Origin of the sequence: Rathayibacter sp. VKM Ac-2805 (assembly GCF_009834265.1) — a bacterium.
GTDB lineage: Bacteria > Actinomycetota > Actinomycetes > Actinomycetales > Microbacteriaceae > Rathayibacter.
In genome coordinates, this window is the sequence record NZ_CP047185.1 from 1,925,777 (window position 1) to 2,035,645 (window position 109,869).

Sequence of the window (109,869 nt, forward strand, 5' to 3'; positions counted from 1 at the left end):
CCATAGCCTCGCCACTGGCTAAGCGCATCGCGTTCAGCCGAGAACGAAACAGCGAAGCACGGAGCAAGCACCGGCTCGCGCAGAATCTCGCCGACCTCCTCGACCGCGCCGTCAGCCTCTTCTGGCCATTTCGACCAGAGTTGCTCAAGAATCTCGACAGCCACATCGAACACATGCCTGAACTCCCGCTCATCGTTCATATACCGCACGTGTGATCCCCAGAGAACACGTCGATCCAATATTCCGTGGAGCCCTGCGGCAGTCGTGTAGTGCCAGAGCGTCGACGGGAGGTCGTCCTCGCCGAAGACATGCGGAACAGTGGGGTTGCTCATGCCGCGATCCTGTCAGATCCTCCGCACCGCGTTCGCCCATACCCACGCGTCGAGCTTCGTACCGTCCGACATGCTCCACTCGACGTGCACAGCTCGGTCGTTCCACTCGACGGCGAAGGCGTCAGTGATGACCGGCCGCTCCTGGAAGCGCACCCAGGCACGCACCGGCACGGCCGGCCCTCGCTTGACCGGGTGGTCCGCTTCGTCGAGCTCCTCCGGCGTGACTGACATCGGTACGGTACGTACTGCTGCCTCGCTCACGCGCTGCTGTGTCAGGCGGTCGTAATGGTCCTCGTAGCGTCGGTTCGATCCCATGGCGTCCGAAGGTAGTCGAACGTATGTTCGCACACCACCCGCGGCGGCGTGTCCTCTACGGTGGTGCCATGGAGCGTAGATATCAGGTGTTCATCAGCTCAACCTTCACGGATCTAATCGAGGAACGAAAAGCGATTATTGAAGCTCTACTCCAGATGGACTGCCTCCCGGCGGGAATGGAACTGTTTCCGGCTGGGAATGAGGACCAGTGGACGCTGATCCAAGGTGTCATAGACGCCTCGGATTATTACCTTGTCGTTGTGGGTGGCCGATACGGTAGCACTACCGAAGAAGGAATCAGTTACACGGAGAAGGAATACAACTACGCAATTGAAAAGGGCATCCCGGTTATGGGATTTGTCCCCGCGGAACCTGGGAAAATTCCTAAAGACAAACTCGACATGGACCCGAAAGCGCAGAAACGCCTCGCGGCTTTCCAGGCGAAGGTTCAGAACAAGATTACGAAACGCTGGAATAACGCGAGTGACCTCCAAGCCCAGGTGATAGTAGGCTTGGCACATCTTCAAAAGAAGTTTCCAAGGCCGGGCTGGGTCCGCGGCGATATGGCCATGACTGAGGAAACTCGGACTCAAATAGCAGAATTGCAGGCCGCTCTGTCCAAAGCGGAAAAAGATGTACTGGTGCGAGATAAAACAACCTCAAGCGAGATCGACATCACCTTTGCCCACGGCAAGGACAAAGTAGGACTGTCATTTGGCGCGACGCTTACGGACTCAGATCACAAGATGTACTCAACTTCGGGAAGCTATGAGGTGACATGGGATTACATTGTGCGACGGCTGGGCGTAGCCATGCTCGCCGAAGCTCCCGAAAAGATTCTTCGGGATCGCTTGAATTCGGGCCTTTCCTCTTTGCTGAAGCGCCGTAACTATAGCGAGTATCGTCGAGTCACCGCTTTGATCACCGACGACTCGTGGGGTACTGTGATTATCCAACTGAGGGCACTTGGGATCATTACAACCGGCACAAAGAGAAGGACAGTGTCAGACAGAACTGTCTACTGGGCATTGACGCCCGCTGGCGATGATTACCTCGTCGGACTAAGGGCTCACAAGCGAGTCGCGGATGTCGATACGGCAGTCGAGGAGATCGAGGAAGAAGGCGATTCATAGGCGTCTTGACGCGTCTCGAAGGTCCTCCCAAAGCAAACAGGCCCCCTGTCGAGCGCGTAACAGGCTCGGGGAGTTAGTACTGAAGCATTCCCTGAGTGGGGTGCAGTCGGTCGGTTCTTCAGGGATAGCTTGAATAGCAACTCCCCCTTCAAGGGTACATAAGACGGCAAGCACTTTAGATGATTCTAGTTTGACTTGTCTGCTAGTTCCGCCGGGAACTCTGTACCGATCTCTTCGAGCCGCTTTCCGCCATACATTTTGGCAAGTTCAGCGTGCGTGAAAATCAGGCTGTAGGCGCGGCTTCCACCAAACCTCGATGCGAGACGTTTCGCCTCTACCATGAGTGCGTCTGCTTTGACACGAAACGCCTTGACCTGTTCTACTTCAGTCATTTCTCGTTGGGCTGCTTCTGGGTCCATTATCGTGACTCCGATCCGCTCGCCGTCTGAAATACTCTTGAGTTCTTGAACCGAATTGTCAAGGTGCGCGGGTTGTTTCTCTTTGAGCCCATCAGTACAAAGCAGGCTTTACGATAGCCGAAAACGTTGAGCTGTTTTACCGTGCCATTTTACGTCTGCACGGAAGCCAACAGTCAGGGACTCCCGAGACTACAAAAGAACCGCCCTTAGTAGGACGGTTAGCTCTCAGTTCACGTTCTATTATGAAGGAACGTAATTAGATTGCAACCCCCTACAGGCCGAACTCAGGACGAAGCAATCTTGAACTGAGAGCTTCGTGCTTTTTACTATGATGCACATCGTTACTTAAGTCAATGATTTCTCCGGCAAAGAAGATCCTTCGGTACCAGGAAGCCCGCTAGCCGAATATCAGCGGCGCGAACTCATGGGTCGTAGAGACCATGAACATCTTTGACTCTTCCGCCCCGTACTGCTTGATCCAGTACCTCAGCTTGGCCGCCCGCTCGTCGTCTGGTGCTATGAACAGTACGAACGGCACGAACGTCTCCGCGGCCTCCAGGGCGGCTAAGTAGCCCGCGAGCTTGTCGTTGATCTGCGTCTGGCGCTCCGTGCCCATGTCAATCTCGACCCAAAACGCCAGGTTGCGGCGCTTCGCGATGTCGGCGATGTCTATGAACAGATCTGGTCGGACGATGACGTTGCCGACCTTCCGATGGCTGTCGGGTTCCGTCTCGAAGTTGTCGATCCGGAGCCGGCCCTTCTGCTCGTACTCCAGGAGGGCCGTGTAGGCGTCCGCGATCGCCATGGAGTGCAGCTTGACCGCTCTGAAGGGCCAGTAGGCACCCTCTCGCCCACACAACGCCCACCCTTGCCGCCCGAGCTGGTAGACGTACTGCCCGCTTCCCGCCCCCGTACCGCCGATCATCCTCCGCTCCAGGCGGGCCAGGAACTTCGTCTCCACGAGCCGGTTGAGTGCTCGATACATCGGGGTGTCAGACGCTCCAGTGAAGTGCATCGTTCGGATGTGTCCTGCCGCGAGCTGCCCGAAGCGCGCAACTGACAGGACTATTTGGCGGTCGCGGTCGAGGAGAATCATGGAAGTGACTATGAGACACACCAGTACGCGTGTCAACGAGGCGCGGATCCCTGCCAGCACGCCGATCCTCCGTGGGCCGAAGCGCACGTCTCCCCCACAGCCACTTTCACACCACGGTAAGCGACGTAAAAGCGACTCCACGGGCCTGTGGATAAGCCCATACCATTCCGTGCGACAAAAGTATTGACTATTCGCAGCATAAGCGCATAATGAGTTGCAGGGAGAAGGCGGGACACTAAGTCGGTCCGACAGTCGATCATCCGAGCTCATCAATAGCAAAGCAAGGGGGACATCATTAGGAAGCGATCACATGGAAGAAGGCACCTGGAAAATCGACCGCGCTAGCTACGGCAGCGGGGCAACGAAAGTCAAAGCAACAGATCAGTGGGATCCACTCATGCGAGCGGCACTCAAGGAGCTGGGCCGGCGAGAGACAGAACGAACCGGACAAAAGATTTCGGTCGTCACACTACTCGCGAACCTCAGCGTCCGGAACGGCTCGTTCGCGATTGAGAAGAGAAAGGAGCTGCGACAGATACTAATACAATTGAAGAAGGAGAACACTCATGGCAGAAGGGACCGAACCAGCAACACGTGATATCGCCAAGATGAACCTGTACCAGAAGATCGCTCGGATCACTGGCGACATCGGAGTCATCAAGAAGGGCGGACGCAACTCGGAGCAGAACTACGCGTTCATTGAGTACGCGGCCGTGGCAGGAGAGCTACGAACGCTCTTCGCAAAGTACGGCGTGGTCATCGTGCCACGCATGCAGCGCCCTGACCGTCAGCACCGCGCAGACATCACCAGCAAGAACGGCAAGGCGGGCTACTACGTCCTCATCGAGTTCCACTTCACTATTGTCAACGCGGACGCGCCGGACGACCGTTTCACGGTCTCTTGGTCCGGCGAAGCAGCTGACTTCGGGGACAAGGCGACGAACAAGGCGGCAACGTCCGCGCTCAAGTACTACCTGATGCGCCAGTTCAACATCAGCGAGAAGGGCGAAGACGCCGACGCTGACAGCCCCGAGATCAGCACGGTCGCTCCAGTGGTGACGCGTACTGCCTCTCCGAACAAGCCAGCCAGCGAGAAGCAAATTGCCCTGCTGACCTCCTTGGCGCACCGCAAGGGGAAGGATGCCGAGTGGTTGCTCTCAACGCTCGAGAAGGTTCGAAGCAGTGCGGACGCCTCGACGGTGATCGACAAGCTCGGTGAGCTAGAGGACGCGCAGTAATGCAGGTCTTCGAGTACTTCAGCGACCGTGAGCAGGAGATGCGTGCTGAGGGAGAGATCCTGGAGCATGAGGCACAGACGGTGGGCACCTGCCGTGCATGCCTCAACCACAGCACCAGGCTCGACACTGACGGCCTCTGCGCCGCGTGCGAGGACCAGCCAGCACGAGCAAAGTTGCTCGCCCTGCTGGCACCAACACAACTAATGGGCACAGCCCAAGGAACCACAAAGTGAGTAAAAGGCTAACCAAGATCAAGTTTCACTCGATCGCACGAGACATCAAGGACGGGCGCAGGAGCGTCGCTGAGATGGCAGAGTTCCATCACGTGTCAGGCCAGACGATCCGCGCAGTAAAGCGCACAAGGACGTGGCCGGCGTTCGTCCTGGCGAAGCAGCAGCGCATGTCCTACATCGCCAACGCGAAAGACCAGAAGTTCCACGACGCGCAGAAGGCTGGTCTCAACCCGGTTAGGCGTGCGGCCGCTCCAAAGCTGACGCCTAACGAACAGCGCCTTCAAGACGAGCTAGACCAGCTCGGTTGTTTCATCACCCGCGAGGAGTTCGATCTGAGGATCAATGAGGTGTACGCGCGCCTCGACTGGCACATCGCCAATCTCGTCAGCGAGAAGAAGAGGCGCACCTGGCCATGGGGCCGCCGCTGATGGCAGGGACCGTCGAGGGCGGGAGGAAGGCCACTGCGAAGAACCTCGCCAACGATCCGAACTTCTACAAGAAGATTGGTCGCATCGGAGGTCGCAACGGCACTGCCGGTGGCTTCGCTGCGAATCGCGAGCTGGCGAGCGGGGGAGGGAAGATCGGCGGAGCAAAGTCTCGACGCCGGAGGATCCCCGCTGCCTAGACGTCGCTCGCCACAGAGCAGTGCCGGCACACGAACACCAGGACGTCGAGGGACCGGTCAGCGTTCAGCGCGCGGATGAAGCCAGGCTCCAGCCGGCGCCGCTCACACGCAGAGCAGTAGTGCCGATCGAGTCCTTGCGTCTCCATGTAGGCGACCACGCGGTCACGGAGGGAGTCCGGCCGTTGGATCGCCTGACGCGTCGGTCGTCGTCCCAGACGGGTCGCGACGAGACGCTGCACCTGACGCTCTGAGATCGAGAGACCCAGCTCCTCCTTGATGAAGCGAGCTGACATGCCCTTCTGGGCGTAGTAGAGGATCTCCTCGATGTCGTAGCGGTCGTGCATAGATAGAACTATTTAAACACATAAGGAGGTCGTATGACCCAGAACACCAAGAGCACTAACGATCAAGCAAACGCCGAGTTCGAAGCAATTGTCCGTCCGGTCATCGAGTTCATGAACACAATGCACCCCCACCACACGCTCATTGTCGACTCGACGCGTGCGGAGCTACTCGAAGGCGAACGGGTCTTCAGGACGGACGACTACCTGCAGGATTGATCTTGTCGGAATACTGTCGAGTCGTGAAATGTATCTTCTGCGACGTTGCCACCAGGGGTGGGAGAAGCACCGCTAGCCAGAACACAGAACGGCACCTTGTCAATTAGCTTAAAAGTTGGACAGCAACCCACGTTCGTGGCCTTGTATGCATCGCACACCACGATCAGACCGGGCTGTCAAAGATGACGGCGCTGACCCCTTTTCCACAGGTCGTGACCCGAACCGAGCGCGCGGGGCTAACTAATTGTTGGTGTCGGACACCCGCCCGTTCGTTCCGGGTCACGACTTCGAACGACTCCACGACACATACTCCTCAAGGCTTGCTTCCTCTCGACCCCATGACTGAAGGAAGGAGACAAGCACCGGTGCCACGAAACTGCTACCGGGTTGGTTGAGGAGTATGGTGATGTCTTCAGTGAATTGAGAGGCAAAGGGAGATGCCGCGCGCCCGTTATGCAACTCGAACAACGATGCAGTAGTCATTGTTCTGAGAAGGAGTATTTCTTTATCGCTTCTCGATGCTGCGGAGTTCAGCCCCGCCGCTGTCGCCTCCGCGATGAGGTCGTATGCACGAATGATGAGCGCTCGTCGTTCCTCAGTGGCGACGTCGGCAACCCGAGCGCGTTCGACCGCGACCGCTTCCTCGGTGCGCTTGCTGAAATCCCGCCGCTGAATCCACAACGCCACGAGCACAGACAGGACGATGCTCACGAACGAAGCGATGAGTTCGAGCCAGCTCGTGCGATTGAGTACGTCCTGCCACCAGTCCACGGTCACACCCTAGGGCTGACCACACACATCAACGAACACCGAAGGAGGTGACATGAACGAACCAACACCAACCGGAGCCACTCGATGAGTGCGCTCCTCCACCGAGTCCTGCACGCCGTCGGCCGCTGCCCACGCCAGCGCCTCGGCTACCGATGCAACGGCGGCTCCCGCTGCGGGTGGGACGCATGAGCGAGCGTCAGCCACCGCTAGAAGTGCCCAGCAACGCCGAGTTGCTCTCCTCGATCCTTACGGTCGAGGGGTCGTTCGGTGAGAGCTACAACCGCTTCCACCGCTACAGCCCTCGCAACATTGGCTTCCTAGCCATGCAGGGCTGCCCACCCTCACCCGTGGCCACATTCAAACGTTGGCAGGAGCTCGGCTACCACGTGAAGAAGGGCGAGCGGGCTTACTCGATCCTTCGACCGATCACCGTGAAGCTGAAGGGCGACGAAGCTCCGGAGCCAGCAGCAGACGCGCAGCATGACCAGCCGAAGATGATGCGCCGCTTCAAGGTGGTGCGTGCGCTGTTCCACTATGCCCAGGTGGCGGGCGAAGGCGAGCTACCTCCGTACGTTCCACCAACGTGGGACGAAGCAGGAGCCCTGGAGGCGCTGGACGTGGCCGTAGAACCGTTCCAGCTCTTCAACGGCAACGTCATGGGGTACGCCTACGACCGGACCATCGCCGTCTCCCCTGTTGCTCCGTACCCGTTCAAGACCAAGATGCACGAACTCGGCCACGTGGTAGCCGGTCACACCGAGGACGGCGCGGATGACGAGGACGAGCGCGAGGCGATGCACCAAGGCATCAACGAGTTCCAAGCGGAGTCCACCGCCTACCTGGCGCTGCACCAGCTCGGTGCGGAGGCTCAGATGAACGCGAGCGAGAGCCGCGCCTACGTGCAGCACTGGCTGCGAGGTGGCGAGCCGAGTGAAGTGGAAGTCCGTCAGGTCTTCAGCGCGACAGATCAGATTATCCGGGCCGGACAAATAAGTATTGACCACACTGAGTAGAAGTGCGAATATCAAAGTGTGTTTCTACGCACTACTTAGGCGGTGAGCGTCAATACCGTGGCAGACGTTTAGTGCTCGCAACGATAATAGAACAGCCGTCTCGCACCTTTCACATCAGGATCAACGACAGACATGCGCCCGGGAAGCGTGAAGGAAGAACGCTAGGCCAACGTTTAGGCCGATGAGAGCGGTGGCCGAGAGGTACCGCATGGGGATGTTCCTCTCCAATAACTCTCCCAACTGCGACGTTCGAATCGTCGCCCCACGGTGCAGTCGTTGATCCATCCGGCTCGTTCACCGTCGCCGCCCGTGTTGAGGGGCGGGGACCGGACGCTCCGGATGGACGTGCGATTTAAGTTCCCCTTATCGTACGTTCCAGTCTTGGTCGACGGGTACCTACCGATCCGTCGACCTCCTAGTCCCGCGCATACCTCGCAGGTGCGCGGAACTAGGAGGACACAATCATCGAACGAACCACTCCCCCACACTCCAGAGACGCTGCCCTGTTCGGGCTGGAGACGCTCTACGCCTTGCAGCCGGCCGAGACCCGCGCCGAACACGTCACCCTCATCCAGGAGCATCACGCTGAACTCGTAGAGCGCGTGGGCTGGGTGAACCTGCTGCGTGAGGACCGGAGCATCGGTCTAGACGAGGCCGAGGCCAGTCCAGCGTTTTGGGCCTGGGCGGAGGAGAACGAAGACACGACCGACCAGGTGCTCGACGAGCTCGCGCGGTCGCTCGGCCTAGAGGCCGCTGCTGCTCTCGCTCAGCTGTCCCTGGCCCGCCTGACGGATCGCACGTTGATCCTGCGGAGTCGCAGGCTCGGTGGTGGGGGGCTCCATGCGTAGGGCGACGCTTCCCAACTCGGAGTCGGTGGTCCAGCAACGCGTCTGCCTGTACCTGAAGACGCACTACCCAGAGGCCATCTTTCGCTCTGACTTCGCGTCGGGTCTCAAGCTGTCGATCGGACAGGCGACGCTCCACAAGAGTCTCCAGTCCGGCCGCGCTTGGCCGGACCTCGTGATCTACGAACCCAGGCGCAGCTACCAGGGTCTGTGCATCGAGCTGAAACGCGACGGCGTGGTCATCTTCAAGAACGACGGCACGCTTCGCGCTGACGAGCATCTGCAAGAGCAGGCGGCGATGCTCGACGCACTGCAGCGGCGTGGCTACGCAGCACGGTTCGCCGTCGGCTATGACGCCGCGGTGGGCCTGATCGAGGAGTACTTCGGCTGAGTTCCGAGATCCGGGTACTACCACCCGGATCTCGGAACTGATCGCTGGTGCGACTGCGTGACCGAACGGTCGCGCTGAACATCCACGATCAGGGAGGCGTCATGACGACAGCACTCGTTCTACCGGCAACCGAAGAACCGTACCTCTGTGACCTCACCAGCGCAGAGCAGATCCACTCACTCGTCAACGGCTGGTTCGAGATCCTCGACCTCGTCCAGCCCGGAGCGACGCTCTGGATCAACGACGAAGCCGCGCTGACCAACAAGCCCTTCAACCAGCACGCGATGTGGCTGCTCCTGGCCCACTCGCCAAGCGTCACCACGAGCCCGTTCCTCCGCGGGTCGATCGTCCTCACTGGACCGATGCGCACCAACGAGGACGGGCTGAGCGACGTGGACGACTACTTCGTCGACCTCGTCATCCGCGGCTCCCGGTTCACCGCCGAGGTGTGGCTGAAGGACGCGACCGACTGGAAGGACATGAACATGCCGTTCGAGACCTGGAAGTCGGCGTACCAGGCCGTGCTGAGCCTGAAGGAGCGCTGGTCTGACGTCGAGCGCACCCGAGTTCGTCCGCTCCCCTGAACGTGAAGAGCCCCGCAGCCAGCGGGGCTTCTTCTTTGCGACACGCCCGGGATCTTGACATCCGAAGACAAAAAAGAACGTCTTCCGAAGAAACGCTCTGCACACCACAGAGCACTATAGGGCGCCATAGGGCTTGTTAGCCGTGAGCGGCGAAGCGAGTCGGATCGGTCTCGGCCCCTTGTTCGGCTGAGGCGATCGTTAGTGTGGTTGCTAGTAGGGGTAAGAACGAGACGGACGCGGAAGTACGGCTCGACATCGGTGAAGGAAGGAAAGCATGTACAAGGACGAGTTGAAGAAGGAACGAGACGGCGACGCCTGGCGACGAGCAGGGGTTGTCGCAACTATCGGGAACGCGGTCGTTAATCTGATCCGCATCTTCGTCAGGGATTGAAAGGGCCCCCACCTTCCGCGAGCAGTCGGGACGCTCAAGCGGAAGGTGGGGGCGTAGGTGGGCCGTTCAGGAACCGGGCTTGTAGCCCTTGCGGCGACCCTTGAGGCCGTCGGCGCGCTCCAGCACGGCGCTGAGGTTCGGCGCGAGCTTGTTGAACTCGGCCAGGGTGACGACCATCTCGGTCGTCCGCCCGTTGCGGATCTCCAGCGACACCAGGTTGGCGGCGGGCTTGAGGTCCTTGACCTCGATCGGGAGAGCGTCGAACTGCTTCGGCTCGTCGAGATCGGGGTGGCTGCGGACGATGATCGTGACGATCTCGTCCTCGGTTGCTTCCGCACCAGTGAGGTCACTGACGCGAATTTGGCGGAATCCCATCGGGATCACACTCCTTCTAGTTGGTGACCTGCACTGGATGTGTCGGCCTGGCACTAGTAAGAAGCATGACGGCGAGATCGTAAACCGTAGAAATTACAACAGACTTAAATACCCCCGTTTGAGATACTAGAAGTACATGCAAGACCAGTTTGACCTCAGCACCTATATCGACGATTCCACCCGCGCGAGCGGAGTTCCGTTGAAGGTCGAGGATCAAGCAGTGATCACCTCTGCCGCGACCATGGTGGCGTCGCGGCGCACCGAAATCGTCTCTTTAGCTGCCTGACGGCGCGGAACGTCCGAGCGGCACCCACCCCACGACGACCCTTTTCGGGCGTCTCCGACCCACTCAGGGCGTGGTGTGCTTTGCTACTTCTTACGTCGTCGAGGAACAGCACTCCCCGGGTGGCGCGGGCGACCGCGCCGGGCCGGATGCGGCCGCTGCCCCCGCCGACGATCGCTGCGGACGAGGCGGAGTGGTGCGGACTCTCGAACGGCGGTCTGCGCACCAGCGCGCCACCGGTCGGCGCTCCGACCAGCGAGCGCATGCAGGTGGCCTCCAGCGCTGCGTCGTCATCGAGGTCGGGGAGGATGCCTGGAAGGCGCGAGGCGAGCATCGTCTTCCCGGCGCCGGGAGGCCCGAGCAGGAACACGTGGTGCCCGCCCGCCGCCGCGACGACCATCGCCTCGGCCGCCTCCTCGTTCCCCACCACGTCGGAGAGGTCGAGGCGGGCCTCCGGCTCGGACACCGTCGCAGACGGCGGCGCGGCCTCGGGGAGCACCGGCACTTCCCACTCGGCTCCGTGCCAGACGGCGGCCGCCGCCAGCGAGGAGACCGCGATCACCTCGACGCCGTCGACCAGCTCCGCCTCGAGGCGGTCCTCGACGGGGACCATCACGCGGCGCCTGCCCTCGCGGGCGGCCGCGAGCACCGCGGGCAGCACGCCGGGGACGGAGCGCAGCCGGCCGTCCAGCCCGAGCTCCCCGATGTGGACGACCGCGGCGACCGACTCCGCATCGACCTCACGGAGCGACGCGAGCGCGGCCAGCCCGATGGCGAGATCGAAGGCGGAGCCGTGCTTGGGCATCGCGGCCGGCGAGAGGTTCACGGTGATCTTGTATTCGGCGATGGTGCTGCCGGAGTTGATCGCCGCCGAGCGCACCCGCTCCTTCGCCTGGGCGAGCGCGGCGTCGGGCAGGCCGATGATCACCATGCCCGGGGTGCCGTCGGCCGAGTGGGCCTCCACCCCGACCACGGCTCCCGCGAAGCCGACGAGACCGACCGCGGAGGTCCTCCCCAGGCCCATCAGGCCACCGCCCGCAGGTGCCGGATCTGCGACGGGACTCCCCGGGGAGCGACGATGCCGACCGCGTCGATCCGCAGATGCCGGGAGCGCTCGTGGTGCTCGTCGGCCCAGGCGTAGGCGAGTCGGCGCAGGCGCTGCGCCTTGGCCCGCGTGATGGCCTCGACCGGCAGTCCGAAGCGCGTCGACGAGCGCGTCTTCACCTCCACCACGACCAGTGCCGACCCGTCGCGGGCCACGATGTCGAGCTCGCCCTCGCGGACCCGCCAGTTGCGGTCGAGGATCTCGAATCCGTTGTCTCTCAGGTGCGCCGCCGCGATCTCCTCGCCGCGCCGCCCCAGTTCGTCCTTGTCCATGCGTCCTCCTGCCGGAAGCGTGCAGGAGCAGAGAGGAGCGTCGGACGGCCGGGAGGGGATCCGGGGAGAAGAGGGCCGAGGAGGCGGGTGGGGAGGGACGTCGGGCCGGGGTCTTCGGACGCCGCCGGGGGCGGCTATGCGACCAGCAGGAGGAATCCGCGTTGCCTGAAGACGAGACCTGCGGAGCCGCGGATCCGAGAGAGCTCCGGAGCGGGGTGGGGCTCCTGGCACCGGGTCTCGATGCGCCGTCGGAGGCGGCTACGCGACCAGCAGGGGGTCCGGAGCCTGCCGCGACAGAGGGCTACTCGTCGAGCGCGAGCTCCTTCGGGAGCTCGAACTCCTTGCGGGAGAGCTCCTCGACGTTGACGTCCTTGAAGGTCAGCACGCGCACCGACTTCACGAAGCGGTCGGAGCGGTAGACGTCCCAGACCCACACGTCGCGCATGGTGAGCTCGAAGTAGAAGTCGTGCTCGGTGTCGCGGCGGACCAGGTCGACCTCGTTCGCCAGGTAGAACCGGCGCTCGGTCTCGACGACGTACGAGAACTGCGAGACGACGTCGCGGTACTCCCGGTACAGTGCCAGCTCGACCTCGCGGTCGTAGTCCTCGAATTCGTCCTCATCCATCGTTGGACAATCCTACGCCGAGCCGACGGGCCCGAGCGCCGGGAGCGGCTCCTCGACGCTCTCCCGCGACTTCGACAGCCAGGTCACCCGGTGGAGCGGGGACGGGCCGACCCGCTCGATCCCCGCCCAGTGCGCGGCGCTGCCGTAGCCCTTGTTGCTGTCCCAGGCGTAGTCGGCGAAGTCGTCGTGGTGGCGCACCATCTGACCGTCCCGGCCCACCTTCGCGAGCACGGAGGCGGCGGAGACGGCGGCGCAGTCGCGGTCGGCCTTCACACGGGTGACGATGGTCAGCTCGGCCGCCCACTCGCCCAGCGCGGGCGTCAGCCAGTCGTGGGCGCCGTCGAGGAGGACGACGGCGGTGGCGAGGTCGACGCCCTGGTCGGCGAGGCGCTCGATGCCCCTCGAAGCCGCGCGGCCGAGGCCGGCGATGATCCCCGTCTCATCGATCTCGTCCGCCGAGGACTCGCCGATCGCCCAGGCCGAGACCCACTTCGCCACTCCCGGCAGCAGCGCCTCGCGGCGGGCGGGAGCGAGCATCTTGGAGTCGCGGAGCCCCTCGGGGAAGCGCCCGCAGCGGCTGCCGATCGACACGACACCGACCGAGACCGGGCCGGCGATCGCGCCGCGGCCGACCTCGTCGCAGCCGATGACCGTCTCGTAGCCCTGCCGGAAGAGGCGCCGCTCCTGCGTCAGCGTCGGCTCGGCGACGACCACCTAGCCCTGCCCGCTCTGCGCGTCGTCCGAGCCCTCCTCGGAGGCCTCGGTGTCGACTCCGCGGAACACCGACGGGTAGTCGTCGAGCCACGCCCACTGCTGCACGGGCCAGGTGACGAGGATCGCGCGCCCCACGACGTTGTCGATCGGCACGAAGCCGCCGCCCGGCTTGTCGGTGTTGTAGCGGGAGTCGGCGGAGTTGTAGCGGTTGTCGCCCATCACCCAGAGCGAGCCCTCGGGCACGACGACGTCGAAGGGGGTGGCCGAGACCGCCTGCACCCCGTCCGGCAGCTTCACGTAGGGCTCGTCGATCGGGTTGCCGTTGATCTCGACCTGGCCGAGCGGTGTGCAGCAGGTCACGTGGTCGCCCGGCAGGCCGATGACGCGCTTGATGAGGTGGTCGTTGCTGTCGGGAGCGGTGAGGCCGACGAGCGCGAGGGCGGAGTCGACCGCGGCCTGGAACGGCGGCACGGAGGGCTCGGAGCTCGGCGAGAGCCATCCGCCGGGATCGCGGAAGACGACGACGTCGCCCCGCGAGATCGGCACGACTCCGGGCACGAGCTCGTTCACGAGGATGCGATCGTTCTCGACGAGCGTCTGCTCCATGGAGGAGGAGGGGATGTAGAACGAGCGGATCAGGAAGGTCTTCACGAGGAAGGAGACGAGCACCGCGACCACGAAGATGATCAGCACGTCGCGGAGGAAGAGCAGGACACCCCGGCGCCTGCGCGGGCGCTTCTCGGACGGATCCGCCGAGTGGCGGGCGTGGTCCTCGCCTCCGGGGAGGCGGACCGGGGCCGTGCTGTCTGTCATCGCTCGCCGTCGCCCCTACTGTGCATCACCGGGTGGACTCCCCGGACGGATCGCCCCCGAGAAAGGGAGGAACCCCGGTCCATCATAGGTGGACCGGGGTTCCCGAGAAGTCGTGCGGAAGCCGCTCAGGCGTCGCGCTTCTCCTTGATCTTGGCCTTCTTGCCGCGCAGGTTGCGCAGGTAGTAGAGCTTCGCGCGACGGACGTCACCGCGGGTGACGACCTCGATGTGGTCGATGACCGGCGAGTGCACGGGGAACGTGCGCTCGACGCCGACCTGGAAGCTCACCTTGCGGACGGTGAAGGTCTCGCGGACGCCCTCGTTGGAGCGGCCGATGACGACGCCCTGGAAGACCTGGATGCGCGAGCGGGAGCCCTCGACGATGTTGACGTGGACCTTGACGGTGTCGCCGGCGCGGAAGTCCGGGACATCGCTGCGGAGGGACGCCGCATCGACGGAATCGAGGATGTGCATGCTGTATCGCTCTCCGTGCCCGCCACAGGTCGAACACCGTTTCGTTGATGGAAGTCGGTCGTGCCCACGTCGTCGCGGCTCCCCTGTGGCAGAGCCTGCGCGAGGCACAAGCGCTCATTCTGCCATGCCGCATAGATCCGAGTCAAAGCAGGCTCGTCTGGAGAGCAGGGTCACCCGGAGGGCAGAGCCGCGCAGAGGGCGGGTCCGTCGAGAGGGCCGAGCTGTGGAGCAGGGCGGGGCCTCGCAGGGGACAGCGCCTCTCGGGACGCCCGACCCCTCAGAGGACGATGGTCTGCCCGTCCTGCGGGCGCTCCGGGTCGAAGCCCTCGCCGGAGACGGGGCGGTGAGCGCTCTCGGCCTGCACGGACGCCGCCTCCGAGAAGGCGAGGAGAGTGGCCCTCGCGTCGCCGAGGAATCGCCACGCCGAGTGCCAGAAGGCCGCCACTCCGAGGACCACCGAGAGCAGGCCCAGCGCCCAGGCGCCGGGCGGGAAGAAGCCGAAGGCGATCAGGGAGAGGTGCCAGGCGCCGACCACGGCCACGTCGCCCCACGCGGGAGTGCGCGTGGGCCGGACGGTCACCCGGAATGCGACGATCGCGGCCACAGCCGCCAGCGCGACCGCCAGAATGGGGAGGGCGATCACCAGGCCGAGCACGGTCCAGCCGCTCGATCCTCCGAAGACCCCGTAGCCGAGGAGGATCCACAAGGGCAGCACGATCGCCGCCGGGAACTGCCAGGAACCGAATGCCCGTCGCGTGCGCATGCACCGACCGTACCCACCACCGCTGAGCGACGGCTCAGCGGACCCCGAGAGGATCAGGATGATCGAGCTACGCACCCCCGCCGAGATCGAGGAGATGCGCCCCGCCGGCCGCTTCGTCGGCGAAGTACTGAAGGCCACCTCCGCCGCCGCCGCGGTCGGCGTGAACCTGCTGGAGCTCGACCGGCTCGCCCACGACATGATCCGCACGGCCGGCGCCGAGTCCTGCTACATCGACTACCACCCTTCCTTCGGCGCGAGCCCCTTCGGCAAGGTCATCTGCACCTCCGTCAACGACGCGGTGCTGCACGGCCTGCCCTTCGACTACCGGCTGAAGGACGGCGACCTGCTCACCCTCGACTTCGCCGCCTCCGTGAACGGCTGGGTCGCCGACTCGGCCATCAGCGTCGTGGTCGGGACGCCGCGCGAGGAGGACCTCGCCCTCATCGACACCACCACCCGCGCGCTCGAGGCCGGCATCGCCGCCGCCCAGCCCGGGAAGAAGATCGGCGACATCTCCGCGGCCATCGCGGCCGTCGCGCACGCCGAGGGCCTGTCCATCAACACCGACTTCGGCGGCCACGGCGTCGGCCGCACGATGCACGGCGATCCGCACATCCCCAACGACGGACGCGCCGGCCGCGGCTACCCGCTCCGCCCGGGCCTCGTCGTCGCGATCGAGCCGTGGTTCCTGCAGACGACCGACGAGATCTACACGGACAAGGACGGCTGGACCCTCCGCAGCCGTGACGGCTCTCGCGGCGCCCACATGGAGCACACGATCGCCATCACCGAGACGGGGAACATCGTCCTCTCCGAGCGGGACTGACCGAATGATGGACAGTACCGCTATCCGATAGCGATACTGTCCACGTGAGAATCTCGGAGCTCAGCCGCAGCAGCGGCGTCAGCCTGCCTACGATCAAGTACTACATCCGGGAGGGGCTGCTGCCGCCGGGCGACGCCGCCGGCCCTCAGCGGGCGGAGTACGGGGACGCCCATGTCGCCCGCCTGACGCTGCTCCGGGCGCTCATCGAGAGCGGCGGCGTCGGCATCGCCGGCGCGAAGCGGATCACGGCGGCGCTCGACGCGGGCGTCGGTCCGACAGCGGCGTTCGAGGTGGCGCAGGACGTGGTCTCCGTGAGCGCCGACTCGACAGCGTCCGCCACCGAGGCGTCGACGCGGCGGATCGCCGAGGCCGCGGGCTCCGACCACTGCGGCCACCCTGCCGTCGCGACGGCGGCACGGGCGCTCGACGCGCTCGAGCTCTCCACCGGACCGATGAGTGCCGGCTGGCTCGAGGCCTACGCACACGCCGCCGCCCTCGTCGCCTCCGCCGACCTCGACGAACTGCAGGCCCGCGACAGCGTGAGCGAGCAGGCCGCCGTCGCCGCCGTCGGCACCGCGCTCGGAGACGTGGTGCTGCAGTCGCTCCGGCGCGTCGCCCAGGCGCGCGAGACGCAGAGCCGCTTCGGCTCGACGGAGGTGCCCCGATGAGTGCGGCGACCGAGACGCCCGCGCGCACGGCCTCCGCCGCTCCGCACCGGCCGCTCCTGGTGCTCGCTGCCGCGATGGCGGTCGGCGCCCTCCTCTGCGCGATCGCGCTGGTCCTCGATCCCCGCGAGCTCGGCGGACAGCCGCTCTGGGGCAAGCCGCTGAAGTTCTGCCTCTCGATCGCGCTGTACGCCGTGACGCTCGCCTGGCTGATCGGGCTCGTGCCCCGCCGGCGCCGCCTCGCCCGAGCGCTGGGCACGGTCGCGGCAGTCGGCCTGGCGGTCGAGATGGTCGTGATCGGAGGCGCCGCCCTGGTCGGCGAGCGCAGCCACTTCGACGTCTCCACTCCCCTGCACGCCGCGCTCTGGGCCTCGATGGCTGTCTCCATCGTGGTGGTCTGGCTGGCGACGCTGGTCCTCGCCGCCCTCCTGGCGCGGGTGCCGCTCGGCGACCCTGCGCTGACGCTCGCCGTCCGTGCCGGACTCGTGATCGGGCTCGTCGGGATGGCCCTCGCGTTCCTGATGACGGGGCCCTCGCCCGGCCAGATCAGCGACTACCAGGGCGTCGTCGGCGCGCACGCCGTCGGAGTCGCGGACGGCGGACCCGGCCTCCCGCTCCTGGGCTGGAGCACCATCGGGGGCGATCTGCGCATCCCGCACTTCGTCGGGATGCACGCTCTGCAGGGGCTCCCGCTGCTCGCGCTGCTGCTCGGACGGCTGGCACCGCGGATCCCCGTGCTGCGCCCCGGATCCACCCGGCTGCGGCTCGTCGCACTGGCCTCGGCGGGCTGGGCGGCCGCGGTCGCCCTCACCTGCTGGCAGGCGCTGCGCGGACAGGCGCTGACCGCACCGGACGCGCTGACCCTCGCCGTCGCTACTGTGGCGGTGGTCGCCCTCGCAGGAGGGACGATCCTCACCCTCGCACGAACGGAGGCCCGCGCATGAGCCGGCTGCACCGCGGCTGGACGCCGCTCGGGATCGTCTACCTCGTCCTCGCCCTCGCCGGGCTGATCGGGACCTGGACCTGGAACGTGCGGGCGATGCAGGAGGGCGCGGACGTGCTCGCCGGCCTCGCCGCAGGCGGGCCGTGGGTGTCGTCGTTCTCGACCGACCTGCTGGTCGTCGCGATCGCGGCCGTCGCCTTCATGGTGGTGGAGGGCCGCCGGATCGGGATGCGCCGCGTGTGGATCCTGGTGCTGCTCGCGCCGCTGGTCGCCCTCGCGTTCGCGTTCCCCCTCTTCCTCGCCCTCCGCGACCGGCACCTGGCCCTCGCGGCCCGGTGACCGTGCGGCGCGGGGCTAGGGAAGCAGTTCGGGGCGGACGCGGCGCGTGCGCTCGACGCTCTGCTCGTGGCGCCAGGCGGCGATCGCCCCGTGGTTGCCGCTGAGGAGCACCGGAGGGACGTCGAGGCCCCGCCAGGAGGCCGGCTTGGTGTAGCTCGGGTACTCGAGCAGCCCGTCGGAGTGGCTCTCCTCGACCAGGCTCGCCGGGTTGCCGACGACGCCCGGGACCAGGCGTCCGACGGCCTCGATCATCGCCATCACGGCGACCTCTCCTCCGTTGAGGACGTAGTCGCCGAGGCTGATCAGCCGGACCCGCGCGCGCTCGGCGGTGTGGTCCACGACGCGCTGGTCGATGCCCTCGTAGCGGCCGCAGCCGAAGACGAGGGTGGACTCCTCCGCGAGCTCGCGGGCGGTCGCCTGGGTGAACAGCTCGCCCGCGGGCGACGGGAAGATCACGACGGGGTCGTCCGCGCCGTCGAGGATCGTGTCGAGCGCCTCGCCCCACGGCTCCGGTCGCATCACCATGCCGGCGCCGCCGCCGTAGGGCGTGTCGTCGACGGTGCGGTGACGGTCGTGGGTGAAGTCGCGCAGGTCGTGCACGCCGAGCTCGATCAGCCCGCTCTGCCGCGCACGGCCGAGCAGGCTGATGTCGAGCACGCCGAAGAACTCCGGGAAGATCGTGACGATGTCGATCCTCACGACCGGGGCTCCTCCTCGGAGGCGGGGTCGGAGGCGGCCGGGGGCTCGTCGTCGGCGGGCTCCTCGAGAGCGGAGTCCGCGTCAGCGGAGTCCGCGTCAGCGGAGGCGTCCGTCTCGTCGGCGTCCGCAGGCGAGCTCAGCGCCGGGTCCGCGAGGTCGACGCCGCTGAGGTCGACCGCGGCGGGCTCCTCCTCAGGAGCCTCCTCGAAGAGGCCGATCGGAGGCGTGACCGTGACGATCCCGGCCGCGGCGTCGACGGAGGGGACGATCGCGTTCACGAACGGCACCATCACCTCGCCGGAGGGGGTACCGACGATGAGCAGGTCCTGCGCGGGGAAGTGGTCGACGCGGCGGACGGTGCCGACCTCGACGCCGTCGCGGACGACCTTCATGCCGACCAGCTGGTAGTCGTACCAGGAGTCGTCCTCGCCCGGCTGGGTCTGCACCTCCTCGTCGATCCAGAGGATCGCCTTCAGGAGGGTCTCAGCGGCGTTGCGGTCGTCGACGCCTCGGAAGAACGCGACGGGGTGGCTGTTGTACCAGCGCAGCTCGACGAGCTCGAGCTTCTTGCCGTGCCACTCGGAGGTGCGCGGGACCTGCAGCGTGAACGTGGATCCGGGGGTGAAGCGCTTGTCGGGCTCGTCCGTGTACAGCTCGAGCTTGATGGCGCCCTTGAGCCCGTGGGCCTTGGTGAGTCGGGCGACGCGGAGCTGCGTCGTGCCCGGTCCGGTGACCGACACCTCTACTTGTCGGTGTCGACGACGTCGACGCGCACGCGGCGCCCGTCGGCGAGCGCGGCGACGAGAGTGCGGACGGCCTTGGCGGTGCGACCGGAGCGTCCGATCACGCGGCCGAGGTCCTCGGGGTGCACGCGCACCTCGAGGACCTCTCCGCGCGGGGAGCTCGTGGCCACGACACTGACCTCATCGGGGTTCTCGACGATCCCCTTGACGAGGTGTTCGACGGCGGGAGCGAGCACTGACTACGCCTCGGTGGAGGTCTCGTCGGCGGTGTCCTCGACCGGGGCGGCCTTGGCCGGAGCCTCGGACTTCGGCTTGAGGACGGGCTTCTTCTTCGCGTCGACGACGAACGGAGCCTTGGGCTCCTTCACCTGGACGGTGCTGACGGCGTCGGCGTCGCCCTTGAAGCGGCCCCAGTCGCCGGTCAGCTTGAGGATCGCGGCGACCTGCTCGGTCGGCTGCGCGCCGACTCCGAGCCAGTACTGCGCGCGCTCCGAGTCGACCTGGATGAACGAGGGCTGCTCGGTCGGGTGGTACTTGCCGATCTCCTCGATCACGCGGCCGTCGCGCTTGGTGCGCGAGTCGGCGACGACGATGCGGTAGTAGGGCGCCCGGATCTTGCCGAGGCGCTTCAGACGAATCTTGACAGCCACAATTCTCCTGTGTGGTCGTTGACCGGTGTCCGGTCGATGATGGATGAACTGAGCCGTGAGCGTGGGGGCACACCCGGCGGAAGCTCGAGGGGGTTTCGTCGGCGGTGAGTAGAGGGTCGACCGCCTCGGACCCGACGGATCATTCTGCCAGAAAAACCGCCCCGGTGCGGGCCCGGCACGCCGCCGACCAGCGGCACCCTCGCGGGAGCGGGCCGCGCGGGACCCGGAAGGCCTCCGCCGGGGCTCGGCGTCCGCCCCGGCCGCAGGTGGCAGGATGGCGAGGCGCGTCCCGATCGGCGGACGCCCGGATCCGATGAGGACCACGCCATGGAGATCAGCTTCGCCGCATCAGACCGCTCCACGCTCGGGATCGAGTGGGAGGTCGCGATCGTCGACCGGCAGACGGGCGATCTCGCCAACGTCGCCGATGTGGTGCTGGAGGCGCTCCGCAGCGACGACGGCGCCCCGCACCCGCACATCACCGGCGAGCTCCTGCGCAACACGGTCGAGCTGGTCTCCGGCGTGCACACCTCCGTCCGCGACGCGGTCGCCGACCTGCAGGACCAGCTGCGGCAGGTGCGCGAGATCACCGACCCCATGGGACTCGACCTCGTGTGCTCGGGCACGCACCCGTTCGCGCAGTGGTTCGACCAGGCCATCACGGACAAGGAGCGGTACCACCGCCTCATCGACCGGACCCAGTGGTGGGGCCGGAACATGATGATCTGGGGCATCCACGTGCACGTCGGCGTCGAGCACCGCGACAAGGTGCTGCCGATCCTCAACTCCCTGCTCGACTACTACCCGCACCTGCAGGCGCTCTCGGCGTCGAGCCCGTTCTGGGGCGGAGTCGACACGGGCTACGCCTCGAACCGCGCGCTGATGTTCCAGCAGCTGCCGACGGCGGGCCTGCCTCCGCAGTTCGGCGCCTGGGCGAACTACGAGGAGTACGTCGACGACATGATGCGCACCGGCGTCATCGACGATCACACGGAGGTCCGCTGGGACATCCGCCCCTCGCCGCAGTGGGGCACTCTCGAGATGCGCGCGTGCGACGGCCTCTCCTCCGCGGAGGAGATCGGAGCGGTCGCGGCGCTGATCCAGTGCCTCGTCGAGCACCTCTCGTCGCGGCTGGACGCGGGCGAGGACCTTCCGACGATGCAGCCCTGGTACGTGCGCGAGAACAAGTGGCGCGCGGCCCGCTACGGGCTCGACGCCGAGATCATCCTCGACGCCGCTGGAGCGGAGCGGCTGGTCACCGACGACATCCGCGACCTGCTCGTCACCCTCGCACCGGTCGCCGAGCGTCTCGACTGCGTGAAGGAGCTCGGCGACGTCGAGCTGATCCTGGTCGCGGGAGCGAGCTACCAGCGCCAGCTGCGGACGGCCGCGGCGAACGACGGCGACCTGAAGGCAGTGGTCCGGGCGCTCGCGGGCGAGTTGCGCGACGGGCTCCAGGATCCCCGCTCATGACGCGTCCCGTCCTCCTCGCCGCAGCCGCGATCGGCGCCCTGGCCCTCGGCCTCGCCGGCTGCTCGTCCTCGACCACGACCGGCCCGGCGAGCGCGTCGCCCGCCGGCACCGCCACTCCCCTCCCCACCGTCACCGCGGATCCGCTGCCGCTGTCGATCGGCGGCTCGCTGCCCGCCGGCTCCCGGGTGACCGTCGTCGGCGACAGCATCGTGCGCGGTCTGAACGTCGACCCGGACCAGGCCTGGCCCGCACTCGTCGGCGACGACCTCGGCTGGGCGGTCACCAACCTGGGCTGCGACGGCGGCGGCTTCATCGAGCCGGGCGACTGCGGCGTCGCGATCGGCGACCGCGCGGAGGAGATCGCCGACACGGAGCCCGACGCGATCGTCCTGATCGCCAGCAGCAACGACCTGGGCTGGGATCCCGAGGACGTGGACGCGGCGATCGGCCCGGCCGTCGACGCGATCGCCTCCGCGTCGCCGTCGGCCCGGCTCATCGCGCTCGACTCGGTCTGGGGCCCGGACCCGCGCCCCACCGACCTCGACGAGTACGACGCGGCGCTGGTCGAGGCCGTCACCGCCGCCGGCGGCGGCGCGCTCGAGTACCCGGACCCGCTGCGCGATGACGGCCTGCTCGGCGAGGACGGCGTGCATCCGACCGTCGAGGGCCAGCGGGCTCTGGCCGACGCGTTCGAGGTCGCAGCGGAGAAGTCCGGGCTCGCCCGCGCCGTGCCGACCGACCAGAAGGCGACGGACGCTCCGGCGACCTGACGCCGACGCGGGACGCCGCCCGACGACGGCGTCCCGACCGGTCAGCGCGCGGTGCTGTTCTTCCCGTCGCGCCAGCCGAGCAGGTCGCGCACGGGCGCCAGGTCGATGTCCGGGCCCGTGATGCCGAGCGTGAACAGGCGGGCGCCGAGGTCGTACTGCTGGTCGAGCACGTCGAAGGAGGCGTCGCCGACCCCGCCGCGCACGCTCGCGCCGGTCGAGATCTCGATCGCCGCCGGGTCGCGGTCGACGCGGCCGCACCACTCCGACAGCACGCCGAGCTTGCGCTCGAGCGTCGGGACGTCCGAGAAGCTGTGCCAGATGTCGGCGTGCTCGGCGACGATCCGCAGCGTCTTCTTCTCGCCTCCGCCGCCGATCATCACCGGGATGTCGCGGGTGGGCGCCGGGTTGAGCATCGACCAGCGGCTGCGGATGCGCGGCATCGCCTCGGAGAGCTCGTCGAGTCGCGAGCCGGGGGTGCCGAACTCGTAGCCGTACTCCTCGTAGTCGCGCTCGAACCAGCCCGAGCCGATGCCGAAGATCAGACGGCCCTCGGCGCCCTTGGCGCTGATGTGGTCGACCGTGCGCGCCATGTCGGCGAGGAGGTCGGGGTTGCGGTAGCTGTTGCAGGTGACCAGCGGGCCGAACTCGATGCGGCTGGTCTGCTCGGCCCAGGCCGCGAGCATGCTCCAGCCCTCGAAGTGCAGGCCGTTCGGCTCCCCGGAGAGCGGGAAGAAGTGGTCCCAGTTGAAGGCGATGTCGACGCCGAGGTCCTCGAGCTCGGCGAGCGTGTCGCGGATGACCTCGTAGGGGACGTGCTGCGGTGCGATCTGGACGCCGATGCGGACGGGGCGCGCGTGTGCGGTTGTCATGCCCTCACGCTAGCGAGCGGGGCGCACCCTGGGGCTCCCCGGCGTCACTTCGAGCAGCCCCGCTACTCCCCCGCCGGATCCGGCGAGGCGGTCGGCGCCTCGTCGCTCGTGGAGCGGGCGAGCTTGACGACCGTGGCGCCGTCGTCGTCGAACAGGCGGAGCCGCCCGCCGTCGAGCGAGGCCATCGCCGCCCCCGAGAAGATCCTCGGCAGGGCGACGCCGTCGCAGGCGATCAGCGTGCTCGGCCCGGCCGAGACGGTGAGCGCGCCCTCCTGGTCGATCGACCACTCCCCCTGCGCGCCGTTGCAGCCGTCGGAGCCGGTCCAGGTCCCGTTCTCGGCGATCAGGAGGAACGGCACGTCGGGCGCGTCGTAGGCCACGCCGGTCACCCAGCGCCCGACGAGGTCCTCCGGAGAGGGCGCTGTCATCGCGTCGACCCCGGAGCCCTCGGCGCAGCCGGTGAGCCCGAGCAGGGCCGCGAGGACGAGGACCCCGCCCGCGCGTCCGGCCGCGACCCGCCTCATCGGCCGAGGAGCTTCTGCAGCTGCTCGAGCTCCTCCGGCGTGGGCTGGGCGCCCTTGCCGGCACCGCCGCCCAGGCCGAAGCCGGAGCCGCCCGCGTCGCCCGGGCGGGGCGCCGAGGTGATCGCGGCGTTCTCGGCCGCGCGCTTGGCGGGGTTGCCGGACTTGCTGCTCTTCTTCTTCTGCGGCTTCGGACGGCCCTGGTACCCGGCTCCGGGAACGGGGCCCATGCCGGGGACCGAGGGCATGCCGCCCTTGGCGACCGTCTTCATCATCTTGGCGGCCTGCTCGAAGCGCTGGACGAGCTGGTTGACGTCCGTGACCGTCATGCCGGATCCGCGGGCGATGCGCAGGCGCCGCGAGCCGTTGAGCAGCTTCGGGTTGACCCGCTCCGCCTTCGTCATCGACTGGATGATCGCCTCGGTGCGCACGATCTCGCGCTCGTCGAACTGGTCGAGCTGCTCGCGCATGCCCTTCGCACCGGGCAGCATGCCGATCATCTTCTTGATCGAGCCCATGTTGCGCAGCTGCTGCATCTGGCCGAGGAAGTCGTCGAGGGTGAACGTGTCCCCCATGATCTTCTCGGCGATCTTGCGGGCCTCGTCCTCGTCGAACGCGGACTGCGCCTGCTCGATGAGGGTCAGCACGTCGCCGAGGTCGAGGATGCGGCTCGCCATGCGGTCGGGGTGGAACTGCTCGAAGTCGTCGAGCGACTCGCCCGTGGAGGCGAAGAGGATCGGGCGGCCGGTGAGCGAGGCGACCGAGAGCGCCGCGCCTCCGCGGGCGTCGCCGTCGAGCTTGGACAGGACGACGCCGGTGAAGTCGACGCCCTCCTGGAAGGCCTTCGCGGTCGCGACCGCGTCCTGGCCGATCATCGCGTCGATCACGAACAGCACCTCGTCCGGGTTCGTGACGCGGCGGATGTCGGCGGCCTGCTTCATCATGTCGGCGTCGACGCCCAGGCGTCCGGCCGTGTCGATGATGACCGTGTCGTACTGCTTGTCGGTCGCGAAGCGGATCGCGTTCTGGGCGACCTTGACCGGGTTGCCGACGCCGTTGCCCGGCTCGGGCGCGTAGACCGCGACTCCGGCCTGCTCGCCGACGACCTGCAGCTGCTGCACCGCGTTGGGGCGCTGGAGGTCGGCCGCGACGAGGAGCGGCGTGTGGCCGTCCTTGCCGAGGTACTTGCCGAGCTTGCCGGCGAGGGTCGTCTTGCCCGCGCCCTGGAGGCCGGCGAGCATGATGACGGTCGGCGGGCGCTTGGCGAACTCGAGGCGGCGGGACTGCCCGCCGAGGATCGCGACGAGCTCCTCGTTGACGATCTGGACGACCTGCTGGGCCGGGTTGAGCGCCTTGTTGACCTCGTCGCCGAGGGCGCGCTCGCGCACCTTGCCGGTGAACTCCTTCACGACCTCCAGCGCGACGTCGGCGTCGAGCAGGGCGCGCCGGATCTCGCGGACGGTGCCGTCGACGTCCGACGCGGAGAGCTTGCCCTTCGTGCGGAGGTTCTTGAAGGTCTCGACGAGTCGATCGGAGAGGGTGCCGAAAGTAGCCATGATGCCCGGAATTCTACCGGAGGCCCGGAGCGTCGGCGGGCGGGGCCGCCGATCGGCCCGTGATCGGCGCGATCGCGGCCGGGCGGATTAACTGGTCTCGGTCCAAGAACGAGGTTAGGGTGGCCCGGTGATCGAGACACTGGTGGCGGGCGACTCCGCGGACCCCCTGGACTACCGCGACGGCTGGGAGCTCCAGCGCCGCCTGCATGCCGAGGTGGTGGCGGGCGCGAGGCCGGACACCCTCGTGCTCTGCGAGCACTCCTCCGTCTACACCGCCGGCAAGCGCACCGAGGCGCACGAGCGCCCGGACGACGGCTCGCCCGTGGTCGACGTCGACCGAGGGGGCAGGATCACCTGGCACGGCCCGGCCCAGCTCGTCGGCTACCCGATCGTGCGTCTCGGCGAGCCGGTCGACGTCGTCGCCTACGTCCGCTCGCTGGAGGGCGTGCTGATCGCCGCGCTCGACGACCTGGGCGTGCAGGGTCGGCGCGTCGACGGGCGCTCGGGAGTGTGGATCCCGAGGGACGGCGGCGCCGACAAGATCGGCGCGATCGGCATCCGCGTCGCCTCGGGCGTGACGATGCACGGATTCGCCCTCAACGTCGCGAACAGCCTCGAGCCCTACGCCCGCATCGTCGCCTGCGGCATCGCAGACGCCGGAGTGACCACGCTCGAGCGCGAGCGCGGCGAGGCTCCGCCCATGGAGGCGGTGCGGGCGCGGGTGGCGGCGCGCTTCTCGGAGGCGGCCCCCGCCTTCTCCGCCCGCATCGAGGAGGTCGCCGCGTGAGCGCCGAGGCCGGCGGCCGCAAGCTGCTGCGGCTGGAGATCCGCAACGCCGAGACGCCGATCGAGCGCAAGCCCGAGTGGATCCGCACGAAGGCCTCGATGGGCCCGGAGTACAGGCAGCTGCAGTCGCTGGTGAAGAGCGAGGAGCTGCACACCGTCTGCCAGGAGGCGGGCTGCCCCAACATCTTCGAGTGCTGGGAGGACCGGGAGGCGACCTTCCTCATCGGGGGCGCCCAGTGCACCCGCCGCTGCGACTTCTGCCAGATCGACACCGGGAAGCCCGCGGACTACGACGCGGACGAGCCCCGGCGCGTCGGCGAGTCCGTGGCGCGGATGAACCTCCGCTACGCGACCGTCACCGGAGTCGCCCGCGACGACCTGCCGGACGAGGGCTCCTGGCTCTACGCCGAGACCATCCGCCAGATCCACGCCCAGGCTCCGGGCACGGGGGTCGAGATCCTGGTCCCGGACTTCACCGGCCGCGCCGAGCACCTGCAGCGGGTGTTCGACGCGGAGCCGGAGGTGTTCGCCCACAACGTCGAGACGGTGCCGCGGATCTTCAAGCGCATCCGGCCGGCCTTCCGCTACGAGCGCTCGCTCGACGTGCTCACCCAGGGCCGGGAGGCGGGGCTGATCACGAAGTCGAACCTCATCCTCGGCATGGGCGAGGAGCGGGAGGAGATCTCGCAGGCGCTGCAGGACCTCTACGACGCCGGCACCGACATCGTGACCATCACGCAGTACCTCCGCCCGACGCCGCGGCACCTGCCGGTCGACCGCTGGGTGCACCCGGAGGAGTTCGTGGCGATCAAGGAGGAGGCCGAGGACATCGGCTTCCTCGGTGTCCTCGCCGGGCCCCTGGTCCGCTCCTCCTACCGGGCCGGCCGCCTCTGGGCGCGCTCGATGGAGTCGAAGGGGCTGCCGGTTCCGGAGCACCTGCGCCACCTCGCCGACGCGGCGCTGGGCTTCTCGCAGGCCGTGTGAACCGTCACCGGGACGGCGCCGGTGCGTCGTCCCGGGCGGGGCCGCTCAGCTGACGAGCTGCTGGGCGAAGACGTGGGGGGTGAAGCCGGTGAGGTCGCCGATGCCCTCGCCCTGGCCGACGAGCTTGATCGGGATGCCGGTCTTCTCCTGCACGGCGAGGACGAAGCCGCCCTTCGCCGAGCCGTCGAGCTTCGTGATGACCAGGCCGGTGACGCCGGCGTGCTCGATGAACGCCTCGGCCTGGCTCAGCCCGTTCTGACCGGTCGTCGCGTCGAGCACGAGCAGGATCTCGGAGATCGGCGCCTGCTTCTCGATGACGCGCTTGATCTTCGTGAGCTCGTCCATCAGCCCGCCCTTGGTGTGCAGGCGGCCGGCCGTGTCGATGATGACCATCTCGACGCCGGTGTCCTTCGCGAACTGCACGGTCTGGAAGGCGACGGACGCCGGATCCTGGCGCTCCTGCTGCGGGCGGACGATCTGGGCGTCGGCGCGCTGCGCCCAGGTGGCGAGCTGGTCGACCGCCGCGGCACGGAAGGTGTCGGCCGCGCCGACCACGACGCTCCGGCCGTAGTTGCGGAGGAACTTGGCGAACTTGCCGATGGTCGTGGTCTTGCCGACGCCGTTCACGCCGACCACGAGGATCACGGCGGGGCGCTCGCTGAGCTTGAGGGTCGTGTCGTACTTCGACAGGCGCTCCTCGAGGGACTCGCGGAGCATCCGCTGCAGGTCGCGCGGGTCGGTGGTGGAGTAGCGGGCCACCTTGGCGCGGAGGTCGTCGACGATCTCCTCGGTGATGTCGGGACCGAAGTCGGCGGTGATCAGCGCCGTCTCGAGGTCGTCCCAGGTCTGGTCGTCGATCGTGCGCTTCTCGAACAGGCCGCGCAGTGCGCGGCCGAGCGACCAGGAGGTGCGTTCTGCCATGGGTCCAGGCTACCGGCGGGCGCGCCTCCGAGCGGTCGGGGAGGCGGGTTCAGGCCGGGGGCGCGGCGACCCGCTGGCCGACGACGGCCGAGACTCCGTCCTGCCGCATCGAGACCCCGTAAAGGGCGTCCGCGATCTCCATGGTCCGCTTCTGGTGGGTGATGACGATCAGCTGGCTGGAGGTGCGCAGGTCCTCGAAGATGCTGAGCAGCCGGCCGAGGTTGGCGTCGTCGAGCGCGGCCTCCACCTCGTCCATGATGTAGAAGGGGCTCGGCCGCGACTTGAAGATGGCGACCATGAACGCCACGGCCGCGAGCGAGCGCTCCCCTCCGGAGAGGAGCGAGAGCCGCTCGATCTTCTTGCCGGCCGGCCGCACCGCGACCTCGATGCCGGTGGTGAGCAGGTTCTCCGGGTCGGTCAGGCGGATGCTGCCGGTGCCGCCGGGGAAGAGGATCGGGAACACGTCCGCGAACGCCGCCTGCGTGTCGTCGAAGGCGGAGGCGAACACCGTCTGCATCGTCTCGTCGAGCTCCTCGATGATGGTGAGGAGGTCGCGGCGGGTCCCGGTGAGGTCGGCCAGCTGCTCGGTCAGGAACGCGTGCCGCTGCTCCAGGGCGGCGAACTCCTCCAGCGCGAGCGGATTGACGCGGCCCAGCTGCCCGAGCTGCTTCTCGGCCTTCTCGAGGCGGCGGCGCTGCTCCTCGCGGACGTACGGCCGCGGCTCCTGCTCCTCGTCCGTCTCGTCGGGGACGCCGACTCCGGGACCGTACTCCTCCACCAGCACGTCCTCGGCGAGCCCGAGCTCGGACGCGGCGCGCTCGAGCAGACCGCTGAGCTGCAGCCTCTTCTCGTAGATCTGCAGCTCGAGGCCGTGGACGCTCTCGGTCACGGACTGGAGCCGGTCGCGCAGGCTCCCCTCCTCGCGGCGGAGCCCCTGCAGCTCGGCGTTCTGCTGCGCGCGCGCCGCCTCGGCCGCGACGAGCTCGGCCCGGGCGTGCTGGACGGAGCGGTCGACGGAGGAGAGGACGGCGGGGAGCGCGGCGGTCACCTCGGCCGCCGCGTCGCGCTGGCGGCGGCGGATCACGGCGCGGCGCGCGGCCTCGTCGGCGGCGGCGCGGTCGGCGGCCAGCTGGCGGGCCAGCGCCTCCCCGCGGGACTGCTCCGCGCGCACCCGCTCCTTGGCGGTCTCGACGCCGAGCCGCGCCTCGATCTCTCGCTCGCGCGCGGTCTCGACGTCGCGCTGCAGACCGTCGCGGGCACTCGCGTCGAGCACCGGCCGGGGCCGGGCGCGCGCGGCGTCGAGCGCCGACTTCGCCTCCTGAGCCGCGCGCTCGGCGTCGCCGACCCGGTCCGAGGCGACGGCCAGCGCCCTCGAGCCGCGGCCGTGCTCGGCGGTGGCCGCCTCGAGCTGGGCGCGCACGCCGCCGAGCCGCTCGGTGTGGGCAGCGCGGGCGGCGTCGTGCTCGCGGAGGGCCGAGAGAGCGCTCGCGGCCTGCTCCCTCGCTCCGCGGAGTGCGCCGGTCTGCTCGGCCAGCTCGAAGCGGAGCCGGTCGATCCCGCCCTCGACCTCGTCCAGCCGGGCGGCGGCCGAGTCGCGCTCGGAGACGAGCTCGATCCGGCTGCGCTGCCCGCCGGAACCGGCGCTCTGCACGGCGTCGGAGAGGATCGCTCCGTCCCGGGCGGCCAGGACGGTGCCGGGATCGGTCCGCTCCCGCAGGCGCCGCGCCGCGGCGAGGTCCTCGACCACGAGCACGCGCTCCAGGAGCGAGAGGACGCCGGCCGGCGCCGTGACGAGGTCGCCCGCGCGGACCGCTCCCTCGGGAACGGTGAGGGCGACGTGCGGGCGCGCGGCGTCGGCGACCAGCAGCTCGACGCGTCCGAGGTCGCGTTCCAGCGCGGCGTCCACTGCAGCGTCGGCCCGGGCGGTCGATTCGACCAGCACGGCGTCGGCGATCGCGCCGAGTGCGGCGGCGATCGCGGCCTCGGACCCCGGCCGCACCTGGATCCCTTCGGCGACCCGCCCGCGCACCCCCTCGACCCGGGCTGCGATCAGCTCGGCCGAGCCGTCCGAGACGTCGAGGGCCAGAGACAGAGCACCCGTGCGGGCGGCCAGCGCCTCGCGCTCGCGCTCCAGGGCGTGCAGCTCCTCGCGCAGCCGCTCGATCCCGCCCTCGGCGGCCGAGACCGCGGACTGGGCGAACTCGTAGCCCTCGTCGAGGCCGCCGTCGGGGCCGCGGCCCGCGTCGTCCAGCTCGGCCTCCAGTGCGTCGAGCGCCCGCCGCGCCGCCTCCTTCCGCCGGTCGGCCGCGTCCAGCGTGTTCTGCGCACGCAGGACCTCGCCCCGGACGGATGCGAGACGGGACGCGGCGGTGTCGGCCTGCCCCGAGAGAGTGGAGAGCTCGAGGTCGTGGCGCGAGACGAGGGCCGCCTGCGCGGCGATCTCCTCGTCGACGGTGTCGAGGGCGGAGCGGGCCGCGACGGTCGTGCGCTGCGCCTGGACCCAGGCCGTCTCCGCGTCGAGGACGGCCTGCCGCAGGCGCTCCAGCTCGATCTGTGCCTCCTCCACCTGCGCGGGCGTGACCCGCGGCTGGATCTGCGGCTGCTCGGACTCGAGCTCGAGCATCGCGAGCCGCTGCCCGGCGAGGGCCGACAGGTTCCGCAGCCGCTCCTGCACCGACTCCAGCTCGAACGAGGTGCGCCGCGCATCGTCGACCGCGTCGCCGACCGCCTCCGCCTCGATCCGCGCTCGCCGCAGCGTCGCCTGCTCGAGCCGCTGCTGCAGGACCACCCGCTCGCTGTGCCGCTCGCTCTCGGTGCGGGCGAAGCCGTCCAGAGCGGTCCGGAGGGCGACCACGTCGTCGGCGAGCAGGCGCGCCCGGGCGTCGCGCACCACGGCGGCGATCGTCTGGGCCTGCCGCGCGACCTCCGCCTGGCGCCCGAGGGGCTTGAGCTGGCGCCGGATCTCGCCCGCGAGGTCGGAGAGTCGGGTGAGGTTGGCCTGCATCGCCTCGAGCTTGCGGAGCGTCTTCTCCTTGCGGCGGCGGTGCTTGAGGATCCCGGCGGCCTCCTCGATGAACCCGCGCCGCTCCTCGGGGGTCGCGTGCAGCACCGCGTCGAGCTGCCCCTGCCCGACGATGACGTGCATCTCGCGCCCGAGACCGGAGTCGCTCAGCAGCTCCTGCACGTCGAGCAGCCGACAGCCGCGTCCGTTGATCGCGTACTCGCTGCCGCCGTTGCGGAAGAGGGTCCGGGTGATGGTCACCTCGGTGTACTCGATCGGCAGGGCGCCGTCCGAGTTGTCGATGGTGAGAGCCACCTCGGCGCGGCCGAGAGGACCGCGGGTGGAAGTGCCCGCGAAGATGACGTCCTCCATCTTGCCGCCGCGGAGGGTCTTCGCTCCCTGCTCCCCCATCACCCAGGCGAGCGCGTCGACGACGTTGCTCTTGCCCGAGCCGTTGGGGCCGACGACGCAGGTGACCCCCGGCTCGAAGGCGAACGTGGTCGGCTGAGCGAAGGACTTGAAACCCTTGAGGGTCAGGCTCTTCAGGTACACCCGGCCGCCTCGCTCCCGTCCACAACGCCTCCACGGTAGCCGACGGCCGCGCCGGGACCGGGAGGCGGAGCCCGATCGCGCGGACCTGCTGCGACGCTGGGCGGACGGAACGGGCCGGACGGGCGCTCCCGGCGCTCGGGAGTGCACACTGGGGTGGTGAACCGCTCCTCCGACCCGACGCCGCGCATCCGCGAGCTCGTGATCCCCGAGCGAGCGGGGGGCACCGGCTGGAGCGACTTCCTCGCCCTCACCGCCATCGGCGACGCGGTCGAGGCGGAGGGGACCGGCACCGCCGATCTGGGCTTCCCCGCCGAGACGAGCCTCGGGGAGTGGCAGCAGCGCGAGCACTCCCCCCGCCGCGCCTTCCTCGCCGAGTCCGGCGGCCGACCCGTCGGCAGCGGCGAGCTGCACTGGAGCACCGCCCCGGACGACGACGCGGCCTGGGTGTCGATCTCGGTCCTCCCTGCCGAGCGCGGCCGAGGAGTCGGCACGGCGCTGATGGAGCGACTGAGCGGCGAGGCGGTCGCTCTCGGCCGCCGTGTCCTGCAGACCTGGACGGCCCACCGGGCCGACGCCTCGGGCCCGCGGATCGACGCGCTCTCGGGAGCCGGATCCGTCCCCTCCGCCGACCCCGGGTCGCGACGGCTGGCCGCCCGCGGCTGGTCGCTCGAGCAGGTGGAGCGGGTGAGCGTCGCCCGGCTCCCCCTCGACGGCGAGGTCACGGCGTCGCGACGGGCCGCGGCGTCGGAGCACGCCTCCGGCTACGACCTGCTGCACTGGCGAGGCGCGGCGCCGGAGGAGTGGATCGAGGACCTCCTGCTCCTGCGCTCGCGGATGTCGGTCCAGGCCCCGTCTGCCGGCCTCTCCGTGCCGGAGGAGACGTGGACCCGCGCGAGGCTCGCCGCCCACGAGACCGGCGCCGCGGCCGGAGGGCGTATCGAGCTGACCTCCGCGGCACTGCACCGCGCGAGCGGGCGCCTGGCCGGATACTGCACCGTCGACGTGATCCCGGGCCGCGCCGCCCTCTGGGGCGACACCCTCGTCCTGCCCGAGCACCGCGGACACCGGCTGGGGATGCTGCTCAAGCTCGACGCCCTCGAGCAGCTCGCCCTGACCGCGCCGGAGTGCGGCGCCGTCTACACCTGGAACGCCGAGGAGAACCGCCCCATGCTCGCCGTGAACGAGGCCGTCGGCTTCGTCCCCGTCGCCCACGAGGGCCAGTGGAGGAAGGAGCTCGCATGACTCCGCTCGTCGAACCCGGACCACCGCTGACCGCCGCCGAGTGGGAGCGGTTCGCGCGGCAGATCCGCCTGGGGCCGATCGGGGAGCTGGGGCAGCGGCGCCTCCGGAACGCACGCGTGCTCGTCCTCGGAGCGGGCGGCATCGGCTCGCCGGTGATCACGGCGCTCGCCGCGGCCGGAGTCGGCCGGCTCGGCATCGTGGACGGCGACGTCGTCGAGCTCTCGAACCTGGCGCGGCAGACGGCGCACGACGACTCCTCGGTTGGCCGGTCGAAGGCGGAGTCCGCTGCGGCGACCGCGCGGCGGCTGTCCCCGGGCATCGACGCCCGCGCGTTCCCCGTCTCGCTGACCTCGGCCAACGTCGACGCCCTCGTCGCCGGCTGGGACGTGGTGGTCGACGGATTCGACACCTTCGGCGCGCGCTACCTCGCCTCGGATGCGACGACGCGCGCCGGGATCCCGCACGTGTGGGGGTCGGCGCTCGGCTTCGACGGCCAGCTGTCGACCTTCTGGGCCGCGGCTCCGGGCGGCGGCGTGACGCTGCGTGCTCTGCACCCTGAGGCCGAGGACGCGGGCGACAGCTGCGCGAGTGTCGGCGTGCTGGGCGCGCTCTGCGCGATGATCGGCTCGGCGATGGCGGCGGAGGTCGTGAAGCTCGTGACCGGTGCGGGAGAGCCGCTCTTCGGGCGCGTGCTGGTGCACGACGCTCTCGACGCCTCCTGGGCCGAGCTCCCCCTCGAACGGCGGGTTCCCTCGGTGCCGGAGCGGCGGGCCTCGGCCGGCTCGATCACGGCGGCCGAGCTGCGGGAGCGGCTGGCCGGACCGACGCCCCCGACCGTGGTGGACCTCCGCGAGGACGACGAGGACCGCTCCGTGGCGGTGCCGGGAGCGGTGCGGATGCCGATGTCGCGCTTCGATCCCGCAGCGCTGCCGTCGGGTCCGCTCGTGCTGCACTGCGCCTCCGGCGTTCGGTCGCGGCTGGCAGCGGAGCGGGCGGCAGCGGCGGGCGTGGCGTCCGACTCGCTCGACGGTGGCGCGGCCGCGTGGGCGCGGTGACCGCCCTCTGAAGCGCATCGGCCCCCGGGTCGTCGACGGGGGCGCGGGCTCCGTCGCCGTCGACCGGGATCGGCGAGGTTTCGGGCTCGTCCCGACGAGGAATCGTGCTCGATCGCGGGATCGCGTCGAGCGCCGTCGGATGCTGAGAGGTGGCGCCGTGGTCACGGCCGCTGTCCCGAGGAGAGCATCGATGTCGTCCCACACCCTCCGCTCTGCGCGGCGCGCGGCCCTCCTCGATCCGTTCGACCCCGTCCCGCGGCGAGCGGTGCGGTGATGCCGCAGTCCTGGAGCGCAGCGGAGAGACGGCTCCGACGCCTCGGCTGGATCCCTCAGCGGCCTCTCCCCCACGGTGCCGTCGTCGATGCGATCACCTCGCCCCGGCTCAGCCTCAGCCGTGCGTGGCTGCAGAGCGGGGAGTTCGAGGTCCTCCCCCACCCCGGGCGGCTCCGCGTGCTGTTCAGTGCCGACGGGATCGGTCGCGTGAGGATCGGGGACGTCGACCACCGGCTCCCGCCCGGCAGCGCCCTGATGACCCGCGCCTCGACCGTCCAGTACGCGGCGGCGGTGAGCCCCTGGGCCCGCTTCGAGTGGCAGCTGCGTCCGTCCGTGCTCCGGGGGAGCTCGTTCTCGTCGATCATGGACACGGTGCTGGATCTTCCCGAGCCCTACTGGCGGGCTCTCATCGGCGCCGCGAACACGGTCCTCAACGTCGACGTGAAGTCGTCCGACGCGGCCTTCGAGCACTTCGAGATCGCGAGCGAGCACCTCATCGCCTCGGCGTTCTCGGCGCTGCTGCCCGCTCTCGACCGCGAGGACCGCTCGGCAGCGGGGGTCCTCGCCGCGGGCAGTCGACTGATCGAGCGCCACTACCGCGACCGCTCCTTCACGGTGGAGACGCTGGCGGAGACCCTCGGAGTGTCGGTCAGCCACCTGCACCGCGCGTTCTCCTCCGCCGGCACCACACCGCGCCAGCAGATCGAGCGGTGGCGGGCCTTCGAGGCGCAGCGCCTCCTCGACGAGCTCGGCTCCCGATCGGGGGCGGACCTGGACCGCGTCGCGCAGTCGGCCGGGTTCAGCTCGCGCATCCACATGCAGCGGACCTTCCGCCGGATCGACGACGTGGGATGACGCCGACGGCGACGGAATCTCCAGGAACGGGCATCGAACGTCGTCACACCCCGTTCCTCGTCGAGCAGAGGTCCGCTCTTGGGCAGGATCAGCGCGTCGGACACCCCTGACACCTCCGACAGAGACGGACACCCCATGACACACATCGACTCAGTGGACCCGAGCGCGGAGCACTCCGGCACCCCGGACTCCTGGACCGTTCCGACCTCGGGGCGGCCTGCCCGCCGGACGATCGTGCAGGGCGCGGCGTGGACCATCCCGGTGGTCGCCGCCTCCGTGGCCACGCCCGCCTTCGCCGCATCGGCCGTCCTCGAGCTCGCCTTCGACGCCCCCGCCTACACCTTCACCGCGTGCACGACGCGCAGCGTGTCGGTCCTGGCGACGACCGGCGGCACCCCGGCGGCGGGAGCCGCGGTCACGATCACGCTGCCCGCCGACCTGACCAGCGGCGGCGCGCAGACCGTCTCGGCGACGACCGGCTCGGACGGACGGGTCAGCATCCCGGTCACGGCCGGCAACGTGGCCCAGACCGGCCTCGCCCTCACCGCCGTCTCCGGCGCCACGACCGCGGGCGCGTCGGCGAGCACCACGGCGACCGAGGGGAGTGCCATCCGGTACGTCTTCAACAACGAGGCGACGTCCACGACGTCCAACGGCAGCGTCCCCTCGGGCGCGGCGACCGTCGGACCCCGGCTGTACCTGACGGCGTCCGGCGATCTCTACCACAGCTCGACGAAGGTGGCGAGCGGCGTCACCAGCGCCGAGGGCTTCCGAGACCAGCAGAACCGCGACGTCGCCGATTTCGTCGCCGACGGAGTGTTCTACCGATTCGTCTCGGGCGATCCGGCGCCGAAGGCCCTCGGCACGGGCGTCCCGGCCGGCTCGACGGTGCACGCCCCGGCGTACTACGTCACTCCGTCCGGCGAGCTGCGGGTCTCCGACGGAACACTCGTCACCACGGGAGTGACGAGTGCCGACTCCTTCCGCGATGCGGGCAACCAGAACGTGATCGACGTCCTGACCGGAACCGAGATCGTCCGCTACGTCGGCACGACGAAGAACCAGGTCATCACCACGGGTGTTCAAGCAGGATCGACCGTCCTGGCGCCCGGGTACCACCTGACCCCGGACGGGCGCCTCTTCAACGGCTCCCTCCTGATCACCACCGGGGTGACCAGTGCCGACGTGTTCCGCGATCAGCAGGGCCGCAACATCGCCGACGTGATCCAGAACGGCGCGCTCGTCCGGTACGGCGTGTTCGCGGACGTGACCGTGCCGCAGACGCGGATCGCGTCCGGCGTGCCCTCCGACGCGACCGCCTACGCGCCGGACTGCTACGTGACGAAGGACGGCCGCGCGTTCAGCGGCACGAAGCTGATCGCCACGGGAGTGGCGTCGGCGTTCAGCTTCCGCGATGTGCAGGGCCGCACGGTCTTCGACACGATGACCAACGCGATCTGCCCGTGATCCGGTCGGTCGGCCGCTGAGCCGAGCCCAGGCCGCGGGGCCGGCGACGCGCAGGTGGGACGCGACGGATCGTCGCGGTCCCCCGCTCTCGACATGCGCTCGCCGTCGGCGGCCATGCCGTCCACAGCTGCGCCGGGGCGCCTGGATCACTCCGGGAGTCCCGGCGCAGCCGCGACCGACCACGGCGATCTCGGCCCGCCTCCAGAGGACTGCGACGACCGTAGGAGCGCCGGTCGTCGCGGGTCAGCCGCCGGCGAACGGGGGCAGGACGTCGACCGTGGAGTCCGGGCGGAGCGGGGTCGCCCGGTCCGCCGTCGACACGCCGTCGACGAGGTAGGTGCACCGCGCGAGCACATCGGCGGCCCTGGGAGCGGAGGCGACGAGGCGCTCCTCGAGCGCGCCCAGGTCGGGCACCTCGTCGAGCTCGTCGGAGGCGCGGCCGAGGGCGGCCTTCGCCGCGGCGAAGTAGCGGACCCGCACGATCATCCGCCGATCGCGCTCATCGTGCGCTCGGGCTGGACGAAGCCCGCGACGTTCATCTCGTGTCCTGCGGGCTTGGTCCACATCGCGCCGCGCCAGAGCTGGGCGACCTCGTGGTCGTCCGCCCCCGCGCGCATCGGGCCGAGGAGATCGGTCTCCTCGTTCGAGAAGAGGCAGCTGCGGACACCACCCTCGGCCGTGAGCCGGGTGCGGCGGCAGTCGCCGCAGAAGTTCTCGGTGACGGACGCGATGATCCCCACCTGACCGAGCACCTCGGTTCCCCCGGCCTCGCGCACGTCGAAGAGCTCTGCCGGCGCTCCGTCGCGCGGCGCCGCGTGGGGGCTGAGGGTGAAGCGCTCCGACAGCAGGGTGCGGATATCCGCCGCCGTGATCATCGTCTCCCGGTCCCAGCCGTGGTCGGCGTCGAGCGCCATCTGCTCGATGAAGCGGAGCTGGTGGCCTCCCGCGAGGGCCCAGGCGAGCAGCTCCGGGGCCTCGTGGTCGTTGATCCCGGGCAGGAGCACCGCGTTGATCTTGGTCTGGTCCAGGCCGGCGGGACCGAGCGCGTCGATGCCCGCGAGCACGCGGTCGAGGAACGGGCGACGGGTGACCTTCGCGAAGGTCTCGGCGCAGATCGAGTCGAGCGAGACGTTGACGCGGTTCAGGCCGGCGTCGGCGAGTGCCGCCGCCCGACCCGACAGGCCGATCGCGTTCGTGGTGAGCGAGATCTCGGGGCGCGGGTCGAGGGAGGCGACGTCGCGGATGATGTCGACGAGGTCCTTGCGCAGGAGCGGCTCGCCGCCGGTGAAGCGGATCTGGCGGACGCCGAACTGCTCCACGGCGATGCGCGCGAGGCGGAGGATCTCCTCACGGCTGAGCAGGGACGCGGGCGGCTGGAACGGCAGGCCCTCCGCCGGCATGCAGTAGGTGCAGCGCAGATTGCACTTGTCCGTCAGCGAGATCCGCAGATCGTCCGCGACGCGCCCGTAGGTGTCCAGGAGGAGCGGGGTGGCGGGGCGGTCGGCCGGGAGGACCGCGCTGCGCTGTCGGGGCCGGAAGCCCGGGATCCCCAGTGCTGTGCTCATCCGCTCACACTACGCCGCGGAACCGGGCGCGACCCGGCAAGATGGACTCGGTCCCGCCGCCGGTCGGGCTCCGCCGCTCGCGAGAGGACACGATGACCTCGATCGACCTGCACGCCGCCCGGGTGCGGGCGCTGCTCGCGCCGCTGGCCACGCGGGGCGCCCGCGAGACGCTGAGCCTGGAGCCGGCCGCCGTCGCCGCCGATCCGGGCGCGTACGACCGGCGGGTCCTCGCCCGCTCCGTCGACTCCCCGCTCGACCTGCCGCGCTTCGACAACTCGCAGATGGACGGCTTCGCGGTGCGGGCGGCCGACCTCGACGCGGCGGCGCCGGAGCATCCCGTCGCCCTGCCCGTCTCGGCGCCGATCCCCGCGGGCGACCGGGCGCCGCGGCACGAGCCCGGCACGGCGACACCGATCATGACCGGCTCGCCGCTGCCGGTGGGGGCCGACGCCGTCGTCCCGGTCGAGCGCGTCGATCCTCCGCGCTTCCCCGCAGAGGGCAGCGTCGCCTTCGCGCACCCGGTGGTGCCGGCGACCTTCGTCCGAGCCCGGGGCAGCGACGCCCGCCGCGGCGAGCTCGCCCTCCCGGCCGGCACGGTCCTCCGCGCGGCCCACTACGGACTCCTCGCCTCCCTCGGGTTGACCGAGGCGGAGGTGCTGCCGCGACTCCGGGTGCTCGTCGTCCCCACCGGCAACGAGATCCGTCCCGCAGGCGCCGTCCTCGAGGAGGCGCAGATCCACGACGCGAACGGCGCCCTGCTGGCCGAGGCCGTCCGCGAAGCGGGCGCGCTGCCCGTCGTCGCCGCCTGCACGAGCGATCGGGCCGAGGACCTCCTGGCGCTGCTCGAGGAGCACGCGGGCGCGGCCGACCTGGTGATCACCGTCGGCGGTGTCAGCGCGGGCGCCTACGAGGTCGTCCGCGACGCGCTCGGCCCGGCGGGCTCGGAGTTCGGCCACGTCGAGATGCAGCCGGGCGGCCCGCAGGGCCTCGGTCTCGTGCGCGTGGCCGAGGGGCTGCACCTGCCGGTCGTCTCGCTTCCCGGGAACCCGGTGAGCGCCCTGGTCTCGTTCGAGGTGTTCCTCCGGCCCGTGCTGCGCTCGCTCGCGGGACGGACGCCCGCCGAGCGGCCGCGGCTCCGTGCGCGCCTCGGCACGGCGCTCGACTCGCCCGCGCACCTGCACCAGATCCGCCGCGGAGTCCTCGACGACGAGGGCTTCGTGCACCCGGTGGGCGGGCCCGGCTCGCACCTGCTGGCGTCCTACGCCCGCTCCACCGTGCTCATCCACGTCCCCGTCGGGACGGACCACGCAGCGACCGGCGACACGGTCGAGATCTGGAGGATCGATGACTGAGAGCGATCGGCTCACCCATGTGCGCGGCGACGGAGCCGTGCACATGGTCGATGTGAGCGCGAAGGAGGTCACGGCGCGCACCGCCGTCGCCGAGGGCTACGTCGAGACCTCACCCGAGGTGGTGCGGCTCCTCGAGCAGGGCGAGCTGCCCAAGGGCGAAGCGCTCGGCGTCGCGCGGATCGCCGGGATCCTCGGCGCGAAGGCGACCTCGACCCTCATCCCGCTCTGCCACCCGCTGGCGCTGGACGGCGTCGACGTGGACCTAGAGCCGCAGGACGGCCGCGTCCGGATCGAGGCGCGCGTGCGCACGACCGGGCGCACCGGCGTCGAGATGGAGGCGCTGACCGCGGTCAGCGTGGCCGCTCTCACGGTCTACGACATGATCAAGGCGGTCGATCGCGGTGCCGCGATCACCGGTATCCGTGTGCTCGCGAAGGCGGGCGGGAGGAGCGGCTCGTGGACGAGCGGAGGAACCCCGTGACGCGGCGGGCGGTGGCGGTCGTCGCCTCCACCCGTGCCGCCTCCGGCGTGTACGAGGACCGGACGGGCCCGGCGCTCGAGGCCTGGTTCACCACCCGCGGCTGGGAGTCCCGGGTGGTCGTCGTGGCCGACGGCGACGCGGTGGGCGAGGCGATCGCCGACGCGATCGGCAGCGGAGTCGACGTGGTCGTGACCACCGGCGGGACGGGCGTCGCCCCGAGCGACGTCACCCCGGAGCAGACCGCCCCCCTCCTGGAGAGGCCCCTGCCCGGCCTCGCCGAGGCGGTGCGCGCCAAGGGCGCCGCCCATGTCCCGACCGCCGTGCTCAGCCGCGGGCTCGCCGGCGTCAGCGGCCGCACCGTCGTGGTGAACCTCCCCGGCTCCCCCGGCGGCGTCCGCGACGGGATCGACGTGCTCGACCCGGTGATCGGGCACCTCCTCGATCAGCTCGGAGGCGGCGACCATGCCCGCTGAGCCGGTCGCCCTCGCGCGGCTCGCGGCCGAGGCCATCACCGTCGACGAGTGCGAGCAGGCGGTCGACTCCCCGACGCACGGCGCCGTCGTGACCTTCGCGGGCGTCGTCCGCGACCACGACGAGGGCCGCGGCGTGCTCCGACTGTCCTACGAGGCGCACCCGGACGCCCCCGCCGCACTCCTCGCCTCCGCCCGCCGCATCGCCGAGCGCTGGCCCGACGTCCGCATCGCCGCCGTGCACCGGATCGGCGACCTCGTGGTCGGCGACCTCGCCCTCGCCTGCGCCGTGGCCTCGGCCCACCGCGCGGCGGCCTTCGAAGCCTGCGCGGCACTGGTCGACGACATCAAGGCGTCGGTGCCGATCTGGAAGGAGCAGTCCTTCGTCGACGGCAGCTCGGAGTGGGTCGCGAGCTTGGGCTGAATCCCGAGCCCGTCCCTGCCGGGCTCGGCGCAGTCGGCTTTTCGGGGTGGATGCGATTCGCAGAGCGGGGAGCGATCGCCTAGATCGATCCGCTGGCACGCGGATCGATCGTGCGGCTCGGGGGTGGTTCATACCGAGCCCGTCCCTGCCGGGCTCGGCGCGGTCGCGGTGCTCGTCCCCGAGCCCGTCCCTGCCGGGCTCGGCGCAGTCGGCTTTCCAGGGCGGCTGCGATTAGCAGAGCGGGGGACGACCGCCTAGATCGATCCGCTCACACGCGGATCGATCGTTCGGCTCGACCTTCCTGATCCCCGAGCCCGTCCCCGCCGGGCTCGGCGCAGTCGGCTTTCCGGCGTGGATGCGATTCGCAGAGCGGGGAGCGACCGCCTAGATCGATCCGCTCACCCGCGGATCGATCGTTCGGCTCGGGGGGAGAGCGAGGGGGTGGCGGGTCGACATCGGGAGGTCGCCCACTGATCCGCAGGGTCGGGGCCCGGGGTGGGACGCAGCGGATGGCGGATCCGCCGGAGGGACGGGCAGCGGAGCCGCGGCAGGACGGGGTGGGGAAACACGGGCGTCACACGGGTGGGGTTCACTGGGGGGAGACGCCCGACGGGCGCGGGACGGAGGCGCGGAATGGACCTGAACACGATCCAGCGCGTCCGGGTGGTGCGCGAGCGCTCCGAGCTGGCGGGCCGCGGGCCGCGCTCAGCGGTCATCGGAGGCGGCTCCTGGGTGTTCTCCCTCCCCCACGACCACCTCGACGAGCTCCTCGACCTGCAGGGATTCGCGTGGGAGCCGATCGTGCGCACGGACGCCGGGCTCTCGATCGCGGCGACCTGCACGCTCAGCGAGCTCGCCGCGATGCCCGACGCGGGCGACACCGCCCATCCGCTCTTCTTCCAGTGCTGCACGGCACTGCTGGGCTCCTTCAAGATCTGGAACGTCGCCACTGTCGGCGGCAACATCGCCAACGCCCTGCCCGCAGGACCGATGATCAGCCTCGCCGCCGCGCTCGACGCCACCGCCCTCGTCTGGCGGGCCGACGGCTCGGACGTCGCCGTGCCGGTCGCCGAGCTCGTGACCGGCAACATGACCACCTCGCTGGCCCGGGACGACGTCATCCGCTCGATCGAGTTCCCGCTCTCCTCCCTCCGGGCGCGCACCGCGTTCCGCAAGACGGCGCTCTCCCCTCTCGGACGCTCCGGCGCCGTCGTCATCGGCCGCCTCGACACCGACGGCGCGTTCGTGCTCACGATCACCGCGGCGACCGTCCGGCCGGAGCGGCTCCGCTTCGCCGCCGTTCCCTCCTCGGCCGAGCTCGCCGCGGCCGTCGACGGCGTCGCGACCTGGTTCACCGACCCGCACGGAGCCGCCGACTGGCGCCACGCCGTCGTCCGCGTGCTCGCCGAGGAGATCCGCACCGAGCTGACCGGAGGCGCCCGATGAGGTTCACCGTCAACGGGGAGCCGGTCGACGCCTCCCCCCGCCCCGGCCAGGTGCTGCGCACCCTCCTCCGCGACCACGAGCACTTCGAGGTGAAGAAGGGGTGCGACGCAGGCGACTGCGGCGCCTGCTCCGTCCTCGTGGACGGGACGCCGTTCCACTCCTGCCTCTACCCCGCCCACCGCGTCGAGGGGCGCGAGGTGACGACAGCGGCCGGCCTCGGCACGCCCGAGGAGCCGAGCGCGGTGCAGGAGGCGTTCGTCGAGGCCGGCGCGTTCCAGTGCGGCTTCTGCACGGCCGGCATGGTGGTCACGGCCACGGCGCTCGACGGAGTCCGCGCCGAGGACGTGCCGCGGCTGATGAAGGGCAACCTCTGCCGGTGCACGGGCTACCGCCCCATCCGCGAGGCCGTGACGGGCGCCTGCGCGTCCGGGCACGGCGCGCACGCGGCCGAGCCGTCCGGAGCGGATCGCACGGAGGCCCCGGTCCGCGGACGGCACGCGGCCCCGCCGTCGGGTCTCACGCCCGTCCGCCGCACCGGTCGCCCGTCGGCCGAGGAGTCCCGGGTCGGCCGCTCGCTCGGCGCGCCCGCCGGTCGGCGGATCGTCCAGGGCCGCGAGCCGTTCACCCTCGACGTCGCCGTGGCCGGCCTGCTGCACCTGAAGGTCGTCCAGAGCCCGCACGCCCACGCGCGCATCCGCTCGATCGACACGACCGCCGCCCGCGCGATGCGGGGCGTCGTCGCGGTCCTCACCGCCGAGGACGTCCCGGACGTCCTCTACTCCACCGCCCGCCACGAGTCCCGGCTCGACGACCCGGACGACACCCGCATGCTCGACACCGTCGTCCGGTTCCGCGGGCAGCGCGTGGCCGTGGTGGTCGCGGAGTCGGTGGCCGAGGCGGAGGCGGCCTGCCGCGCCGTCGAAGTCGACTACGAGGTGCTGCCCGCCGTCTTCGACCCGGAGGAGGCGCGCTCCCCCGGCGCGCCGCTCCTGCACGCCGACAAGGATCCGATCGCCTCGCGCATCGCCCGGCCGGAGGCGAACGTCGTCGCGGAGCTCCACGGAGAGCACGGGGACGTGGCCGCCGGACTCGCAGAGGCCGACGTGGTCGTCGAGGGCCGGTACTCGACCTCCCGGGTCGCGCACACGGCTCTCGAGACCCACGGCACCATCGGCTGGCTCGAGGGCGGAGAGCTGGTGCTGCGGACCTCGACGCAGGTGCCCTTCCTCGTGCGCGACGAGATCGCGCGCCTGTTCGACCGCGATCCGTCGACCGTCCGCGTCTTCACGGCACGGGTGGGCGGCGGCTTCGGCGGCAAGCAGGAGATCCTGACGGAGGACGTCGTCGCCCTCGCCGTGCTCGCCACCGGCCGGCCCGTGCAGTTCGAGTTCACCCGGAGCGACGAGTTCACGATGGCCCCCTGCCGACACCCGATGCGGGTCGGCGTCACGCTCGGCGCCCGGCGCGACGGGCGGCTGACGGCCCTCGCCGTGGACGTGCTCTCGGACACCGGCGCCTACGGCAACCACGGACCCGGCGTGATGTTCCACGGCACCTCGGAGTCGGTCGCCGTCTACAGCGCGCCCAGCAAGCGCGTCGACGCGCAGGCCGTCTACACGAACAACCTCCCCTCGGGCGCATTCCGCGGCTACGGCCTCGGGCAGGTGATCTTCGGCATCGAGTCGGCGATGGACGATCTGGCCTCGGAGCTCGGGATCGACCCGTTCGAGCTGCGGCGGATCAACGCGGTGCGCCCGGGCGAGCCGCTGGTGGTCACGCACGTCGAGGGCGACGACATCGGCTTCGCCTCCTACGGGCTCGACCAGTGCCTCGACCTCACGGAGGCCGCGCTGGCCGGCGGCGGCGGCTCCCCCGTCCCCGACGGACCGGGGTGGCGGACCGGGCGGGGCACCGCGCTGGCGATGATCGCCACCATCCCACCGCGGGGCCACTTCTCGGAGGCGACCGTCACCGTCGACGCCGAGGGAGTGCTGACCATCGGCGTCGGCACGGCCGAGTTCGGCAACGGGACGACCACCGTGCACACGCAGCTGGTCGCGAGCGCCTTCCGCGCCTCCGCCGACCGGGTGCGGATCCGCCAGTCCGACACGGACGCGGCGCGCTACGACACGGGGGCGTTCGGCAGCGCGGGGACGGTGGTCGCGGGCAAGGCCGTGTACTCGGCCGCGACGCGCCTCCTCGCCGAGCTGCAGGCGCTCGCCAAGCGGCTGACCGGGCACGACGAGACCTTCGAGCCCGACGACGAGGGCCTGCTCGCTCCGGACGGCACCCGGGTCGCTTTCGCCGATCTGGTCCGCGCGGCCGGCGGACCGGTCACCGCGACCGGGAGCGAGGACGGCGCTCAGCGCTCGCTCGCGTTCAACGTCCAGGGCTTCCGCGTCGCGGTGCACGAGCCGACGGGCGAGGTGCGGATCCTGCAGTCGGTCCAGGCGGCCGACGCCGGCTTCGTGATCAACCCGGCGCAGTGCCGCGGGCAGGTCGAGGGCGGAGTGGCGCAGGCGATCGGCTCGGCGCTGTACGAGGAGGTGATCCTCGACGGCGAGGGCACCGTGACCACGGCGATCCTCCGGAACTACCACATCCCGCAGATGGCGGACGTGCCCGTGACCGAGGTCCTCTTCGCGGACACCGCCGACGACCTCGGGCCGTTCGGTGCGAAGTCGATGAGCGAGGCGCCCTACAACCCGGTCGCCCCCGCACTCGCCAACGCCGTCCGCGACGCGATCGGCGTGCGGCCGACCGAGCTGCCGCTCTCCCGCGACCGGATCTGGCGGCTCCTGCACCCGGGCGCGGCCCCGGTCGCGACCGTCGAGGCGGAGGCGCCTCCCGGCTGAGCGGCGGCGGGCTGAGCGCCGACCGGCTGCACGCCGATCGGCTGCCGCCGCTCAGACGCGCGACGCCAGCTCCGTGCTCGCCCGGGCGACCTCGCGGGCGATCGCGTCCTCGTCCGCGTTCATCAGCCGTCCCTCCCGCACCGTCGGGCGCCCCTGCACCAGGAGCAGGCTCAGCGGCGGCTGCGCTCCGAGAGCGAGGGCAGCGACCGGGTCCGCGATGCCCGCGTGCTCGATCCCGTCGATCCGCCAGAGCGCGAGGTCGGCGAGCTTGCCGACCTCGATCGAGCCGATCTCGTCCTGCCGGCCGAGCACTCGGGCCCCGCCGATCGTGGCGACCGAGAGGGCCTGCCGGGCGCTCATCCGGTCGGCGCCGGCGCGCAGGCGGTTCATCAGCACCGCGGCGCGGATCTCGGAGCCGAGCTGCCCGGACTCGTTGGACGCCGCGCCGTCCACGCCGAGGCCGACCGGGGCTCCCGCAGCCAGCAGCTGCGGGATCGGCGCGATGCCCGCCGCGAGGCGGCCGTTCGAGGACGGGCAGTGCGCGACTCCGGTGCCCGTGGCCGCGAACTTCGCGATCGCGTCGGAGTCGAGGTGCACGCAGTGCGCCATCCAGACGTCGTCGCCGAGCCAGCCGAGCGACTCCAGGTGGTCGGTGGGCGAGAGGCCGAACGCCTCGCGCGTGTAGGCGTCCTCCTCGACGGTCTCGGAGCCGTGGGTGTGCAGCCGGACCCCGAGCTGCCGGGCGAGGACAGCCGACTCGCGCAGCAGGTCGGTGGTCACCGAGAACGGCGAGCACGGCGCGATCGCGACCCGCACCATCGCGTCGGCGGAGGCGTCGTGGTAGCGCTGGACCGCCTCTCCGCTCGCCTGCAGCGCGGCCGCCGTGGTCTCGACGGCGAAGTCCGGCGGGAGGCCGCCCCGGGACTCGCCGAGGTCCATCGACCCTCGGGTCGCGTGCAGCCGGAGGCCGAGGGTGCCTGCCGCGTCCACGATGCCGCCGACGATGTCGCCGGAGCCCCGCGGGAAGACGTAGTGGTGGTCGGCGACGGTGCTGCAGCCGGACCGGGCGAGGACGCCCATCGCGCCGAGGGCGGCGGAGCGGGTCAGGTCGGCGTCGATGCGGGACCAGGCGGGGTAGAGCGCGACCAGCCAGTCGAAGAGGATCGAGTCCTGCGCCCAGCCGCGGGTGAGCCACTGGTAGAGGTGGTGGTGCGTGTTGACGAGCCCGGGAGTGAGCAGGTGGCCGCGGCCGTCGACCCGTGTGAGCGTGATCGCCTCCTGCGCCGGCAGACCCGTCGGGGACCGTCCGTCGAGGGCCCAGGCCGGAGGGTCGCCGGCCCCGACCGCGACGATGAGGGAGTCGTCGACGACGACGTGGCCGACGGGGTGCTCGGTCCCGTGCGCGTCGACGGTGGCGACGTGGGCTCCGGTGAGGACGTGGCGCTGCATGCCCCGAGCATGGCAGCGCGGTGTTTCGCGGCCGTTTCCCGCCGGAGTGCGAGCAGGCCGGCGCGATCACGACGGCGCGCCGTCAAGGGAGGACGTGCGGCTCAGCGCGCCGCGTGGATCGGGCCCGAGCGCCCCGCGAGCGGCTCCCCGGACGTCCCCGTGCGCGCGGCGAGGACCTCCGCGAGGATCGACACGGCCGTCTCCTCCGGCGTCGACGCGCCGATGTCCAGGCCGATCGGCGAGTGCAGGCGGGCGAGCGCCTCCTCCGTCACTCCCGCCTCGCGCAGCAGCCGCAGCCGCCGCTCGTGGGTGCGCCGCGATCCCATCGCGCCGACGTAGACGACCGGGAGCGCGAGCGCGGTCTCGAGCAGCGGGATGTCGAACTTCTCGTCGTGCGTGAGCACCGCGATCACGGTGCGCGAGTCGACCTCGGCGCGGGCGAGGTGGTCGGACGGCCACTCGACCACGACCTCGTCGGCGCCGGGGAAGCGCTCGGCGGTCGCGAACACCGGACGCGCGTCGCAGACGGTCACGCGGTAGCCGAGCAGGGATCCGGCGGAGCAGAGCGCGGCGGAGAAGTCGACGGCGCCGTAGATCAGCAGGCGCGGCCGCTCGGCGTGCACGATGTAGGCGATCTCGAGCTCGGCGCTCCGGCAGGCGGTCTCGACCGTGGCCGAGCGGCCGGAGGCCAGGCGCGCCTCACGCTCGGCGAGGATGCGGCGGGCGGTGTCCTCGTCCAGGTGCGGGCCGACGACGTCCTGGAGGCGCGTCGCTCCGGTGAGGACGAGGCCGATCAGCTCCTCCGGGCCGCCGACGACGATCGCCAGCGCGGCCGAGCGGCCGGCGCGGGCGGCGCGCAGCTCGGCGAGGACCGCGGTGGAGCCGGAGTCGACGACCTGGCCGAACACGCGCAGCTGCCCCCCGCAGGACAGGCCCGCGGCGAAGGCCGCCTCGTCGTCGAAGCCGAAGTGCTCGGACGCGCTGCCCGAGGTGCCGAGCACCTCCTGGGCCAGCGCGTACGCCTGCGCCTCGACGCAGCCGCCGGAGATCGAGCCGATCGCGCGCCCCTCCTCGTCCACCGCCATCGAGGACCCGAGAGCGCGGGGAGCCGAGCCGAAGACGTGCGTGACCGTGACGACCGCGACGCTCCCGCCCGCCTCGACGCGCTCGAGCAGGGGGTCGGCGATGTCGAGCACGACGGCCTCCTCTTCTCGGACGGGAGGCGACGGCGCCGGGGCTGCGGGGAGGCCGGGCGGAGCCGCCGACGGGCGCTCACACGCAGGAAACATGCCGAGTATAGGGTCGATCCATGCCTGACGACGCTCCCTTCCTCGACCTCGTGATCCGCGCCTCCGACGTGCTGACCGAGAACGGCCGGCGTCCGGCCAGCATCGCGATCGCCGAGGGCCTGATCGTCGCGGTCGGCGAGCGGGACGCCCCCTGGCGGACCACGGAGGAGATCGTCCTCCCCGAGGGCCAGGTCCTGATCCCGGGGATCGTCGACACCCACGTGCACGTCAACGAGCCGGGCCGCACGGAGTGGGAGGGCTTCGCCTCCGCCACCCGCGCGGCCGCCGCCGGGGGCGTCACCACGATCATCGACATGCCGCTGAACTCGATCCCGCCGACCACCACGGTGGCGGGGCTCGAGGCCAAGCGCGCGGCCGCCGGGCCGCAGGCGCAGGTGGACGTCGGCTTCTGGGGCGGGGCGATCCCCTCGAACCTCGGCACGCTGCGCGAGCTCCACGACGCGGGCGTCTTCGGCTTCAAGTGCTTCCTCTCGCCGAGCGGCGTGGACGAGTTCCCGCACCTGAGCCGGGAGCAGCTCGTCGAGGCGATGCGCGAGATCGCCGCCTTCGACGGACTGCTGATCGTGCACGCCGAGGACCCGGCCGAACTGGAGGCGAGCGCGCTGGAGCCCGGCGCCTCCTACGGCGCGTTCGTCGACTCCCGCCCGCCCGCCTCCGAGCGCAGCGCGATCCTGCACGTGATCGAGGCCGTCCGCGAGACCGGCTGCCGCGCGCACATCCTGCACCTCTCCTCCGCCGACGCGCTGCCGCTCCTGCGCGAGGCGAAGGCCGAGGGGCTGCCGATCTCCGCCGAGACCTGCCCGCACTACCTCACCTTCGACGCCGGCTCGATCCCCGACGGCGGCACGCAGTTCAAGTGCTGCCCGCCGATCCGCGACGAGCGCAATCGCGAGCAGCTCTGGAAGGGGCTGCTCGACGGGACGATCGACATCATCGCCTCGGACCACTCCCCCGCCACCGCCGAGCTGAAGCTCCCCGCCGGCGGCGATTTCGGCGTCGCCTGGGGCGGGATCTCGGGACTCGAGCTGAGCTTCCGCGCGGTCTGGACCGGGGCCCGCGAGCGGGGCATCCCGCTCGAGCAGGTCGTCGCCTGGATGTCCACGGCGACCGCCGCGTTCGCCGGGCTCGGCCAGAAGGGCCTGCTGCACGCGGGGTCCGACGCCGACCTGGTCGCGTTCGACCCGGAGGCGCAATGGCGCGTGGACGTCGACGCCCTCTCGCACCGGAACCCCGTCTCGGCCTACGAGGGCCGCGTCCTCCGCGGCGCCGTCGCCGCCACCTGGGTGGGCGGCCGACGCGTCACCGCCGAGACGGTCCCGCCCGCCGGGCGCCTCCTCACCCGCCCCTGACCTCGATCCGCCGATCCCCCGCCTCCCTGACGACAGCTCGGGGAGCTCCCCCGCTCACGCCGACCGGCGCCGTGTCATCGGCAGGTTTCGAGCGTGTGAACGGAGGCGGGTCGGAGCCGCGGAGCGGGCGGATCGCACAAGACTCGGAGTCCCGGCGGCGGCTCCTCGGGATGCTCCGCCGGTGCGCGGAGCCCCCGCCAGGCGCGAGGCTGGCAGACGGGCTCGCAGGAGCCGCGAGCAGGACGGTCACCACCGCGTGACCGGGCCCGGCCGCACGGAACGGACAGGAGCGGACATGTCGATCATCCTCGGGGACCACCAGTACGGGAAGGCCGAGAACCGCGTCGTGCGGATCTACCGCGAGACCCCGCGGCACGAGATCCACGACGTCAACGTCTCCACGGCCCTCCGCGGCGACTTCGAGGCCGCGCACCGAGAGGGCGACCAGTCGGCCGTCCTGCCCACGGACACGCAGAAGCAGACGGCGTACGCCTTCGCCAAGGAGAAGGGCCTGCGCTCGATCGAGCCCTACGGCCTCGAGCTGGCCCGCCACTTCGTCGACGGCTACGAGCCCGTCCACGGCGCCCGCATCGAGATCGAGGAGTTCGCCTGGGAGCGCGTGCTGGTGGACGGGCGCGAGCACGACCACACCTGGGTCCGGAAGGGCCAGGAGACGCGGATCGCGTCGGTCACGGTCGAGGGCTCGGGCGACGAGCGGCGGATCTGGATCACCGGCGGCTTCAAGGACCTCACGGTCCTGAAGTCCACGGGGAGCGAGTTCCACGGCTTCCTCACCGACCCGTACACGGTCCTCCAGCCGACGAACGACCGGGTGATGGCGACCTCGCTGGTCGCGAAGTGGCGCTTCGCTCTGAGCGAGGACGAGATCGCGGCGATGGACTGGGAGGCGGTCTACGCGGGCGTCAAGGCGCTCATGACGAGCCGCTTCGCGACCGTGCACTCCCTCGCCCTCCAGCAGACGCTCTTCGAGATGGGGAAGGCGGTCCTGGAGGAGTACCCGCAGATCGTCGAGATCCGTCTCTCCGCGCCGAACAAGCACCACTTCGTCTACGACCTCTCGCCCTTCGGCGTCGAGAACGACAACGAGGTCTTCCACGCCGCCGACCGCCCCTACGGGCTGATCCAGGCGAGCGTCACCCGCGACGACGCGCCGCCCGCGGGATCCGCCTGGACCGCCTACACGGGCCTGGTGTGACCGGCGCCGGGGGCGTCCACCGGGGGCACGTGCTGCACGTCGCCGGGGGTGCGACGCTCGCGACCGCGCGGGAGTCGCTGGTGGCGATCCCGGACGGCGCTCTCGCCGTGGACGAGGACGGCACGATCGCCTGGGTCGGTCCGTACCGCGAGCTGCCGGACCGCTTCGCGCTCCTGCCGGTCTCCGGCGACGCCGCGTCGGTCCTGCTGCCCGGCTTCGTCGACGCGCACGTGCACTTCCCCCAGACGTTCTCGACCGACGGCTTCGGCGGCGGCCAGCTGCTCGAGTGGCTCGACCGGACGGTGTTCCCCTCGGAGGCGCGGCTCGCCGACCCGGAGTTCGCCGACGTCGTCGCGCGAGCCTTCACCCGGCGGCGGGTGGCCGCGGGCACGACCGCCGCGATGGTCTTCGGCTCCGCGTTCCCGGCCGCGCAGGACGCCCTCTTCGAGCGCACCCGCGAGGCGGGGCTGCGGATCGTGTCGGGGCGCGGGATCCAGACCACGGGCCCGGCCTCGGCGGCGCCCCTGATCACCTCGGAGGAGGAGGCGCTGACGCTCGCGTCGGAGGAGATCGACCGCTGGCACGGGAGGAACCCGCTCCTGCAGGTCGCGCTCGTCCCGCGGTTCTCGCTGTCCGTCACTCCCCGGACCCTCGGAGCGCTCGGCGACCTCTACGACGACGTCCGCGGACGCGGCGTCTACGTGCACAGCCACCTCAACGAGAACGACCGGCCCGGCGACGGCGAGATCGCCGCCGTGCTCGGCTCGTACGGCACCCGCAGCTACCTCGACACCTACGACGGGCTCTTCCTGCCCGGATCCGCGCGCGGCGGCTCCTCCCTCCTCGGGCCGCGCACGATCCTCGCTCACGCCGTGCACTGCCAGGACGCGGAGCTGCACCGGATGGAGGAGACCGGCACCTCGATCGCCCACTGCCCGACCTCGCAGCAGTTCCTCGGCTCCGGCACCATGCCCTGGCGCCGGACCGCCGCCTCGGGGGTCACCGTCGCCCTCGGCACGGACGTGGGCGCGGGCGACGAGTGGCTGCTGGCGCGAGTGGCGAACGACGCCTTCAAGGTGCACCTCTCGGAGCCCGGCGACGCGGCCGTCGCCCTGCATCCGGCCGAGCTCCTGTTCACGGCGACGCTCGCCGGCGCACGGGCGCTCGACCAGGAGGACCGGTTCGGCAGCCTCGACCCCGGGAAGGACGCGGACTTCCTCCGCATCGAGCCCGACCGGTGGGAGCCGCTCGCCGACGTCCTCGCCCACGGGATCCGCGCGGACGACGAGGAGGAGGCGACGGCCCAGCTGCTCTTCGCCCTGCTGATGACCCTGCGCGAGCCGGCGATCGCCGCGGTGCACGTCCGGGGCAGGCGGATCGCGCCTCCGGAGTGACGGGGCCGGCCCGGGCGGCGCGGTGCGGACCGCGCGCACCCGGCCGTCAGCGCAGGCGCAGCGCCAGGAACAGGTCGGCGCGGTCCGCGGTGTCCGACAGGTCGCGCTGCGTCAGCTCCTCCACCCTCGCGATGCGGTACCGCACCGTGTTCAGGTGCAGGTGCGTCTGCTCCGCCGTGCGCACCCACGAGCCGCCGCAGTCGAGGAACGCCGCGAGCGTGGCGACCAGCTGCGAGCCGTAGCGCGCGTCGTGCTCGACGAGCCGCCCGAGCACCAGCTCGACGAACACCGAGCGCAGGTGGTCGGGGACCGCGCTCAGCAGCTGCACGGCGGAGGTGACCTCCCCGGAGTCGCTGACCCGCACCGGAGCGTCGTCGCCCGGAGAGCCCGGCAGCAGCATCCCGTAGCGTGCCGAGCGGAGGGCGCCGCCGAGCGCGGGCAGCGGAGTCGCGGCGCTCGTCCCGACGCGCAGCACGGCGCCCGGCCACGCGGCTCCCGCTCGTCGCAGCGCCGAGGTGACGACGGCGAGCGGATCCGCGCCGGTGGGGATCGCATCGGTCGCCTCGGTGGGCAGCACCGCCACCGCGCAGCCCTGGGCGTCGCGTCCGACCACGGCGCGGCCCAGGTGCGCGGCGGCGTCGACCAGGACACGGCGCGCCAGGTCCGGGGGCGCGTCGCCCTCGAACTCGGCGGCGACCACGGCGCACCGCCCGGCGCCGCCGAGTCCGAGCTGCCGCAGGTACACCGCGGCCTCGGGCTGCTCGCTGTCCTCCTCCACGAGCTCGAGCAGGCGGTCGGCGAGAGCGGAGTCGGCCGAGAGCGCCGCCTCCCGCTGCAGCCGGTAGACCCCCACGACTCCGGCGAGCTCCGTCACGGCGTCGAGTACTGCGGCGGGCCAGTCGTTCCAGTCGCCCCCGACGACGACCAGCCAGGAGGTGGCGCGGTGCTCGCCCGCGCCTGCGACGGTGAGGACCGACAGGGCGCCGCCGCGGGCGTCCGCGACCACGACCGGGCTGCGCCGGGCCGTGAGCGCCGCGTGCACGACCCGCTCGATCTCCCCCAGCCCCAGGGGCGAGGCGGAGGCCGCGGTCCGGCCGGTCGCGGTCAGCACCGACACGGGGAGTCCGAGCTCGCGCGAGGTGCGCGTGACGAGCTCGTCGAGCTGCTGCCCCCGGTAGACCTCGGTCAGCAGCTCCCGCTGGCGGGCGAGGGCGGCCGTCAGCCGGGCCACGCGGTCGCCGGCGAGGGCGTTCGACAGGTGCGCCGTGATCGCGCCGAACGACACATCGGCCGGCACGGCGATCAGCGCGACGTCGTGCTCGCGGCAGGCGACGACGAGGTCGTCCGGCACGAAGCCCAGCAGCCCCTCGCCGGCGAGCAGAGCGCTGGCACCCGAGTCCGCGACCGCGGCGACGAAGGCCGCGCTGTCCTGGGCGTCCCGACGCCAGACCAGACCGGTCAGCACCAGCTGGTCGCGCGAGATGTAGCGGCGCGGATCGAGGAGATCGGTCGTGAAGATGCCGTCGACCGGCCGCGCGAGCGCCCCGTCGCCGGCGACCAGCACGCGCAGCCGCAGCTGCGGCGCGTCGAGGACGTCCTGCAGCTGCATCAGCTGCCCCGGTAGGTCGAGTAGGCGAAGGGACTGAGCAGGAGCGGGATGTGGAAGTGCGCCTCCTCGTCGTCGAGGCGGAAAGCGACGACGACCTCGGGGTAGAACGACTCGGTGCCCGAGGCGGCGAACCAGGCGCCGGTGTCGAAGACGACCCGGTGCACCCCGGCGGCCAGGCGCTCCGGCCCGAAGGCCGCCACGCGGCCGTCGTCGTCGGTGCGGGCCTCGGCGAGGCGCTCCCAGCCGGAGCCGGCACGGGCGTCGAGAGCCACCGGGACCCCGCGCGCGGGGCGGCCGCGGACGGCGTCGAGCACGTGGGTGGTGACGCGGCTGGCGTGCCCGCTCATCGTGCGGCCTCCGCCCGGACGAGGCGCCCGTCGTCGAGGCCGCGGACGCGCAGCACCGTGATCTCCCGCAGCTGCTCCGCGACGATGCGGGCCTCCGTCTCGTCGTCGAGCCCGAGCCTCCGCTCCAGCTCCGCGACGACCTCGGCCCGGTCGCGGCCGGCCGCGCGGAGGAGGAACACGCGCCCGAACCGCTCCTCGTAGGCGCGGTTGCCGGCCAGCAGCCGCCGGGTCAGCTCCTCGTCGCCCGTGCGGCTCGCCGCCTGCTCCGCGGCCGAGAACGCGGAGGAGCGCCCCGCGCCCGCGTGCCGCTCGCCGATCCGCGGGTGGTCGGCCAGCGCCGCCTCCACCTCCTCCTCGGTGAGCGTGCGCGCGGCCCGCTCGGCCGCGTCGGCGAGCGCGTCGGCCGACGGGTAGGGCGCGCCGGAGGCGACCTCGTCGGCCCAGCGGGGGACGGCGAGGCACGCGAGCAGCACGTCGCGGGCGGTCTCGGATCGGGTGTCGGTCATGCGGTCTCCTTCGTCCGGCGGAGCAGGGGCTCGGCCTGCGGCACGATGGTCGGATGGATCTGGTCGGGAGTCGGGACCTCGTCGGGCTGGTGCTCGCGGCGGGTGCGGGGCGCCGGGCGGGCGGCCCGAAGGCGCTGCGGTGCGACGCGGCGGGAGTTCCCTGGGTGGAGCGAGCCGTCGAGAGGCTCCGCGCGGTGGGCTGCGAGCGGGTGCTCGTGGTCCTGGGCGCGGAGGCCGGACGGGCGCGCCTCCTGGTGCCGCCGTCCGCGGACGTGGTCGTCGCGGCGGAGTGGGAGACCGGCCTCTCGGCGTCGCTCCGCGCGGGTCTCGCCGCGGCCGAGGGCGTCGCCGCGCTGGTCGCCCTGGTCGACCTGCCCGAGGAGCCGCCGAGCGTGGGGGCCCGGCTGCTCGCGGAGGCGCCGGTCGCGCCGGACGTGCTCGCCCGGGCGGTCTTCCGCGGTCGGCCCGGTCATCCGGTGCTGCTGGGACAGGACCACTGGCCGGAGCTCCTCGAGGGCGTGCACGGCGACTCCGGCGCGCGCGACCTGCTCCGCGCGAGGGGCGCGCGCGGGGTGGAGTGCGGCGATCTGTGGTCGGGAGCCGACCGCGACGGGCCGGACTGAGCGGTTCACGCCAGGCCCGCGTCGTCGAGGGCGGCGGCAAGCGCCCGCCAGGCCAGCGTCGCGCAGACGGAGCGGACGGGGTTGCCCGCGACCGCGAGCAGCGCCTGCTCCTCGCCGGCGAGAGCACCCTCCCGGTGCGCCATCGCCGCGAGGAACGCGTCGATCCGCTCCCGCATGTCCGACGCCGGCAGCCCGTCGAGACCGTCCGCGAGCAGCGACGCGGATCCCCGCGAGACCTCGCACCCCCGCCCGCTCCAGGCGAGGCGCACCTGCTCCGCGCCGCCGTCGACGCGCAGCTCGATCCGGTCGCCGCAGGTGGTGGTGATCAGCTCGGCACGGCCGAGGGACGGGGCCGGATCGGCCTGGCCGACGGGGTCCTTGGCGTGCGCGCGGATCAGCTCCGCCGCCTCGCTCACGGCCGGTCCTCCAGCTCGGCGAGCTCCGCGTAGGCCGTGCTGATCCCGGCGATCCGCTCGCGCGACTCCCTCGGGGACGCGCCGAGCACTCCGGACGCCACGAGCGCGACCGCGCTCATCGCCGCCGCGTAGCTGTCCAGCGCCGTGCCGCTGTCGACCGGGCACTCCAGCCAGACCGCCGCGTGCTCCGCGTAGCGCCGGGCGGGCGGATCCGCGAGGAGCACCACGGGCACCTCGCGCGCGGCGAGCGTCCCGATCAGGGCGGCGAAGGAGGCGGGGCGGCGGCGGAAGCCGACCAGCACCACGACGTCCTCGGCTCCGAGCCCCTCGAGCTCCTCACCGAGCGACTGGCCGGGCTGCGGGGCGATCCGGACGCGTCCGCGCGCCTGCGCGAGCTGCTGGCGCAGGTGCAGCGCCACCGGGTAGCTGTTGCGCAGTCCGATCACGACGACCTCGCGCGCTCCCGCGATCAGCCGCACCGCCTCCTCCAGCCGCCCGTCGCCGAACGCGGCGGCCAGCCGGGCCAGGTTCGCCCGCTCGCTCTCGAGGTGCGCGGCGAGCGGATCCCCCTGTCCCCGCGCGGGACCGACCGGCACACCGGAGGACCGCAGCGCCCGGGCGTGCTCGCGCACCTCCTGCGAGTTCGAGAACCCCAGGCGGCGGAACAGCCGCGAGACCGTGGCCTTGGACACTCCGCTGTGCTGGGCGAGCTCGGTCGCCGTGTAGACGGCCAGGTCGCCGAGGTGGTCGAGGATGAAGTCGGCCGCCCGCTGCTCCTGCCGCGACAGCGCGGCGTAGCCGGCATCGATGCGGTGGCCGATGCTCGGCGAGGGGGCCGGGGCGGGGGTCACGCGGTCGGCGTCCCGTCGGCGAGCGCCAGCACGGCCGCTTCGAACGCGTCGAGCGCGGTCGCGACGTCGGCCTCGGTCACGTTCTCGTCCGGGTGGTGGCTGACGCCGCCCTCGCAGCGGAGGAAGAGCATCGCGTACTCGGCGAGGTCGGCGACCGCCATCGCGTCGTGGCCGGCCTTGGAGAACAGCACCATCGGCTCCGCGTCCCCGGTCGCGCGGATGCCCGCCCGCACGACGTCCTGCAGCCGAGAGGAGGCGACGACCGCGGGGGCCGAATGGGTCTCCTCCACCGTCAGCGCGAGACGGCGGCGCGACGCCGACTCCGACATCGCGTGCTCGATGGCGTCCCACGCCGTGTCGCGCTGGGCGTCGGTCTCGGCGCGGAGGTCGAGGCTGAACTCGACCCGGCCGGGGATGACGTTGACCGCGCCCGGGAAGGTCTCGAGCCGGCCGACCGTGGCGATCACGCCCTGCTCCCGCGCGATGCGCTCCACCGCGAGCACGGCCTCGGCCGCCCCGGTGAGCGCGTCGCGGCGGCGGTCGAGCGGAACTCCGCCCGCGTGCCCGGCCTTGCCGGTGAGGGTGAGTGCGAAGCGGCGGGCGCCCGCTATCGAGGAGACCACGGCGAGGGCGCGGTCAGCCTCCTCCAGGTAGGGGCCCTGCTCGATGTGCGCCTCGAGGTAGGCGAGAACGTCCTGCGCGTCGCGCGCGGCAGTGCGGATGCGCGAGGGGTCCAGCCCGAACTCGTGGAACGCCTCGACGAGCGTCGTCCCGTCGGCGTCCTCGAGCTCCCACCAGTGCTCGTCCCAGGTGCCGGCGAGGGCGCGGGAGCCGAGGAGCGCTGTGCCGAAGCGGGTGCCCTCCTCGTCGCCGAACGCGACGACCTCGACGGCGAACGGCAGGCGCCGGCCCGCCCCGTGCAGGCGCGACACCACGGCGATCGCGAGCATCACGCCGAGGATCCCGTCGTAGCGGCCCGCGTCGGGCACCGTGTCGAGGTGCGAGCCGAGCAGGAGCGCCGGGAGTCCCGGAGTCGCGCCCTCGTAGCGGCCGCACTGGTTGCCGGCCGCGTCCTGCCAGGTGCGCATGCCGGCCTCGGTCATCCAGCGCGCGGCCATCGCGTTCACCCGGGCGTGCTCGGGCGAGAGGTAGACCCGCTCGATGCCGTCGCGGCTGGAGGAGACCGCGGCGAGCTCGTCGCAGCGGGCCATGATCGCGGCGGCGTCGAGGGCGGGGGCGGCGGTGGCGGCGGGGGGCGCGGTCGTGGTGGCGGGGTCCGTGGTGGTGCCGGTCATGCGCGTGCCGCCCCGTAGACCTCGTAGGCCCCCGCGACTCCGCCGCCCACCGGCACGGAGGCGCCCGCGCGGCGCAGCACCGCCTCCAGCGCCGCCAGGGTGGTCAGCACCGCGTCCGTCCGGGCGTTGTAGCCCATCGTGCCGATGCGCCAGACCTTCCCGTGCAGCGGCCCGAAGGACGTGCCGATCTCGATGCCGAAGTCGGCGAGCATCTCCCCGCGCACCGCGTCACCGTTCACGCCCTGCGGGATGCGCACCGCGACGACGTTCGTCATCTTGTGCCCGACGTCGCCGAACACCTCGAGATCGAGGCCGCGGACTCCGGCGAGCATCGCCGACCCGTGCAGCGCGTGGCGGGCGACCGTCTCGTCCAGGCCCTCCTCGACGACGATGCGGGCGCATTCGCGCGCGCCGTAGAGCATCGTGGTCGCCTCGGTGTGATGGTTGAGGCGGCGCGGCCCCCAGTAGTCGAAGATCATCCCGAGGTCGAAGTAGTTCGAGCGGACGCGGCGGGCGCTGACAGTGTCGCCCTCGTCGCGGATCCCCGCCTCGATGCTCCTGCGCGACTCGATCACCGCGACGGCCTTCTCCGAGAAGGTGACGGGAGCCGATCCGGACGGGCCGCCCAGGCACTTCTGGAGCCCCGCGGTGACCGCGTCGAGCCCGAGCTCGTCGGTCGCGAAGGCGTTGCCCGCGAGGGAGGCGGTGACGTCGGTGTAGAAGAGGGCGCCGTGCTTCTCGCAGAGGGCGCCGAGCTCCTCCAGCGGCTGCGCCATGGTGGTCGACGTGTCGCCGTGGACCACGGCCAGCATCTTCGGCTTCACCCGGGCCAGGGCCTCGGCGATCGCCGAGACGGGGAAGACCTGCCCCCACTCGGCCTCGATCACGTGCACCTCCGCGCCGCAGCGCTCCGCGATCTCCCGGAGGAGGTGCCCGAACCGCCCGAAGACCGGCACGAGCACGCGGTCGCCCGGCTCCAGCATCGAGACCAGCGCCGCCTCGATGCCCGCACGGCTCGTGCCGTCGACGAGCATCGTCTTCTCGTTGCGGGTGCGGAACACCTGCCGGTACAGCTCCTGCGTCTCCGTCATCGTCGCCGTCATGAACGGGTCGTACTGCCCGACCAGCTGCGCCGACATCGCACGCAGGACGCGCGGATCCGCGTTGATCGGGCCCGGCCCCATCAGCAGGCGCGGCGGCGGATCGACGGGGAGGAACGGTGCGGGCGCGGTCATGGGCCACCTCTTCACGAGCGGGAGAGAAACAGACGTTTCACCCGGAGAGCCTATGCGACGGACGTTTCGCCGGTGTTTCGCGGTGTGGCGGGGGTCGAGATTCTCGACAGACGCTCCTCCACAGACGTCTTCCGGAAGCGGGTCCTCCCGATCGGGCGCATCTGCTGCCCGCGTGTCGGTCGTCGCTGGTTCAATACGGGTATGGCGGATGGGATGCGGCAGGGACTCGAGGAGGTCCGCGCCCTCGGCGGCCGCGCGGCGCTGCTCGCCCGCTCCGCGGCTCCGCTCCACCTCGCCTCCGCCGAGGCGCTGCACGAGGCGTACACGGCTGCTCTGCGTCGCCCGGAGGCGTTCGCCCGCGGCGGGTCTCCCGCCGAGTCGCGCGACCTCGTGGAGCGCTCGGTCCGGGCCGAGCTCGCCGTCGCACTCGCCGTGTCCGAGCGTGTGGCCGCGCGCGCGCTCGAGCACGCCCGCCTGCTGGTCGACCACCTGCCCTGCACGCGCGCCGCGCTGGCCGAGGCGCGGTTGCGCTGGGAGGCGGGGCAGATCATCTGCGGAGTCGCGACCACCCTGCCGCCGGCCACCCTCCCGGAGTTCGACGAGCGCGCCGCGGGACTGGCCGCCTCGATGACGCCGACCCAGCTGCGGCGACGCCTCGCCCGGCTGCGGGACGAACTCCACGAGAGTCCTCTGGCCGACCGGCACGCCCGCGCTCGGGAGGACCGGTCGGTCCGGGTCTCGCCCGAGCAGGACGGCATGGCCACGCTCTGCGCGACCCTCCCCGCTCCGGCAGCGTTCGGTGCGCTCGCGCGGCTCGACCGGATCGCCCGCGCCCTCCGCGACGGGAGCGGTGCAGCGGAGGAGCGCACGCTCGCGCAGCTGCGGGCCGACGCCCTGGTCGACCTGCTCTGCGACGGCGACGTGTCCGGCACGGCGCCGGGCGACGAGCGTCCGCGCACGTCCGCTCGCGGCATCCGGGCCGAGGTGCGTCTGACCCTCGCCGCGAGCACCGCGGCCGGGCAGGACGAGACCCCCGCAGAACTGGACGGCTACGGCCTCATCCCGGCCGGCGTCGCGCGCGAGCTCCTCGGAGCCGACTCGGCCGTCACCCCGGTGCTCACCCATCCGAGCACGGGCGCCGTGGTCTCCGTCGGACGCACGCACCGCCTCCCTCCCCCGCGGATGCGCCTCGCCCTCCAGCTGCGCGACCGGACCTGCCGCTTCCCCGGCTGCACCCGGCCCGCGGCGACCGCCGAGGCCGACCACGCGCTCGAGTGGCGTCACGGAGACGTCACCGCCCTCGACAACCTGGCGTCGCTCTGCGTCGCCCACCACCACGTCCGCCACGGCGACCGCTGGATCTACACAATCCACGCCGACGGATCGGCAGACTGGACCACCCCCACGGGCCGCCGCGTGGTCACCCGTCCACCCGATCCGCCCGCGCCGCCAGCCCCGCCGCGGCGCAGGCCGAGCTTCAGCGATGCGCCGCCCCCGTTCTGACGGCGGAAGGAGCCGATTCGCGACGAGGGAGAGGACGAGCTCCGGGCGTGGCCCCTCTCAGAGCGTGCCGGCCAGCTCCAGCAGCGCGAGATCCGACCCCCGCGGTCCCACCAGGCAGAGCCCCACCGGAGCGCCGCCGACACTCAATCGCGGCACCGACAGCGCCGGATACCCGCCGATCCCGGCGACGCAGGTCAGGCCGAGCGTCGCCGTCCGCGCCGCGTCGATCGCCTCGGCCGACGCATCGAGGGCCGGCGCCACCGACGACGTCGACGGCAGGAGGAGCACCCGCCCCTCGAGCGCACGGTCGAGCGCCTCCCGGAACCCCGCGACTCGCGCCCGCGCGTCCGCCTCCGTCTGCTCGTCGACGAGCGAGGCCGCATCGAAGCGCGCCTGGACGTCCGCCGCCAGCACTCCCGGATGCGCCGCGACCCACGAGCCGCTCGACCGCCACGCCTCCGCCGCCTGCACGAGCCGGAACGCCTCGAGCATCTCCGCCACGGGCGGCAGCTCGACCTCGTCGGCGCTCATCCTCCCGACCGCCGATCGGAACGCCGCCCGGACGGCCGCGTCCACTCCGCCCAGCAGCGCCGGCGCCACCGCGAGACTCCGGACCGGCGGGCCGGACGGCAGGCAGACCTCGGCCACCCGCCTCAGCGTGCCGAGGTCCCGCGTGAGCCACCCGACGGTGTCGAAGCTCGGCGCCAGCGGCAGCAGCCCCTCGACGGGCACCGCACCGTGGGTCGTCCTCAGCCCCAACAGGCCCTGGTAGGAGGCGGGTACCCGGATCGATCCCGCCGTGTCGGTCGCCAGCCCGACGGCGGCCTGCCCGAGCGACACGGCGGTCGCCGGTCCGCTCGACGATCCGCCCGGAATCGCTCCGGGCACGGCCGGATTGGGCGGCGTCCCGTAGCCGGAGTTCCGGCCGGCGATGCTGTACGCGAACTCGTCGGTCTGAGCGATCCCGCGCACCGACGCTCCCGCTGCGAGCAGGTGCGCGACGGCCGGAGCGGTCGCCGCCTCGATCGGCGCGGAAGCGAGGCGGGCCGGCACTCCCGCGCCGATCCGCTGGCCCTCGATCGCGAAGAGGTCCTTGACCGCGACGTCCAGTCCGTCGAGGGTCCCGGAGCCGGCGGCCGGCACGAGCGGCACGCCGACGGCCCGCCAGACGCGGGGGTCCAGCGCGGGCGAGGGCGCCTGCACCTGCGCGGCGCGCACCCTCCAGGTCCCGCCCTCGCGCGACCACAGCTGCGTGACGAGCCCGCGCCCGCCACGGGCCGGAGCGTTCACGCTGACCACGAGCGCCGTGTCCGCATCGACCGCCCGCACGTGCAGCTCGACCAGCTCCCGCACCGGCGCCCCGCCGCGACGACCCCGGAAGCCGGTGATGACCGCGTGGCCGACGAGCAGTCCGGAGGCGTCGCCCCGGAGCGTCGTCGGCGCGTCCACGAACGCGTCGGCGAGCGCCGCGACGTCGTCAGCCCCGAGCGCCGCCTCGTACGCCAGGACCGCATCCACCAGCCCGTCCGGCAGGTCGCCCTCGAGCGTCGTCACCCGCGGGTCAGTCATCGAAGTCGGCCGTCCGGACGCGGGCGTGCACGCCCTTCACCAGGTCGACGACCTGCGAGATGTCGAAGTCGGTCGCCGCGCTGAGGTAGGCGTAGGCGTGAGCCGGGTCCATCCCGTATTGGGCCGCCAGCAGCGCGATGGCCGCGCGGACGCACTTCTGCACGGCGACGTCCAGGTCCTCGTCCATCCCGGTGGGCACGAGGAACTCGCCGGTCTCCCCCATCGGCCCGAGCAGCTCCCCGAACGCCGCGATCGCCTCGGCGCGCGGGACGACCTCCAGGCGCACCCGGACGCGCAGGCTCGCCTCCATCGCAGTCAGCGCCACCTCGCCGTCGCCCTGCGCGAAGTGGGGATCGCCGACGTACGCGAGCGCGCCCGGCACCTGCACGGGAAGGTAGAGGCTGGTTCCGGCGGTCAGCAGTGCGATGTCGATGTTGCCCCCGTGCGCACCGGGAGGCACGGAGTGCGGGCGCTCCTCCCCCACGACGGCGACGCCCATGATCCCGAGGAACGGCCGGAGCGGGAACCGCGCGGCCCGCTCCCCTCCCGGCACCAGCGGGATCACGCCGCGGAGACCGCCCTGCGCGTCCTCGTCGACGCGCGCGAAGACGCTGAACGGCCCCTCCTGCAGCGGGTACTCGCCCGGCAGCGCCCCGCGGCCGTGCCGGTTCGAGACGACTCCGTACGGCACGCGCGGCTCGGCCTCGAGGAGGGTCATCCGGAGCAGGTCCCCCGGCAGCGCTCCCCGGACCGCGATCGGCCCCGTGACCACGTGCGGCCCGTCCGTCTCGCCGTCGCGGAACGGCCCGTCCGCGGCGAGCGCGACCGCGTCGCGCAGCACTCCCTCCGGAGCGACTCCGTGGCGGCCGAAGAAGGCGACCGGATCGCGGCCCTGGTCCTCCAGCACGCCCTCATGGCTGAGCGTGTCGATGACGACCTCGGCCCCCGAGTCGACGGTGAGCACGGGCGCGTCCGCTGCGCACGGCAGGCGCCCCCACAGCACCGACCCCGGCTCGGCCGGCAGGTAGTCGACCCCCGGCGGCACTCCCTCACCGGGCTGCACCGCCCACTCCGTCCACCGCATGCGCGTCCGCCTCCCGCGCGGCCCGTCCGCGCCGTCCGACCCTAACCTCGCCGTGTTTCGAGCATGTGCACGCGTGTGCCACGATTCTCCAGACCCGCCCCCCGACGACAGGACTCCTGTGTTCCGACGCCTGCGCACCCGCTCCGAGGGCGCGACCCTCGGCCTGATGCTCGCCCTCACCTTCTCGACCGGCATCATCGACGCCGTCGGGTACCTCGGGCTCGACCGCGTCTTCGCCGGCAACATGACCGGCAACGTCGTCATCCTCGGCATGGCCCTCTCCGGCGCGGCCGACCTGCCCGTGGTCGGCCCCCTGATCGCGCTGGGCGCCTTCATGATCGGCGCCGTGATCGGCGGCCGGGTGCTCCGCCCGGTGAAGAAGGGCTGGACCTCGCGCTCGACCTGGCTCTTCGCGGTGGTCGGCATCCTGCTCGGCGTCCTGGCGATCGTGCTCGCGGTCGTGCCTGAGCACCCCGAGCCGCTCGCCTTCACCGTCACCGGCGTACTGGGCGGGGCGATGGGCCTCCAGGCCGCGACCGCCCGCCACCTCGCCGTCAAGGACGTCACGACGGTCGTCGTGACCTCGACGATCACCGGCCTCGCCGCGGACTCCCGCCTGGCGGGAGGCTCCGGTCAGCCGTGGTTCCGCCGCGCGGCCGCGATCGTCCTGATCGCCGCGGGTGCCGGAGTCGGCGCGCTCGCCCTGCTGGTCGGGCTCTGGCTCGGCCTCGCGATCGCCGCCGTCATCACGCTCGTCGCGACGCTGCTGGGCGAGCTCGTCGTCCACTCCCGGTACGCTCCGGCGCCCGCCGACGCCGCCGCCTGAGGCGGCGCCTCCCGGCGCGTCAGCGCGGCAGCTGCTGGCAGTGCGGGCAGAGGTGCGAGGAGCGGTTCATGAACGGCACCCGCACGATCGCCGCGCCGCACCGGGCGCACGGCTTCCCCGTCTGCCCGTAGGCGTGCAGGCTGTGCGAGAAGTAGCCGGAGGCACCGTTCACGTTCACGTACTGCGCATCGAAGCTGGTGCCGCCCTCGGCCAGCGCCCGTTCGAGCACCGAGCGCACCTCGGCGAAGAGGCGGCGGATGCGCGCCTCGCCGAGCGACGAGCTCGGCCGCTCCGGGTGCAGCTCCGCCGCCCACAGCGACTCGTCCGCGTAGATGTTCCCGATGCCGCTCACGAGCGTCTGGTCGAGCAGCGCCCGCTTGATCCCGCTGCTCCTCCTCGCCAGCGACGCGACGACCGAGCCCAGGTCGAAGGAGGGGTCGAGCGGATCGCGGGCGATGTGCGCGACCTGCGAGGGCACGGCGCGCAGCCAGCCGCCTCCGCGGACCTCCTCGCCCGCGTAGCCGCCGAGCGCTCCGTCCGGGGTCGGCACCAGAGCGTCGACCGCCATCGAGCCGAAGATCCGCTGGTCGACGAAGTGCAGGGCGAGCTCGCCGTGCTCGGGGTGCTCGATCCCGATCCGGATGCGCGCCAGCCGCGGCAGCGCCGCATCCGCCGTGCGCAGCAGCACCTGGCCGCTCATGCCGAGGTGCACCAGCAGCGCCTCGTCGCGGCCCGCGGGCAGCCAGAGGAACTTCCCGCGCCGCACCGCCGCTTCGAGCCGGCGCCCGACGAGCAGGCGCTCGAAGGTCCCGTGCGGATGCACGTGCCGCTTCAGCGAGCGCTCGTCGACGATCTCGACGCCGGTCACCAGGGAGCCGGTGACCGCGGGAGCGAGACCCGCCCGCACCACCTCGACCTCGGGCAGCTCGGGCACGGTCAGTCCGAGACCGCGGGAGCGGCGGGTGCGCCGGGGGCCGCCAGACGCGTCCACGCGTCGAGCGCGGCGGCCATCTCGGCCGCCTTCTTGCTCGTCCCCTCGCCGCGGGCCGTGACGAGTCCGCCGACGATCACGGTGGCGACGAACACCTTGTTGTGGTCGGGGCCGGTGGCGGCGATCTCGTAGCGCGGGGCCGGCGCACCGCGCTCGGCGGCCGCCTCCTGGAGGCTCGTCTTCGGGTCCATCGAGACGCCGAAGCGGAGCGGATCGGCCCGCAGAGGGGCGATCAGGCGCAGCACCAGGTCGCGGGCCGCGTCGGGCCCGGTGCCCAGGTAGACGGCGCCGATGATGGCCTCGACGGTGTCGGCGAGGATCGACGCCTTGTCGCGGCCGCCGGTCAGCTCCTCGCCGCGTCCGAGGCGGAGGAACTCGCCCAGGCCGATGCCGCGGGCGATCTCGGCGAGCGCGACGGTCGAGACGAGGCTCGCCCGGCGCTTGGCCAGGTCGCCCTCGCTGAGGGCGGGGTACTCGGTGTAGAGCATGACGGTCACGGCCTGCCCGAGGATCGAGTCGCCGAGGAACTCGAGGCGCTCGTTGTGCGGGATGCCGCCGTGCTCGAAAGCGAACGACCGGTGCGTCAGGGCGAGCTCGAAGAGCTCACCGTCGAGGCTCACGCCGAGCGTGGCCTCCAGACGCGACCGGTCGTCGCTGGAGGGTCGTGCGGAGGTCTGGTTCACCATGGACCGCGGTCCGTTCGTCGAGGGGCGGTGCGCCCCGCGCCGTGCGGACCAGGAGCGGGATCAGACGTCGGCGACCTTGCGGCCCTTGTACTCGAGGAACAGCGCGGTGCCCGCGGAGTCCTCGACGACCTTGGCGCGGTGGGGAAGGCTGTAGACGACCTTGCCGTTCTCGATGGTCTTGACGAGGGTGGGGACCTCGGCCTTCCACTGCGAACGACGGGCGTGGGTGTTCGCGCGGGACTTCTTCCTCTTGGGAACAGCCATGATTCTCTCTTCTCTACCTCTAGTCGGATTCGGTGCGGGCGGTCGCGCCCTCACCGCTGTCTGCGGAAGCTCTGTCGGTGGAAGCTCCGGGCGCTGCGGCCCCGCCGTCCCCCTCGCTCAACCCTGCGAGCGCGGCCCACCGGGAGTCGCGCGGCGCCTCGGGTTCAGGCGTGGAGGAATCGGCCAGCCGCTCCCCCGTGACGGGGTCGAGGCCCGGACAGTCCGGCCGGCAGACCGGCTGGAACGGCAGCGACAGAACCACCGCATCCCTGACCAGAGGTTCAAGATCCACGTGGTCGTCGTGAACCTCATAGTCGAAAGCTTCGTCAGAAGAGTACGCGAAAAGTTCCTGGAACTCGACATCGACAGGCAGGGAGATGTCGGTCAGGCACCGGCTGCACTCGCCGTCGGCCCTCGCCGACACCTCGACACTGGCCAGGATCCCCTCGTGCACGGACTCGAGCCGGACGTCGAGATCGACGGCCGATCCCTTGCGGACCGCGACGATCCCCTCGCCGAACTGCTCCGGCGCCTCGAGCTCGAGGCGGTGCTCGCGCATCTCGCCCGGCCGCCTCACGAGGTCGCGCACGTTCACGGTGAACGGCGTCTTCTTGAAAGTAGTCACGAGGGTCCAGCCTACCCCTCCCGGCCCCCTCCGGGGCGGGAGGGGCCGGGAGGAGCCGGGAGGGGCGGAGTCCGGGCTCAGGCGCCGCCGGCCTCCAGCGTCACGTCGATCGGCGCGTAGTCGGCACCGCTCGTGTCCACTCCCTCGTCGGCGAGCTCCGCGAGCGCCTTCTCGACGTACTCGTTCGAGTAGGCGGTGGCGGGCGGGTCCGCGCTGATGATCGTCGCCCCCGTCTCGTTCTCCGTCTCCTTCGCGATGTCGACCGTCTGCTGCCACGCGGCCTCGTCGATCATCCCGACGCCGCTCGTCGAGGGCCAGATCAGCTTGTTGACCTCGTTGGTCATCCAGAGCTGGTGGCTGGTGCCGAGCGTGGATCCGGCCGCGGTGACGATGTCGGCCGCCGCCTGCGGGTCGTCCTTCGCGAAGATCCAGCCCTTGATCGAGGCCTTGATGAAGGCGACCGTCTGCTCGGCGTACGCGTCGTCGTCGGCGAGCCTGCCCGCGTCCGCCCAGATCGCGTCCTGGAGCATCGCGGTCCCGATGTCGTTCCAGCTGATGACGTTCAGGTCGTCCGGCCGGTACAGCTCGCCTGTGGCGGGGTTCACGGTCTCGAGGACCTGGGCGTACTCGTTGTAGGTCATCGCCTGGGCCGCGTCGATGTCGCCCGCGAGGAAGCCGTTCATGTCGAACTGCTGCTGCACCAGCGAGATGTCGTCGAGGGAGACGCCGTCCTTCTGCATGCCGGCGAACAGCTCCCACTCGTTGCCGTAGCCCCAGCTGCCCACGCTCTTCCCGGCCAGGTCGGCGGGCGAGGTGATCCCCTTGTCCTTGAAGGAGATCTGCGTGGTGGCGCTGCGCTCGAAGATCTGCGCGACGTCGGTGATCCCGGCCCCCTGCTCGATCGAGCCGAGGACCTTGGGCACCCAGGAGATCGCGTAGTCCGCGTCGCCCGAGGCGAGCACGTCCTGAGGGACGATGTCGCCGCCTCCCTCGGCGATCGTCACGTCGAGGCCCTCGTCCTCGTAGTAGCCCTGGTCGAGCGCGGCGTAGTACCCGGCGAACTGCGCCTGGGCCACCCACTGCAGCTGCAGGGTGACCGGCGTGAGGCCGCCGGAGCCGGAGTCGGACCCCGGGTCGGAGCCGCCGGAGGCGCTGCAGCCGGTGAGCGCGAGGCCCACGGCCGCGAAGGCGGCGGTCGTCGTCAGGGTGATGGGGGTGCGTCTGGTCACGGGTCCTCCTGGTGCGGTCTGCGGGGTCGCCGGTGCGGCGCGCCCCGTGGTGCGGCGGTGCAGGTGGTGCTGTGGTGCAGGTGGCGCTGATGGTGCGGGCCGTGCGGATGGTGCGTCGGGTTGAGTCGGGAGTCGGGAATCGGGAATCGGGAATCGGGAATCGGGAGTCGGGAATAAGAAGGATCGAGGATCGAGGAGGGTGCGGGGACGCGCGGCGCCGCGCTCAGCGCAGCCGGCTGCGGCGCAGCGCGAACGCCTCGAGCGCGGCCGTCACGCAGTAGAACGCGAGGCCGACGAGCACGGCGCCCAGGACGTAGGCGTAGGCGAGCGCGTAGTCGCTGCCCGAGGCCGCCGTCGTGATCGACTTGCCGAGCCCGCCCACGGGTCCGCCGAAGTACTCGGCGACCAGCGCCGAGATCACCGCGAGCGAGGAGGCGATGCGGAGCCCCGTGAAGACGTAGGGCACTGCTCCCGGCAGCGTGATCGTGCGGGCGGTCTGCCAGGGGGTCGCCGCGTAGGCCTTCAGCAGGTCGCGGTGCACCGGAGCGGCCTGCCGCAGCCCGCGCAGCGTCGTCACGTACACCGGCACGAACACGGCGAGCGCCGCGACGAGCTGCCTCGCGGTCTCGGCGTTCGCTCCGAACATCGTGTAGAGCACCGGAGCGAGGGCGACGATCGGCACGACGGCGGCCGCGGCCACGATCGGCGCGACCAGTCCGTCGAAGACCCGCGCGAGCGCCGAGAGCCCGGCGACCACGACCGCCAGCACCGCGCCGACCAGCAGGCCGACCAGCGCGTTGCGGCCGGTCACCGCGCTGCCCTCGGCGACGGAGCCGAGGTTCGCGGCGAACTCCTGTCCGATCGCCAGCGGCGACGGGAGCACGAACGGCTGGATCGCCAGAGCGGTGACCCCGGCCTGCCAGAGCAGGACCGCGGCGATCCCGAGCACGAGCGGCGCGAGCACGCTGCGCGCCAGCGCCGTCGTGCTCACCGGTTCTCCACTCCGCGCGGCACGGCGGCGGGATCCCCGTGCAGCAGCTCGCGCACGGCGCTCACGTCGCGGAAGAACGCCGTGTCCTCCCTGACCGCCGCGTCGCGCTCGGATGCTCCGGGGAGTCCGACCGGGAGGACGTCGCGGATCCTGCCCGGCCGCGGCGACATCACCACGACGCGGTCCGAGAGGAACACCGCCTCCGGGATCGAGTGGGTGACGAAGACGACGGCGGCGCCGGTCTCGCGCCGGATCCGCAGCAGCTCCGTCTGCATCCGCTCGCGGGTCATCTCGTCGAGCGCCCCGAACGGCTCGTCCATGAGGAGCAGACGCGGGCTCTCGGCGAGCGCCCGCGCGATGGCGACGCGCTGCTGCATCCCGCCGGAGAGCTGGTCCGGGTAGGAGTCGGCGAAGTCGCCGAGCCCGACCAGCGCCAGCAGCTCGTCGACGCGCGAGCGCCGGGCGGTCGCGGCGACGCCGTGCAGCTCCAGCGGCAGGGCGATGTTCGCCCGGATCGTGCGCCACGGCAGGAGGCCCGCCTGCTGGAACGCGATCCCGTAGTCCTGGTCGAGCCTCGCCTGCCGGGCCGTCTTGCCGAACACGGCGATCGAGCCGGAGTCCGGCTCGTCGAGGTCGGCGATCAGCCGCAGCAGCGTCGACTTGCCGCAGCCGGACGGGCCGATCAGCGAGACGAACTCCCCCGCGGCCACCTCGAGCGAGACGTCCTGGAGCGCCGTGACGCTCGCGGCGCGGGCGGTGGTGAAGGTCCTCGTGACCGAGTCGACGACGACCGCGGATCCTGCAGTGCTCATGCGGGCTGCTCCCCTCGGCGGTACGGACGGAGGAGGGTGCCGAGCAGAGCGACGGCGCCGGCGGCCGCGAGGCCCACCAGCACCGCCCCGAGGATCGGCGCCCAGGGCTTGGCGGGGTCGCCTCCGGCAGCGGAGGCGAACTCGATGATCATGCGGCCGATCCCGCCGCGCAGGCCGATCGAGACCTCGGCGACGATCGTGCCGACGACGGCGCTGACCGCTCCGAGCCGGAGGGCCGGCAGCAGGTAGGGCACGCTCGCCGGGAGCCTCAGGCGCACCAGCGTCTTCCACCAGCCGACGCCGTACACGTGCATCAGCTCGACCTGGTGCGCCGTCGGCGAGCCGAGCCCGCGGAGCGCCCCGATCGACACGGGGAAGAACGCGAGGTAGGAGGCGATCAGGGCCACCGACATCCAGTTCTCCCAGGTCACCGGTCCGAGCTCGAGCTGCGACCCCCAGCGCCGCACCAGTGGCGCGATCGCGATCAGGGGCACCGTCTGGCTCAGCACGATCCAGGGCAGCACCGCCGACTCCGCCGTGCGGAACCGCTGCATCAGGAGAGCCAGGAGCAGCCCCACGACCGTGCCGACGACCCAGCCGACCGCGGCGATCCCGAGCGAGAAGGCGCTCGCCCCCAGGACGGCCGACCAGAGCGCCGGGGCGTTCCGCGCTCCGGTGACCGGCTCGCCGAGCCGGGCCGCGATCTCCCAGAGGTGGGGCATCGCGATGGCGCTCGTGCGCGGGAGCACCGTGACTCCTCCGACGACCACCCCGGCCTCGGGCCCGAGCACCTTCCAGCCCTCCCACACCAGCGCGAGCAGGAGCAGCCCGGCGGCGCCGAGCACGAGCCCGCGCGCGAGGGCCGGTCTCATGCGCGGGCCACGATGTGCTCGCGCAGCTCCGGGATGATCCGCTCGCCGTACACGCGCAGCGTCTCCTCCTTGTTGTCGTGCTGGAGGTAGCCCGCGAACTGCGTCACGCCGATGTCGGCGAGCGCCCGGAGCTTCTCGACGTGCTCGTCCGCCGTGCCCAGCACGCAGAAGCGCTCCACGATCTCGTCCGGCACGAAGGCGGTGTGGCTGTTGCCCGCGCGGCCGTGCTCGTTGTAGTCGTAGCCCTCGCGCCCGGCGATGTAGTCCGTCAGCGCCTGCGGCACCGCTCCGGAGGCGCCGTAGCGGCCCACGATGTCGGCCACGTGATTGCCGACCATCCCGCCGAACCAGCGGCACTGGTCGCGCATGTGCTCCCGGTCGGTGCCGATGTACATCGGCGCCGCGACGCAGAACTGCAGCGACTCGGGATCCCGGCCGGCGTTCGCCGCCGCCTCCTTGACGGCGCCGATCATCCAGCGCGCGATGTCCACGTCGGCCAGCTGCAGGATGAAGCCGTCGCCGACCTCGCCCGCGAGCTTCAGGGCGAGCGGGCCGTAGGCGGCCACCCACATCTCCAGGGACGAGCCCCGGCTCCACGGGAACTGCAGCGTCTGGCCGTTGTACTCGACCGGACGGCTGTTGGCGAGCTCGCGGATGACGTGGATCGACTCCCGCAGCGTCTTGAGCGTCGTCGGAGCTCCTCCGGTCACCCTCACCGCCGAGTCGCCGCGTCCGATCCCGCACACCGTGCGGTTCCCGTACATCTCGTTGAGCGTCGCGTGCAGCGAGGCGATGACCGTCCAGTCGCGCGTGGCGGGGTTGGTGACCATCGGGCCGACCGTGATCCGGTGCGTCCTCTCGAGGATCTGCGAGTAGATCACGTAGGGCTCCTGCCAGAGCAGGTGCGAGTCGAAGGTCCACGCGTAGTCGAAGCCGTGCGTCTCCGCGAGGACGGCGAGCGCGACGGTGCGCGAGGCGGGCGGGTTGGTCTGGAGGACGACTCCGAAGTCCATGGGGTTCCTTCTGCTCGATCAGGTGCTGGCTCGGATCGGGTGCCGGCTCAGATCAGGTACTGGCTCAGACCGCGCGGGATGTACGCCCCGTCGCCCTTCGTGCCGACGTAGGAGCCGTCGTCGACGACGACCCTGCCGCGGGAGATCACCGTGTCGACGTGGCCGTCGATCTCGAAGCCCTCCCAGGCCGAGTAGTCCATGTTCATGTGGTGGCTTCGGCCCTCGCCGATCCCGATCGAGGTGTGCCCGCTCGGGTCGTAGACGACGACGTCGCCGTCGGCCCCGGGCTGGATGACGCCCTTCCTCCCGTACATCCCGAACATCCGCGCCGGGGTGGTCGAGGTGAGCTCGACCCAGCGCGGCAGGGAGATCTGCCCCGACACCACGCCCTGGTACATCAGGTCGATCCGGTGCTCCACCGAGCCGATGCCGTTGGGGATCTTCGAGAAGTCGCCGATCCCCATGTCCTTCTGGCCCTTCATGCAGAAGGGGCAGTGGTCGGTCGAGACCATCTGGATGTCGTTGGTGCGCAGCGACTGCCACATGTGGTGCTGATGCCCCTCCGCCTTCGAGCGCAGCGGCGTGGAGCACACCCACTTCGCGCCCTCGAAGCCCGGCGCGCCGAGCTGCTCCTCGAGCGAGAGGTAGAGGTACTGCGGGCAGGTCTCCCCGAAGACGTTCATGCCGCGGTCGCGGGCCTGCGCGATCTGCTCCACCGCCTGCTTCGCGGAGACGTGCACCACGTACAGCGGCGCGCCGGTGAGGTCGGCGATCATGATCGCGCGGTGCGTCGCCTCCTCCTCCGCCTGCCAGGGTCGAGAGGTGCCGTGGAAGTACGGCGCGGTGTTCCCGGCGGCGAGGGTCTGCTTCACCAGCTCGTCGATGAGGGCGCCGTTCTCGGCGTGCATCATCATCATCGCGCCGTTCTCCGCGCCCTTCTGGAACGCCCGGAGGATCTGCCCGTCGTCCGAGAGGAACACGCCCTTGTAGGCCATGAACAGCTTGAAGCTGGTCACCCCCTCGCGCATCAGCTCGTCCATCGCGACGAGCGAGGAGTCCTGCACGTCCGAGAGGATCTGGTGGAAGCCGTAGTCGATCGCGCAGTTGCCGGCCGCCTTCTCCTGCCACGCCTGGAACCGGTCGACGACGCTCTCGCCCGGGTACTGCACCACGAAGTCCACGATCGACGTCGTGCCGCCCCAGGCCGCGGCGCGCGTGCCGGTCTCGAAGGTGTCCGAGGCGGAGGTGCCGCCGAACGGCATCTCCATGTGCGTGTGCGCGTCGATCCCGCCCGGGATGACGTACTTGCCGCTCGCGTCGATCACCCGGTCGACGTGGGCCGCCAGGTCGAAGCCCAGCAGCGTGGAGCCGGGGGCGAGGACGGCGGCGATGGTCTCGCCGTCGATCAGGACGTCTGCGGCTCCGGTGCCGGTCGCGTTGACGACCGTCCCGCCGGTGATGAGGGTCTTCATCGGTCTTCCCCGTCTCGGTCTGCGGTCACGGCTTCGGGATGCTGGTGTACGACTCCGGCCGGCGGTCCCGGTAGAACTGCCAGTCGTCGCGCATCTCCTGCACCATGTCCATCTCGAGGTCGCGGATCAGGATCTCCTCGGCCTCGCCCGAGCCCCGCTCGCCGACGAACTCCCCGCGCGGATCGATGATCTGGCTGGTGCCGTAGAAGTCGACCGCGAGGTCGCCGTACTCGTTGTCCTCCCGGCCGACGCGGTTGGGCTGCAGCACGAAGTAGCCGTTCGCCACCGCGGCCGCCGGGCCCTCGACCTCCCAGAGGCGGTTCGACAGGCCGGGCTTGGTGGCGTTGGGGTTGAAGACGAGGTGGGCGCCGTTCAGGCCCAGCTCCCGCCAGCCCTCCGGGAAGTGGCGGTCGTAGCAGATGTGGACGCCGACCTTGCCGACCGCGGTGTCGAAGACCGGGAAGCCGAGGTTCCCGGGCCGGAAGTAGAACTTCTCCCAGAAGCGGTCCAGGTGCGGGATGTGGTGCTTGCGGTACTTGCCGAGGATCGTCCCGTCGGCGTCGACCACGACCGCGGTGTTGTAGTAGACGCCGGTCTGCTCCTCCTCGTAGATCGGGAGGATCATCACCACGCCCAGCTCCTTCGCGAGGGCCGCGAAGCGCTGCACGATCGGCCCGTCGGCGGGCTCGGCGTAGCGGTAGTACTTCTTGTCCTGGGTGATGCCGAAGTACGGGCCGTAGAACAGCTCCTGGAAGCAGACGATCTGCGCGCCGTCGGCTGCGGCGTCCCGGGCCATCCGCTCGTGCTTGTCGAGCATCGACTCCTTGTCGCCGGTCCAGGTCGTCTGGGTGATCGCTGCGCGGACGATGGTCATCGGTACCTCCATGCTCGGGCGTCCCTGTCCGGCTACGGTGTGCTCCGCCAGGCGGTGCGGAGCCGGGGACGTGGACCCACTGTGGTCCCCGCCGGGCCCGAAGGCAATGACGGACCGTCCGGCTCCGGGGACAGGGCTTCATCGTCGGGGTTCGACGTTTCCCCGGTGTTTCCGGCGCGGATCCGCAGCATTAAGGCTCGCCGGGGGAGGAATCCGTCGGTGCCGCTAGCGTGGGCGGATGCGCATCACGATCCTGGCCGGAGGCGTCGGCGGCGCCCGCTTCACCTCGGCGGTCCGCGAGCACCTCCGCGATCTCGAGGCCGCCGGCGGCGAGGCGAGCGAGATCACCGTCGTCGTCAACACCGGCGACGACATGTGGCTCACCGGCCTCAAGGTCTGCCCCGACCTCGACTCGATCACCTACGCGCTCGGCGGAGTGAACGACACGGAGCGCGGCTGGGGGCGGGCCGGCGAGAGCGAGCGGGTCTCGGCCGAGCTCACCGCCTTCGGCGTCGGCTGGCCGTGGTTCACCCTGGGCGACCTCGACCTCGGCACCCACATCGCCCGCAGCTCGATGCTGCGCGACGGCCTCACCCTCTCGGAGGCGACCGCGCGGATCACCGCCCGCTGGCCGCTGGGGGTCCGCCTGCTGCCGATGTCGGACCAGGACGTCGAGACCCACGTCGAGGTCGACCTTCCCGGCGAGGGCGTGCGGCTCCTCCACTTCGAGGAGTGGTGGGTGCGGCTTCGGGCGTCAGCGCCCGCGCGCCGCTTCGTCCAGCAGGGGGTGGAGAGCGCCCGCCCCGCCCCGGGCGTGCTGGAGGCGATCGCCGACACCGACGCGGTGCTCGTCGCCCCCTCCAATCCCGTCGTCTCGATCGGCACGATCCTCGGAGTGCCCGGCATCGCGGACGCCCTCCGCCGGACCTCCGCACCCGTCGTGGGCGTCTCCCCCGTCATCGGAGGCGCGGTGGTGCGCGGCATGGCCGACGCCTGCCTCGCCGCGATCGGCATCGAGACCTCCGCCGAGGCCGTCGGCCGGCACTACGGAGCCCGGAGCGGGGGCGGCCTCCTCGACGCCTGGCTCGTCGGCGAGGAGGACGCGGACGCGGTCCCGGCGCTCGAGTCGGCGGGCCTCCGCGCCCGCTCCGTGCCGCTCTGGCTGACCGGCCGGGACGCCTCCGTGCGGCTCGCCGCCGACGCTCTCGCCGCCGCGAGGGGCTGAGCGGGGCCTCCTCCCCGGGGCCGCCCACCGCCTGTCGCAGCGCGGATGCGGTCACGCCTCCCACGGGGCGCCCCGTTCCCTTGTACGGTCGGAGGCGGACGAACTCCCCGATTCACCCCCGCATCGGATCCGGAATCCCTCGGTCGCGCCCCCGACCGCGTCCTCACCACGTCTCCGAGCCCTGCGGAACCGCGTGCCGTCCCGTCAGGAGGACACCATGGAGCCCAGCTCGAGGATCAGCACCGAGCGGATCGAGCCCGACATCGTGGTGATCCGCCCCGTCGGCCGGCTCGACCTGTCCACGGCGTGGGAGCTCGAAGCGGTCCTCCAGCGCGCGCTCGAGGCGGGAGAGGTCCGCGTGGTCGTCGACCTGGCGGCGGTCGAGTTCCTCGACTCGTCCGGGCTCGGCGTCCTCGTCGCCGGACTCAAGGAGGCGCGGAAGGCGGGCGGCGAGCTGCGCGTGGCCGCCGCCGGCGAGCAGCCCGCCATGGTGCTCGGCCTGTCCAACCTCGACCGCCTGCTCGGGAGCGCCGAGACCGTCGAGGAGGCCTACCGTGCCTGAGCGCTCCTTCGTCGTGCGCACGCCGCCCGAGGACGGCGTCACCGCCGTCCACGAGGCGCTCGAGGAGCTGTGGCTCGAGGAGCCGGGCGTCGCGCCGGTCGACCGGATGTCGTTCGAGACCGCGCTGGTCGAGCTGACCTCGAACATCGTCCAGCACGCCCGGTCGTACCGGCACATCATCTGCCTGGTCGAGATCCGCGTCGACGCGACCGAGCTGCGCGCCTCGCTCAACGACTCCGCCGAGGAGGCGCCCGCCGAGGTCGCCGACCCCCGCGACATGCCGGACGAGTGGGACGAGGCCGGGCGCGGCATCCCGTTCATCCACGCCCTCGTCACCGAGTTCTCCTACCGCCGTGTCGACGGGCAGAACCTCTGGGCCCTGGCCCGGACCCGCACGTGAGCGAGCCGACCGAGCGCGCCCGCCTCGCCGCGATCGCCGAGCTCGGGATCGGCCTGAGCACCCCCCAGGAGCGCTTCGACAGGATCACCCGCGTCGCCCGCCGGCTCCTGCGCGTCCCCCTCGCCGAGATCAACATCCTCGAGGAGTCGACGCAGTTCACGAAGTCGCCCCAGCGCTCGGCGCGGGCGAGCAGGATGCTGCGCGCCGACTCGATGTGCGACGTCACGGTCCAGCAGGGCGACATCCTCGTCGTCGAGGACGCCACCGCCGATCCGCGGTTCGCCGACCGCGGAGTCGTCACCGGATCCCCTCACGTGCGCTTCTACGCGGGCCGCCCGCTCGTCGTCGGGGACGGCTTCCGCGTCGGCACGATCTGCATCATCGACAGCGAGGTGCGCGGCTTCTCGGAGGAGGAGCGCGAGATCCTCGAGGACCTCGGCCGGTGGGCCGAGCGGGAGCTGCGCGAGATCGCCTTCTCCGGACGCGCGAGCGAGACGCAGGAGCGGCTCCGGCCCCAGCGCCTCGACCTCGGCGAGTGGAGCCTCGACTCGCTGACCACGCCGCTGCACGACGTCGCCGGCGACTACACGGCGTGGCGCCGCAGCGGGGACGACCTCTCTCTCGAGCTGGTCGACGTGATGGGCAAGGGGGTGTCGGCGGCGATCGTCGCCTCCGCGATCCGCTCCGCGTTCCAGGCGCGGCCGGAGCTCCCTCCCGCGGCAGCCGTCGAGGCCGTCAACCGCCAGCTCCTGCCCGACCTGACCGCGACCGGGATGTTCGCGACCGCGCTGATCGCCCGCGTCGACCTCGCGAGCGGCGCCGTCGCGTTCGTGGACAGCGGCCACGGCCTCACCCTCCTGCTGCGCGCCGACGGCACCACGGAGCGGCTCGCCTCCACCGGCGTCCCGCTCGGCATCGCCGCCGACGTCTCCTGGGAGGAGGAGCAGCGCGTGCTCGCCCCCGGCGACGCGCTCTTCTCCTGCAGCGACGGCCTGCTCGACGTCCTCGGCGGGCGCCTCGACGCGCTCGACCGTCTGGCCGAGCTGGTGCGGAGCAACGACGACCCCGCTCTCTTCGAGCGTCTGCATGCTCTCGCAGACGACGCGCACGACGATGTGACAGCGTTGGTGCTGCGGCGCTCGGCAGCGCCCGCCCCCTCCTGATCCTGATCGAAAGGACCTCCCCCATGCCTGGTGCACTCGTCCTCGCCGGCGGCGGCCTCGCCGGAATCGCCTGGGAGCTCGGCGTCCTCCGCGGCCTCGCCGACGCCTCCCCCGAGGCGGCCCGCCTCCTGCTCGATCCGTCGACGACCTTCATCGGCACCTCCGCGGGCTCCGCGGTCGCCGCGCAGCTGAGCACCGGCACCGGCCTCGACGAGTCGTACGAGGCCCAGCTCCAGGAGGAGTCCGCCGAGATCGGAGCGGACGTCGACGGTGAGCGCCTCCAGGCCCTCTTCGCCGCGGCCGTCGAGGGCGCGACCTCGCCCCAGGACGCGCGGCGCCGCATCGGCACCCTCGCGCTCGAGGCCGAGACGCTCCCCGAGGACACGCGCCGGGCCGTCATCTCGGCCCGCGTGGGCGACGCCGACTGGCCCGAGCAGCGTCTGCTCATCACCGCGGTCGACACGGCCACCGGTGAGCTGCGCGTGTTCGACCGCGAGAGCGGTGTCGGCCTCGTCGACGCGATCTCCGCCAGCTGCGCCGTCCCCGGGGTCTGGCCTCCCGTCAGCATCGACGGCGTCCGCTACATGGACGGCGGCGTGCGCTCCGGCAGCAACGCCGACCTCGCCGCGGGAGCCGACTGGGTCCTGATCGTCACTCCGCTGCCGGGAGTCGGCACGCCCGGCGCGGGCCTGATCCCGACCGGCGAGCTCGACGCCCTCGCGGACTCGCGGGTCGAGGTGGTCTACGCCGACGAGGAGTCGGTGCGCGCCTTCGGCCCGAACTCGCTCGACCCGGCCGTCCGCGCCGCCTCCGCCCGGGCCGGACGCGCTCAGGGCGCCCGGCTCGCCTCGCGGATCGCCGCGCTGGTCGGTGCCGCGTAGCCCGTCTCAGCGCCGCACGCTGTAGCGCGTGAAGACGGTGCCGTCGGCGAAGCGGTGCTCCTCGCGCAGGTCGAGGCGCGCGTGGAACCCGCACGGGAGGAAGTGGGTCCCGCCGCCCACCGCCACCGGCACCGTGTAGACCTGCACCTCGTCGACGATCCCGGCGAGCAGCGCGTGCCGGGCGAGGGTCGGCCCGCCGATCGAGACGTCGTGGTCGGCGGCGCTGACCTGCGCGGCGACGACGACCGGGTCGAACCCGCCCTCGACGCGGGTGCGGCGGGTCTCGGCCGACTCCAGTGTCGTCGAGTACACGACCTTGTCGGCCGCCCGCCACATCTCCTGGAAGTCGCGGATGAACGCGAACTCCTCCGCCAGTGCCCAGGTCTGCTCCCACGCGCGCATGACCTCGTACATGCGCCGCCCGTACAGGTACGTGCGCACCCGCCCCTCGCGCTCCGTGATGAAGCGGTGCACGGCGGGTCGCGGCTCCGCCCAGGCGAATCCGCCGTCCGCGTCGTTCACGTAGCCGTCGAGCGACGCGATCGAGCTGTAGATGAGCGCGCCCACGTCGGCCTCTCTCCGTGGCCGGCTTCGGGACCGCCCACGGGCGCGACCGTAGGCCTCCCGCCTCCGTCCGGCAATGTCCGCCGGGGCCTCTGGCGCGGATCGACGGGTCGCCGCTTCTCCTGGTGGCGCTCCCGGCGGTCGGCGCCCCCTCCCGGACCGCGTACCGTGGTCGTGCCGCAGGGAGCGGCCGTGAAGGGTTCGGGATGAAGATCAGCCAGCTGCGCCACTTCGTGGCGGTCGCCGAGGAGCTGCACTTCGTGCGCGCCGCCGAGCGCCTCGGCATCTCGCGGCAGAAGCTCGACTCCTCCGTCGCCGCCGTCGAGCTCGACCTCGGCAAGCCGCTCTTCGAGCCCGGTGCCGCCGCCACGACCCTCACCGCGGCCGGGCGGCAGCGCCTCGCCTCGGCCCGCGAGGAGCTCGCCGCGCTCGGCGACGAGCCGGAGGCGGCCCCGAAGTCGGGAGGCAAGGCCAAGGCCTCCAAGGGGACCGGGCGCGCGCCGATCGTCAAGGGGCAGCCGAAGCCCTACAAGCGCCGCCAGTCCCGCTGACGCGCAGTGTCCGATCGCCGGAGGTGGTGGGCCCTACCGGGCTCGAACCGATGACATCCACGGTGTAAACGTGGCGCTCTACCAACTGAGCTAAAGGCCCCCGTCGCGGGAGCACCCGCGGACGATCGACTCGATCCTACGGCAGGCGGAGCCGCCCCCTGCGGGCACTAGCCTCGGCACATGACCGCCGACAGCGACTCCCGCGCGAGGCGGCGCGCCGAGAGCCGCTGGCCCGCCTCCGCCGCGATCCTGGTGGCCGTCGCCCTGAACGTGGCCGGCCACAGCGCGGACACCTCGATGGTCCGCCTCGTCGCCGCCGGCATCACGCTCGCGCTGCTCGTGCCGCTGTTCGTCGTCAACCCGCACCGGCTCGACAGCGAGACGCGCTGGTCGCGCGGGGTCTCCATCGCCCTGGCGGTCGTGCTCGCCGTGGCGAACCAGGTGAACGTGGTCGCCGTGGTGATCGACCTCGTCGACGGGACGGCCGACGGCCCGCCGCTGCTGCTCACCGCGCTCCAGGTCTGGGTCACCAACGTCGTCGCGTACGCGCTGCTGTTCTGGGAGCTCGACCGCGGCGGTCCGGTCGCCCGCGGAACACTCCCCCGCACCGAGCTGCCGGCGGCAGACTTCGCCTTCCCGCAGGACACCTACCGCGACACCGCGCCCGAGGTCGCCGCGACCTCCTCCGAGCGCGCCGACTGGCGGCCCGGCTTCGTCGACTACCTCTCGGTCTCGACGACGAACACCATGGCGTTCAGCCCGACCGACACGATGCCGCTGTCGAGCCGGATGAAGCTCCTGATGATCGCCGAGGCGTTCACCGGATTCGTCCTGCTGGCCCTCGTGATCTCGCGGGCCGTCAACATCCTCAGCTGACGACCGGGGCGGTCCGCCTCCGGAGGGTCAGACGTGCGCGGGGGCGAGCGCGTCGATCGCGGCGCGGTAGGCGTCGATCGAGCGCGCCTCGCCCGGGGCGGTCATGAACGTGTCCCGGATGACGCCGGCCTTGTCGATCAGGAAGGTCGCGCGGGTCGCGTAGCCCTTCGCCTCGGTGAACACGCCGTACTGCTTGGCGACGTCGCCGTGCGGCCAGAAGTCGGAGAGGAGCGTGAAGTCGTAGCCCTGCTTCTCGCCCCAGGCGCGCAGCGTGTGCTTGGAGTCGACCGAGATGCCGATCAGCTCCACGTCGGCGTGCTCGAAGAGGGAGAGGTTCTCGCGCAGCGCGCAGAACTCGCCCGTGCAGGTGCCGGAGAAGGCGAGGGGGAAGAACACCAGGGCGACGTTGCGCCGCCCGTGGAAGTCGCCCAGCTGGATGCGCTCGCCGTACTGGTTCGCGAGTTCGAAGTCGGGAGCCAGGGTCAGCTTCTCGAGAGCCATCGGTCCGATGTCCTTCCGTGCGCACGAGAGTCGCGCGAGCACGAGGGGCAATGCTAGACCCGCTCCGCGCAGACTCCAAGGAACGGCCCGTCTCCCCCGATCACGGGCCGGTCGACGCGTCCCGTCTGGCGCTCTCCTACAGTCGTCGGCGCCCATTCCTCGTGGATCACCACAGTGCGATTCCAGGTTCGGGGCACGGGAATCGCTAGGCTGACGGAGGTGCCCGCGCGCGGCTCGTCATCCGAGCCCCGGATCCGCGGATCCGCACCGCTTCATGAGAGTGATGTCTCGGGCACGATCTGCCCCCAGAGAGAGGTCGAGGGTGACTGTTAACGATCAGGACCCGTATTCCGTCGGTCACGTGGACTCGGACCCCGAGGAAACGTCGGAGTGGAACGAGTCGCTCGATGCGCTCGTCGAGGAGCGGGGCCGGGGTCGCGGGCGCGACGTCATGCTCAGCCTCCTCAAGCGCTCCAAGGAGCTCCACCTCGGCGTGCCGATGGTGCCCACCACGGACTACATCAACACCATCGCGCCCGAGAACGAGCCCGACTTCCCGGGCGACGAGGACGTCGAGCGCCGCTACCGCGCGTGGATCCGCTGGAACGCGGCCATCCTCGTGCACCGCGCGCAGCGTCCCGGCATCGGGGTCGGCGGCCACATCTCGACGTACGCGTCGAGCGCCTCGCTGTACGAGGTCGGCTTCAACCACTTCTTCCGCGGTCAGGACCACCCGGGCGGCGGCGACCAGGTCTTCATCCAGGGCCACGCCTCCCCCGGCCCGTACGCGCGCGCCTTCCTCGAGGGACGCCTGAGCGAGCACCAGCTCGACGGATTCCGCCAGGAGAAGTCGCACCGGGGCGGCGGGCTCTCCAGCTACCCGCACCCGCGGCTCATGCCGGAGTTCTGGCAGTTCCCGACCGTCTCGATGGGCCTCGGCCCGATCAACGCGATCTACCAGGCGCAGGCGAACAAGTACCTCACCAACCGCGGCATCAAGGACGCCTCCGACCAGCAGGTCTGGGCGTTCCTCGGCGACGGCGAGATGGACGAGGTCGAGTCGCGCGGTCAGCTCCAGGTCGCCGCGAACGACGGCCTCGACAACCTGAACTTCATCGTCAACTGCAACCTCCAGCGCCTCGACGGACCCGTCCGCGGCAACGGCAAGATCGTGCAGGAGCTCGAGTCGTACTTCCGCGGCGCGGGCTGGAACGTCATCAAGCTCATCTGGGGCCGCGAGTGGGACGACCTGCTCGCCCGCGACACCGAGGGCGCGCTGCTCGACCTGATGAACAAGACGCCCGACGGCGACTTCCAGACCTACAAGACGGAGGACGGCGCCTACGTCCGCGAGAACTTCTTCGGCCGCGACCCGCGCGCCAAGAAGCTCGTCGAGGGCTACTCCGACGAGCAGATCTGGGGCCTGCGCCGCGGCGGCCACGACTACCGCAAGATCTACGCGGCCATGAAGGCCGCGACGGAGCACAAGGGCCAGCCCACCGTCATCCTCGCCCACACCATCAAGGGCTACGGTCTCGGCCGCAGCTTCGAGGGCCGCAACGCGACCCACCAGATGAAGAAGATGACGCTGGACAACCTCAAGTCGTTCCGCGACACCATGCGCATCCCGATCACGGACGCGCAGCTCGAGGAGAACCCCTACCTCCCGCCGTACTACCACCCCGGTCAGAACGACGAGGCGATCGAGTACCTGCAGGAGCGCCGCCGCGCGCTCGGCGGCTACCTCCCCGAGCGCCGCTCGAAGTACACGCAGCTGAACCTCCCCGAGGACTCGGCGTACGCGGTCGGCAAGAAGGGCTCCGGGACGCAGGAGATCGCCACCACCATGGCGTTCGTCCGCATCCTGAAGGACATCCTCCGCTCGAAGGACTTCGGCAACCGCGTCGTCCCGATCATCCCGGACGAGGCGCGCACCTTCGGCATGGACGCGTTCTTCCCGAACGCGAAGATCTACAACCCGCGCGGCCAGCACTACACGTCGGTCGACCGCGAGCTCCTCCTGGCCTACAAGGAGAGCCCGCAGGGCCAGATCCTCCACGTCGGCATCAACGAGGCGGGCGCCCTCGCGGCGTTCACCGCGATCGGCACCTCGTACTCGACGCAGGGCGAGCCGCTCATCCCGGTCTACGTCTTCTACTCGATGTTCGGGTTCCAGCGCACGGGCGACGCGATCTGGGCGGCCGGCGACATGATGTCGCGTGGCTTCATGATCGGCGCCACCGCGGGACGCACCACGCTGACCGGCGAGGGCCTCCAGCACGCGGACGGGCACTCCCCGATCCTCGCGGCGACCAACCCCGCCGTCGTGAGCTACGACCCGGCCTACGGGTACGAGATCGCGCACATCGTGCAGTCCGGTCTCGAGCGCATGTACGGCGGGAAGCACACCGACCCGAACGTCATGTACTACATCACGGTCTACAACGAGCCGATCGTGCAGCCGAAGGAGCCGGAGGACGTCGACGTCGAGGGCATCGTCCGCGGCATCCACCGCATCTCCTGGGGTCAGTGGGACGGGCCGAAGGCCCAGCTCCTCGCCTCGGGCGTCGCGGTGCCGTGGGCGATCGAGGCGCAGAAGCTCCTCGCCGAGGACTGGGGCGTCTCGGCGGACGTCTGGTCGGTCACCTCGTGGAACGAGCTGCGCCGCGACGGCATCAAGGCCGAGCAGCACAACTTCCTCCACCCCGAGGACGCCGAGCAGGTGCCGTACGTGACGCAGAAGCTGGCCGACGCGAAGGGCCCCTTCGTCGCCGTCTCGGACTTCTCGCACCAGGTCCCCGACCAGCTGCGCCAGTTCATCCCGGGCGACTTCGCGACGCTCGGCGCGGACGACTTCGGGTTCTCAGACACCCGTGCGGCGGCGCGGCGCTACTTCCAGATCGACGGCCCCTCGGTCGTCGTGCGGACGCTGCAGCTGCTCGCCAAGCGGGGCGAGGTCGACCCCTCGCTCGCCGTCCAGGCGATCGAGAAGTACCGCCTCCTCGACGTCAACGCCGGCACCACCGGCAACGCGGGCGGCGAGAGCTGACGGACGAGTCCGTGCTCTCGCAGGAACCCGCACCGTCGAGTGCGCGGGGTCCTGCTCCTGCGGCGGAGCGTCCGGCCACCCGGCCGGGCGCTCCCCGCACGAAGGAGCAGACCCTCGCCTGGCTGCGCACCCTCGCCGGTGAACTCTCGACGCAGACGATCAAGCGCCTCGAGGACACGCTGCCCTGGTACGGCAGCATGCCCCCCGGTCGGCGCTCGGCGGTCGGCCTCGTCGCCCAGGCCGGCATCACCTCGTTCATCTCGTGGTTCGACGACCCGTCGGCCACGCCGTGGATCGCGGCGGACGTGTTCGGAGCCGCTCCCCGCGAGCTGCTGCGCTCCGTCTCGCTGACGCAGACGCTGCAGCTGATCAAGGTGACGGTCGAGGTCGTCGAGGACCGGATCAAGAACGGCGGGGAGGACCTCCGCGAGGCGATCCTCCTCTACTCGCGCGAGATCGCCTTCGCCGCGGCCGACGTCTACGCGCGCGCCGCCGAGGCCCGAGGCCTCTGGGACGCGCGCCTGGAGGCGCTGGTCGTCGACTCGATCCTCACGGGCGAGGCCGACGACGAGCTGCCCAGCCGGATCGCCGCCCTCGGCTGGCACGGCCACGGCGAGGTCGCCGTCCTGGTGGGCACCGCCCCCAAGATGCTCGACGTCGACCAGCTGCGCCGCACGGCGCGGCACATGGACGCCGACGTGCTGATCGGCGTGCAGGGCAGCCGGCTCGTCCTGGTCATCGGCCGCGCCGAGCCGAGCGAGAACGCCACGGAGGAGACCGGCCCGCCGGTCGCGTTCCTCGAGATCGCGGAGGCGCTCGAGCCCGGCTTCGGGACGGGCCACCTCGTCCTCGGCCACGAGGTGCCGACCCTGGTCGAGGCGTCCCGCAGCGCCCGCGCGGCACTCGCCGGCTTCGCGGTCGCCCGCTCCTGGCGGAACGCGCCGCGACCGGTCAACGCCGACGACCTCCTTCCCGAGCGCGCCCTCGCGGGCGACCCGCTCGCCCGCCAGAGCCTCATCACGCAGATCTACCGGCCCCTGCAGAAGCACTCGACCGAGCTGCTGACCACGCTGTGGGCCTACCTCGACAACGGCCGCTCCCTCGAGGCGACCGCCCGCGAGCTGTTCGTGCACCCGAACACGGTGCGCTACCGCCTCAAGCGGGTCGCCGAGGTGATCGGCTGGGACGCGACGGGCGCCCGCGAGGCGCTCATCCTCCAGTCCGCCCTCATCCTCGGCTCCATGAGCGACCCGGACGGCGCCGTCCGCCGGAAGCCGTCCCGCCGCTGAGGCCGTCTGCTCGCCGAACCCCTCCCGCCCCTGAACACTTGTAGACCCGCGACAAGCTCTTTGTGCTTTGTCAGTGGCTCCACGCGCCGCACGTGCGAGCGCAGATCGGAAGACTGGATACCGTGATCGTCGTCGTCGCCCCGGGTCAGGGCTCCCAGACCCCCGGATTCCTCGCCCCCTGGCTCGAGATCCCCTCCGTGGCCGAGCAGGTCGCCGCGCACTCGGAGGCGGTCGGCATCGACCTCGCCGCGCACGGCACCGTCTCGGACGCGGACACCATCCGCGACACCGCGGTCGCCCAGCCCCTGATCGTCTCCGCGGGACTCGTGAGCCTCGCCGCCCTCCTCGAGGGCGGACGGCGCGAGCGCATCGCGGGCATCGCCGGCCACTCCGTCGGCGAGATCACCGCGGCCGCCGGAGCCGGGGTCCTCACCGAGGCCGACGCGCTGGTGTTCGTCCGCGAGCGCGCCCGTGCCATGGCCGCTGCGGCCGCCGCCGAGCCGACCGCGATGAGCGCGGTCCTCGGCGGCGACGAGCAGGCCCTGATCGCCCGTCTCGACGAGCTCGGCCTCGAGCCGGCCAACTACAACGGCGGCGGGCAGATCGTCGTCGCCGGCGCGGTCGACGCGCTCGAGGCGCTCAAGGCGGAGCCGCTCCGCGGGACCCGCGTGATCCCCCTGCAGGTGGCCGGCGCCTTCCACACCCGCTACATGGCGCCCGCCCGCGACTCCCTCGCCGGCGTCGCCGCCGGGCTGACCCCCTCCGACCCGACGCTCCGTCTCTGGACGAACCGCGACGGGTCGGTCGTCGACTCCGGTGCCGCGTTCCTCGAGCTGCTCGTCGGCCAGGTCGCCTCCCCCGTCCGCTGGGACCTCTGCATGGCGGCCTTCGCCGACGCGGGCGTCACCGGGATCATCGAGCTGGCACCCGCCGGCGCGCTGGTCGGCCTCGCCAAGCGCGGCCTCAAGGGCGTGCCGAGCATCGCCATCACGACCCCCGACGACGTGGACGCCGCCCGCGCCTTCCTCGACGAGCACGCCGCCTAGCAGGAGAGACCCCATGACGACCCCTTCCCTCACCCAGTCCAGCGGCAGCGCGTACACCCGGATCCTCGGCATCGGCGCGGCCCGAGGCGACCTCGTCGTCCCGAACGACGACCTGATCGAGCCGATCAACTCCTCCGACGAGTGGATCCGCCAGCGCACCGGCATCATCGAGCGCCGCCGGGCCTCCGCCGACATCCACGCGGTCGACCTCGCGACCACCGCCTCCCTCGAGGCGATCGAGAAGGCGGGCATCCGCCCGGACCAGATCGGCGTCGTGCTCGTCTCCACGATCAGCAACACCGTGCAGACCCCGTCGCTGGCTGCGCTCCTCGCGGACCGCATCGGGGCGAACCCCGCCCCGGCGTACGACATCTCGGCAGCCTGCGCCGGCTACACCTACGGCATCGCCCAGGCCGATTCCTTCATCCGCTCCGGCCTGGCCGAGTACGTGCTCGTCGTCGGAGCCGAGAAGCTGTCCGAGCTGGTCAAGTCGACCGACCGCAGCATCTCCTTCCTCCTGGGCGACGGCGCGGGCGCCGCGGTCGTCGGCCCCAGCGACACCGCCGGCATCTCGAAGACCGTCTGGGGATCCGACGGCTCCAAGTGGGACACCGTCGGCATGGACAACCCGCTCGCGGCCTACCGCGACGGCACCGCCGAATGGCCCACCCTCCGCCAGGACGGCCCGTCGGTCTTCCGCTGGGCGGTCTGGGAGATGGCCAAGGTCGCCAAGCAGGCGCTCGCGGAGGCGGGCGTCCAGCCCGAGGACCTCGCCGCGTTCATCCCCCACCAGGCGAACATGCGCATCATCGACGAGCTCGCGAAGCAGCTGAAGCTCCCCGAGACCGTCGCTATCGGCCGCGACATCGAGACCACCGGCAACACCTCCGCCGCGTCGATCCCGCTCGCCACCCACCGCCTGCTCGAGGAGCACCCGGAGCTGCACGGCGGACTCGCGCTGCAGATCGGCTTCGGCGCCGGACTGGTGTTCGGCGCGCAGGTCGTGGTGCTCCCGTGACCGGCGCGACCCCACCCCTAAACTGACCTACGGTCACTGACGAACACCCGAAGAACCCCCAAGGAGAGAACCATGGCACTGTCCAACGAAGAAGTCCTCGCCGGCCTGGCCGAGCTTGTCAACGACGAGACGGGCATCGCCACCGACTCCGTCGAGATGGACAAGTCGTTCACCGACGACCTCGACATCGACTCCATCTCGATGATGACCATCGTCGTCAACGCCGAGGAGAAGTTCGACGTGAAGATCCCCGACGACGAGGTCAAGAACCTCAAGACGGTCGGCGACGCGGTCCGCTTCATCGTCAAGGCGTCCGAGTAGTCGTCGCCCGCGCACCCCGTCCTCGTGGCGGACACCCCGGCCGGCGACCGTCGGCCGGGGTGAGCCCGGCACCCACCCACACGGAACAGAGAAGCTCGTCATGACCAAGAAGATCGTCGTCACCGGAATCGGTGCCAGCACTCCCCTCGGCGGGACCGCCCGGGAGTCCTGGAACGCACTCCTCGCCGGCGAATCAGGCGTCCGCTCCCTCGAGCAGGACTGGGTCGCTCAGTACGACATCCCGGTCACCTTCGCCGCCCAGGCCAAGGTCCGCCCGGAGGAGGTGCTCTCCCGCCCCGAGGCGAAGCGCCTCGACCCCTCCAGCCAGTTCGCGCTCATCTCGGCCCGCGAGGCCTGGGCCGACTCCGGCATCACCGACGTCGACCCGCTCCGCGTGGGCGTCGACTACTCGACCGGCATCGGCGGCCTCTGGACCCTCGTCGACGCGTGGGACACCCTCCGCGAGCGCGGACCCCGCCGGGTCCTCCCGATGACCATCCCGATGCTCATGCCCAACGCGGCCGCCGCCGCCATCAGCATGGCCATCCCCTCCCGCGCCTACGCCCGCACCGACGTGTCGGCGTGCGCCTCCAGCACCGAGGCCCTCGCGAACGCCTACGAGCACATGCAGCTCGGCCTCGCCGACGTGGTCGTCGCCGGCGGCACGGAGTCGGTCGTCCACCCGCTCCCGATCGCCGCCTTCGCGTCGATGCAGGCCCTCTCGCGCCGCAACGACGACCCGACGACGGCCTCACGCCCCTACGACGTCTCCCGCGACGGCTTCGTCCTCGGAGAAGGCGCCGCGACGCTCATCCTCGAGACCGAGGAGCACGCCCTCGCCCGCGGAGCCCGCATCTACGCGGAGCTCGCCGGCGGCGCCGTCACCAGCGACTCGTACCACATCACGGCGCCGGACCCCGAGGGCTCCGCCGCCGCCCGTGCCATGATCGGCGCCCTCGAGCAGGCCGGAGCCGCGCTCACCGACGTCACCCACGTCAACGCTCACGCGACGAGCACCCCGGTCGGCGACATCGCCGAGTACCGCGCCCTGCTGCGCGTCTTCGGCGACCACCTCCCGAACATCGCCGTCTCCGCGACCAAGGCGTCCACCGGCCACCTCCTCGGCGGCACCGGCGCGCTCGAGGCCATCTTCACCGTGCTCGCCCTCCACGAGCGCACCGCACCCCCCACCATCAACCTCTTCGAGCAGGACCCCCAGATCCCCCTCGACGTCGTCACCAGCCCCCGCGCCCTCGGCGACGGACCGCTGGTCGCCATCTCGAACTCGTTCGGGTTCGGGGGGCACAATGCTGTTGCCGCTTTCCGGACGGTGTAGCGGGGCGTAGCCCCGCTCCACCGTGCGGAAAGCGGGCTGCGCCGCTCCTTGCGCGGCGCAGGCGCGTCCGCTGGGGAGGGGGGCGGGGTTTCCGAGGGCCGGTGCGGTGCGGCGACGGTGATCCGCTGGAACGCGGATTCCCGGATACGCCTCGTGCCGCGAGGGATCTGCGCCGCCGTCCGGTGCGGGCTGGTGAGCACGCCGTGCTGGTGGGGAGCGCGGGCTTCGCCGCGGCTCGGGTCGGATGATCGGATCAACGAAGCAGTCCGGGTGGGAGCGCGGGCTTCGCCGCGACTCGGGTCGGACGCTCGGATCAGGGCGGCTGCGCTCGTGGGGAGCGTGCGCCACGCCACGCCACGACTCGAGCCGTCGGCGTCGTGCGCGACCGAGGTGCGGGCGGGTCCACGAGTCTTCCAACGCCCTCCGCCGGAACGCGGTGCTCCGCCGACCGTCTGGTCGACGTGCGCAGCGAGCGGCAACCGCGAGGTGACGACGCGACTTCGAGGCGGGCCTCTGCCGGAACGCGGGTCCGCTGGCCGCCTGGTTCAGGGGTGCGGGAGCGAGCGGCCCCCGCGAGGCGTATCCGCCGATCCGCGTGCCAGCGGATCGGCGTCGCCGGACGCCGGCCGCTCCGCGGAACCCGACCACCTCCCCGAGCCGACTGCGCGACGCCGCGCGAGGAGCGGCGTCGAACGAGCTCAGCCGACCCCGTGCATCCAGACGACGGGGGCGAAGTCGCCGCCGTAGCGGAAGGGCTCGAGCTCGTCCTCCCAGGCCTGGCCGAGGGCGAGGCGCAGCTCGCGGTGCAGCTCGATGGGGTCGGCGCCGGCGAGCTCCATGGCGGAGCGGATGCGGTCCTCGGGCACGACGGTGTTGCCCGCGCTGTCGGTCTGCGCGTAGAAGATGCCGAGCTCGGGCGTGTGCATCCAGCGGCCGCCGTCGACACCGGGCGAGGGCTCCTCGGTGACCTCGTAGCGGACGTCGGCCCAGCCGCGGAGAGCGGACGCGATGACGGCACCGGTTCCGACCGGGCCCTCCCAGGCGAACTCGGCGCGCAGTGTGCTGCGGAGCACGGGCTGCTCGATCCAGGCGAAGTTCACGGCACGACCAAGAGCGCGACCTGTCCCCCACTCGAGGTGGGGGCAGAGCGCGCGGGGGGCGGAGTGCACGAAGAGCACACCCCGAGTCTGCTGCGCCACCATGGTGCCCTCCGTTCGTCCCGGTGCGTCTTCCCCAACGACCCGGACCACGGAACACTCTGCGGTGCGCCTTCTTCGATTATGACGGTGGACGTGCCACCACGCCCGATCATGCAGGAGCGGCGGACCTCCGTCAAGGCGGCTCGCCGCGCCTGCTCGACCGGCCGCGGGCGGCTCCTGCCTATACTCGGGGTCGTCCGCGCCGCCGGACGCCGCACACCGCCAGACGCCCGCCGGGAGGAGCACCGTGTCCGTCCGCGACGGCCTGCTCGCCCTGCTCACGCTCGGCCCCGCCTACGGCCTCCAGCTGCACGCCGAGCTCCTCGACCGTGCCGCGCACCGGCCCCGGGTCAACGTCGGCCAGATCTACTCGACGCTCGAGCGCCTGCGCGAGCGGGGCCTCGCCGTCTCGGCCGGGTCCACCGACGACGGCCTCCCCCTGCACGCGCTCACCGACGAGGGCCGCGCGGAGGCGGCCGCCTGGCTGACGGGTGACGGAGCGTCCCCGGAGGAGGACTGGGACGACGTCCTCGACCGGGTGCTGCTGGCCTCGAGCCTGTCCGGCGCCGACCTCGCCGCCGTCCTCGACGCGTACGAGAGCTCGCTGCCCGCCACCGCCGACGAGCAGGCGGAGGAGGAGGAGGACGCGCACCCGCAGCGCCGCCTCGCCGCGATCGCCGCCCGCGTGCGGGAGGAGGCCCTGCGGCGCCTCCTCGAGGCGGCCCGCGACGAGCTCACGGGCGACGGGCCGGGACGGGGCGTCCGCGGATACGCTCTCGAGCGTCCCCGCCGGGGCCGTCGAGCCTCGAGCTAGGACGAGACAGGCGCGGGTGCCGTCGCCTAGGGTGGTTCGCATGTCCCGCACCCCCCTCGGTCTCCGCGTCCCCTCCCGGGCGCGCCGGCGCCTCGTCGCCGCCGGAGCGGGCACGGTCCTCGTCCTGTGCGCCGCCCTCGCCGCCCCGCTCTCCGCGTCCGCCGCCTACGACCCGTCCGACTACCCCTCGTGGTCCGATGTCGAGGCCGCGAAGTCGAGCGAGAGCGCCACCGCCGCCGAGGTCGACCGCATCACCGCCTTCCTCGCGGACCTGCGCGACCAGGCCGCCGCCCTCACCGACGCCGCCATCAGCCGGGCCGCCGAGGCGGACGCCGCGCAGAGCGCTCTCGACGAGGCGACCCAGCGCGTGAGCGCCCTGGAGGAGCGCGCCTCCGCCGCCCGCTCGGACGCCGACGCAGCGAAGGAGCAGGCCGGCCGTCTCGCCGCGCAGCTCTACCGCAACGGCGGGACCGATGCGACGCTCAACCTCCTCATCGGCGGCGACGAGTCGAGCGAGCTGCTCTACCGCCTCGGCACCATGACGCAGCTCACCCAGCAGACCAGCCGGCTCCAGACCGCGGCGCAGTCGACCGAGAACCAGGCCGTCTCCCTCGCCGCTCAGGCCGAGCAGGCCCGGGGCGAGCGCGTCTCCCTCGCCACCGCCGCGGCCGACGCGCTCTCGGCCGCCCGCTCCGCGCAGGCCGAGGCCGACGCCAAGGTCGCCGACCAGGAGAAGTACAGCCAGGAGCTCTACACCCAGCTCGCCTCGCTCAAGAACACCACCGCCGAGATCGAGCGGGAGTACGCCGACGGCCAGGACGCGAAGTCGGCCTTCGAGGAGCAGCAGCGCCTCTCCCGCCTCGCCGCCGAGGCCGAGGCCGCCCGCCAGCGCGCCGCGTCGGCTCCCGCCGCGGCCGCTGCTCCGGCAGCGCCCTCCAACAGCGGAGGTGGCGGAGGCGGCCCGGTCGAACTCGGCGACGACGACCCGACCGGCGCGCGCAACAGCTCCGCCAAGACCATCGCCGCCCTCGGCACCTACGCCGGACGCACGGACGGCCTCTCCCCCGCGCAGGCCCAGGCCTACGCCCGCACCGCTGTCGGCCGCTTCGGCTGGGGCGCCGACCAGGTCGACCGGTGCCTCATCCCGCTGTGGAACGGCGAGTCGGGGTGGCGCTGGAACGCGCTGAACCGCTCCTCCGGCGCCTACGGCATCCCGCAGGCCCTCCCGGCGAGCAAGATGGCCAACTCGGGAGCCGACTACCAGACGAACGCGGCGACGCAGGTCGACTGGGGGCTCTCGTACATCAAGAGCGCCTACGGCTCGCCCTGCAACGCGTGGTCGAGCTGGAACAACCGCTCGCCGCACTGGTACTGATCCCGCGTCTCACTTCGCCTGGTCGTAGGAGTCGACGACGGCGACGGTGACCGGGAAGTCGACCTCGCCCTCTCCGAAGAGCGAGCGTCCGGCGCGCACCGCCGCCTCGCGGACGATCGCGGCGACCCGCTCGCCGACGTCGGCGGGAGCGTGCACGATCACCTCGTCGTGCAGGAAGTAGACGAGGTGCGCCCGGCCGACCGCGCCGCTCTCGGCGCGCAGTCGCGCCCGCAGCTCGCCCATCCAGCAGAGCGCCCACTCGGCCGCGGTCCCCTGCACCACGAAGTTGCGGGTGAAGCGTCCCCACTCGCGCGCTCGCGCCGCATCCGCCGAGAGCCCCTCGGGTCCGGGAGGCGAGCTGCGCCCGAGCCACGTCGAGACGCTCTCGCCGCGCTCCCCCGCCCGAGCCGCCGCCTCGACGTGCGCGACCGAGCGCGGGTAGGCACGGGCGAGCCTCGGGAGCAGCCGCCCGGCCTCGCCGCTCGTCGCCCCGTACATCGCCCCCAGCATCGCGACCTTCGCCCTCGGCCGGTCGGGGACCACTCCGGCGTCGACGATGCCCTGGTAGAGGTCGCGGCCCCGCCCGGCGGCGGCCATGGCCGAGTCGCCCGAGAGCGCGGCGAGGATGCGCGGCTCGAGCTGCGCGGCATCCGCGACCACGAGGCTCCAGCCCTGATCCGCGGTGACCGCGGCGCGGATCTGCCGCGGCAGCTGCAGCGCCCCTCCGCCCGAGGTCGCCCAGCGGCCTGTGACGACGCCGCCCACCACGTACTCCGGCCGGAACCGGCCGTCGCGCACCCACGCGTCGAGCCAGGCCCAGCCGTTGGCGGTGAGCAGCCGGGAGAGCTTCTTGTACTCCAGGAGGGGCGGCACCGCGGGGTGCTCGAGGGACTGCAGCTCCCAGGAGCGCGTCGACTCGACCGGCAGCCCCGCGCGCCGCAGCGCCTTGAGGAGCTCGGCCGGCGAGTCGGGATTGAGCTCGGGCGCGCCGAGCTCGTCGCGCAGACGGACGGCCAGCGCCTCCAGCAGGGCCGGGCGGCCGCCGAAGAGCGGACGGGGGCCGAGCATCCCGGTGAGCACCCGGTCGTGCACATCGGCGCGCCACGGCAGCCCCGCGTGGGCGATCTCGCGAGCGATCAGGGCGCCGACGGACTCGGCGGCGAGCAGCAGGCGGAGCCGGCCGGCCTCGGCGGCGCCGGAGAGCGCCTCCTCCTGCCGGGCCAGCTCGAGGACGGGGTCGAGCTCGTCGGAGCCGCCCGCCGCCTCCTCGAACCCGATCAGCGTGTCCTGCGCGGCGGGGGCCGCGGCTCCCGCGTCCCACGGGTCGAGGGGCGAGCGCGCGAGAGCCGATGCGGCGGCGGAGACCGAGCGGCGGAGGATCGCGCGGGCCAGCCGGAGGTCGTGGCACCGGGCGACGACCACGCCGGCCGACAGCAGTGCGGGGTACCAGCGCGCGGTGTCGTCCCAGACCCAGCGCGGGCGCTTCGGCTCCCGCTCCCGGACGAACGCCGCCAGCTCGGCCGGGCCCCGGCCGCTCCCGGCCTCGGCGCCGCCGACGGGGTCGACCGCCCGCCACGCCCCCGTGGGGCCGCCGACGAGTGCGAGGAGCATCGGGCCATTCTCCCCCGTGGCGGACACGGAGGCCGCCGTCGCGGGGACGGCCGGGCCCCCTCTCGCTGAAGGAGTCACGGCGACGGCCGCGAGGGCGGGTAGCCGGGGAAGGGCTTCTCCTGCGCCGTCGGCGGCTGATGGGCCCACAGGGCGGCCGCGATGGTGTCCATCGAGCGGGAGTAGCCCACGAGCGTCCGCCTCTCCGGCTCCGCCGCCCAGGTCACCGCGCGGAACCAGGTCTCGCGGTACGGGCCGGTCTCGATGCGGCGCACCAGGCCGATCCGGCCGGTGCGCAGGGCGTCGACCATCACCCACTCGTCCTGCCCGCTGCTGCGCAGCATCTGGAGCGGACTCCACTCGATCATCGCGCCTCCCACCGGTCGATCCGCGGCCGTGGCGAGCACGAGCGCCGCGGCGTACACTCGCAGACTATCGAACACATGTTCGAACGGCCAACCGGGTCCGGCGAGTGAACGGGAGCGCGACGATGGCGGTGATCGACGAGACGGCGCTGGTCTCGACCGACGGCGAGGGAGTGCCGATCGCGCTCGAGTGGCGGGGCGGGAGCTACCGGGTGACCGACCGGCCGACGGTGTGGACCTGCACGAGCGAGTGGTGGGCGCCCCTCGAGGGGTTCCCGCCGACGTTCGGGCGCACCCCGGTGAGCATCGGCGGCTGGCGCTTCCAGGCGACGGACCTCGCGACCGGCGGAGCGTTCGTGCTCGACGTGGTCGCGTCGACGGAGCCGCAGTGGAGCGTGGTGCGGATCTACGAGTAGTGCCGGCGCGAGGCCGGCCGGGCGGCTACTTGTCGGCCGACCAGGGCGCCCGCGTCATGGCGATGAGAGCCGCGACTCCGGAGACGAGGCCGACACCGGCGATGGCGGACACGACGAGCCAGAGAACGAGTTCCATGCCGCCAGTCTACCGAGCCCCGGAGCGGATCCTCTCCGCCCCGCTTCCATCCCCCGGCTATGGAATAGCCTGGGCAGAGTGACCGACGCCCCCACCCGCGCGAGTGTCGGACTGCGCTCGGAGCGCGGCCCGATCCTGCTGTCCCTGATGATCTCGACCGCTCTGGTCGCCCTCGACGCCACGATCCTCTCGACGGCCGTGCCGTCCATCGTCGCCGACCTGGGGGGCTTCGAGCAGTTCCCCTGGCTGTTCTCGATCTACCTGCTGGCCCAGGCCGTCTCGGTCCCCCTCTACGGCAAGCTCGCCGACGTGATCGGGCGCAAGCCCATCATGCTGATCGGCATCGCCCTGTTCCTGGTCGGCTCGCTCGAGTGCGGCCTCGCCTGGAGCATGCCCGCGCTGATCGCGTTCCGAGCCCTGCAGGGCCTGGGGGCCGGAGCGATCCAGCCGATGGGCATCACCATCGCCGGCGACATCTACACGGTCGCCGAGCGTGCGAAGACCCAGGGCTACCTCGCGAGCGTCTGGGGCATCTCCTCGGTCGTCGGGCCGACCCTCGGCGGCGTGCTCTCGGACCTGGGCGCCTGGCGCGGCATCTTCCTCGTCAACATCCCCCTGTGCCTCCTGGCGGCGTTCCTCCTGATCCGCAGCTTCCGCGAGACCACGCGGGGCGAGAAGCAGCGGATCGACGTGGCGGGCGCCTCCGTGCTCGCCGTGGGCACCGCGCTGCTCATCCTCGGGCTGCTCGAGGGCGGCAGCGCCTGGCCGTGGCTCTCCCCCGCCGGAGTCGGCGTGTTCGTCGTCTCGGCCCTCGCGTTCGCCGGCTTCGTCGCGATCGAGCGGCGCGCGGCCGCCCCGGTGCTCCCCCTCTGGGTCCTCACGCGGCGCGTGCTGATCTCGACCAGCCTGGTCTCGGTGACCGTCGGCGCGATCACGCTCGGCGTCACCTCGTACTTCCCGACCTTCGCGCAGGGCGTGCTCGGCAGCTCCGCCCTCGGCGCGGGCTTCGCCGTCGCGGCGATGACGCTCGGCTGGCCGGTCGCGGCGAGCCTGTCGGGCCGGCTCTACCTGCGCATCGGCTTCCGCAACACGGGCTTCCTCGGAGCGGGGCTCGTCGTGATCGGCACGGCGCTGACCGTCCTGCTCGGCGCCTCCTCGACGCTGTGGGAGATCGCCGGCTTCTGCGTGCTGATCGGCGCCGGCATGGGGCTCGTGGCGACTCCGACGCTGATCCGGGCGCAGTCGAGCGTCGACTGGAACGAGCGCGGAGTGGTCTCCTCGACCAACTTCTTCGCCCGCAACATCGGCAGCGCCGTCGCCGTGGCCGTGTTCGGCGCGATCGTGAACGCGAAGGCGGGCGGCGGCGTCCCCGCACCGGCGGACCTCGCCGAGGGCACCCGCTTCGTCTGCATCGCGCTCACGGTCCTCGCCGTGGGCATGCTCGCCGCGGTCTGGGCGATGCCGAAGGAGGGGCGCACCGCGCCCGGAGAGGATCGGGCGGCGGAGGCCGAGCCCGACGCGGCCCGGCCGGACGCGGCCCAGCCCTAGCCGTCAGGCGGCGCCGTCGGTTCTCGTCGTCAGCCGGAGCGGCGCGCCGCGGCCGTCGCTCGCAGTCGGTCGCGGTGGGTGCGGCGCACCCGGTGCGTCCAGCGCTGCAGGGACGACCCCATCCCGGGGTGCCGCGCCAGCGTGTGCAGAGCGCGGTCGAACCGGCGGAGCATGTCGGCGAAGGCGCCGAAGGGGCGGGCCGAGATGCCGACCTCGAGGTGGCGGTCGAGCACGATCCGGTGCCGGAGTCCCAGGTGCACGCTGATCTCGACGTCGTCGTGCACGTAGGCGTCGTGCCGGTGCATCTCCTCCGCGATCTCCTCCCACGCCGACCGGCGGACGGCGCAGTTGGAGCCGAAGAGCGGCCAGTTGGCCAGCGCCGACCCCATCAGCACGAAGTAGGCGTCCATGTAGGCGACCCGCGCGATCACCCGGGCGATCGGGCCGAGCTCGTCGAAGCGTCCGGGACCGGTCACCGCTCCGACCTCGGGATCGGCGAAGTGGCCGGCCAGGCGCGCCAGCCAGTCGGGTCCCGGGCGGGAGTCGGCGTCGAGCCGTGCGAGGACGTCGCCGTGCGCCTCGTCGAAGCCGTGCGCCGTGCTCGCCGGGATCCCGGCTCCGTCGTGCCGCACCACCCGCGCGCCCGCCGCTCGCGCGACGGCGGCGCTGTCGTCGGTGCTCCCGTCGTCGACGACGACGATCTCGAACGGCGCGAGCGTCTGCTCGCGGAGGAGCTCGAGCAGCTGCTCGAGGTGGCGGGCGTCGTCCTTCACGGGGACGACGACCGAGATGCGCCGGTGATCCATCCGCCCAGTAAAAGCGATCGGGGCGCTCAGCGGGAACACCGCCACGCGTCTCGGGCAGGCTCGGCCGCCGTCGGCCTCCTCCACGAGCCGGCGGACCGGCGCGAGTCCCGACCACGGCGCCCGCCCGCCGGGTACTCTCGAAGAGGTGCTCCGGCGGGCGGGGCGCCTGCTCCGGGATGTAGGTGACGCACGTGTGGTTCCGGCGTCGACGCAGGTTCAAGATGGAGCCGTACGACCCCGATGAGAACCCGTCGCGCGAGCCCGCCTCCGTCGAGGAGGCCGCCGAGGAGGGCCTGATGCTCGCGCAGTACGCGAGCCGGATGGCCGTGAAGAACCGGGTGCTGATGGACGGCCTCGGCGCCGACGTCCCCTTCGACTCGGGCCGCTACTCCGTCGTCGCCGCGGAGGAGCTCGAGAAGCTGGCGCGCGAGTCCGAGGCGGCCGCTGAGCGCCTGCGCGGCATCGCCGCCGACGTGACCTCGGTGGGCGGCCGCTCCGACCACGTGCACGACTACCGCTCGGCCGACGTCGACAACCTCGACCACCGCGAGCGGCTCTCGCTCCTGGTCGCCGACTCCCTCCACAGGCGGGCGCAGGACGAGGAGTACCTCGCGACGCTCGTCGACGACGCCCGTCAGGACGCGTGGCGCGAGCTCGCGCAGTCGATCGAGGAGACCCTCGACCGCACCTCGCGGATCGACCCGGACGACGAGGAGTACCGCCGCGACCGCTCGGTGCGGATGGCGCTCGTGGTCGTCGACGACCTGGTCAAGCTGGCGGAGGAGCGCGGCGTCAGCCTCGAGGACTGACGGGCTCGTCGTGGGAGGCCGGGACGGGGCTCAGGCCCAGCCGGCGCGGAACGACTCGGTCGCCTCGGCGGAGCGCTCCCGGACCGACTCCAGCAGCTCCTCCATGGTGGAGCTGCGGAGGAACGCGAGGCGGTCGAGCTCGGTGACCGGTGCGACGCCGGCGAGCTGCCAGGCGTGCGCGGCCGGATCCTCGGCGAGCTCGACGACCGCGCCGTAGCGCTGCTCGACGAACTCGCTCGCGACCGCCAGTGCCGTGCGGACCGCCGACTCCGCCGCAGCCAGCGCGGGGGCGTGCTTCTCGTCCCACTCCAGATCGGGCAGCAGGCGGACCTCTGCGCGCGGGTACGGGTCGTCCTCGTACCAGCGGACGACCTCGAAGCGCTCCTCGCCCACGGAGTCGAGCGTGACGAACGACTCCGCCCCGTCGATGTTCAGGATGCGCGCGCGGGCGCCGACCGCGAACCGCTGGTCGCCGCCGCCCACCTCCTGGCCGCGCTCGATGAGCACGACGCCGAACGCGAGGGTCTCGTCCTCGAGGACGTCGCCGAGCATCCGCAGGTACCGCGGCTCGAACAGCCGGAGCGGGAGCGGCATGTGCGGCAGGAGCACGGAGCCGAGCGGGAACATCGGAAGATCAGGCACGGGATCAGGCAATCACGTCGAGCGGAGAGCGGCCAGTACGGGCGCGGCGCGTCGGGACGTGCTAGCGCATCGCGCCACCGTGTCGTCCGCTCGCGGATGCTCGCCACGCCCCGGACGATCTCCGACGGCCCGGCCTCACCCTCGAGGCTCCCACTCAGACTGGGAGCATGGATCTCGCTGACCTCCGAGCCGTCGTCCGAGCGGACCTGGCCGCCAAGGGCCACGCCTCCGACCGGCTCACCGTCCTCGTCCTCCGGCTCGGGCAGTACTCGAGCTCTCGGAGGACCCGGCTCCCCCTCCACCTCGTCTACCGCCTCGTCGATCTCGTCTGGACCCGCATGATCGTCGGAGCCGAGCTGCCGCCGACCGCTCAGGTCGGGCCCGGCCTGCGGCTCCCCCACTGGGGCCGCGGCGTGATCCTGCACCCGCGCACGGTCATCGGGAGGAACGCGTTCATCTACCACGGCGTCACCATCGGCGAGTCGAAGGGTCGGACGCCCGTCATCGGCGACGACGTCTACATCGGCGCCCGCGCGACGATCGTCGGGGACGTGACCGTCGGCGACCGTGTGCGGATCGGAGCCGGCGCCGTCGTCGTCCGCGACGTCGCCTCCGACTCGTCCGCGGTCGGCGTGCCGGCGAGGACCGCGTCGGCGGCGTCCTGAGGCACGGCACGCCGGTCCGACAGGAGCGGACCGCCCGCTCCGACGAGACCGGCATCAGGTGGACGCCCGACCCGGCGCTGGAGAGGAGGAACGACCGCGGGTGGAGCGGAGTAGGGCGTACGGGACTTGAACCCGTGACCGACGGATTATGAGTCCGCTGCTCTGACCGGCTGAGCTAACGCCCCGCGGCGGCCGTCCGAGCGGCCGTCAGGTGGCGGCGGGTGCGGACGCAGCGTCGGAGGCCGGATCGGCCACCGGCTCCCCACGATACAGGCTCTCGAAGGTGCTGATCGTGCGGTTGATGTCGTGCGCGGCGACGATGCGGAGGGAGGCGCGCTTCATCGCCTCGAAGTCCTCCTGATCGGCCGTGAGCACGGCGGTGAGGCGCTCGGCGAGGGCCTCGGCGCTGCCCGGAGCGAAGAGGTAGCCGTTCTCGCCGTCGTGCACGAGGTGCGGGAGGGCCATCGCGTCGGCGGCGACGACGGGGAGGGCCGAGGCCATCGCCTCCATCGTCGCGATGCTCTGCAGCTCGGCGATGGACGGCATGGCGAACACGGTGGCGCGGGTGTACGCCTCCTTGAGCTCGGCGTCCGAGACGTAGCCGGTGAAGCGGACGCGGTCGGCGATGCCGAGGGTCGCGGCGAGCTGCTGGAGGTTGCGCATCTGGTCGCCGCCGCCGACGATCTCGAGCTTCGCGTCGAGCGCCGGGTCGAGCAGGGCGACGGCGCGGAGCAGGACGTCGATGTGCTTCTCGCCGGTCACGCGGCCGACGAAGAGGATCGAGTCGCCGGCGCGCGCCGCGAAGTCCGGCGTGTAGTTGTCGGCGTCGATGCCGCAGGAGATGGCGTGGACGCCCCGGAGGCCCGTGTACTTCTCGAGGAACTGCGCGGCCTTGCGGGTCGGCGTGGTGACCGCCTCCGCCCGGCCGAAGGTGCGGCGCGCGGCCCGCCACGCCATCGCCACGGCCTTGGCCTGCACGGCCTTCGGCAGGAGGGTGAACTCGAGCATGTTCTCGGGCATGAAGTGGTTCGTGCCGACGATGCGGATGCCGCGCTTGGCCGCCTCGATCCCGAGGCCGCGGCCGACGATGATGTGCGACTGGAAGTGCACGACGTCGGGCTTCACCTCGTCGAGGATGCGCGCGCTGTTCTGCCGGATGCGCCACGGCATCGCGAAGCGCAGCCAGTCGTGCGGGTACCAGCGCCAGCTGTAGAGCCGGTGCACGATGATCCGCTGCCCCTCGTGCGTCTCGACCCGGGTGCCGCTCCAGCCATCGGCCGAGGGGGCGACGACGTGGACCTCGTGGCCGCGCTGCGCGAGACCGGCGGCGAGGCGCTCGGCGAACTTCGCGGCTCCGTTCACGTCGGGAGCGAAGGTGTCGCAGCCGATCACGACCGTCAGCGGTCGGGAGTCGGGCGATCCCGGTCGGGACGCGTCGCGGGGATCTGACACGGGAGGTCCTATCGGTGTCGTGCCGCTCGGGGAGAGAAGGGAGCGATCGGCGGAGGTCGGTCGGTTTCGTGGCTCTCGGCGCGGACCCATTGTAGGCAGAGGACTCCTCACCACTCGGGATCCCGCGCCGTCAGCGCGCCTGCGGGTGGTGCTTGGCGAGGAGGAAGACGCCGTAGATGGCGACGGCACCGGCCGCGATGAAGAGCGGGATCGCCCACGGGGCCGCGTACTGCGCCTCCCCGAGCACGACGATGCCGATCGCGACGGCGACCAGCGGGTCGATGACGGTGAGGCCCGCGACGACGAGGTCCGGCGGGCCGGAGGAGTAGGCGTTCTGCACGAAGTACCCGCCGAGCGCGGTCGCGGCCAGGAGCGCCACGATGCAGACCACCGTCAGCGGGTCGAACTCGCCGTACTTGATGCGGTTGAGCACGACCTTCGCGAGAGTCGCGACGAAGCCGTAGACCACTCCGGCGCCCACGATGTAGAAGATCGCCTTCGCTCCGCGGCGGAAGACGCGGAAGGCGATGACGAAGACCGTGAGCACCACGGCGAGGATCACGAGGATCGTGATGAGCTCGGGCGTCTGGATGGACTTGTCGACCGCGTTGAACGCCGCCACGAGGACGAACGTGCCGACGCCTCCGACGCAGAGCACGATCGCCCGGATCGACGCCGCGTTCAGGCGCACCCGGCTGACCCGCGCGTTGACGACCGCGGTGATCACGAGCGCCACCGCTCCGAGCGGCTGCACCACGATGAGCGGGGAGAAGCCGAGGCTCGTCAGCTGGAAGACGATCGCGAGGCCGAGGAGCAGGGTGCCGATCACCCACGAGGGGCGCGAGAGCAGCGCGACCAGCTGGCCGCCGCTGAGCCCGGAGGAGCCGGAGCGCTTCGAGAACCGCTCCACCTTCGCCACTCCCCGGTGCTGGAACTGCGCGCCGAGGGAGAGGAACACCGCGCCCACGAGAGCGATCGGGATGCCGATGAACTTCGCCGGGTCGTTGAGGAGTTCGGCGAGATCGGCGGGCATGGGGTCGACCCTACCCAGAACGCCTCCGGGAGTCCTCCGACGCACGGGTGAGGGGCTGAGCCCAGCGGATGATCCTCGCGGACCCGGTCGACGGCCCCGCGGTACCCTGTCCCCCATGGCCGTCCTCCCCATCCGCATCGCCGGCGACCCCGTCCTCCACTCCCCCGCCGCCCCCGTCACCGAGTTCGACGATGCGCTGCGCACCCTCGTCGCCGACATGTTCGAGACGATGGACATAGCCCCCGGAGTCGGCCTCGCCGGCCCGCAGGTCGGCGTCCCGCTGCGACTGTTCGTCTACGACTACGCCGACGACGACGGCACCCCCCGCCGCGGCGTCGCGATCAACCCCGAGCTGTTCGTCACGCCGACCCCGCTCGGCGAGGCGGACGAGGACACGGAGTCGGAGGGGTGCCTCTCCTTCCCCGGCGAGCGCTTCCCGCTCCGCCGCTCCGAGCGCGCGATCCTCCGCGCGGTCGACCTCGAGCAGGAGCCGTTCGAGATCGTCGCGGACGGCTGGTTCGCCCGCGTGTTCCAGCACGAGTTCGACCACCTCGACGGCGTGCTCTACATCGACCGCCTCGAGCACGACTACCACAAGCCGGTCGCGAAGATCACCCGCAAGCGCGGCTGGGGCGGCCCCGGCGTCTCGTGGCTGCCCGGCGTGGAGCACCTCGAGGACTGACTCAGGCCAGGTCGACCCCGTGCACGCCGTTGTGGTGGCGGATCGCGGGGAACGAGGCGGTGACGCTCCGGCCGACGCCGGGCGTCCGCTTCTCGGTCACGTCACCGCCGAAGAGGGCGGCCCGCTCGCGCAGCTCGGCGAGCGCGGGGCTGTCGATGCGCTCGGTGAGCGAGCGCAGATCCGCCTCGAGAGCGCTGGCGTCCTGCTCCGCAGCGCCGTGCTGCTCGCGGTCGTCGTCGACCTCCACCCGGAGGCCGGTGGTCGTCCATCGGGAGCTGATGCGGACCTCGGTCCCCGCGCCGCCGGTCTCCAGCGCCGAGTCGAAGGCGTACTCGAGCACCCGGAGCACGGCCACCTCGGCGCCGTCCTGCAGCGGGAACGGCTCGCCGAACGACTCCTCGCGGACGCTCAGGCCTCGCTCGCGGGCGCCCTCGATCAGGGGGACGGAGCCGCCGGTGCGCGGCAGCTCCCCCGGATCGACGGAGGCGACGGTCGCGATGCGGCGCAGCTGCGCCAGCGAGGCCTCGGCCGCCCGCACGGCACGCTGCGCCGACCGCGCGGCTGCGGCGGGGTCGCGGTCGATCGTGAGCCGGACGCTCTCGGCCTCCTCGACGACGTGCGCGGCGCTGCGGACCGCGAGCTGCTCGAGCTCGCCGACGATGCGGAGCCTCGCCTCCTGCTCGCCGACCGCCAGCTCGAGGCGGACGACGCGCGCCGCCTCCTCCGCACGGCTCTCGGCGGCACGGCGCTCGGCGCCGACGGCGCGGCGCCACAGCACGACGACCGCGACCAGGGCGATCAGGGCGAGGACGAGGACGACTTCGAGCACGACGGCCTCCGGGGTGACGGGACGGGTTCGGCACAGGAGCGCCGGAGAGAGATCGTACCCGCGCCGCGGACAGCGGACCTGAGGCCGCGGAGGGGGTTGCGGAGCGGGACTCAGCCGTCGGAGCGCACGGAGCGGGTGACGGTGAAGCGGCGGTCGCGCGCCACCACCGAGGTCGGCCCGACCGCGCGGCGCAGCTCGGCCGGATGCGCGAGGTGGGAGTTGAAGACCGTCCACAGCACGCCTCCGGGGCGCAGCACGCGGCCGGCCGCGCGCAGCATGCGCCGGGCGACGAGGTCGGTGACGGCTCCGTCGGAGTGGAACGGCGGATTGCAGAGCACGACGTCGACGGAGGACGCCTCCAGCGTCGAGGCGTTGTCGTCGCGGAGGACAGTGACGGCCAGCCCATTGGCCGCCGCGGTCGCCCGGGCGGACTCGACCGCGGCACGCGAGGTGTCCGTCGCGGTCACGGCGAGGTCGGGGCGGGCCCGGGCCACCACGGCGGCGAGGACGCCGGTTCCGCAGCCGAGGTCGAGTGCGGTGCCCGCGGGAAGGGAGTCGACATCGAGGGCGGCGAGGAGGGCGCGGGTGCCGAGGTCCAGTCGCGCCCCGGCGAAGGCTCCCGGCAGCGCGACGACCTCGAGGTCGAGCTCGTCCAGACGGCGCCGCTCGGGCCCGGGCGCGGGCGGCTGGTCGGGGAGCGCGCCGCTCGCGAGCAGGGCGCGCGACTTCTGACGCGCGAGGGAGACGTCGATCCGCTCGTAGCGCACGGCGAGCACGTCGTTCATCGTGCGGGTCATGTGCTTGATGCGGCCGGCGCCGATCAGGGTCGCCGCCGGGTTCGCGAGTGCAGTCCCGGCCGCGACGGCGGCCAGGGCGTCGAGTGAGCGCGGCAGGCGCAGGAGCACCGCGTCGGCGTCGCGGACGGCCTCCGCGACGGAGTCGACGATCTCGATCGGCGCGAGATCGACGCCCGACCCCCGCACCGTCTCGAGGTTCTGCGCGAGAGCGCGCTCGGCGGTGATCGAGTCCTGCACGACGCGCACGGCACGACCGTCGGCGGCGAGGCCGAGGCTCAGCGCCCCGTAGGCGTCCCCGATCACGGCGAGGCGGCCGCGATCGGCGGCGAGGTCGAGCAGCAGGCGGTCGCTGGCGTCGACGGCGACGAGATCCGGCGCCTCGACGTCGGGGCGGCGGCGCAGGAGAGCGAGCACGTCCTCGCGCATCGCGCCTCCGATCGTCGGTCCGAGCGGGTGGGCCCTCGAGGGCGACCGCTCGCGGGCACGAAAAAAGGGCCCGAGAGTGGAGTCCCGGACCCTTCGCTCCCCGACTTGGACTCGAACCAAGAACCTACCGGTTAACAGCCGATTGCTCTGCCAATTGAGCTATCGAGGATCATCCGACCACCCGGAGGCGATCAGCGCGGTACTACTTTAGCAAACTCTCCGCGAACGCAAAATCGGGCGCGCACTCAGTAGCCAGAGCCCGGGTCGACGCGGCCGACGAACAGCCCGCCGGCGGCACAGGCGGCCACGTTGGCGCGCACGCGCTCGGCCAGGAGCGGCGCGGTGATCTCGGGGGTGTCCGCGCTGTGGGGCGTGATCAGGCACCGGGGCTCGCTCCAGAGCGGATGCCCGTCCGGCAGCGGCTCGGGGTCCGTCACGTCGAGCGCGGCGCCCGCGAGACGGCCTTCGGCGAGGGCCGCGACGAGCGCGTCCGTGTCGACGAGGCTCCCCCGGGCGACGTTGACGAGCACGGCGTGGGCGGGGAGCCGCGCGAGCAGACCCGCGTCGACCATCCGCTCCGTGCCCGCGGTGGCGGCGGCGGCCAGGACCAGCACGTCGGCGTCCGCCGCGGCCTCGGCGAGCCGCGACGCCGGCAGGGTGCGGGCCGCGCCCTCCACCGGCTCGTCTCCGCGGCGGACGATCGTCACCCGGCAGTCGAAGACGGCGAGCAGCCGCAGGAGCTCGCGAGCGATCCCTCCTGCTCCGACGATCACCACGGAGGCGCGGTGCAGCGTGACCGCCTTCTTCGGCCCCCACGACACGGCGCGCGCCCGCTCCGGCAGCGAGCGCAGGAGGGCGAGCACCAGCGCGAGCGCGTGCTCCGCCACCGGCTCCGCGTAGGCGCCCTTGGCGCTGGTCCAGACCACGTCCGCGCGAGACGCGGCGAGCACGGGCGCGAAGACATCGACGCCGGCCCAGGGCAGCTGCACCCAGCGGATCGACGGGTGCTCCTCCAGCACAGCGGCCAGCTCGTCCGTGCGGCCGTAGGACAGCCAGAGCAGCGCGTCCGGACTCCCGTCGAGTCCGACGACCACTCCCCCGCCCGACTCGACCGCCTCGGCGAACACCGGTTTCGGCCGCGGGAGCACCGCGACGCGCGGGACGGTCACTGGTCGGCCGCCTCGACGCGCTGCGCTCGGGAGGCGTCGAAGCGCTCGTACTCGGCGAAGGCCGCTCCGAGCTCGCGCACGTAGGGGTGCCGCGCCTCGATCAGAACCTCCAGCAGCGGCCCGTACGCGACGACCTCGCCGCCGACGAGCACGGCGATCCGGTCGGTCGCCCGGCTCAGCACGTCGATGTCGTGGCTGACCACGACGGCCGCGAATCCCTCCCGGCGCCGCAGGTCGGCGAGGAGGTCGACGATCGACTCGCGCACCGTCGCGTCGATGCCCGAGGTCGGCTCGTCGGCGATCAGCACCTTCGGCCCGAGCACGAGCGAGCGGGCCACGGCCACGCGCTGGCGCTGGCCGCTGGAGAGCTCGTAGGGGTAGCGGTCGAGCAGGAACAGCGGCAGGTGCACGGAGTCGAGCAGCGTCGCCACCCGCACCGCCGCGGCCTTCGGGTCGTAGTGGCGGTCGCGGAGGAAGATCGGCTCGGCGATCAGCTCCGAGACGGTCAGCTCGGGGCGGAGGGCCGCACCGGCGTCCTGCGCGAGATGCGCGACGTCGACGGTGAAGCGCTTGAGCTCGCGGGCGGGGAGCGAGCGGAGGCGGTGCCCCGCGACCGTCGCGTCCCCTCCGACGATCACCGGGCGCGTGCGGCCGCCGTCGTGCCCCAGGCCGTCGCCGCCGAGCACGCGCGCGAGCGTGGACTTGCCCGAGCCGCTGCCGCCGAGGATGCCGAGCACCCCCCCCGGCTCCACGCGGAGGCTCACTCCCCGCAGCGCCGTCCACCGGCGGCTGATGCCGCGCGGCGGGTACTCGACGCTGAGGTCGTCGACGACGATGGGGGCCGGATCCCCGGCGGTCCGGCTCACGCCCGGCGCTCCGCCTCGACGATGCTGCGCAGGAGCTCGCGCCTCGAGGCCTGCTCGACCGGGTCGGGCACGGGCAGGGAGGCGAGCAGGCGCTGCGTGTAGGGGTGCTTCGGCGCGGCGAGCACCTCAGCCCCCGTCCCCTCCTCGACCAGCTCGCCGCGGTAGAGCACCGCGATGCGGTCGGCGAGCAGGTCGACCACGGCGAGGTCGTGGCTGATGAACAGCGAGGCGAAGCCGAACTCGCGCTGCAGCTCGGCGAACAGCTCGAGCACGCGGGCCTGCACCGACACGTCGAGCGCCGAGGTGGGCTCGTCGGCGATCAGCAGTTTCGGCTCGAGGGCGAGGGCCCGGGCGAGGCTGGCGCGCTGGCGCTGGCCGCCGGAGAGCTCGTGCGGGTAGCGGTCGCCGTAGGAGCGCGGCAGCTGCACCGCCTCCAGGAGCTCGTCGACGCGCGAGCGCGCCCCGGCGGCGTCGCCGGCCCGCCCGTGCACGATCAGCGGCTCGGCCACGCACTCCGCGATGGTGAGCAGCGGGTTGAAGCTCGACGCCGGGTCCTGGAACACGAAGCCGATGTCGCCGCGGACCGGCCGGAAGGCTCGCTCGCGGATGCCGCGCATCTCCTTGCCGAGGACCTTCAGCGACCCGCCGGTCACCGGCGTCAGGCCCGCGATGGCGCGCCCGATGGTGGTCTTGCCCGAGCCGCTCTCGCCGACGAGGCCCAGCACCTCGCCCGCTCGGATGCGCAGCGAGACGCCGTCGACCGCGACGAAGCCGGGACGGCCGAGCCGGCCGGGGTACTGGATCCGCAGGCCCTCGGCGGCGACGAGCGTCTCGGCCTCGGGGGCCTCGGCGCGCTCGACGGCGCGGACGCGGGCGCGCTCGACGCCCTGGCCCACGTGCGGGACGGCGGCGAGGAGTTTCCTCGTGTACTCGGCCTTCGGCGCCGAGAACAGCTCGGAGACCGTCGCCTCCTCGACCAGCTCGCCCTGGTACATCACGGCGACGCGGTCGGCCAGATCGGCGACGACGCCCATGTTGTGGGTGATCAGCACGATCGAGGTGCCGAACTCGTCGCGGCACCGGCGGAGCAGGTCGAGGATCTCGGCCTGCACGGTCACGTCGAGCGCGGTGGTCGGCTCGTCCGCGACGATCAGACCGGGATCCAGGACCAGCGCCATCGCGATGACGACGCGCTGCTTCTGGCCGCCCGAGAACTGGTGCGGGTAGTAGTCGACCCGCTTCTCCGGCTCCGGGATGCCGACGGTGCGCAGGACGTCGATCGCGCGCCTGCGCGCCTCCTTCTTCGAGACGGAGCCGTGGGCGCGCAGTCCCTCCGCGATCTGCCAGCCCACCGTGAAGACCGGGTTGAGGGCGGTGCCCGGCTCCTGGAAGACCATGGCGACGTCGGTGCCGCGCAGCTCCCGGAGGCGGGCCTTGGGCACGGAGACGACGTCGGTCGCCGCGCTGCCGTCCTTCTTCGAGAGCAGGACCACTCCGGAGGCGGTGGCCGTCTCGGGCAGGAGGCCGAGGATGGTCTTCGCGGTCACGGTCTTGCCGCTGCCGGACTCGCCGACGATCGCCAGGACCTCGCCGCGCTCGACGCGCAGGCTCACCCCGGCGACGGCGCGGACGACGCCGCGGTCGCTCGCGAAGGCGACCTCGAGGTCGGTGATGTCCACGATCGGACGCGCTGAGGCGTCCCGGACGATGCGCTGGTCGCTCATCGCGTCTCCTCCACTCCGGCGACGGGGTCGTGCCCCGGCGTCTCCAGGCCGTCGGCGGCGAGGACGCCGCCCGGCACGACGGACGTCGCGGCGACGTCGCCGGCACCGGCGGCCACCGCGCGCCGACCGCGCAGGCGCGGGTCGGCGAGGTCGTTCAGGCTCTCGCCCACGAGGGTGATGCCCAGCACCACGAGCACGATCGCCAGGCCCGGGAAGACCGAGGTCCACCAGATGCCGCTCGTGACGTCCGACAGCGCCTTGTTGAGGTCGTAGCCCCACTCCGCGGCCGACGTCGGCTCGATGCCGAAGCCGAGGAAGCCCAGGCCCGCGAGGGTCAGGATCGCCTCGGAGGAGTTCAGCGTGAAGATCAGCGGCAGCGTGCGCGTCGCGTTCCGCAGGACGTGGCGGAACATGATCCGCGGCGTCGACGCTCCGATGACCTTCGCCGACTCGACGAAGGCGTCGCCCTTGATCCGCACTGTCTCGGCCCGGATCACGCGGAAGTACTGCGGGATGTAGACCACGGTGATCGAGACCGCCGCGGCGAAGATGCCGGCCCAGAGGTTCGACTGCCCGCCGGAGATGACGATCGACATCACGATCGCCAGCAGCAGGGTCGGGAACGCGTAGATCGCGTCGCAGATCACGACGAGCACGCGGTCGAGCCAGCCGCCGAGGTAGCCGGAGACGAGGCCGAGGAAGACGCCGAGGAAGATCGACAGGACCACGGCGACGACGATCACGAGGAACGCGGTCTGCGCTCCCCAGATCACTCGCGAGAGGACGTCGTAGCCGCCCACGGTGGTGCCGAGCAGATGCTCCGCGCTCGGCGGCTCCTGCGCGCCGAACGACTCGCCGCCCGAGCGCAGCTGCGAGTATCCGTAGGGCGCGATGAGGGGCGCGAACAGGGCCACCAGCAGGAACGCGCCGGTGATGATCAGGCCGGTGACGAGCATCCCCCGCTGGAGGCCGACGCTCTGCCGGAGCTGGTGGACGACCGGCAGACGGTCGACGAGACGGCGGCGCGGACGCGCCGGGGAGGTGGTGCTCATGCTCAGTACCTCACTCGCGGGTCGATGAGCGCCGCGATGACGTCGACGATGAAGTTGGTCAGCGCCACGATGACGGCGAGCAGGGCGACGATGCCCTGCACGGCCACGAAGTCGCGGGCCTGGAGGTACTCGGCGAGCTGGAAGCCGAGGCCCTTCCACTCGAAGGTGGTCTCGGTGAGGACGGCGCCGCCGAGCAGCAGGGCGATCTGCAGGCCGATCACGGTGATGATCGGGATGAGCGCCGGCCGGTAGGCGTGGGTGCGGACGAGCCGGAACTCGCTGACGCCGCGCGAGCGCGCCGCGTCCACGTAATCGGTGCCGAGCGTGCCGATCACGTTGGTGCGCACCAGGCGCAGGAAGATGCCCGCGGTGAGCAGTCCCAGCGCGACGGCGGGGAGCACCGCGTGAGAGAGCACGTCCGAGATCGCGGCCGGGTCGCCGGTCTGGATCGCGTCGATCAGATAGATGCCGGTCTTGTTCTCGAGGAACTGGAGCGAGAGCTCGGTGCTCGTCGAGGCGCGCCCGGCGACGGGGAACCACTTCAGCCAGACGGAGAACACCAGCTTCAGCAGCAGGCCCGCGAAGAACACCGGGGTCGCGTAGCAGAGGATCGCGAAGATGCGCAGCACCGCGTCGGGGGTGCGGTCGCGGTGGTAGGCGGCGAGCATCCCGAGCGGGATGCCGACCAGGAACGCCACGATCAGGGCGTAGAAGGCGAGCTCGACCGTCGCAGCGCCGTAGGTGAGGAGCACCTCGGTGACGGGGCGGTTGTCGCTCAGGGTGGTGCCGAAGTCGCCGGTCAGCAGCTTGCCGAGGTACTCGAGGTACTGCACGATCAGCGGCCGGTCGTAGCCGGCGGCGGCTACGCGCTCGGCGAGCTGGTCCGCGGTCAGGCGGCCGCCGAGGGCCGCCGTGATCGGGTCGCCCGTGGAGCGCATGAGGAGGAACACCAGCGTCACGAGGATGAAGACGGTGGGGATGATGAGCAGGAAGCGGACGAGCAGGTAGCGCCCGAGTCCGCCCCCGGAGCCGCGCGGTCGCCGGGTGGGCGCCGTCGCCGCAGCCGTCGTGGCTGTCGTCACGTGATGCCTTTCGTGGAGAACGGCCGGCG

The 109,869-nt window shown here is 71.8% G+C and carries 116 protein-coding genes and 3 tRNA genes (1 of these 119 running past the window's edge); 53 read left to right on the forward strand and 66 right to left on the reverse strand.

From position 1 onward, the window contains the following. Both GSU40_RS08945 and GSU40_RS08950 read right to left on the reverse strand, forming a co-directional pair. A protein-coding gene (locus GSU40_RS08945; RefSeq protein ID WP_160034551.1) for a DUF2971 domain-containing protein crosses the window boundary here: on the reverse strand, positions 1–332 show its 5' end (the start). It extends 472 nt beyond the left edge of the window; the window shows 332 of its 804 coding nt (coding positions 1–332); its start codon is at positions 330–332; the stop codon falls past the left edge of the window. Between the two features lie 12 nt (positions 333–344). Continuing rightward, on the reverse strand, positions 345–563 hold the full coding sequence (locus GSU40_RS08950; protein ID WP_160034553.1) for a hypothetical protein: 219 nt from the start codon (positions 561–563) through the stop codon (positions 345–347). Between the two features lie 152 nt (positions 564–715). Between GSU40_RS08950 and GSU40_RS08955 the strand changes: the two genes are divergently transcribed. Continuing rightward, positions 716–1,780 (forward strand): DUF4062 domain-containing protein, encoded by a 1,065-nt coding sequence (locus GSU40_RS08955; RefSeq protein WP_160034555.1) that lies wholly within the window; start codon positions 716–718, stop codon positions 1,778–1,780. A gap of 185 nt (positions 1,781–1,965) precedes the next feature. Here the strand turns inward: GSU40_RS08955 and GSU40_RS08960 are convergent, their stop codons facing one another. Both GSU40_RS08960 and GSU40_RS08965 read right to left on the reverse strand, forming a co-directional pair. After that, entirely contained in the window at positions 1,966–2,199 is a 234-nt protein-coding gene (locus tag GSU40_RS08960; protein ID WP_160034557.1) for a hypothetical protein, read from the reverse strand. 397 nt (positions 2,200–2,596) lie between these two features. Next, complete coding sequence (locus GSU40_RS08965) at positions 2,597–3,295, reverse strand: replication-relaxation family protein (RefSeq protein ID WP_160034559.1); 699 nt, start codon at positions 3,293–3,295, stop codon at positions 2,597–2,599. Positions 3,296–3,605: 310 nt separating this feature from the next. Between GSU40_RS08965 and GSU40_RS08970 the strand changes: the two genes are divergently transcribed. The 3 genes from GSU40_RS08970 to GSU40_RS08980 all read left to right on the forward strand — a co-directional run bounded on the left by GSU40_RS08970 (position 3,606) and on the right by GSU40_RS08980 (position 5,194). Then, positions 3,606–3,893 (forward strand): hypothetical protein, encoded by a 288-nt coding sequence (locus GSU40_RS08970; protein ID WP_146083895.1) that lies wholly within the window; start codon positions 3,606–3,608, stop codon positions 3,891–3,893. After that, a complete protein-coding gene (locus GSU40_RS08975) occupies positions 3,862–4,533 on the forward strand; it encodes an ERF family protein (RefSeq protein ID WP_160034561.1) in 672 nt (223 codons plus the stop codon). Before GSU40_RS08970 ends, GSU40_RS08975 begins: the two co-directional genes overlap by 32 nt. A gap of 307 nt (positions 4,534–4,840) precedes the next feature. Further along, positions 4,841–5,194 (forward strand): hypothetical protein, encoded by a 354-nt coding sequence (locus GSU40_RS08980; RefSeq protein ID WP_160034563.1) that lies wholly within the window; start codon positions 4,841–4,843, stop codon positions 5,192–5,194. 193 nt (positions 5,195–5,387) lie between these two features. Here the strand turns inward: GSU40_RS08980 and GSU40_RS08985 are convergent, their stop codons facing one another. Beyond that, on the reverse strand, positions 5,388–5,735 hold the full coding sequence (locus GSU40_RS08985; protein WP_160034565.1) for a hypothetical protein: 348 nt from the start codon (positions 5,733–5,735) through the stop codon (positions 5,388–5,390). Positions 5,736–5,768: 33 nt separating this feature from the next. Between GSU40_RS08985 and GSU40_RS08990 the strand changes: the two genes are divergently transcribed. After that, entirely contained in the window at positions 5,769–5,951 is a 183-nt protein-coding gene (locus tag GSU40_RS08990; protein ID WP_160034567.1) for a hypothetical protein, read from the forward strand. A 279-nt stretch (positions 5,952–6,230) separates the two neighbouring features. Here the strand turns inward: GSU40_RS08990 and GSU40_RS08995 are convergent, their stop codons facing one another. Continuing rightward, positions 6,231–6,722, reverse strand: a complete 492-nt coding sequence (locus GSU40_RS08995; protein ID WP_160034569.1) for a hypothetical protein — start codon at positions 6,720–6,722, stop codon at positions 6,231–6,233. Between the two features lie 185 nt (positions 6,723–6,907). On the opposite strand from GSU40_RS08995, the gene GSU40_RS09000 reads away from it, so the two are divergent. From GSU40_RS09000 to GSU40_RS09015, 4 genes are all read left to right on the forward strand, one after another. Beyond that, complete coding sequence (locus tag GSU40_RS09000; protein ID WP_160034571.1) at positions 6,908–7,735, forward strand: ArdC-like ssDNA-binding domain-containing protein; 828 nt, start codon at positions 6,908–6,910, stop codon at positions 7,733–7,735. Between the two features lie 530 nt (positions 7,736–8,265). Then, complete coding sequence (locus tag GSU40_RS09005) at positions 8,266–8,583, forward strand: hypothetical protein (RefSeq protein WP_160034573.1); 318 nt, start codon at positions 8,266–8,268, stop codon at positions 8,581–8,583. Positions 8,584–8,608: 25 nt separating this feature from the next. Next, positions 8,609–8,971, forward strand: a complete 363-nt coding sequence (locus tag GSU40_RS09010) for a hypothetical protein (protein ID WP_160034575.1) — start codon at positions 8,609–8,611, stop codon at positions 8,969–8,971. A gap of 101 nt (positions 8,972–9,072) precedes the next feature. Then, positions 9,073–9,555: a DUF3846 domain-containing protein gene (locus tag GSU40_RS09015; RefSeq protein WP_160034577.1), complete on the forward strand. Its 483-nt coding sequence runs from the start codon at positions 9,073–9,075 to the stop codon at positions 9,553–9,555. A 457-nt stretch (positions 9,556–10,012) separates the two neighbouring features. On the opposite strand, the gene GSU40_RS09020 is transcribed toward GSU40_RS09015, so the two are convergent. The 8 genes from GSU40_RS09020 to GSU40_RS09055 form a co-directional block, all read right to left on the reverse strand. Next, positions 10,013–10,330 (reverse strand): hypothetical protein, encoded by a 318-nt coding sequence (locus tag GSU40_RS09020; RefSeq protein ID WP_160034579.1) that lies wholly within the window; start codon positions 10,328–10,330, stop codon positions 10,013–10,015. A 215-nt stretch (positions 10,331–10,545) separates the two neighbouring features. Then, on the reverse strand, positions 10,546–11,628 hold the full coding sequence (locus tag GSU40_RS09025) for an ATP-binding protein (protein WP_160034581.1): 1,083 nt from the start codon (positions 11,626–11,628) through the stop codon (positions 10,546–10,548). Then, positions 11,628–11,981, reverse strand: coding sequence for a YraN family protein (locus GSU40_RS09030; RefSeq protein ID WP_160034583.1), 354 nt, complete (start codon positions 11,979–11,981; stop codon positions 11,628–11,630). The genes GSU40_RS09025 and GSU40_RS09030 overlap by 1 nt, the downstream gene beginning before the upstream one ends. A 301-nt stretch (positions 11,982–12,282) precedes the next feature. Then, positions 12,283–12,606, reverse strand: coding sequence for a DUF2469 domain-containing protein (locus GSU40_RS09035; RefSeq protein WP_055792576.1), 324 nt, complete (start codon positions 12,604–12,606; stop codon positions 12,283–12,285). A gap of 12 nt (positions 12,607–12,618) precedes the next feature. Then, a complete protein-coding gene (locus GSU40_RS09040) occupies positions 12,619–13,320 on the reverse strand; it encodes a ribonuclease HII (protein ID WP_104226870.1) in 702 nt (233 codons plus the stop codon). Further along, positions 13,321–14,133: a signal peptidase I gene (lepB, locus tag GSU40_RS09045; RefSeq protein ID WP_159914331.1), complete on the reverse strand. Its 813-nt coding sequence runs from the start codon at positions 14,131–14,133 to the stop codon at positions 13,321–13,323. It abuts the gene before it with no gap. 125 nt (positions 14,134–14,258) lie between these two features. Further along, positions 14,259–14,606, reverse strand: a complete 348-nt coding sequence (gene rplS, locus GSU40_RS09050) for a 50S ribosomal protein L19 (RefSeq protein WP_104223904.1) — start codon at positions 14,604–14,606, stop codon at positions 14,259–14,261. A gap of 277 nt (positions 14,607–14,883) precedes the next feature. After that, a complete protein-coding gene (locus GSU40_RS09055) occupies positions 14,884–15,369 on the reverse strand; it encodes a hypothetical protein (RefSeq protein WP_160034585.1) in 486 nt (161 codons plus the stop codon). A 58-nt stretch (positions 15,370–15,427) separates the two neighbouring features. Between GSU40_RS09055 and map the strand changes: the two genes are divergently transcribed. From map to GSU40_RS09075, 4 genes are read left to right on the forward strand one after another with little or no spacing between them, the layout of a single operon-like run. Continuing rightward, positions 15,428–16,195 (forward strand): type I methionyl aminopeptidase, encoded by a 768-nt coding sequence (gene map / locus GSU40_RS09060; protein WP_160034587.1) that lies wholly within the window; start codon positions 15,428–15,430, stop codon positions 16,193–16,195. A 44-nt stretch (positions 16,196–16,239) separates the two neighbouring features. Further along, positions 16,240–16,863 (forward strand): MerR family transcriptional regulator, encoded by a 624-nt coding sequence (locus tag GSU40_RS09065; RefSeq protein WP_160034589.1) that lies wholly within the window; start codon positions 16,240–16,242, stop codon positions 16,861–16,863. After that, positions 16,860–17,804: a hypothetical protein gene (locus tag GSU40_RS09070; protein ID WP_160034591.1), complete on the forward strand. Its 945-nt coding sequence runs from the start codon at positions 16,860–16,862 to the stop codon at positions 17,802–17,804. The genes GSU40_RS09065 and GSU40_RS09070 overlap by 4 nt, the downstream gene beginning before the upstream one ends. Then, a complete protein-coding gene (locus GSU40_RS09075) occupies positions 17,801–18,142 on the forward strand; it encodes a DUF2834 domain-containing protein (protein ID WP_104250523.1) in 342 nt (113 codons plus the stop codon). Before GSU40_RS09070 ends, GSU40_RS09075 begins: the two co-directional genes overlap by 4 nt. Positions 18,143–18,157: 15 nt before the next feature. On the opposite strand, the gene trmD is transcribed toward GSU40_RS09075, so the two are convergent. The 4 genes from trmD to rpsP are packed head-to-tail and all read right to left on the reverse strand — an operon-like array spanning position 18,158 to position 20,234. Next, entirely contained in the window at positions 18,158–18,841 is a 684-nt protein-coding gene (trmD, locus tag GSU40_RS09080; protein WP_104226875.1) for a tRNA (guanosine(37)-N1)-methyltransferase TrmD, read from the reverse strand. After that, positions 18,838–19,581, reverse strand: a complete 744-nt coding sequence (gene rimM / locus GSU40_RS09085; RefSeq protein WP_160034593.1) for a ribosome maturation factor RimM — start codon at positions 19,579–19,581, stop codon at positions 18,838–18,840. Before rimM ends, trmD begins: the two co-directional genes overlap by 4 nt. A 2-nt stretch (positions 19,582–19,583) precedes the next feature. After that, a complete protein-coding gene (locus tag GSU40_RS09090; RefSeq protein ID WP_068210678.1) occupies positions 19,584–19,820 on the reverse strand; it encodes an RNA-binding protein in 237 nt (78 codons plus the stop codon). Positions 19,821–19,823: 3 nt separating this feature from the next. Beyond that, a complete protein-coding gene (rpsP, locus tag GSU40_RS09095) occupies positions 19,824–20,234 on the reverse strand; it encodes a 30S ribosomal protein S16 (protein ID WP_104223912.1) in 411 nt (136 codons plus the stop codon). Between the two features lie 327 nt (positions 20,235–20,561). On the opposite strand from rpsP, the gene GSU40_RS09100 reads away from it, so the two are divergent. Further along, positions 20,562–21,707: a glutamate--cysteine ligase gene (locus GSU40_RS09100; RefSeq protein WP_160034595.1), complete on the forward strand. Its 1,146-nt coding sequence runs from the start codon at positions 20,562–20,564 to the stop codon at positions 21,705–21,707. Further along, positions 21,704–22,477, forward strand: coding sequence for an SGNH/GDSL hydrolase family protein (locus GSU40_RS09105; RefSeq protein WP_160034654.1), 774 nt, complete (start codon positions 21,704–21,706; stop codon positions 22,475–22,477). The genes GSU40_RS09100 and GSU40_RS09105 overlap by 4 nt, the downstream gene beginning before the upstream one ends. Before the next feature lie 41 nt (positions 22,478–22,518). On the opposite strand, the gene GSU40_RS09110 is transcribed toward GSU40_RS09105, so the two are convergent. From GSU40_RS09110 to ffh, 3 genes are all read right to left on the reverse strand, one after another. Further along, positions 22,519–23,346, reverse strand: a complete 828-nt coding sequence (locus tag GSU40_RS09110; protein ID WP_159914350.1) for an LLM class F420-dependent oxidoreductase — start codon at positions 23,344–23,346, stop codon at positions 22,519–22,521. 62 nt (positions 23,347–23,408) lie between these two features. Further along, the gene (locus GSU40_RS09115; protein ID WP_160034657.1) at positions 23,409–23,870 is read right to left on the reverse strand and encodes an META domain-containing protein; all 462 of its coding nucleotides are present in this window, start codon (positions 23,868–23,870) and stop codon (positions 23,409–23,411) included. Further along, positions 23,867–25,423 (reverse strand): signal recognition particle protein, encoded by a 1,557-nt coding sequence (gene ffh, locus GSU40_RS09120; RefSeq protein ID WP_160034659.1) that lies wholly within the window; start codon positions 25,421–25,423, stop codon positions 23,867–23,869. The genes GSU40_RS09115 and ffh overlap by 4 nt, the downstream gene beginning before the upstream one ends. 127 nt (positions 25,424–25,550) lie before the next feature. Here ffh and lipB point away from each other — a divergent pair, with 127 nt between their 5' ends. Next, positions 25,551–26,210 carry a lipoyl(octanoyl) transferase LipB gene (lipB, locus tag GSU40_RS09125; protein WP_160034662.1) on the forward strand — a complete coding sequence of 220 codons (660 nt, stop codon included), beginning with the start codon at positions 25,551–25,553 and terminating at the stop codon, positions 26,208–26,210. Then, a complete protein-coding gene (gene lipA, locus GSU40_RS09130; RefSeq protein WP_104226884.1) occupies positions 26,207–27,193 on the forward strand; it encodes a lipoyl synthase in 987 nt (328 codons plus the stop codon). The genes lipB and lipA overlap by 4 nt, the downstream gene beginning before the upstream one ends. A 45-nt stretch (positions 27,194–27,238) precedes the next feature. Here the strand turns inward: lipA and ftsY are convergent, their stop codons facing one another. Both ftsY and smc read right to left on the reverse strand, forming a co-directional pair. Continuing rightward, the gene (ftsY, locus tag GSU40_RS09135; protein ID WP_068253475.1) at positions 27,239–28,114 is read right to left on the reverse strand and encodes a signal recognition particle-docking protein FtsY; all 876 of its coding nucleotides are present in this window, start codon (positions 28,112–28,114) and stop codon (positions 27,239–27,241) included. Positions 28,115–28,163: 49 nt separating this feature from the next. After that, positions 28,164–31,667, reverse strand: a complete 3,504-nt coding sequence (gene smc / locus GSU40_RS09140; RefSeq protein WP_160034665.1) for a chromosome segregation protein SMC — start codon at positions 31,665–31,667, stop codon at positions 28,164–28,166. A 156-nt stretch (positions 31,668–31,823) separates the two neighbouring features. Here smc and GSU40_RS09145 point away from each other — a divergent pair, with 156 nt between their 5' ends. The 4 genes from GSU40_RS09145 (at position 31,824) to GSU40_RS09160 (ending at position 36,559) form a co-directional block, all read left to right on the forward strand. Next, on the forward strand, positions 31,824–32,909 hold the full coding sequence (locus GSU40_RS09145) for a GNAT family N-acetyltransferase (RefSeq protein WP_160034667.1): 1,086 nt from the start codon (positions 31,824–31,826) through the stop codon (positions 32,907–32,909). Then, a complete protein-coding gene (locus GSU40_RS09150; RefSeq protein ID WP_160034670.1) occupies positions 32,906–33,964 on the forward strand; it encodes a ThiF family adenylyltransferase in 1,059 nt (352 codons plus the stop codon). Before GSU40_RS09145 ends, GSU40_RS09150 begins: the two co-directional genes overlap by 4 nt. 480 nt (positions 33,965–34,444) lie before the next feature. Then, positions 34,445–35,092, forward strand: a complete 648-nt coding sequence (locus GSU40_RS09155) for an AraC family transcriptional regulator (RefSeq protein ID WP_160034673.1) — start codon at positions 34,445–34,447, stop codon at positions 35,090–35,092. A 135-nt stretch (positions 35,093–35,227) separates the two neighbouring features. After that, on the forward strand, positions 35,228–36,559 hold the full coding sequence (locus GSU40_RS09160) for a hypothetical protein (protein WP_160034675.1): 1,332 nt from the start codon (positions 35,228–35,230) through the stop codon (positions 36,557–36,559). Positions 36,560–36,802: 243 nt separating this feature from the next. Here the strand turns inward: GSU40_RS09160 and GSU40_RS09165 are convergent, their stop codons facing one another. Both GSU40_RS09165 and moaA read right to left on the reverse strand, forming a co-directional pair. Then, positions 36,803–37,045 (reverse strand): MoaD/ThiS family protein, encoded by a 243-nt coding sequence (locus GSU40_RS09165; protein ID WP_160034678.1) that lies wholly within the window; start codon positions 37,043–37,045, stop codon positions 36,803–36,805. Continuing rightward, positions 37,042–38,124, reverse strand: coding sequence for a GTP 3',8-cyclase MoaA (gene moaA, locus GSU40_RS09170; RefSeq protein WP_160034681.1), 1,083 nt, complete (start codon positions 38,122–38,124; stop codon positions 37,042–37,044). The genes GSU40_RS09165 and moaA overlap by 4 nt, the downstream gene beginning before the upstream one ends. Positions 38,125–38,216: 92 nt before the next feature. Here moaA and glp point away from each other — a divergent pair, with 92 nt between their 5' ends. From glp to GSU40_RS09200, 6 genes are all read left to right on the forward strand, one after another. Beyond that, positions 38,217–39,476 (forward strand): gephyrin-like molybdotransferase Glp, encoded by a 1,260-nt coding sequence (glp, locus tag GSU40_RS09175; RefSeq protein ID WP_104297430.1) that lies wholly within the window; start codon positions 38,217–38,219, stop codon positions 39,474–39,476. Then, positions 39,469–39,957, forward strand: coding sequence for a cyclic pyranopterin monophosphate synthase MoaC (gene moaC, locus GSU40_RS09180; protein WP_104232482.1), 489 nt, complete (start codon positions 39,469–39,471; stop codon positions 39,955–39,957). The genes glp and moaC overlap by 8 nt, the downstream gene beginning before the upstream one ends. Next, positions 39,933–40,430: a molybdenum cofactor synthesis domain-containing protein gene (locus GSU40_RS09185; RefSeq protein WP_244229433.1), complete on the forward strand. Its 498-nt coding sequence runs from the start codon at positions 39,933–39,935 to the stop codon at positions 40,428–40,430. The genes moaC and GSU40_RS09185 overlap by 25 nt, the downstream gene beginning before the upstream one ends. Beyond that, the gene (locus GSU40_RS09190) at positions 40,420–40,851 is read left to right on the forward strand and encodes a molybdenum cofactor biosynthesis protein MoaE (RefSeq protein ID WP_104232481.1); all 432 of its coding nucleotides are present in this window, start codon (positions 40,420–40,422) and stop codon (positions 40,849–40,851) included. Before GSU40_RS09185 ends, GSU40_RS09190 begins: the two co-directional genes overlap by 11 nt. A gap of 633 nt (positions 40,852–41,484) precedes the next feature. Next, complete coding sequence (locus GSU40_RS09195; protein ID WP_160034683.1) at positions 41,485–42,297, forward strand: FAD binding domain-containing protein; 813 nt, start codon at positions 41,485–41,487, stop codon at positions 42,295–42,297. Next, a complete protein-coding gene (locus tag GSU40_RS09200) occupies positions 42,294–45,152 on the forward strand; it encodes a molybdopterin cofactor-binding domain-containing protein (RefSeq protein WP_160034686.1) in 2,859 nt (952 codons plus the stop codon). The genes GSU40_RS09195 and GSU40_RS09200 overlap by 4 nt, the downstream gene beginning before the upstream one ends. 51 nt (positions 45,153–45,203) lie before the next feature. Here GSU40_RS09200 and GSU40_RS09205 read toward each other — a convergent pair whose 3' ends face one another. Further along, positions 45,204–46,601 (reverse strand): 8-oxoguanine deaminase, encoded by a 1,398-nt coding sequence (locus GSU40_RS09205; RefSeq protein ID WP_160034689.1) that lies wholly within the window; start codon positions 46,599–46,601, stop codon positions 45,204–45,206. A 101-nt stretch (positions 46,602–46,702) separates the two neighbouring features. After that, positions 46,703–47,797 (reverse strand): XdhC/CoxI family protein, encoded by a 1,095-nt coding sequence (locus GSU40_RS09210; RefSeq protein WP_167299030.1) that lies wholly within the window; start codon positions 47,795–47,797, stop codon positions 46,703–46,705. A gap of 113 nt (positions 47,798–47,910) precedes the next feature. Between GSU40_RS09210 and allB the strand changes: the two genes are divergently transcribed. The 3 genes from allB (at position 47,911) to GSU40_RS09225 (ending at position 51,870) form a co-directional block, all read left to right on the forward strand. Further along, positions 47,911–49,260: an allantoinase AllB gene (gene allB / locus GSU40_RS09215; RefSeq protein WP_104283542.1), complete on the forward strand. Its 1,350-nt coding sequence runs from the start codon at positions 47,911–47,913 to the stop codon at positions 49,258–49,260. Between the two features lie 295 nt (positions 49,261–49,555). After that, a complete protein-coding gene (gene pucL, locus GSU40_RS09220) occupies positions 49,556–50,476 on the forward strand; it encodes a factor-independent urate hydroxylase (protein WP_160034693.1) in 921 nt (306 codons plus the stop codon). Beyond that, complete coding sequence (locus GSU40_RS09225; RefSeq protein WP_160034696.1) at positions 50,473–51,870, forward strand: amidohydrolase family protein; 1,398 nt, start codon at positions 50,473–50,475, stop codon at positions 51,868–51,870. Before pucL ends, GSU40_RS09225 begins: the two co-directional genes overlap by 4 nt. A 46-nt stretch (positions 51,871–51,916) precedes the next feature. Here the strand turns inward: GSU40_RS09225 and GSU40_RS09230 are convergent, their stop codons facing one another. The 3 genes from GSU40_RS09230 to uraD are packed head-to-tail and all read right to left on the reverse strand — an operon-like array spanning position 51,917 to position 54,332. After that, positions 51,917–53,479, reverse strand: a complete 1,563-nt coding sequence (locus GSU40_RS09230) for a PucR family transcriptional regulator (protein WP_160034699.1) — start codon at positions 53,477–53,479, stop codon at positions 51,917–51,919. Next, positions 53,479–53,826 (reverse strand): hydroxyisourate hydrolase, encoded by a 348-nt coding sequence (uraH, locus tag GSU40_RS09235; protein WP_104239680.1) that lies wholly within the window; start codon positions 53,824–53,826, stop codon positions 53,479–53,481. The genes GSU40_RS09230 and uraH overlap by 1 nt, the downstream gene beginning before the upstream one ends. Further along, complete coding sequence (uraD, locus tag GSU40_RS09240) at positions 53,823–54,332, reverse strand: 2-oxo-4-hydroxy-4-carboxy-5-ureidoimidazoline decarboxylase (protein WP_104234584.1); 510 nt, start codon at positions 54,330–54,332, stop codon at positions 53,823–53,825. The genes uraH and uraD overlap by 4 nt, the downstream gene beginning before the upstream one ends. A 53-nt stretch (positions 54,333–54,385) precedes the next feature. Between uraD and GSU40_RS09245 the strand changes: the two genes are divergently transcribed. Further along, positions 54,386–54,955, forward strand: coding sequence for an NTP transferase domain-containing protein (locus tag GSU40_RS09245; RefSeq protein WP_160034702.1), 570 nt, complete (start codon positions 54,386–54,388; stop codon positions 54,953–54,955). Positions 54,956–54,960: 5 nt separating this feature from the next. Here the strand turns inward: GSU40_RS09245 and GSU40_RS09250 are convergent, their stop codons facing one another. Genes GSU40_RS09250 through GSU40_RS09265 form a run of 4 tightly spaced genes read right to left on the reverse strand, consistent with a single transcriptional unit; the run spans position 54,961 to position 58,752 of the window. Then, positions 54,961–55,371, reverse strand: coding sequence for an iron-sulfur cluster assembly scaffold protein (locus GSU40_RS09250; protein ID WP_160034705.1), 411 nt, complete (start codon positions 55,369–55,371; stop codon positions 54,961–54,963). Further along, entirely contained in the window at positions 55,368–56,222 is an 855-nt protein-coding gene (locus GSU40_RS09255) for a MurR/RpiR family transcriptional regulator (protein WP_160034708.1), read from the reverse strand. Before GSU40_RS09255 ends, GSU40_RS09250 begins: the two co-directional genes overlap by 4 nt. Continuing rightward, the gene (locus GSU40_RS09260; RefSeq protein ID WP_160034710.1) at positions 56,219–57,517 is read right to left on the reverse strand and encodes an allantoate amidohydrolase; all 1,299 of its coding nucleotides are present in this window, start codon (positions 57,515–57,517) and stop codon (positions 56,219–56,221) included. The genes GSU40_RS09255 and GSU40_RS09260 overlap by 4 nt, the downstream gene beginning before the upstream one ends. Then, complete coding sequence (locus tag GSU40_RS09265) at positions 57,514–58,752, reverse strand: alanine--glyoxylate aminotransferase family protein (RefSeq protein ID WP_244229434.1); 1,239 nt, start codon at positions 58,750–58,752, stop codon at positions 57,514–57,516. Before GSU40_RS09265 ends, GSU40_RS09260 begins: the two co-directional genes overlap by 4 nt. Positions 58,753–58,965: 213 nt before the next feature. Here GSU40_RS09265 and GSU40_RS09270 point away from each other — a divergent pair, with 213 nt between their 5' ends. Beyond that, positions 58,966–60,255, forward strand: coding sequence for an HNH endonuclease signature motif containing protein (locus GSU40_RS09270; protein WP_160034713.1), 1,290 nt, complete (start codon positions 58,966–58,968; stop codon positions 60,253–60,255). A gap of 57 nt (positions 60,256–60,312) precedes the next feature. On the opposite strand, the gene GSU40_RS09275 is transcribed toward GSU40_RS09270, so the two are convergent. Both GSU40_RS09275 and GSU40_RS09280 read right to left on the reverse strand, forming a co-directional pair. Then, positions 60,313–61,824, reverse strand: coding sequence for an AtzH-like domain-containing protein (locus GSU40_RS09275; protein ID WP_160034716.1), 1,512 nt, complete (start codon positions 61,822–61,824; stop codon positions 60,313–60,315). Beyond that, positions 61,817–62,908, reverse strand: a complete 1,092-nt coding sequence (locus GSU40_RS09280) for an acetamidase/formamidase family protein (RefSeq protein WP_160034718.1) — start codon at positions 62,906–62,908, stop codon at positions 61,817–61,819. The genes GSU40_RS09275 and GSU40_RS09280 overlap by 8 nt, the downstream gene beginning before the upstream one ends. A 118-nt stretch (positions 62,909–63,026) precedes the next feature. Here GSU40_RS09280 and GSU40_RS09285 point away from each other — a divergent pair, with 118 nt between their 5' ends. Beyond that, entirely contained in the window at positions 63,027–63,734 is a 708-nt protein-coding gene (locus GSU40_RS09285) for a YoaK family protein (RefSeq protein WP_308470741.1), read from the forward strand. A 19-nt stretch (positions 63,735–63,753) separates the two neighbouring features. Here the strand turns inward: GSU40_RS09285 and mutM are convergent, their stop codons facing one another. The 11 genes from mutM to GSU40_RS09340 all read right to left on the reverse strand — a co-directional run bounded on the left by mutM (position 63,754) and on the right by GSU40_RS09340 (position 73,563). After that, entirely contained in the window at positions 63,754–64,668 is a 915-nt protein-coding gene (gene mutM, locus GSU40_RS09290; RefSeq protein WP_104340064.1) for a bifunctional DNA-formamidopyrimidine glycosylase/DNA-(apurinic or apyrimidinic site) lyase, read from the reverse strand. A gap of 2 nt (positions 64,669–64,670) precedes the next feature. Beyond that, complete coding sequence (rnc, locus tag GSU40_RS09295; protein ID WP_104250952.1) at positions 64,671–65,411, reverse strand: ribonuclease III; 741 nt, start codon at positions 65,409–65,411, stop codon at positions 64,671–64,673. A 60-nt stretch (positions 65,412–65,471) separates the two neighbouring features. Then, on the reverse strand, positions 65,472–65,675 hold the full coding sequence (gene rpmF / locus GSU40_RS09300; RefSeq protein ID WP_104223482.1) for a 50S ribosomal protein L32: 204 nt from the start codon (positions 65,673–65,675) through the stop codon (positions 65,472–65,474). 19 nt (positions 65,676–65,694) lie between these two features. Beyond that, positions 65,695–66,234, reverse strand: a complete 540-nt coding sequence (locus GSU40_RS09305; RefSeq protein WP_104226701.1) for a YceD family protein — start codon at positions 66,232–66,234, stop codon at positions 65,695–65,697. Between the two features lie 143 nt (positions 66,235–66,377). Continuing rightward, positions 66,378–67,529 (reverse strand): ABC transporter substrate-binding protein, encoded by a 1,152-nt coding sequence (locus GSU40_RS09310; protein ID WP_244229435.1) that lies wholly within the window; start codon positions 67,527–67,529, stop codon positions 66,378–66,380. A 223-nt stretch (positions 67,530–67,752) separates the two neighbouring features. Continuing rightward, entirely contained in the window at positions 67,753–68,520 is a 768-nt protein-coding gene (locus GSU40_RS09315; RefSeq protein WP_104226660.1) for an ABC transporter permease subunit, read from the reverse strand. After that, positions 68,517–69,332 (reverse strand): ABC transporter ATP-binding protein, encoded by an 816-nt coding sequence (locus tag GSU40_RS09320; protein ID WP_104234205.1) that lies wholly within the window; start codon positions 69,330–69,332, stop codon positions 68,517–68,519. Before GSU40_RS09320 ends, GSU40_RS09315 begins: the two co-directional genes overlap by 4 nt. Next, positions 69,329–70,204 carry an ABC transporter permease subunit gene (locus tag GSU40_RS09325; RefSeq protein ID WP_104335055.1) on the reverse strand — a complete coding sequence of 292 codons (876 nt, stop codon included), beginning with the start codon at positions 70,202–70,204 and terminating at the stop codon, positions 69,329–69,331. Before GSU40_RS09325 ends, GSU40_RS09320 begins: the two co-directional genes overlap by 4 nt. Beyond that, on the reverse strand, positions 70,201–71,217 hold the full coding sequence (locus tag GSU40_RS09330) for a TIGR03842 family LLM class F420-dependent oxidoreductase (protein ID WP_104226663.1): 1,017 nt from the start codon (positions 71,215–71,217) through the stop codon (positions 70,201–70,203). Before GSU40_RS09330 ends, GSU40_RS09325 begins: the two co-directional genes overlap by 4 nt. Before the next feature lie 47 nt (positions 71,218–71,264). Beyond that, positions 71,265–72,689: a dihydropyrimidinase gene (gene hydA, locus GSU40_RS09335; RefSeq protein WP_104226664.1), complete on the reverse strand. Its 1,425-nt coding sequence runs from the start codon at positions 72,687–72,689 to the stop codon at positions 71,265–71,267. Between the two features lie 25 nt (positions 72,690–72,714). Then, entirely contained in the window at positions 72,715–73,563 is an 849-nt protein-coding gene (locus tag GSU40_RS09340) for a nitrilase-related carbon-nitrogen hydrolase (protein ID WP_104223476.1), read from the reverse strand. 238 nt (positions 73,564–73,801) lie between these two features. Here GSU40_RS09340 and cofD point away from each other — a divergent pair, with 238 nt between their 5' ends. From cofD to GSU40_RS09365, 5 genes are all read left to right on the forward strand, one after another. Then, on the forward strand, positions 73,802–74,788 hold the full coding sequence (cofD, locus tag GSU40_RS09345; RefSeq protein WP_160034721.1) for a 2-phospho-L-lactate transferase: 987 nt from the start codon (positions 73,802–73,804) through the stop codon (positions 74,786–74,788). Between the two features lie 217 nt (positions 74,789–75,005). Continuing rightward, positions 75,006–75,350: an STAS domain-containing protein gene (locus GSU40_RS09350; protein WP_104223474.1), complete on the forward strand. Its 345-nt coding sequence runs from the start codon at positions 75,006–75,008 to the stop codon at positions 75,348–75,350. Then, a complete protein-coding gene (locus GSU40_RS09355) occupies positions 75,343–75,750 on the forward strand; it encodes an ATP-binding protein (RefSeq protein WP_104223473.1) in 408 nt (135 codons plus the stop codon). Before GSU40_RS09350 ends, GSU40_RS09355 begins: the two co-directional genes overlap by 8 nt. After that, on the forward strand, positions 75,747–76,913 hold the full coding sequence (locus GSU40_RS09360) for a GAF domain-containing SpoIIE family protein phosphatase (RefSeq protein ID WP_160034723.1): 1,167 nt from the start codon (positions 75,747–75,749) through the stop codon (positions 76,911–76,913). The genes GSU40_RS09355 and GSU40_RS09360 overlap by 4 nt, the downstream gene beginning before the upstream one ends. A gap of 23 nt (positions 76,914–76,936) precedes the next feature. Then, a complete protein-coding gene (locus tag GSU40_RS09365; RefSeq protein ID WP_104260987.1) occupies positions 76,937–77,794 on the forward strand; it encodes a patatin-like phospholipase family protein in 858 nt (285 codons plus the stop codon). 6 nt (positions 77,795–77,800) lie between these two features. Here the strand turns inward: GSU40_RS09365 and GSU40_RS09370 are convergent, their stop codons facing one another. Continuing rightward, positions 77,801–78,361 (reverse strand): dihydrofolate reductase family protein, encoded by a 561-nt coding sequence (locus GSU40_RS09370; protein WP_104226668.1) that lies wholly within the window; start codon positions 78,359–78,361, stop codon positions 77,801–77,803. Between the two features lie 203 nt (positions 78,362–78,564). Between GSU40_RS09370 and GSU40_RS09375 the strand changes: the two genes are divergently transcribed. Then, the gene (locus GSU40_RS09375; protein ID WP_104223469.1) at positions 78,565–78,909 is read left to right on the forward strand and encodes a LysR family transcriptional regulator; all 345 of its coding nucleotides are present in this window, start codon (positions 78,565–78,567) and stop codon (positions 78,907–78,909) included. 24 nt (positions 78,910–78,933) lie between these two features. Here the strand turns inward: GSU40_RS09375 and GSU40_RS09380 are convergent. Next, positions 78,934–79,009 (reverse strand) — tRNA-Val (locus GSU40_RS09380). Between the two features lie 80 nt (positions 79,010–79,089). Here GSU40_RS09380 and GSU40_RS09385 point away from each other — a divergent pair. Then, positions 79,090–79,785 (forward strand): hypothetical protein, encoded by a 696-nt coding sequence (locus GSU40_RS09385; protein ID WP_104269255.1) that lies wholly within the window; start codon positions 79,090–79,092, stop codon positions 79,783–79,785. 27 nt (positions 79,786–79,812) lie between these two features. Here the strand turns inward: GSU40_RS09385 and GSU40_RS09390 are convergent, their stop codons facing one another. Next, positions 79,813–80,286 (reverse strand): peroxiredoxin, encoded by a 474-nt coding sequence (locus GSU40_RS09390; protein WP_104223507.1) that lies wholly within the window; start codon positions 80,284–80,286, stop codon positions 79,813–79,815. A gap of 322 nt (positions 80,287–80,608) precedes the next feature. On the opposite strand from GSU40_RS09390, the gene aceE reads away from it, so the two are divergent. The 6 genes from aceE (at position 80,609) to GSU40_RS09420 (ending at position 88,345) form a co-directional block, all read left to right on the forward strand. Beyond that, positions 80,609–83,335, forward strand: a complete 2,727-nt coding sequence (gene aceE / locus GSU40_RS09395) for a pyruvate dehydrogenase (acetyl-transferring), homodimeric type (protein WP_104247522.1) — start codon at positions 80,609–80,611, stop codon at positions 83,333–83,335. 122 nt (positions 83,336–83,457) lie between these two features. Further along, a complete protein-coding gene (locus GSU40_RS09400; protein WP_181027189.1) occupies positions 83,458–84,624 on the forward strand; it encodes a helix-turn-helix domain-containing protein in 1,167 nt (388 codons plus the stop codon). Between the two features lie 122 nt (positions 84,625–84,746). Next, complete coding sequence (locus GSU40_RS09405; RefSeq protein ID WP_104226672.1) at positions 84,747–85,670, forward strand: ACP S-malonyltransferase; 924 nt, start codon at positions 84,747–84,749, stop codon at positions 85,668–85,670. Between the two features lie 13 nt (positions 85,671–85,683). Then, positions 85,684–86,688: a beta-ketoacyl-ACP synthase III gene (locus tag GSU40_RS09410; RefSeq protein ID WP_104223464.1), complete on the forward strand. Its 1,005-nt coding sequence runs from the start codon at positions 85,684–85,686 to the stop codon at positions 86,686–86,688. A 72-nt stretch (positions 86,689–86,760) separates the two neighbouring features. Continuing rightward, positions 86,761–87,009: an acyl carrier protein gene (locus tag GSU40_RS09415; protein ID WP_104223463.1), complete on the forward strand. Its 249-nt coding sequence runs from the start codon at positions 86,761–86,763 to the stop codon at positions 87,007–87,009. A 100-nt stretch (positions 87,010–87,109) separates the two neighbouring features. Next, the gene (locus GSU40_RS09420) at positions 87,110–88,345 is read left to right on the forward strand and encodes a beta-ketoacyl-ACP synthase II (protein ID WP_159939323.1); all 1,236 of its coding nucleotides are present in this window, start codon (positions 87,110–87,112) and stop codon (positions 88,343–88,345) included. A gap of 698 nt (positions 88,346–89,043) precedes the next feature. Here the strand turns inward: GSU40_RS09420 and GSU40_RS09425 are convergent. Continuing rightward, positions 89,044–89,547, reverse strand: coding sequence for a DUF3145 domain-containing protein (locus GSU40_RS09425; protein ID WP_104226674.1), 504 nt, complete (start codon positions 89,545–89,547; stop codon positions 89,044–89,046). Positions 89,548–89,791: 244 nt separating this feature from the next. On the opposite strand from GSU40_RS09425, the gene GSU40_RS09430 reads away from it, so the two are divergent. Beyond that, positions 89,792–90,358, forward strand: coding sequence for a PadR family transcriptional regulator (locus tag GSU40_RS09430; RefSeq protein WP_160034726.1), 567 nt, complete (start codon positions 89,792–89,794; stop codon positions 90,356–90,358). A 40-nt stretch (positions 90,359–90,398) separates the two neighbouring features. Beyond that, entirely contained in the window at positions 90,399–91,733 is a 1,335-nt protein-coding gene (locus GSU40_RS09435) for a hypothetical protein (RefSeq protein ID WP_104267569.1), read from the forward strand. A 9-nt stretch (positions 91,734–91,742) separates the two neighbouring features. On the opposite strand, the gene GSU40_RS09440 is transcribed toward GSU40_RS09435, so the two are convergent. After that, positions 91,743–93,344: a bifunctional 3'-5' exonuclease/DNA polymerase gene (locus GSU40_RS09440; RefSeq protein ID WP_160034728.1), complete on the reverse strand. Its 1,602-nt coding sequence runs from the start codon at positions 93,342–93,344 to the stop codon at positions 91,743–91,745. Positions 93,345–93,418: 74 nt separating this feature from the next. Beyond that, positions 93,419–93,709 (reverse strand): hypothetical protein, encoded by a 291-nt coding sequence (locus GSU40_RS09445; RefSeq protein WP_146076962.1) that lies wholly within the window; start codon positions 93,707–93,709, stop codon positions 93,419–93,421. A gap of 122 nt (positions 93,710–93,831) precedes the next feature. Here GSU40_RS09445 and GSU40_RS09450 point away from each other — a divergent pair, with 122 nt between their 5' ends. Together GSU40_RS09450 and GSU40_RS09455 are read left to right on the forward strand one after the other, a co-directional pair. After that, positions 93,832–94,122: a hypothetical protein gene (locus GSU40_RS09450; RefSeq protein WP_104223457.1), complete on the forward strand. Its 291-nt coding sequence runs from the start codon at positions 93,832–93,834 to the stop codon at positions 94,120–94,122. 283 nt (positions 94,123–94,405) lie between these two features. Next, entirely contained in the window at positions 94,406–95,806 is a 1,401-nt protein-coding gene (locus GSU40_RS09455; RefSeq protein ID WP_160036201.1) for an MDR family MFS transporter, read from the forward strand. 29 nt (positions 95,807–95,835) lie between these two features. Here the strand turns inward: GSU40_RS09455 and GSU40_RS09460 are convergent, their stop codons facing one another. Continuing rightward, a complete protein-coding gene (locus tag GSU40_RS09460) occupies positions 95,836–96,612 on the reverse strand; it encodes a glycosyltransferase family 2 protein (RefSeq protein WP_104223456.1) in 777 nt (258 codons plus the stop codon). Positions 96,613–96,833: 221 nt separating this feature from the next. Here GSU40_RS09460 and GSU40_RS09465 point away from each other — a divergent pair, with 221 nt between their 5' ends. Next, positions 96,834–97,421: a hypothetical protein gene (locus GSU40_RS09465; RefSeq protein ID WP_104223455.1), complete on the forward strand. Its 588-nt coding sequence runs from the start codon at positions 96,834–96,836 to the stop codon at positions 97,419–97,421. Between the two features lie 30 nt (positions 97,422–97,451). Here the strand turns inward: GSU40_RS09465 and GSU40_RS09470 are convergent, their stop codons facing one another. Next, the gene (locus GSU40_RS09470) at positions 97,452–98,063 is read right to left on the reverse strand and encodes an LON peptidase substrate-binding domain-containing protein (RefSeq protein WP_244229436.1); all 612 of its coding nucleotides are present in this window, start codon (positions 98,061–98,063) and stop codon (positions 97,452–97,454) included. 167 nt (positions 98,064–98,230) lie between these two features. Here GSU40_RS09470 and GSU40_RS16935 point away from each other — a divergent pair, with 167 nt between their 5' ends. Continuing rightward, positions 98,231–98,728, forward strand: a complete 498-nt coding sequence (locus GSU40_RS16935) for a serine acetyltransferase (protein WP_104238209.1) — start codon at positions 98,231–98,233, stop codon at positions 98,726–98,728. A gap of 111 nt (positions 98,729–98,839) precedes the next feature. Here the strand turns inward: GSU40_RS16935 and GSU40_RS09480 are convergent. From GSU40_RS09480 to GSU40_RS09490, 3 genes are all read right to left on the reverse strand, one after another. Beyond that, positions 98,840–98,913, reverse strand: a tRNA-Ile gene (locus GSU40_RS09480). Between the two features lie 22 nt (positions 98,914–98,935). Beyond that, positions 98,936–100,180, reverse strand: a complete 1,245-nt coding sequence (locus GSU40_RS09485) for a glycosyltransferase (protein ID WP_244229437.1) — start codon at positions 100,178–100,180, stop codon at positions 98,936–98,938. A 130-nt stretch (positions 100,181–100,310) separates the two neighbouring features. Continuing rightward, positions 100,311–101,213, reverse strand: coding sequence for a DMT family transporter (locus tag GSU40_RS09490; protein ID WP_104223451.1), 903 nt, complete (start codon positions 101,211–101,213; stop codon positions 100,311–100,313). Positions 101,214–101,328: 115 nt separating this feature from the next. Between GSU40_RS09490 and def the strand changes: the two genes are divergently transcribed. Then, positions 101,329–101,895: a peptide deformylase gene (gene def / locus GSU40_RS09495; protein WP_104234187.1), complete on the forward strand. Its 567-nt coding sequence runs from the start codon at positions 101,329–101,331 to the stop codon at positions 101,893–101,895. A 1-nt stretch (position 101,896) separates the two neighbouring features. On the opposite strand, the gene GSU40_RS09500 is transcribed toward def, so the two are convergent. The 8 genes from GSU40_RS09500 to GSU40_RS09535 form a co-directional block, all read right to left on the reverse strand. Further along, entirely contained in the window at positions 101,897–102,724 is an 828-nt protein-coding gene (locus tag GSU40_RS09500; protein WP_104223449.1) for a hypothetical protein, read from the reverse strand. A 110-nt stretch (positions 102,725–102,834) separates the two neighbouring features. Further along, complete coding sequence (locus GSU40_RS09505) at positions 102,835–103,947, reverse strand: class I SAM-dependent methyltransferase (protein ID WP_160034733.1); 1,113 nt, start codon at positions 103,945–103,947, stop codon at positions 102,835–102,837. Between the two features lie 96 nt (positions 103,948–104,043). Next, positions 104,044–104,116, reverse strand: a tRNA-Asn gene (locus GSU40_RS09510). 76 nt (positions 104,117–104,192) lie between these two features. Beyond that, on the reverse strand, positions 104,193–105,116 hold the full coding sequence (locus GSU40_RS09515; protein ID WP_244229438.1) for an NAD(P)-dependent oxidoreductase: 924 nt from the start codon (positions 105,114–105,116) through the stop codon (positions 104,193–104,195). Beyond that, positions 105,113–105,982 carry an ATP-binding cassette domain-containing protein gene (locus GSU40_RS09520; protein WP_160034736.1) on the reverse strand — a complete coding sequence of 290 codons (870 nt, stop codon included), beginning with the start codon at positions 105,980–105,982 and terminating at the stop codon, positions 105,113–105,115. The genes GSU40_RS09515 and GSU40_RS09520 overlap by 4 nt, the downstream gene beginning before the upstream one ends. Then, positions 105,979–107,706: an ABC transporter ATP-binding protein gene (locus tag GSU40_RS09525; RefSeq protein WP_160034739.1), complete on the reverse strand. Its 1,728-nt coding sequence runs from the start codon at positions 107,704–107,706 to the stop codon at positions 105,979–105,981. The genes GSU40_RS09520 and GSU40_RS09525 overlap by 4 nt, the downstream gene beginning before the upstream one ends. After that, a complete protein-coding gene (locus GSU40_RS09530) occupies positions 107,703–108,758 on the reverse strand; it encodes an ABC transporter permease (protein WP_104226685.1) in 1,056 nt (351 codons plus the stop codon). Before GSU40_RS09530 ends, GSU40_RS09525 begins: the two co-directional genes overlap by 4 nt. Before the next feature lie 2 nt (positions 108,759–108,760). Continuing rightward, on the reverse strand, positions 108,761–109,840 hold the full coding sequence (locus tag GSU40_RS09535; protein WP_104223444.1) for an ABC transporter permease: 1,080 nt from the start codon (positions 109,838–109,840) through the stop codon (positions 108,761–108,763). Positions 109,841–109,869 lie beyond the last annotated feature (29 nt).

What these genes read in the sequence shown, in the direction of transcription:
- GSU40_RS09270 (WP_160034713.1), top strand. Translation starts at nt 58,966, where the DNA reads ATGCGGCAGGGACTCGAGGAGGTCCGCGCCCTCGGCGGCCGCGCGGCG.
- GSU40_RS08975 (WP_160034561.1), top strand. Translation starts at nt 3,862, where the DNA reads ATGGCAGAAGGGACCGAACCAGCAACACGTGATATCGCCAAGATGAAC.
- GSU40_RS09035 (WP_055792576.1), bottom strand. Translation starts at nt 12,606, where the DNA reads ATGGATGAGGACGAATTCGAGGACTACGACCGCGAGGTCGAGCTGGCA.
- GSU40_RS09375 (WP_104223469.1), top strand. Translation starts at nt 78,565, where the DNA reads ATGAAGATCAGCCAGCTGCGCCACTTCGTGGCGGTCGCCGAGGAGCTG.
- GSU40_RS09410 (WP_104223464.1), top strand. Translation starts at nt 85,684, where the DNA reads ATGACGACCCCTTCCCTCACCCAGTCCAGCGGCAGCGCGTACACCCGG.
- rnc (WP_104250952.1), bottom strand. Translation starts at nt 65,411, where the DNA reads ATGGTGAACCAGACCTCCGCACGACCCTCCAGCGACGACCGGTCGCGT.
- GSU40_RS09460 (WP_104223456.1), bottom strand. Translation starts at nt 96,612, where the DNA reads ATGGATCACCGGCGCATCTCGGTCGTCGTCCCCGTGAAGGACGACGCC.
- GSU40_RS09015 (WP_160034577.1), top strand. Translation starts at nt 9,073, where the DNA reads ATGACGACAGCACTCGTTCTACCGGCAACCGAAGAACCGTACCTCTGT.
- GSU40_RS09530 (WP_104226685.1), bottom strand. Translation starts at nt 108,758, where the DNA reads ATGAGCACCACCTCCCCGGCGCGTCCGCGCCGCCGTCTCGTCGACCGT.
- moaA (WP_160034681.1), bottom strand. Translation starts at nt 38,124, where the DNA reads ATGAGCACAGCACTGGGGATCCCGGGCTTCCGGCCCCGACAGCGCAGC.
- rpmF (WP_104223482.1), bottom strand. Translation starts at nt 65,675, where the DNA reads ATGGCTGTTCCCAAGAGGAAGAAGTCCCGCGCGAACACCCACGCCCGT.
- GSU40_RS09490 (WP_104223451.1), bottom strand. Translation starts at nt 101,213, where the DNA reads ATGCCCGCCGATCTCGCCGAACTCCTCAACGACCCGGCGAAGTTCATC.
- GSU40_RS09440 (WP_160034728.1), bottom strand. Translation starts at nt 93,344, where the DNA reads ATGCTCCTCGCACTCGTCGGCGGCCCCACGGGGGCGTGGCGGGCGGTC.
- GSU40_RS09205 (WP_160034689.1), bottom strand. Translation starts at nt 46,601, where the DNA reads ATGCAGCGCCACGTCCTCACCGGAGCCCACGTCGCCACCGTCGACGCG.
- GSU40_RS16935 (WP_104238209.1), top strand. Translation starts at nt 98,231, where the DNA reads ATGGATCTCGCTGACCTCCGAGCCGTCGTCCGAGCGGACCTGGCCGCC.
- pucL (WP_160034693.1), top strand. Translation starts at nt 49,556, where the DNA reads ATGTCGATCATCCTCGGGGACCACCAGTACGGGAAGGCCGAGAACCGC.
- GSU40_RS09385 (WP_104269255.1), top strand. Translation starts at nt 79,090, where the DNA reads ATGACCGCCGACAGCGACTCCCGCGCGAGGCGGCGCGCCGAGAGCCGC.
- GSU40_RS09465 (WP_104223455.1), top strand. Translation starts at nt 96,834, where the DNA reads ATGGAGCCGTACGACCCCGATGAGAACCCGTCGCGCGAGCCCGCCTCC.
- ffh (WP_160034659.1), bottom strand. Translation starts at nt 25,423, where the DNA reads ATGGCTACTTTCGGCACCCTCTCCGATCGACTCGTCGAGACCTTCAAG.
- GSU40_RS09450 (WP_104223457.1), top strand. Translation starts at nt 93,832, where the DNA reads ATGGCGGTGATCGACGAGACGGCGCTGGTCTCGACCGACGGCGAGGGA.
- GSU40_RS09420 (WP_159939323.1), top strand. Translation starts at nt 87,110, where the DNA reads ATGACCAAGAAGATCGTCGTCACCGGAATCGGTGCCAGCACTCCCCTC.
- GSU40_RS08965 (WP_160034559.1), bottom strand. Translation starts at nt 3,295, where the DNA reads ATGATTCTCCTCGACCGCGACCGCCAAATAGTCCTGTCAGTTGCGCGC.
- GSU40_RS09275 (WP_160034716.1), bottom strand. Translation starts at nt 61,824, where the DNA reads ATGACTGACCCGCGGGTGACGACGCTCGAGGGCGACCTGCCGGACGGG.
- GSU40_RS09445 (WP_146076962.1), bottom strand. Translation starts at nt 93,709, where the DNA reads ATGATCGAGTGGAGTCCGCTCCAGATGCTGCGCAGCAGCGGGCAGGAC.
- GSU40_RS09115 (WP_160034657.1), bottom strand. Translation starts at nt 23,870, where the DNA reads ATGAGGCGGGTCGCGGCCGGACGCGCGGGCGGGGTCCTCGTCCTCGCG.
- GSU40_RS09525 (WP_160034739.1), bottom strand. Translation starts at nt 107,706, where the DNA reads ATGAGCGACCAGCGCATCGTCCGGGACGCCTCAGCGCGTCCGATCGTG.
- GSU40_RS08960 (WP_160034557.1), bottom strand. Translation starts at nt 2,199, where the DNA reads ATGGACCCAGAAGCAGCCCAACGAGAAATGACTGAAGTAGAACAGGTC.
- GSU40_RS09165 (WP_160034678.1), bottom strand. Translation starts at nt 37,045, where the DNA reads ATGATCGTGCGGGTCCGCTACTTCGCCGCGGCGAAGGCCGCCCTCGGC.
- GSU40_RS09425 (WP_104226674.1), bottom strand. Translation starts at nt 89,547, where the DNA reads ATGGTGGCGCAGCAGACTCGGGGTGTGCTCTTCGTGCACTCCGCCCCC.
- GSU40_RS09320 (WP_104234205.1), bottom strand. Translation starts at nt 69,332, where the DNA reads ATGAGCACTGCAGGATCCGCGGTCGTCGTCGACTCGGTCACGAGGACC.
- GSU40_RS09110 (WP_159914350.1), bottom strand. Translation starts at nt 23,346, where the DNA reads ATGACAACCGCACACGCGCGCCCCGTCCGCATCGGCGTCCAGATCGCA.
- GSU40_RS09455 (WP_160036201.1), top strand. Translation starts at nt 94,406, where the DNA reads ATGATCTCGACCGCTCTGGTCGCCCTCGACGCCACGATCCTCTCGACG.
- moaC (WP_104232482.1), top strand. Translation starts at nt 39,469, where the DNA reads ATGACTGAGAGCGATCGGCTCACCCATGTGCGCGGCGACGGAGCCGTG.
- GSU40_RS08970 (WP_146083895.1), top strand. Translation starts at nt 3,606, where the DNA reads ATGGAAGAAGGCACCTGGAAAATCGACCGCGCTAGCTACGGCAGCGGG.
- cofD (WP_160034721.1), top strand. Translation starts at nt 73,802, where the DNA reads ATGCGCATCACGATCCTGGCCGGAGGCGTCGGCGGCGCCCGCTTCACC.
- glp (WP_104297430.1), top strand. Translation starts at nt 38,217, where the DNA reads ATGACCTCGATCGACCTGCACGCCGCCCGGGTGCGGGCGCTGCTCGCG.
- uraH (WP_104239680.1), bottom strand. Translation starts at nt 53,826, where the DNA reads ATGAGCGGGCACGCCAGCCGCGTCACCACCCACGTGCTCGACGCCGTC.
- GSU40_RS08990 (WP_160034567.1), top strand. Translation starts at nt 5,769, where the DNA reads ATGACCCAGAACACCAAGAGCACTAACGATCAAGCAAACGCCGAGTTC.
- GSU40_RS09245 (WP_160034702.1), top strand. Translation starts at nt 54,386, where the DNA reads ATGGATCTGGTCGGGAGTCGGGACCTCGTCGGGCTGGTGCTCGCGGCG.
- GSU40_RS09190 (WP_104232481.1), top strand. Translation starts at nt 40,420, where the DNA reads ATGCCCGCTGAGCCGGTCGCCCTCGCGCGGCTCGCGGCCGAGGCCATC.
- GSU40_RS09105 (WP_160034654.1), top strand. Translation starts at nt 21,704, where the DNA reads ATGACGCGTCCCGTCCTCCTCGCCGCAGCCGCGATCGGCGCCCTGGCC.
- uraD (WP_104234584.1), bottom strand. Translation starts at nt 54,332, where the DNA reads ATGACCGACACCCGATCCGAGACCGCCCGCGACGTGCTGCTCGCGTGC.
- GSU40_RS09100 (WP_160034595.1), top strand. Translation starts at nt 20,562, where the DNA reads ATGGAGATCAGCTTCGCCGCATCAGACCGCTCCACGCTCGGGATCGAG.
- GSU40_RS09365 (WP_104260987.1), top strand. Translation starts at nt 76,937, where the DNA reads ATGCCTGGTGCACTCGTCCTCGCCGGCGGCGGCCTCGCCGGAATCGCC.
- GSU40_RS09280 (WP_160034718.1), bottom strand. Translation starts at nt 62,908, where the DNA reads ATGCGGTGGACGGAGTGGGCGGTGCAGCCCGGTGAGGGAGTGCCGCCG.
- GSU40_RS09230 (WP_160034699.1), bottom strand. Translation starts at nt 53,479, where the DNA reads ATGCAGCTGCAGGACGTCCTCGACGCGCCGCAGCTGCGGCTGCGCGTG.
- ftsY (WP_068253475.1), bottom strand. Translation starts at nt 28,114, where the DNA reads ATGGCAGAACGCACCTCCTGGTCGCTCGGCCGCGCACTGCGCGGCCTG.
- GSU40_RS09390 (WP_104223507.1), bottom strand. Translation starts at nt 80,286, where the DNA reads ATGGCTCTCGAGAAGCTGACCCTGGCTCCCGACTTCGAACTCGCGAAC.
- GSU40_RS09350 (WP_104223474.1), top strand. Translation starts at nt 75,006, where the DNA reads ATGGAGCCCAGCTCGAGGATCAGCACCGAGCGGATCGAGCCCGACATC.
- GSU40_RS09305 (WP_104226701.1), bottom strand. Translation starts at nt 66,234, where the DNA reads ATGCGCGAGCACCGCCTCGAGCTCGAGGCGCCGGAGCAGTTCGGCGAG.
- GSU40_RS09505 (WP_160034733.1), bottom strand. Translation starts at nt 103,947, where the DNA reads ATGCGCGAGGACGTGCTCGCTCTCCTGCGCCGCCGCCCCGACGTCGAG.
- GSU40_RS09435 (WP_104267569.1), top strand. Translation starts at nt 90,399, where the DNA reads ATGTCCCGCACCCCCCTCGGTCTCCGCGTCCCCTCCCGGGCGCGCCGG.
- hydA (WP_104226664.1), bottom strand. Translation starts at nt 72,689, where the DNA reads ATGAAGACCCTCATCACCGGCGGGACGGTCGTCAACGCGACCGGCACC.
- GSU40_RS08950 (WP_160034553.1), bottom strand. Translation starts at nt 563, where the DNA reads ATGTCAGTCACGCCGGAGGAGCTCGACGAAGCGGACCACCCGGTCAAG.
- GSU40_RS09265 (WP_244229434.1), bottom strand. Translation starts at nt 58,752, where the DNA reads ATGACCGCGCCCGCACCGTTCCTCCCCGTCGATCCGCCGCCGCGCCTG.
- GSU40_RS09340 (WP_104223476.1), bottom strand. Translation starts at nt 73,563, where the DNA reads ATGACCATCGTCCGCGCAGCGATCACCCAGACGACCTGGACCGGCGAC.
- allB (WP_104283542.1), top strand. Translation starts at nt 47,911, where the DNA reads ATGCCTGACGACGCTCCCTTCCTCGACCTCGTGATCCGCGCCTCCGAC.
- GSU40_RS09415 (WP_104223463.1), top strand. Translation starts at nt 86,761, where the DNA reads ATGGCACTGTCCAACGAAGAAGTCCTCGCCGGCCTGGCCGAGCTTGTC.
- GSU40_RS09070 (WP_160034591.1), top strand. Translation starts at nt 16,860, where the DNA reads ATGAGTGCGGCGACCGAGACGCCCGCGCGCACGGCCTCCGCCGCTCCG.
- GSU40_RS09330 (WP_104226663.1), bottom strand. Translation starts at nt 71,217, where the DNA reads ATGGACTTCGGAGTCGTCCTCCAGACCAACCCGCCCGCCTCGCGCACC.
- GSU40_RS08955 (WP_160034555.1), top strand. Translation starts at nt 716, where the DNA reads ATGGAGCGTAGATATCAGGTGTTCATCAGCTCAACCTTCACGGATCTA.
- def (WP_104234187.1), top strand. Translation starts at nt 101,329, where the DNA reads ATGGCCGTCCTCCCCATCCGCATCGCCGGCGACCCCGTCCTCCACTCC.
- GSU40_RS09000 (WP_160034571.1), top strand. Translation starts at nt 6,908, where the DNA reads ATGAGCGAGCGTCAGCCACCGCTAGAAGTGCCCAGCAACGCCGAGTTG.
- GSU40_RS09025 (WP_160034581.1), bottom strand. Translation starts at nt 11,628, where the DNA reads ATGGGCCTGGGGAGGACCTCCGCGGTCGGTCTCGTCGGCTTCGCGGGA.
- map (WP_160034587.1), top strand. Translation starts at nt 15,428, where the DNA reads ATGATCGAGCTACGCACCCCCGCCGAGATCGAGGAGATGCGCCCCGCC.
- GSU40_RS09260 (WP_160034710.1), bottom strand. Translation starts at nt 57,517, where the DNA reads ATGACCGGCACCACCACGGACCCCGCCACCACGACCGCGCCCCCCGCC.
- GSU40_RS08980 (WP_160034563.1), top strand. Translation starts at nt 4,841, where the DNA reads ATGGCAGAGTTCCATCACGTGTCAGGCCAGACGATCCGCGCAGTAAAG.
- GSU40_RS08985 (WP_160034565.1), bottom strand. Translation starts at nt 5,735, where the DNA reads ATGCACGACCGCTACGACATCGAGGAGATCCTCTACTACGCCCAGAAG.
- GSU40_RS09200 (WP_160034686.1), top strand. Translation starts at nt 42,294, where the DNA reads ATGAGGTTCACCGTCAACGGGGAGCCGGTCGACGCCTCCCCCCGCCCC.
- rplS (WP_104223904.1), bottom strand. Translation starts at nt 14,606, where the DNA reads ATGCACATCCTCGATTCCGTCGATGCGGCGTCCCTCCGCAGCGATGTC.
- GSU40_RS09150 (WP_160034670.1), top strand. Translation starts at nt 32,906, where the DNA reads ATGACTCCGCTCGTCGAACCCGGACCACCGCTGACCGCCGCCGAGTGG.
- GSU40_RS09030 (WP_160034583.1), bottom strand. Translation starts at nt 11,981, where the DNA reads ATGGACAAGGACGAACTGGGGCGGCGCGGCGAGGAGATCGCGGCGGCG.
- lepB (WP_159914331.1), bottom strand. Translation starts at nt 14,133, where the DNA reads ATGACAGACAGCACGGCCCCGGTCCGCCTCCCCGGAGGCGAGGACCAC.
- GSU40_RS09195 (WP_160034683.1), top strand. Translation starts at nt 41,485, where the DNA reads ATGGACCTGAACACGATCCAGCGCGTCCGGGTGGTGCGCGAGCGCTCC.
- GSU40_RS09055 (WP_160034585.1), bottom strand. Translation starts at nt 15,369, where the DNA reads ATGCGCACGCGACGGGCATTCGGTTCCTGGCAGTTCCCGGCGGCGATC.
- GSU40_RS09075 (WP_104250523.1), top strand. Translation starts at nt 17,801, where the DNA reads ATGAGCCGGCTGCACCGCGGCTGGACGCCGCTCGGGATCGTCTACCTC.
- GSU40_RS09325 (WP_104335055.1), bottom strand. Translation starts at nt 70,204, where the DNA reads ATGAGACCGGCCCTCGCGCGCGGGCTCGTGCTCGGCGCCGCCGGGCTG.
- GSU40_RS09160 (WP_160034675.1), top strand. Translation starts at nt 35,228, where the DNA reads ATGACACACATCGACTCAGTGGACCCGAGCGCGGAGCACTCCGGCACC.